Source organism: Azoarcus sp. DN11, from assembly GCF_003628555.1.
GTDB lineage: Bacteria > Pseudomonadota > Gammaproteobacteria > Burkholderiales > Rhodocyclaceae > Aromatoleum.
In genome coordinates, this window is the sequence record NZ_CP021731.1 from 678,580 (window position 1) to 791,054 (window position 112,475).

Genomic DNA, 112,475 nt, shown 5'->3' on the forward strand with positions numbered 1-112,475 from the left:
TTGCTGCCTCACCCATGCGGGCGAGCTGCGGCACGCGGGCGTCAAGCAGGTTCTGGGACTGTAAGGGGGACGCAAACGTGGAAGGCATTACCGCGCTGTACATATTCATGCTGGCCGCATTCACGGGATACGAGGTGATCTCGCGCGTGCCGGTGATCCTGCATACCCCGCTGATGTCGGGGTCGAACTTCGTGCATGGCGTCGTGCTCGTGGGCGCGATGGTCGTGCTGGGGCACGCCGATCCGGCCGAACCCGCGCAACTGGCCATCGGCTTCGTCGCGGTGTTCCTCGGCGCGGCCAACGCCGCCGGCGGTTACGTCGTCACCGAACGCATGCTCGCGATGTTCAAGTCGAAGTCGGGAGGTGCGCAATGGACGGCGTCATCCAGCTGGCGTATTTCGGCGTCGCCGTGGTGTTCATCCTCGGCCTGAAGGCGATGAGCTCGCCGGTCACCGCGCGCAAGGGCATCGTGTGGGCGGGTTACGCGATGATCGCGGCCACCCTGATCACCTTCTACACGCCGGAAATGCGGAACTACGGCCTGATGATCACCGCCATCGTGCTGGGCGGCGGGGTCGCATGGTGGAGCGGGCGCGTCGTCAAGATGACCGACATGCCGCAGATGGTCGCCATCTACAACGGCATGGGCGGCGGCGCGGCGGCGGCGATCGCGGCGCTCGAGTTCGCGCGCGGCGGTTCGCACGGCGTCACGGCGACGACCCTCGCGGTGCTCGGCGCGCTGATCGGCTCGGTGGCGTTCTCCGGCTCGTGCATCGCCTTCGCCAAGCTGCAGGGCATCATGACCAAGGCGTGGCGCCTGCCGCAGCAGAACATGGTGAACATCGTGCTCGCCGCGGTCGCGGTGCTGCTGGGTCTGGCGATCATCGTCACCGAGACGCCGCCGTCGGCCATCGTCATCGCGTTCTTCGCCGTCGCGCTCGCGCTCGGCGTGATCCTCACCAGCCCGATCGGCGGCGCCGACATGCCGGTGGTGATCTCGCTGCTGAACGCCTTCACGGGCCTTGCGGTCGGCTTCGAGGGCTACGTGCTCGGCAACCCCGCGCTGATCGTCGCCGGCATCGTCGTCGGCGCGTCCGGCACGCTGCTCACGCAGTTGATGGCCAAGGCGATGAACCGCCCGATCAGGAACGTCATCTTCACGCCGATCACCGGAGCGGCGGCGGGCGGCGGCGAGGCGATCGAAGGCACGATGAAGGAGCTCTCGGCGCTGGATGCGGCGTCCGTGATGCGCTACGCGTCCAAGGTCGTCATCGTGCCGGGCTACGGCATGGCGGTCGCCGGTGCGCAGCACAAGGTGTGGGAGATGGCGCAGCTCTTGGAAGAGGGCGGCGTCGAGGTGTTGTTCGCGATCCACCCGGTCGCGGGCCGCATGCCGGGCCACATGAACGTGCTGCTGGCGGAGGCGGGCGTGCCCTACGACAAGATCTTCGACATGGAAGAGATCAACTCCGACTTCCCGCAAGTGGACGTGGCTCTCGTGATCGGCGCGAACGACGTCGTGAACCCGGTCGCGCGCACCGACAAGTCGAGCCCGATCTACGGCATGCCGATCCTCAACGTCGACATGGCGCAGAACGTCATCGTCGTGAAGCGCGGCCAGGGCGCGGGCTACTCGGGCATCGAGAACGCGCTGTTCTTCAAGGACAACTGCCGCATGCTGTACGGCAGCGCGCAGCAGATCATCGGCGAAGTCATCACGCACGTGAAGGCGCTGGAGGTCTGAGCGTCGTCCGATGCGGCCCGCGGCTCCGGGAACCGGGGCGGCGGGCCGCTTCAGTTTGCGGCGGGACCTGCCGTAATATCGGGAGCCGGTGATCGAGGAGGACTGGCCGATGTTGCTGCGCACCCTGTTTGCGAGCCTTATCCTGCTGCTGCCCACGGTCCCGTTCGCGCAGTCGTTGCCGCGCAAGGCGGACGCGCCGCCGGCTGCCGCCGCGGATGCGAAAGCGGATCGCTCCTTCCGCGACACCACCGGCTATCGCCATCCGGCCCTGTCGCGCACGCAGCGCGATCTCCAGAACCTCGCCTACGCGCTGCAGTTGCGCGACTACTGCGCGGACGACCGCGTCTCCGACGCGTTCGTGAAGGAGCAGCTCGCGCGCTTCGGTCGCATTACCGGACGCAAGGAAACCTGCCGCACGCTGCTCGCGTACTGAGCGGACCGCGACGGATCGCTACGCGAGAAACGTGCGGAACGCGTCCGCGCCCATGGGCTGGCCGAAGAGCGGCCCTTGCTGCAGGTGGCAGTCGAGCGCCGACAGGAAGGCCTCCTGCGCCTCCGTTTCGACGCCACGTGCGACCACCTCCAGCCGCAGAATGCCCGCCATGCCGGCGATCGCTTCGACAATGGCCTCGCTGTCCTCGCGGATGCCGACTTCGCGGACGAGGAAGGGGTCGAGTTTCAGCGCGCTGAGCGGGTAGCGCTTGAGCCGTGGGATCGAGGAAAGGCCGCGGCCGTAGTCGTCGATCGCCAGCCGCACGCCCGTCCCGGCGATTGCCTGCAGCACGCCGCTGAGGCGGCTGTGCTCGTCGTTGAGCACGCGTTCGTCGAGATCCAGTTCCAGCTGCGCCGGCTCCAGCCCGGACGCGTTCAACGCGTGATGGACACGTTCGGCGAGGTTGCCGTGCAGCAACTGCTCCAGTGCCACATTCACGATGAGGCGCGGCGCTCGCCCCTCGCGCCGCGGCCACGTCGCCGCCGCCTTGCAGGCCGCGTGCAGCACCCAGTCGCCCATGCGCGCAAGCTGTCCCGAGTCGCGCGCGACGCCCGCGAAGCGCTGGAAGGGGATCAGCCCAAGTTCCGGGTGATGCCAGCGCAGCAGGGCCTCGCCGGCGTGTACGGTGCCGTCGCGCGCATCCACGAGCGGCTGGAAATGGACGTCGAGTTGGCCGAGATCGATCGCCTGGCGCAGGCGCGTCTCGAAAGTCAGCAGCGGTGCTTCGGGCAGGTCGTGCATGACGACGACCAGGCCGGGATGGGCGGTGGAGTCGAGCGCATACGTGACGATGTCGACGTCGAAGATGCTGCCGTCGCGGCGCCGATGCTGCCAGATTCCCGGCTCGGATGGCAGCCGGCCGTCGCCGGGTGCGGTGCGCAGTGCGGCAAGGTCCATCGTGCCCAGGGTCTCGCGCGAATAACCATACACCCGCGCCGCTGCCGTGTTCGCGGCGACGATGCGCATTTCGGGGCCCTCGCATAGCAGGGTCGGCAGCGGGCTGTCGGTGAAGATGCGCTCGAGGATGCTCTCGCCGAGTGGCGCCGCCGAGAGCGCCGCGCCGGTGGCCGGTGCCCGGCCGGGGGAGGCCGGCGGGAGAATGAGCAGGCGCCAGGCGGGCTTGGGCCCGGCGAGCACGCGCGCACCGAGCTCGCCGGCCTGTCCGGGCACGCGCAGCCTTGCGACCTGGGCGGCGTCGGGGGCCGGCCATTCGATTTCCAGGCAGTCGTGGACGGCCTGTCCGATCAGGCTGCCGCGCGCGAGGCCCAGCGCAGTGAGGGCGACGGCGTTCGCCGCTGCGATGCGGTCGCGCTCGTCGATGACGATGACGGGCTGCTCGATGGCCGCTGCCAGCCGCGGCCAGAGGGCGTCGACCGCGGGCGTCTCGTCGAAAGCGGTGACGTAGGCCTCGGCGATCACGTCGGGGCTCAGGATCAGGGCGTGGATGCCCGGCCGGATGCGCGCGGCCGCCACGAAGCGCAGGTCGCGGTGCCGGTCGCCGGGCAGCGACACCCGCAGGCTACCGCGCATCTCGCCCTGGATGAAGAGGCGCGCGCGCGCATCGAGGAAGTCGCGTTCCGAGGGGAAGAGGTCGGCAAGGGGCTTTCCGGCGATCTGCCGGTAATCCCGCTCGAGCAGGCGGCAGGCCGCGCTGTTGACCTCGAGGACGACCTCGTCGCCGGTGATGATCAGGCCTTCGTCGAGCAGTTCGAACAGCGCGAGGTAGAGGCCCGTTTCCGCCCCTTCGGAGAAGTCGGGGACGAAGGGCTCTTCGGGGTTTTCGTTGCCCTGCGGGCGGTGGGCTGCGTTCATGGGGGCGACCATTCCACGTATTCGGGCGATGTTTCGGCGTAGTTCAGAATACGCGAACGTGCCGTAACGATTGCGCCGAATAGGCGGGGAGGGCGGCCCCAATTCCGCCCGATTGCCGCGCGCCGGGCGCGGCAGCGGTTATTTGCGGCCCAGTCCGCCGAGCAGGACGGCGATGGGGCGTGCCGGGCGCCGCGGCGCGATGCTCCGCTTGTCGATCGCCGGTTCCGTCGCCTGCAGACTGGCGCCCGCCGCTGCTGCGATCGGCTGGGTCGGTTCGTAGGGTTTGCTGAAGTCGAATCCGTCCGGCGCGATCATCGACTTGCGGCGGCGCGCGTCGTTGTTGCGGGCCGGTGCGGCGGCACGGCTGCCGTTCGCCGGTTCGCGCGACGGTTCGGCGTCCTTGGCAGCCGGGGCACGCCGGCCCCTGCGGGCACCGGATTCATGGAAGTCGGGTTCGGGATCGAAGCCCGGCACGGCTTCCTGCGGAATCTGCAGCTTGATGAGCTTCTCGATCTCGACGAGGAGATGCTTCTCTTCAGCGCTCACCAGCGATACCGCGTGGCCATGGCGGCCCGCGCGACCGGTGCGGCCGATGCGGTGCACGTAGTCCTCGGCGGTATGCGGCAGTTCGAAATTGATGACCGAGGGCAGGTCGTCGATGTCCAGTCCGCGCGCGGCGACGTCGGTGGCGACGAGGACGCGCAGCTTGCCGGACTTGAACGCTTCCAGCGTCTCGGTGCGCTGTGCCTGGCCCTTGTCGCCGTGGATCGCGTCGGCGGCGATCTCGTGGCGTTCCAGGAAGTGGGCGAGACGGCCGCAGGCGAGCTTGGTCGCGACGAACACCAATGCCTGCGTGTCCGGTTCGTGCCGCAGCAGGTGCACGAGCAGGTTGCGCTTGAGGCCGGCGGAGACCGGATGCACGCGGTGCGTGATCGTCTCCGACACCGTGTTGCGGCGGGCGACTTCGATCAGCTGCGGTTCCTTGAGCATCTGGTCGGCGAGCTTCTTGATCTCGTCCGAGAAGGTCGCCGAGAACAGCAGGCTCTGGCGCGACGCCGGCAGCAGGTCGAGGATGCGGCGGATGTCGGGGATGAAGCCCATGTCCAGCATGCGGTCGGCTTCGTCCAGCACGAGCATCTCGACCTGGTTCAGCGCGATCGTCCGCTGCTGCACGTGGTCGAGCAGGCGCCCGGGCGTCGCGACGACGATCTCGATGCCGTTGCGCAGTTCCTGGATCTGCGGCTTCATGTCGACGCCGCCGTAGATGCAGGTGCTGCGCAGCGGGATGTGCTTGCTGTAGGTCTTCACCGACTCGAACACCTGCATCGCCAGCTCGCGCGTCGGCGCGAGGATCAGCGCGCGCACCGGATGGCGGGCGGGGCTGGTCGAAGTGCTCGCGTGGCGGGAAAGCCGCTGCAGCAGCGGCAGCGTGAAGCCGGCCGTCTTGCCGGTGCCGGTCTGCGCGCCGCCCATCACGTCGCGGCCGGCCAACACGACAGGAATGGCCTGCTGCTGGATCGGGGTGGGGGCGGTGTAACCGGTGTCGGCTACAGCGCGTAGCAGCTCGGGGATCAGCCCGAGGTCGGCGAAGCTCATAGGCGCCTATCTTCCATGGAGGCCTGTCGCGTCGGGCGCGACGCCAGGAAAGGCGACTGGGGGAACGGAAACCGGAACGTTCGGGTTCCGGCAGGGGCTCACGCCAACCGGCAGGCCGGGTGCTGTAAAAACATTATTATACATGCACGATCCGGCCGTTTTGTTGCATTGCAGTGGCAAAATCGATGGGCGCAGCCGCTTCGATCAGCTGGCACCCGGATTCTGCAGGGCGAGATAGCAGGTGATCTCCTCGCGGTCGTGGTACAGGTGCTTCATGCGCAGTTCGAACGGCCCCGAGTGGGCGAGCCGCTTGGTGATGATCGCGCGGCATTGCTCGACCGCGTCGAGGCGCTTCTTCATCGGCAGCTTGAGGTTGAAGATCGCCCGGCGGCAGCGGCCCATGGCGAGCCAGTCGGCGACGAGGGCCGAGACGCGCGTCGGTTGCTCCACCATGTCGCACACCAGCCATTCGACCGGGCGCGGCGGCCGCCACGTGAAGCCGTCCGCGCGCACGTGCTCGACCATTTCGGTCGCCATCACCGACGGCGCCATCGGGCCGTTGTCGACCGCGGTGACGCGCAGGCCCCGGTGGGCAAGCTGCCAGGTCCACCCGCCGGGCGCGGCGCCGAGATCGACCGCGCGCAGGCCCGCGCGCAGGCTCGCGTTGCGCTCGTCCTCGGTGAGCAGCGTGAAGAACGCCTCGGCGAGCTTCAGCGTCGAGCGGCTCCCGGCTTCGCGCAGCATGCGAAGCCGCGGAATGCCCATCGGCCACAGTGCCGCATGTCCCGGCAGGGCCGCGCACAGCCAGGCCGTGTTCGCATCGACGAACAGGACGTGCAGCGCGGGCAACCCCTTCGCGCGTTCGCGGAAGGTGTTCGCCTTGTCGAGCTCGCGCTGCAGCGGCGCGGTGAAGCGCTTGCAGAAACCGGACTGCTGCTTGGCTTCGTCGGTGTCGGGGGTTTCCAGCAGCAGGTCGGCGAAACGTTGGCCGCTCGCACGGACCGCCGCCACGATGGGTGTCGCGCGGTCGCGCTCGGGCAGATCGTCGACGCGCGCGAACCACGGCAGGAGTTGGCGCGCGAAGATCAGGCTGCGCCAGTCGCAGCGCTCCGCCAGCTCGGCGAAGGGGACCGGTTCGGGCGTCTCGAAGACGACGAAGGCCTTGCCCGGCTGGGCACGGACGAATCCCATCAGGCCGAGCCCGGCGGCGAATTCGTCGAGTTCGGCGGCGGTTTCCTTTTCGAAGCCGGCGCGGCAGAGGGCGAGCAGGCCATTCGCGGCAAAGCCGGGACGCTGCGGCGGAGGGAGGGACATGGGAAGGCTCGCTGCGGCGAAGGCCGCGCTGTGTGCAGTGACTGGAACGCCGCGGATGATAAGCCGCAGCACCGACGCCGCAAAGCGTCGGCGCGGATCATCGGGATGCGCGCTTCGCCGTGCGTTCGTCCTGCGGCGCGGCGGCCATGACGGGATCGGGCGTTTTCGGTGCGCTCGCGGCTGCCGGGAGCGGTGCCTGCGGATGGGCAAGCACCGAGGGCACGCTCTGCAGGTTGTTTTGCATCATGTAGTCGTTCATCTCGCGCCAGCCCGCGAATATCGCCGCTTTCTGTGCCTTCGCATTGAGCGCGTAGCAATCTTCGATCGACCGTCCGGCATGCCGGCAGGCGCCGCCGATCGCCTTTCCCTCGGCCTCGGCAAGCGCCGCCGTCTTCTGCGGGTTGGGCAGATCGAGCGCATTGCTCAGCGGTTCGCAGCCGTTCAGGCCGAGGAGCAGGAAGAGGGGAATCAGGCGTTGCGCGAACATGGCGAAAGCTACCTTTTACGGGGGCTGAAGGCTTTAACGTCAATATGGGAAAAATCTTGACGCAATGTCGGGGGCGCAGGCGACAGCGGCGTGCGGCGAAGCGCCTTATAATAAAAAATCTTGGCATTTTACGGTCGTGAAGGAAGCAGGAATGAAGCCTTTGGCTCGAATGTTGCGCAATGGTGTCGTGGCGGGGGTCGCTGCGGTGGTGTGTATTGGCGTGCCGGTCGCTGCGCATGCCGCGAAGCCGAAAGCGGCACCGAAGGTCGCAGCCGTGCCGGCGGGGCCGAGGGAAATCCGGCTCGTGCACCAGCTCAGTCCCGAGCGCGAGGAAGTGCTGCAAAAGCTCGTCGCCCGCTTCAACGAGGGCAACAAGGACTATCGCCTCGTCGTCCAGTCCGGCGCGTGGAGCGACACCGATGCGCCGCACATGGCGATCCTGCAGGGCAGTGCCGAGGACGATTTCCTCGCGGCGGGCAAACCGCGCTACAAGGCCCTGTCCAGTGTGATGCGCGAAGCCGGCGTGCCGCTGCAGGCGCTCAAGCCGCCCGCGATGATGGATCGTGCGCTGACGGACGCCAAGGGCCAGCTCCTGGCGCTCCCGATCGGGCTGTCGACCCCGGTCATGTACATCAACCGCAAGGAATTCCAGCGCGCCGGGCTCAATCCGGACGCGCCGCCCAAGACCTGGCTCGACCTGCAGCAGGCGCTGGGTCAGCTCTTCGACGCCGGCTCCAAGTGCCCGTACACGGTGTCCCAGCCGGGCCGCGTGATGATCGAGAACACCAGCGCCTGGCACAACGAGCCGGTCGCCGCACGGCAGGGCAAGGGTGAGCGTCCCGCCTTCAACGGCATGCTGCAGGTCAAGCACGTCGCGATGATGGCGAGCTGGTATCGTGCGCGCTACCTCCGCACCTTCGATGCCGAGTCCGAGGCCGAGCAGCATTTCGAGTCGGGCGAATGCGCGGTCATCGCGGCGCCCTCGTCGAGCTGGACCGAGTTCCGCCGCAAGGCCGGCTTCGACATCGGCGTCGCGCCGCTGCCGTACCACGACGACTTCCCCGGCGCGCCGCAGAACACGCTCGCCGACGGGGCAGCCATGTGGGTCGCCGCGGGCAAGAACGCGGCCGAGTACAAGGGGGTCGCGCGCTTCGTCGCCTTCTGGCTGCAGCCCGAGAATCAGGTTGCATGGCAGCGCGAGTCGGGCTACCTCCCGCTCAACCGTGCCGGTGTGTTTGCGGCGCAGAGCGACGTGCTCGGCGCCGATCTGGAGAACGTCAAGGTCGCCGTCGCGCAGCTCAGCCACAAGCCTGCGACCGCGGAGTCGAGCGCTTCGGGCTTCATCGCCCGGGCGCGCGTGCTCGGCATCCTCGACGAGGAGCTGAGCGCGGTGTGGGCCGATCGCAAGCCCGCCAAGGAAGCCCTGGACACGGCAGTGACCCGCGTCCAGGCGATGTTCCCGCTGCCTCGCTGAGCGCATGACGCACCGCCCGGAGTTCCCACTCCCCGCGGTGCTCGCACACCGCTGCGGCGGCAGGCTCGCGCCGGAGAACACCCTGGCCGGCCTTGCCGCGACCGCAGAAACCGGCTGCGGGGGCGTCGAGTTCGACGTGATGCTCAGCGGCAGCGGTTCCCCCGTACTGATCCACGACGAAACGCTGGAGCGCACGACCGACGGTCGCGGGCCCGTCGCCCACACGTCGGACGATGTCCTGTTCGCGCTCGATGCCGGCACCTGGTTCGATGCGCGCTTTGCCGGCGAACCCGTTCCGTGCCTCGATCTCGCAGCCGCGCGTTGCCAGGCGCTCGGGCTGGCGGTCAATCTGGAGATCAAGCCGTCGCACGGGACCGACACCGAGACGGCCGAGCGCGTCGTGCGGCGGGCGCGAACGCTGTGGGCGGCCGAACCCGGCGCCGTCCTCCTGTCCTCGTTCTCCGAGCGGGGGCTCGAAGTCGCCGCATCCGTGGCGCCCGCCTTGCGCCGGGGCCTGCTCGTCGGCGCCGTGCCGGCGGACTGGCTGGCGCGCTGCCGCAGGCTCCGCGCTGCGGCGCTGCATGTCGATCACCGCCACCTCGATGCGGACCGCATTGCCGCGGTGCGCGAAGCCGGCCTGTGGGTCGTCACCTACACGGTCAACGATCCCGAGCGGGCCGCACGGCTGTTCGAATGGGGCGTCGACTGCGTGATCACCGATCGACCGGACGTCGTCCGCCCGCCGGTTCCGTGAGCGGGCCATTCCGGTTCGCGTGCGTTTCTTGACGGCACGCCGCCGGCCCCCCTACCATCTTCCTTTTGTTCCAGCCAGGCGCTTCATCTTGTCAACCAAGCAGCTCTATGCGCCGATCGCCGCCGACATGCAGGCGGTCGATGCCGTCATCCGCCAGCGTCTGCATTCCGACGTCGTCCTCATCCGCCAGGTCGCGGAGTACATCATCCACAGCGGCGGCAAGCGCATCCGTCCGGCGCTGGTGCTGTTCGCTGCTGGTGCGATGGGGTACGAAGGGACGAACCACCATCAGCTCGCCGCGGTGGTCGAGTTCATCCACACGGCGACCCTGCTGCACGACGACGTCGTGGACGAGTCCGAGCTGCGCCGCGGCAACAAGACCGCGAACGAGATGTTCGGCAACGCCGCGTCGGTGCTGGTCGGCGACTTCCTGTACACGCGCGCCTTCCAGATGATGGTCGGCGTCGACAACATGCGCGTCATGCAGGTGCTGGCCGACGCGACCAACATCATCGCGGAAGGCGAGGTGCTGCAGCTTCTCAACTGCCACAACGCCGACGTCGAGATCGACGACTACCTGCGCGTGATCCGCTACAAGACGGCCAAGCTGTTCGAGGCCTCGACGCGCCTCGGCGCGATCCTGGGCGGCGCAGACGAACGGACCGAGCACAGCATCGCGGCCTTCGGCATGCACCTCGGTACCGCGTTCCAGCTGATCGACGACGTGCTCGACTATTCGTCGGACGAGGCGGCGACGGGCAAGCATCTCGGCGACGACCTCGCGGAAGGCAAGCCGACGCTTCCGCTCATCCACACGATGAAGCACGGCACGGCGGAGCAGGCCGACCTCGTGCGCCGCGCCATAGAGACGGGCGGGCGCGACGACTTCGCAGCGATCCTCGTGGCGATCCGCGAGTGCGGTGCGCTGGACGAGACCCGTCGCTACGCGCGCGCGGAGGCAAAGCTCGCGGCGGATGCGCTCGACGTATTGCCCCCTTCCATTTTCAAGGATGCTCTGCTACAATTATCGGACTTTGCAGTTGGTAGAGATCACTGACCTCTGCAAAGCGTCGGGGAATAGCTCAGCCTGGTAGAGCACTGCGTTCGGGACGCAGGGGCCGGAGGTTCGAATCCTCTTTCCCCGACCAAGAATTCGTTGGCAGATCAAGAAGTTAAGATCTGCGTTGCGGCCAAATGGAGCATAATCCGCGAGGGTTTGCTCCATTTTTGCGTCAAGATCCGGAGCGTCGGCCGATCCCGCGAAAATTTCTCGCGGCATATCCCTCGCGCGCCTATACCGTACTCCCTACCATCGGAGTACACAGCGTGCCGTCGCGCGATATCTCAAGCAGCATTCAGAATCGCTCTCCGTATGTCGTCACCGTTCGCAGTGACGCCAGTCTGAGTTCGCCATGTGCGAGCGCATGGGCATCGAGTCGCCAGCGAGTCCCCCTCAATACGTCCCGTCGCGCATGGCCGGGTTCGACTCTCGTGCTCAGGCATACTGGTCGAGAGACTTGATGGCGCCGTGGATGGCGCGTTCGAAGATCGGCCGATCCTGCTTGACGACGTGTGCCGTGCCGTTCCTCAGTCGCACGGCCAGCGCTTCCGGCGTGATCGAGATTGCGCAGGCTGAAGCGCTGTTGGTAAAGAGGAAGAGTGTGCGACTCCGGTTGATCCAGGTCAGGCGCTCGCGGCGGGTCTGTCCTGCCGTCATGAAATCCAGCCAGTCGCCCCGTACCAACTGACGTACCCGGCGGAGGTCTGCACGGTCCGGGGTGTCTCCCTCGCCGAGCCCTTCGCCGGACGGCAGCGAGATGTCCTGAACGCGAATTCCGCTGCTTGTGGCGTGACTGACCTGCAGGGTTGGCCCGGCGCTGCGCCCGCGCGGTCTCGCGGCTTGCATCGCCTTTGCGGCCGCGTTTTTTTTCGCGCGCAGGGCGGCAAGCTGAAGGTCGATGAGCTTGTCCATGAAGGCCTTGCGCTCGGTGGGTGCCGCACCGATCTCATCGAAACCGGCATTGATCCTGTTCAACAGCGCCGGCAGCGCGGCGGCCTGCAACTGCTGGTCCGATATTACGTGTTTCGGCGACACGGACCACTGCAAATCGGTCGCGACCTGCAGCGCTTGGGCGGTCGCAGCGCCTTCCTCGCCGGATTGCGAAATGCGGCTCTGCACGACGTCCCGCCAATAGCTGCGGAGGAAGTCCTCGATCTCGACGGGCGCCCCCGGTTCCAGCACCCGGACAATGCAGGCGTCCGCCATCTTCTGTGCGCGCACCTGTGCCTCGCGCTTCAGGCGCATATCCTCCTCACGTGCGCGCACCGCGTCGGCCAACGCGCGGTCATGCTGTTCCTCGAGTTCCTCGCGCTCCGAGAGGAAGGCGTCCAGTTCGGCATTCGCGGAATCGAACACTCCCAGGTCGGCGTCGTACGTGTTCTGCACCTTGTCGACCAGTTCGGAGAGCTTGAGGTAGAACGGATCGTCGACGTTCACCACCTTGCCCCAGCGCACGGTGACCACCGACATACTGTCGAGAAAGCGCCGTGCCGGGTGGCTTCGGTCGGCGAAGAAGCGCTGATTCAACATCGCGGCCCGCAGCACCGTGGTCTGCAGGCGGGCCACCAGCACCTTGATGTCATCTGCAACATTGGCGTCGCCGAAGATCAGGTCGAACAACTTGGCGACGATATCGAGCGTCAGCGCGTCGAGCGGCTTCATGTTGCGCGCCGCGTCACTGTCGCGTGCCATGCGGACCACGTTGGTGTGCTTGCCGGGGGTTACGGGCGGGGGCGCCGCTTGCAGCGTCGTCAGGGACTTGAACAGCTCCCCGTTGGCCGCCGCGGACCGGGCCCCCTCCGTGGCACCGGTGTCCGCCGTGCGCGCCTTCACCATGCGGTCGAGGGCGCTCGCCACTCTGGTGGTTTCCTCCGCCAGCTCCTGCGCGTCCACCGGAATCGTGTCCCGGTAGCTGCGCTTGAGTCGGGGCAGGATTTCGGCCTCGATCATTGCCTCATTGACCACCCGATAAAGTTGCGGCATCTCGGTGGACATCTGCTCACCGATGAGTTGCAGCAGCAGGATGAGCGCGTTCGTGTCGGTGACGGCCTCGGCGCAGGCCGCCTCGATGCAGGACCAGAGCGCCGAGACCCTGAAAGTGGAGTCGCCGGGCTGCATGGCGCGGCGCAAGACGAGGTAATTGATCCGCCTGTCCAGTGCCTTGGTTTCGTCGCGGCAGCCCAGGGCGACGCGCTCCAGCACCTCGCGCATGGCGAGATGGACGGACTCCTCGTCGTGGCTCAGAAGTCGCACGTCTGACTGTTCGGTCGCGCCGTAGCCCGACCTCGCGGCATCCACTTCGCGCGTACTGAGCTTTGCCCGGAGAGAAGGGGGCACCTTTTTCCAGACCGAAGGCAGCGCCAGCTGGAGCGAGACGGCGGCAATCCTCTCGCTGCGGTCGCGGCCGGAATCGTCGCGCGCGATCGCCATCCGGGTCAGCACGGGGCCCAGTTCTTCGAACAACTCGCACAAGTCGCTTTCCATCTGCGCGCGACAGCTCGGCACGAGCTTGCCGAGCGTTGAGACGTCCTGTTCTGTCATTCAGGCCTGACTCAAGGGGGAATCGATAACTGAATTATCACATGCCACAAGGGGCATATCGCAGACGTGGCGAACGCCGACTGTTACCCGAACTGCCGGCATGGAAGCGCCGACGCCGCATGGGGAAAATCTCCGGCAATCGTAACCGATCCGACTGGGGCGTGACGGGCCGCTCGCGTCCCGGCAACGAACGATAGGGCTGTCCTGCCGGTCATCTATTGTTCTTCATATGGCACCAATAAATTCAATATTGTTGTCTATTTCATTTTACCCGGCGGCTCTAAAGTTCGCCCATCACAGTTTTTTTGCCAACCTCAGCCTCACCCCATCAGGAGTCTTCCGATGCACAAGTTCGCCAAACTCTTCGCCGCCATCGCCATCTCGACCGCCGCTGCCGCGCCCGCGCTGGCGGCACCGGAAACCTACACGGTCGACGGCACGCACACCTTCCCGCGCTTCTCGTACAGCCACTTCGGCATGTCGACGCAGCTGTCGCGCTTCGACAAGACCACCGGCTCCGTGGTGCTGGACAAGGCGGCCAAGACTGGCTCGGTCGATATCGTCATCGACATGACCTCGGTCGACACCGGCTTCTCGGACTTCAATGGCCACATCCAGGGCGAGGACTTCCTCGACACCGCGAAGTATCCGACCGCGACCTTCAAGTCGACGAAGGTGAATTTCAAGGGTGACAAGCCGGAGAGCATCGAAGGCAACCTGACGATCAAGGGCGTGACCAAGCCGGTGACGCTGAAGGTCACCAACTACGTCAACATGCCGCACCCGATGCTGAAGAAGGACGCGATCGGTGCGGACGCCACGGTCGTGATCAAGCGCACCGAGTTCAACGCCGGCAAGTTCGCCCCGCACGTGGGCGACGACGTGACGATCACCGTCTCGCTCGAAGCCATCAAGAGCTGATCCTGCCTTTGACCGGGCGGCGGGCGTGCGTTGCGGCGCCCGCCGTCCGGGTGCGAGCGACCTGCGGAAAACGCAGTCCCCCCGGCTCGGCGATCCGTCGGGCGGGCGCCTTTCCGCGAGGGGGAAAACCCATGCACGACGACGCATTCCGCCACGTCCCCGAACTGCGCGACAGCATCATCCGCGCGGAGGATTCCGGATTGCGCGTCACCGGCGCGATGCTCGCGGCGTGGGATGCGCAGGCGCGCACCCGTGGCCTCGGCGCCGACTGGCGCCGATCGGATGAAGCGCTCGAAGCGTCGCGGCGCGCCACGCTCGCCGGCGTCGCGGATTCACAGGACCTGTGGATCTTTGCCTACGGATCGCTGATGTGGGATCCGGGCGTCCATTTCGTCGAGGTGCGTCGCGCCTCGCTGGCGGGCTACCAGCGCCGCTTCACCCACAAGACAACGATCGGGCGCGGATCTCCCGAACACCCCGGTCTGGTCCTGTCGCTCGAACCGCAGGCGGGGCAGTGCGACGGCGTCGCCTTCAGGATCGAACGCCCGCTTGTCGAGCGGGAATCGCTCTTCTTCTGGCGCCGGGAAATGATCCTGTACGGGTATCAGCCGAGGATCCTGTCGGTTGCGACGCCGCAAGGCCCCGTCGACGCCCTGACGCTGGTTTCGGACCCGGCCGATGATCCGGCGTCGAACCTGCCGCTGCAGCAAGTGGCGGCCGTGATCGCGCATGCCTGCGGCAATCGCGGCAGCAATCTCGATTACCTCCGGCAGGTCGTGGCCCAGCTCGAGCGCCTGCGCGTGACGGACGACTATGTGACGAACCTCGCCTGCCTCGTCGGCGCATGCAGGTCGCCGCAGCCGGCCCCGGAGGCCGGACACCCGGAAAGTGTGTAACGCGCCCCGGTGCGGGCGGCGATTCGATCAAAACGAAAAAACCGTGGAAGCCCTGCCGGACCTCCACGGAAAACCACCACCTGGGTTCGATTCCATTGCCGCGGCAACCCGCTACCGTTCGGGCTGAGCCTGTCGAAGCCCGACTGAATCCGGACCTTCGACAAGCCTGCCCTGAGCCTGGTGAAGGGCTCAGGGCGAACGGGGGTGACCCATTCAGGTACCGCGTCAATGGCCGGCGGCGGCGAACAGCGGCCGACGCCTGGCTGTCGCCGTCAGATCCACTTGAAGTAGGCGGACAGGCCGATGAAGTTGATGTTCTGATTCGCGTTGCTGTTCGCGGTGGTGCCATCGACGAAGATGTGCTCACCCGTCCAGGTCGAATCGCTCACGTGCCAGCGGTCGTGCACCAGCTGCAGCTTCAGGCCGTGGTCGCGGGCGAGCGCGTAATCGGCCGTCAGGCTGAGCGTGGTCTGCCGGAAAGAGATGTCCGGCACCGAGGCTGCGCCCACATTGTGCATCCTGAATTCGCTGCGGTTGTCGGCCCAGCGCAGTTCGGCGTCGAGCGAAAGCTTGGCCGTCGCGCGCACCTGCGCGCGCAGGCCGGCGTTGCTTCCCGCGCTGCGCAGGTCCGCGCGCCACAGGAACAAGGGAACGCTGTTTTTCCAGCCCATGACCGTGCGCTGGCGCATGCGCGAGTCGTCCTGCGAGACCCACGCGCTGAGCTTGCTGTCGTCGGACAACGAGTAAGTCGCGTCGACCGAGTACGTCATGGCACTGCCCTTGTCGTTGCCTGCGGGCGAGCCCTTGATCGCGCCGTAGTCGTCGTTCGAGTACTGCGCAGTGGCTTGCACCGCCAGGTTCTCGCGCGGCGACCAGTCGAGGCTCAGCTTCGCCTTGTCGCGGTTGCGATCCGCCCAGTGGAAGGGGTTGATGAGGTGCGGGCTCTGGTTGGGCCCGTTGCCGGAGAAGAAATCGTTGAAGCGGTAGCTGCTGGTGGTGTGGAACGAGCCACCGGAGCGGTCGCTGTGGATGTAGCTCAGGCTGCCGTTGAGTGTGTCGGAGAGCGAGCGGCGCAGGCCGATACGCGCCGACCATTCGGTCGTCTCCCGGCGCCAGTCGAGCGAGCGGCTGAGCGGGATCGCACGCGTACGCTCCTCCCATTCCACGCCGCCGAACAGGCTCAGCGATGCGGGCAGGCGGTAGATGCCGTCGAGTTTCGCCGACACCGTCTTGCGCGAGGTGTCGTTGTTGAAGCCGCTGCCCGTGTAGTTGCGGAACCTGGGGTCGAAGAACAGCCGCAGCGGAGTCTTGTCGTCGCGGTCTTCGTAGCGCAGGTTTGCGTTCAGGCTCAGCGCCGAGGTCGGGCGCGATGTCAGCCCCATGGTGACGAGCGTGGTGTCGACCTGGCCATCGAGCGAGCTGTGGCCGAAGGCGCTCGGCAGCGCGAAGCTGTCGTTCTGCGTGCCCCGCGTATAGGAGACCTTGAACATGCCGCGCGTGGTGGGCGAAAAGCGGTACGCGCCCGACAGGTTGAGGTTGTGGGCCTCGTTGTCCGGTGGCAGCGAAATGCTGTGCGAATTGAACGCCGCTTCCGCACCGAGCGCCCCGTTCAGGTGGAGCAGGCTGTCCTGGTTGCGGAAGAAGGATCCCAGGTATCCGCCGGACAGTTGCAGGCGGTCGCCGACATAACCGAGGGTCGCCTCGAATTCCTGCGTAGTCTGGTCGATCGGTTCTGCGGCGAATTTCGGTCCGATGCCGACATCGTAGAAACCGAACTGGCGGTCGCCGTTCTTCCTTTCGTTGCGGAACCGGACCTGGGCGCTCAAGCCGCCGCCGAGCTGTTTTCCGAGGCCGAGGGAGGTGGTCTCGCGCTTGACTTCCGGGTTGAATGAGTGCGTCGGCCCGCCGATGACGATCGTCTGCTCGGTGGTGCCCAGCCCGAGAACGGGCGTGGTGAAGGTCAGCGGATCGTGTCGCTGGATCTCGCCGTATTCGAGGAAATACGACCAGTTGCCCTGTTGCTCGTGCTCGAAGCGCAGGTCGCGATTGTCCAGGCCCAGGTTGCGCCCCTTCAGGCGCAGCCACGTTCCGGTCGCATCGTCGCGGCGGTTGATGTCGACGTTGCCGAGGAAGTCCGTGTCGCCGGCCTTCTGTCCGGTGAACAGGCCGAAACGGCTTCCGTTCCCGCCGACGTAGCCGGCGCCGACACTCACCGAGCTCTCCGGCCGCGTCAGCTGCGCGAGCTCTTCGGCGGACATTTCCTGCGCCGACGCCGGACCGAAGGCGAGCAGCATCCCCGCCGCGACGGCGCTCAGGCGGAGGCTGTGCATGTGTTGCGTTGTCATGATGTTTCCCCCTTAGCGAACCAGCGAACGATTGACCGAGCTATTCAGCGGGCTGTTGCCACCATGCAGGTTGGTGTGGCAATTGACACACTGGCGGGCAGCGCCGATATCCGGCTGGGGCAGGAAGGAGGCGTTCGTGCGCAACGACGGCGCGATCCCCTGGTGCGAACCCGGCTCGTGGCACTCCTGGCACAGGAAGGGCATCTGCTGCTTGAGCAGGCGGGGATTGGTGCTGCCGTGCGGGTTATGGCAGATCGCGCAATCCTCGGTGACCGGCTGATGGCTCCACAGGAACGGTCCGCGTTTTTCCGCGTGGCACGAGAAGCAGGTGTCGATCACGGTGTCGCGCGCCATCAGCTTCGGCCCGGCAGAACCGTGGGGGTTGTGGCAGTCCGAGCAGGCCACCTTGCCTTCCTTGATCGGATGACGCGACGCCTTGTTGATCTCGTTGCGCTTGTCCTTGTGGCAGGTGAAGCACTTCTCCGGCTGCGTCAGCTTGTCACGCACCTTGTCGTGCTGGGCATGCACCTGGTGGCAGGACGTACAGGCGACGTCTTCCTGTTCGTGCGTGCTGCCTTGCCAGAGCATGCGCTTCCCGCCGGAGTGGCAGTTCAGGCACTGCGCGTTGCGTTCGGCCACCGGCGTCTTCGACTTCGCGCCGAAGGTCACGGTCGGCTGCGGGCGCTCGTCGGCCCCGTCGGGAATCCGGATGTGCGTCTCGCTCGCGCCGTGGCACGCGATACAGCTTCCGGTGCGGCCGTCCGCGACGGTGCCGTGTTTCGTCTTGCCGATATCGTAGACCGGATACGCTTCCGTGCCGTCGTGACAGCGGGTGCACACCTTGTCGTCCTTGAGCACCTTGTCCTTGGCGGCGCCCTCCGGTGCGGCATGCACATTCGCGACGAAGCCGAGCACCGCGAAGAGCCCGGCAATCACCCATCTCTTTGTTTTAGACATATTGACTCCCTGAAATGAAAAGACGCCCTGCCCGCGATCGGGTAGAGCGTCCCCGCTGCTACAAACTCTGCTTCACGACGATGTCGGACGGCTTGATGCCCTTGGGCTCCTGATGGGCAATTCCGAAGTGGCAGTCGATGCAGGTAAGGCCTTCCTCGCGGCCCTTTGCATGCCGCGCCTGCGCCGTTTCGGTCTGCAGGTCGGAACTCATCTTGTCCGCGGTGTGGCAGTGACGGCACTCGCGGGAGTCGGTCGACTTCATGCGCGTCCACACATTCTTCGCAAGCTCGGCCCGATGCTCCCGGAATTTCTCCTTGGTATCGATCTTGCCCACGATGAAATGCTGGTATAGCTCCCCGGCTGCCTGGATCTTGCGAATCCATTTGTCCACCGGTTCGCGGGGAACGTGGCAATCCGGGCAGATCGCCCGCACGCCGGTGCGGTTGGTGTCATGGATGGAACCGCCGTATTCCGCGTACACGTTGTTGCGCATTTCGTGACAGGACGTGCAGAACGCCTCCGTCATCGTGTACTCCATCGCCGCCGAGCCGCCGGCAACCACCGCAAAGGTCGCGATCACGGCAACACCGATCAGCACGAATGGATTGCGCCGGGCTAGCCACGCGCCAATCCGGGTCAATGTCTTTTTCATCGCACGCCTTCCGTTTTGAATCGTGCTCAGAGGGAAAGAATCCAGCTGACGAGATTCTTGATCTCATCGGGATCCTTGCTCTTGACCATCTGGTGCGGTTCTTCGCGCCCGTCGATCTTCACCTTGTTCGGAACGGTGATGTGCTTGATGAGCTTGTCTTCGGCCTCCGCCTTGCCGCGGTACTTGGTCGCGACCTCGCGATAGGCGGGGCCGTCCTTCTTGGTCTCCACCGCATGACAGTTGAGGCATTTGCTCTTGCGCAGCAATCCCATTGCGGCGCCCTCGTCGGCGGCGAAGCCAGTCGTGGACGTCAAGGCAATCACCGATCCGAGTGCAATCACGAGCTTGCGCATTTCATGTTCTCCAGAATGTTGAGGAAACCAATTGCCGGTAAAGAAGCGCCGCCTCGATATGGGTGGGTATTCGCCGAAGTGCGCCGGCAGCCAGGCCGGAGATGAAGTTCCCAATTGCCGGGAAAATTGGATGCCGACCGGAGAAAGCGGCTCGTAACGCACTGTCCGAGAACGTGCCAGAGCTTGCTCATGTATTGGGACGATATGTCGGCGAATTGCACGCACAATGACGCCATGGCAATTGTTATCAAAGCCCTATTAGAGGCGTGGGCATTCTAGATCCATGAAAATCGACTGATAAGTGCCTCGAAACGAGACACATTGTTTCCCTGGGGAGACGCTTGAGGGGTTCCATAAGGCATATAATCGTTCGCGAGGCAGACCTCTCTGGCAGCCATGCAAGATCTGAACGATTTCTATTACTTCCACGCGGTAGTGACCTACCACGGATTTTCGGCGGCGGCCCGGCAGACCGGGGTACCGAAATCGACGTTGAGCAAACGCGTCGCCAAACTGGAAGAACGGTTGCAGATTCGCTTGCTTGATCGCTCGACGCGCCAGTCGCGGATGACCGATGTGGGGCGCGCGTTTTACGAGCACTGCCAGACCGTCCTGGCGGGCGTGGAGGCGGCCGAAGCGGCCGCCGCGCAGTCTCAGGCCGAGCCGCAGGGAATCGTCCGGATGAGTTGTCCTGATGGACTCATCAAGAATTTGATCGAGGATTTATTGCCGGCCTTCATGAAGCTTTATCCGAAGGTGCGCGTGCAATTGAAATCCATCAATCGTCGCGCCGATCTCATCGAGGATGGGCTCGATATCGCGATCCGTGCGAGATCGAGCATGGACAGCGACCAAAACCTGATCGTGCGACCGCTGGGAAGCAGCCGGCTCGTCCTCGTGATGAGCCGGCTCCTGCTGGCCACGCTCATGCAGAAGCCGACGGTCGAATGCCTTGGGAGCCTCCCCACCTTGTCGATGATGGAGGCGGCCGACGACGATGTATGGGAACTGGTCGGTCCGGAAGGCCAGACGCGCAGCTTCCGGCTGAAGCCGCGGCTGTTCTGCAGTGATCTGGATCTGCTCCGCAAGGCCACCATCGAGGGGCTCGGCGTTTCCCTCCTGCCCGAACACATCTGCATGCCCTGGTTGCAGACCGGGGAACTCGTGAATGTGCTGCCCGGCTGGCACACGCAGCCGACGATTGTCTATGCGGTATTCATGAGCCGGAAGGGGTTGCAGCCCTCGGTGAGGACGCTGATCGACTATCTGGTGCAGGAAGTCCCGGAACGGCTCAGCCAGGGCTCGGCAAGCGTCTGAGCATCCCCGGTCCGCGCCGCCCCGCTGGCATCCGTGAGCCGGGGCCTGGCTAACCGCTGAATCGGGCGGCTGCGCGTTTCCGGGCGGGTGGCCGCCCGCCCGGAAACGCGGGCATTCAGCGATCGTCGAATCGCGCCATCTCGATGACGATGAAGTGCGCGTGCTCACCGGCCAGCGAGAATTCGAGCTCTGCCGGGCCGACGACTTCCAGCGCATCGCGCTCCGCGAGCTCGGTCACGCCCTTGACCGCGACGCGCCCCTCGATATTGTTCACATACGCCTGGCGTCCGGCCTGCACGGTGAAGGTCACGCGCGCCTCGGGGTCCTGCAGTTCGCTCACGTAGAGATTCACGTCCTGGTTGAGGTACAGCGGGACTTCGTTCCGGTTTTCCGTGTTGCCGACGATGTGCAGCAGGCGGTTCAGGCGGTCCTGCGGCTCGAACCGGCGCTGGGCATAACGCACCGGCAGATTCGCCGCCGGCGGCAGGATCCAGATCTGCAGGAAGCGGCACCATTCGTCGTGGCGATTGAGTTCCGAGTGCCAGACGCCGGTGCCGGCGGTGACGATCTGCACGTCGCCGCGACCGATCGTCGCCTCGACGTTGGTCGCGTTGTCCCAGTGGGTCAGCTTGCCGCCGACGACGTAGCTGACGATCTCCATATCGCGGTGCGGATGGCGGTCGAAGCCGCCGTGCGGCTTGACGTCGTCATCATTGATGACCCGCAGCACCCCGAACTGGATGTTGTCGGGGTTGTAATAATTGGCAAACGAAAAGTGGAAGTAGGTGTCGGCCGGGTGCCGGTCGCTGGCCGGCAGGTAATGCAGGGAAGCGGCGTCGATCTTGCGGAATTGCTGGGGCATCGTGTGGACTCCGGGACGTGTTCGGTGGAGTCACTTTAATCATGTCGGGATGCACGATAAATCGACGCAAGCGCAAATGATCTTTGGGCGTATTGCAACAATATGGCCGCCGCGGCTGCAATCCCGTTTCGATTTGCGGCCGCGGCATATGCGCCGGGGCGGATGTGGCGTGCGCCGTGTTCAGGTGTGCGTGGCGGCGGTGCGCGGGAGGATGGCGGCTTTCTCGACGCGCTGCCCGGCCGTCGGCGCGGGGACTTCCGCGTCGACCGCGGCGAGGTGGGCGACCCGGGTGCGGTCGGTGAGGAACAGCGCGGAGACGAAGCCGAGTGCAGCCGCGAACATCACGTAGAACACCGGTGCGATCACGATGCCCGTGCTCTGGATCAGCCAGGTGACGATGAACTGCGCGAACCCGCCGAACACCATCACCGCGACGTTGTAGGCCAGCGCAAGGCCGGTGGAGCGCACGCCGGCGGGGAACTGCTCCGCCATCACCGCCGAGATCGGCCCGAAGAAGGTCGCGAGCAGGATGCACAGCAGGATCTGCATCGTGACGAGGCGTTCGAACGAGGGCGCGGCATGCACCCACGCGAGCAGGGGATAGGCGGCGACGAGCAGGCCGGCCGACGCGGCGATCACCAGGACCTTGCGGCCGATGCGGTCGGACAGGGCGCCGAACACCGGCATCAGGATGGTCATCAGCGCGACCGCGATGACCTGGGCGGTGAAGGCGTCGGACAGGGCCATGCCGAGCTGCTTGCTCGCGAAGGTCGGCATGTAGACCAGGATCACGTAGAAGCCGACCGTGCCGCAGACGGTGACGCCCATCACGGCGAAGACTTCGCGCAGGTGGTTCTTCAGCATGCGGGCGAGCGACTGCTTTTCCGCGGGCGCATCGTGCGCTTCGAGGAAGGCTTCGGTCTCCTCGAGGTGGCGGCGGATCCACAGGCCGACCGGGCCGATCAGCAGGCCGATCATGAACGGGACGCGCCAGCCCCAGGCATCGAGCGCTTCGGGCGAGACGTTGCGCGTGATCAGCGCCGTGACGCCGGCACCGGCGAACACCGCGAGGCCCTGGCCGAACATCTGCCACGAGCCGTACAGGCCCCGCTTGTTGGGCGGGGCGCTCTCGATCAGGAAGGCGGTCGCGCTGGCGAATTCACCGCCGGTGGCGAAGCCCTGCAGCAGGCGCGCGAGCACGATCAGCAGCGGCGCGGCGACGCCGATCGCAGCGTAGGGCGGCGCGAAGGCGATCAGCGCGATCGACACCGTCATCATCGCGATGATGAGCTGCAACGCGGCCTTGCGTCCCTTGCGGTCGGCGTAGATGCCGAGCAGGATGCCGCCGACCGGGCGCATGAAGAAGCCCACGCCGAAGGTCGCCGTGGCCATCAGCAGCGAGCTGTATTCGCTGTCGGCGGGGAAGAAGAGGCGCGAGATCACCACGGCGAGGAAGCCGAAGACGATGAAGTCGTACCATTCGAGCGCGTTGCCGATGACGGCCGCGATGATCTGCTTCGCGCGCGGGGCGGCCCGCGTGGCGGTGTCGTGAGTGCTCATTCCGTGTATCTCCTCTCGTCCATATGTATGAGCTGTTGTTTTGTGTGCGGCGGCCTTGCGCTCAGCCGCCGAAGAAGCGCCGCGCCAGTGCCACCCAGAAGGCGGCGCCGGGCGCGAGGCAGGCGTCGTTGAAGTCGTAGTGCGGGTTGTGCACGCTGCACGGGCCGAGGTGCTCGCCGCCGCCGAAGCCGTTGTCGCCGTTGCCGATCAGCAGGTAGCAGCCGGGCACCTGCTGCAGCATGAAGGCGAAGTCCTCGCTGCCGGAGAGCGGTGCAGCGTCGTCTTTCACCTTGTCTTCCCCGATCAGCGCGCGGGCGACTTCCGCGCCGAGGCGCACGTGCTCGGCGCTGTTGATCAGCACCGGATAGCCGCGCTCGTAGCGGATGTCGCAATCGACGCCCCAGGCTGCCGCCTGTCCGCGCACGAGTTCGCAGATGCGCGTTTCGAGCCGGTCGCGCACGGCCGGGTCGAGCGCGCGCACGCTCAGTTCCAGTTCCGCGCTGCCCGGGATCACGTTGTAGGCCTTGCCGGCCGTCATGCGGCCGACGCTGATCACTGCCATGTCCACCGGATCGACGTTGCGCCCGACGATGGACTGCAGCGCGAGGATCGTCGCGGCGGCGGGAAGCGTGGGGTCGACCGCCATGTGGGGCAGGGCGCCGTGTCCGCCCTTGCCGTCGAAACGCACCAGCACCTTGTCCGACGAGGCCATGAAGGGGCCGGGGCGGAAGCGGAAGTGGCCGGTCGGCACGCCGGGATAATTGTGCAGCCCGAAGATCGCATCGCAGGGAAAGCGCTCGAACAGGCCTTCGTCGATCATGCGCTTCGCGCCGCCGCCGCCACCGAGTTCTTCGGCGGGCTGGAAGATCAGGTTCAGCGTGCCGCTGCCGGGCAACTGCCCTTCGCGGTGCAGGCGGCCGAAGACTTCCGCCGCGCCGAGCAGGATCGCGGTATGGCCGTCGTGGCCGCAGGCGTGCATCCTGCCCGTGTTGCGGCTCGCCCAGGGCAGGCCGGTCTCTTCCTGGATCGGCAGTGCGTCCATGTCGGCGCGCAGGCCCAGGCGCGGCCCGCTCTTGTCCCCACCTTTGCCCCAGCGCAGCACGCCGACGACGCCGGTCGCGGCGATGCCGGTATGGACCTCGAAGCCCCAGGCCGCGAGCGAGTCGGCCACGAGCTTGCTCGTCGCGACCTCGTCGAAGCCGAGTTCGGGATTCTGGTGGATGGCGCGCCGCCAGGTCTTCATGGCGGCTTCGTCGGGGAGGGGGCGATCAACGGTATTCATGGATGGATAATAGAATTTGCCAACGATCGCGGAAGACGGTACTTTTTCCTGGGTGACAACCAGTAGAGATCACTTGCCGCGATGAAGGACCATCAACTCAAGGCGCTCGTGCAGGTCGCCGACGCCGGCTCGATCCGGGCGGCGGCGCGGGCGATGCATCTCAGCCAGAGCGCGCTGACGAAGGCGCTGCGCGAACTCGAGGAGGACGTGGGGGCGGAGCTGCTGACGCGCAGCTACAAGGGCGTGGTGTTCACGCCCGCCGGCCAGGCGCTGCTGGTGCGTGCGCGGCTCGCGCTGGCGACGCTGGAGAAGGCGCGCGAGGAGGTGCGGCTGCTGCGCGGCGGGGCGGGCGCGTGCATTGCCGTCGCGCTGACGCCGCTCGTCGCGGCGACGGTGCTGGCGCGCGTGCTGGCCGAATTCCGCCGCATCCAGCCGCATGCGGCGCTGAGCCTGGAAGAGGGGCTGCTGACCAACGTGGTGCCGGGCATCCTCGAAGGGCGCCTCGATTTCGCGGTGGCGCTCGCCAATGCGCAGGACCTTCCGTATGAAGTGGATTTCGAGCGGCTGGCGGACATCCCGGCCGTCCCTGCGGGGCGTATCGGCCATCCGCTCGCCGGGGCGCGGACCTGGGCGGAGCTGCGCGGCGCGAGCTGGGTGCTCAACCTGACCGGGGCGAGCCAGGGCAGCCACCTGGTGAACTGGCTGGAGGCCAACGGCATCGACGTGCCGGCGAGCACCGTGCGCTGCGCGTCGCCGACGCTGATGCTGGAGCTGATGCGGCGAACCGACCACATCGGCTTCGGCCCGACCGTGCTGGTGCGCGATCCGGTCTTCGGTGCCGGGTTGCAGGAGTTTGCCGTCGAGCCGCTGCCGCCGCCGATGTCGCTGGGCATCCTGACGCTGCGCGGCATGCCGCTGAGCGTCGCGGCCCGGCCGCTGGCGGCCTTGTTCGCACGTCAATTGCGCGACGCCTGACACACCGCCGGCGGGCAGCCCGCGCCGGCGGCGCGCGCGCTTACTTCGCGCTGGTGAGCGTGTAGCCCTTGCCCTCCTTGACGAATTCGAACTCGATCTTCTTGCCCACGGCCAGTTTGTCGAGGAGCGCCTTGTCCTTGACGGCGAAGCCCATCACCATCGCCGGCCATTCGAGGCTCTTCACCGGCTCGTGGGCGACGCTCACCGTGCCGGCCGCGGCGTCGATCGCCTTCACGATCCCGACGGCCTTGTGCACGGCGCCGGGCGCGGCCTTCATGTCCATGCCCTTCATGTCGCCCATCTTCTTGCCCATGTCCATCCCTTTCATGTCCATCTCGCCCATCTTGTCGGCGGCGAGCGCTGTGCCGGCGCCGAGGGTCAGGGCCGCCACGAGGGCCAGGGTTGCGGTCTGCTTCATGATGTTTCCTTTCGCTGCGGGTTGAAAAAAACTTGTCGTGGGCGGAGGGGGACCCGCGCTGCCGGTCCGCCGCTGCCCCGGAACTTCGGATACAGGTGGCGTGCGGCGCTCACCGGGGTGCCTCCGCATCGTCGGGGGCGCGGGCGCGCCGCTCTCCGCCGGTGGCGTTCGGGGGGAGCCGCCGCCCGCGCATCAGGCGGTAAACGGCGGGGATCACGAACATCGAGAGGAGGGGCGCCGTGACCATCCCGCCCACCATGGGGGCGGCGATGCGCTGCATGATCTCCGAGCCGGTGCCGCCGCCCAGCATGATGGGGACGAGGCCGGCGAGGATGACCGCCACCGTCATCGCCTTGGGCCGCACGCGCAGCACCGCCCCTTCGCGGATGGCGTCGTCCAGCAGCGCCGTCGTCTGCGGCCGGGGCAGGTTCTCGCGTTCCTCCCAGGCGTTCTTGAGGTAGATCAGCATCACCACCCCGAATTCGGCGGCGACGCCGGCGAGCGCGATGAAGCCCACCGCCGAGGCGATCGACAGGTTGTAGCCGAGGGCGTACATCAGCCAGAAACCGCCCACCAGCGCGAACGGCAGCGTGACCATGATCAGCAGGGCCTCGTCGAAGCGGGCGAAGATGAGGTACAGGAGGATGAAGATGATGAGCAGGGTGAAGGGCACCACCACGCGCATCCTGGCCTGGGCGCGCTCGAGGTACTCGAACTGGCCCGACCACGACAGCGAGTAGCCGGGCGGCAGCTTCACCTCCCGTGCGACGGCGCGCTGCATGTCCTGCACCGCCGACTCGAGGTCGCGGCCGCGGATGTCCACATACACCCAGCCCGAGAGGCGGGCGTTCTCGCTCTTCAGCATCGGCGGGCCGTCGTCGATGCGGACCGCGGCCACGGTGCCGAGCGTGATCCGGGCGCCGCGCTCGGTGAGCACCGGCAGGTTCCGCAGCCTTTCCAGGGAATCGCGCACTTCCCGCGGGTAGCGCACGTTGATGGGAAAGCGCTGCAGGCCCTCGATGGTCTCGCCGATGTTGTCCCCGCCCACCGCCGAGGCGACGATGCTCTGCACGTCGGCGATGTTGAGGCCGTAGCGGGCGGCGGCGTCGCGGTCGATCTTCACGTCGATGTAGCGCCCGCCGGTAAGCCGCTCGGCCAGCGCCGAACTCACGCCGGGCGCCGTCTTCGCCACGCGCTCGACGTCGCCGGCGATGCGGTCGATTTCGCGCAGGTCGGTGCCCGCCACCTTGATTCCCACCGGACTCTTGATGCCGGTCGCGAGCATGTCGATGCGGTTGCGGATGGGGGGAACCCAGATGTTGGCGAGCCCCGGGAGCTTCACCGTGCGGTCCAGCTCCTCCACCAGCTTTTCGGGCGTCATGCCGGGGCGCCACTCGCTGCGGGGCTTGAACTGGATCGTGGTTTCGACCATCTCCAGCGGCGCCGGGTCGGTGGCGGTGTCGGCCCGGCCGATCTTGCCGAAGACCTGCTTGACCTCGGGCACGGTCATGATCAGCTTGTCGGTCTGCTGCAGGATTTCCTGCGCCTTGCCGGCGGACAACCCGGGGAGCGCCGAAGGCATGTAGAGCAGATCGCCCTCGTCCATCGGCGGCATGAACTCGCCGCCGATGCGGCTCGCCGGCCACACCGTCGCCAGGGCCGCCACGGCCGCCACGGCGAGTGTCGCCCTGGGGTGGCGCAGCACGGCGTCGAGCAGTGGCCGGTAGGCGGCGATCAGCCAGCGGTTGATGGGATTGGCCTGCTCGTCCGGGATGCGGCCGCGGATCAGGTAGCCCATCAGCACCGGCACCAGGGTCACGGAGAGGCCGGCGGCGGCGGCCATCGCGTAGGTCTTGGTGAAGGCGAGCGGCGAAAAGAGACGCCCCTCCTGGGCTTCCAGCGTGAACACGGGGATGAAGGACAGGGTGATGATGAGGAGCGAGAAGAAGAGCGCCGGCCCGACCTCGGCCGCGCTTTCAGCGATCACGTCCCAGTGCAGGACCGGCGACAGATGCTCGCCGGGGTGCTCGTGACGCCACGCCTCGAGGTGCTTGTGCGCGTTCTCGATCATCACCACCGCCGCGTCCACCATCGCGCCGATGGCGATCGCGATGCCGCCCAGCGACATGATGTTGGCGTTCACCCCCTGGTGCTGCATGACGATGAAGGCGATCAGCACCCCCAGCGGCAGGCATACGATGGCGACGAAGGCCGAACGCAGGTGGAACAGGAAGATGCCGCAGACCAGCGCGACGACGATGAATTCCTCGACGAGCTTGTGCGAGAGGTTGTCCACCGCCCGCTCGATGAGGCCCGAGCGGTCGTAGACGGGCACGATCTCGACGCCCGGCGGCAGCGACGACTTGAGGCTGGCGAGCTTCGCCTTGACCGCGGCGATGGTCTCCAGGGCGTTCTTGCCCGAGCGCATGATGATCACGCCGCCCGCCACTTCGCCCTCGCCGTCGAGCTCGGCGATGCCGCGGCGCATCTCCGGCCCCACCTGGATGCGGGCCACGTCGCCCAGGCGCACCGGCACCCCGGCCCCGGACGTGCCCAGGGGAATCTTGCGGAAGTCGTCGAGACCCTGCAGGTAGCCGCCGGCCCGCACCATGTACTCGGCCTCGCCCAGTTCCAGCACCGAGCCGCCGGTCTCCTGGTTGGCGCGCGCCACCGCCTCGATCACCTTGCCGTGGGGGATGTTGTAGGCCTGCAGCCGGTCGGGGTCCAGCACGATCTGGTACTGCCTGACCATGCCGCCGATGCTCGCCACCTCGGCGACGTTGGGCACCGACTTCAGTTCGTACTTGAGGAACCAGTCCTGCAGCGCGCGCAGTTGCGACAGGTCGTGCTTGCCGCTCCGGTCGGCCAGCGCGTATTCATAGACCCAGCCTACGCCGGTGGCGTCCGGCCCCAGCGAAGGCTTGGCCCCGCCCGGCAGGCGGGACTGCACCTGGTTCAGGTATTCGAGCACGCGCGAGCGCGCCCAGTAGAGGTCGGTGCCGTCTTCGAACAGCACATACACGAAGGAGTCGCCGAAGAAGGAATAGCCCCGCACCGTCTTCGCCCCCGGCACCGACAGCATGGTGGTGGTGAGGGGGTAAGTGACCTGGTTCTCGACGATCTGCGGCGCCTGGCCCGGCCAGGTGGTGCGGATGATCACCTGCACGTCGGAGAGGTCCGGCAGGGCGTCGAGGGGCGTGCGCGCGGCCGACCACACCCCCCACGCGCTTACCATCAGGCTGGCGAGCAGCACCAGGAAGCGGTTCGCGATGGACCAGCGGATGAGCCGGGCGATCATCGTCCGGCCTCCGGACGGGGTTTCGCGGGCGTGATCGACCGGATCTCGAATTCGCCCTTGGGCGTGGCGACGAAGTCGAAGTCCACCCGGCTGCCGACCTCGACCTGCGGCGGCGCGCCGGCCGGCAGCTTGAAGCTCATCGTCATGGCCGGCCAGTTCATGCTCGGGATGGGGCCGTGGGAGAGCGTCACCTGCTCCTTGTCGATGGCTTCGACGACGCCTTCGCCGTGGTGCTGCGCGGGTCCCGGCGCGGCGGCGGGCGGAGCGTCCATGCGCTCGACCGTGGCCTTGAGGCTCGCCTCGGAGTCGATCAGGAACTGCGCCGAAGCGACGACCTTCTGCCCCGCCTGCAGGCCCTTGCGGATTTCGGTCAGGCCGTCGGTCTCGATGCCCGGCTCCACCTCCAGCGGCTGGAATTTCCCGCCATCGAGCGCGAGGATCAAGAGGTTGCGCGTGCCGGTGCGGATCAGCGCCTCGCTCGGCACCACGAGCACCTCCTGGTGCGGCGCGGCGGGCGAGAAATCGACGGTCGCGAACATGCCCGGCTTCAGGATGCCCTTGGGATTGGCGAGCTCGATGCGCACCTTCAGGGTGCGGGTGGCCGGGTCCACTTCCGGCAGCAGGGCGGCCACCTTGCCGGTGAAGCGCTCGGCCGGGTAGGCCGCCAGGCGTGCCGCGACGGGACTGCCCGGCTGGACGAGGGCGGCCTGGGCTTCCGGCAGTTCGGCATTCACCCACACGGTGGCGAGGCCGTTGATGCGGAACAGGGGACTCCCCAGCGTGGCGGTCATGCCTTCCCGCGCGGACAGTTCGCCGATCACGCCGTCGATCGGCGCGGCGAGGACGACCCGCGTCCGGGGCCGGCCTTCGCGTTCGACGGCGCGGATGACGCTCTCCGGCATGCCCAGCACCATGAGGCGCCGGCGGGCCGCCTCGCGCAGGCTCGCGGCATCGGGTGCCGCGCTGCGCGACAGGGCCAGGTATTCCTCCTGCGCCGCCACCCAGTCGGGTGCCAGCAGTTCGGCCAGCGGCTGGCCGGCGCGCACCGGGTCGAGCGGCGCCCGGACGTAGAGCTTGTCGATGAAGCCGGTGGCGCGCGCGGTCACCACTTCGACCGCGCGCTCGTTGAAGGCGACCGAGCCCACGGCCTCCACCTTGGGCGCGAGGGACCGCCGTGCCACGTCGACGACGCGCACTCCCAGGTTCTGCTGCAGGCGGGGATCGATGGTGACGGTGCCCGAATCGCCGCCTTCGTCGGCATAGACCGGCACCAGGTCCATGTTCATGAAAGGTGACTTGCCGGGTTTGTCGAACTTCTGCCCCGGCACCATGGGATCGTGCCAGTAGAGCACCCTGCGCCCGGTCCGGGGGTCGATCTTGTCGCTCGCGGCCGCGGCGTCGCTGCCGTTCGCAAAGGTGCCGGGCGTCGCGGCGGGCGCCTGGCGGCCGATCCAGTAACCGCCGCCCGCGCCAAGGGCGAAAAGGGTGCTGCCGATGAGGAATGCCGTGGTCTTGTTCATCGCGATTCCGCCGTGTGGGCTTCGAGGAGGAAGTTGAGCCGGGCCCAGGCCTGCCCGAGTTCGGCCTGCTGCCGGATGGTCATGAGGCGGGTTTCGACTTCGTTGCTGCGGGCGGCGAGCACCGCATTCAGGTCGCCGCGTCCGCCCCGGTAGGCAGCGAGCGCCACCGCCGTCCGCTCGCGGGCGAGCGGCACGAGTTCGTTGGCGAGGCGCGCGGCACGCTCCTTCGCGCTCTCCCAGGTGGCGATGTCGGCGCGGATTTCCGCCGCGTGCATGCGCCGCGCGTCCTCGCGCTCGGCCTCGACCTGCTCGAGCTGCTTCTCCCGCGCACGGATCAGCGGGTCCTGGCGCTTCTCCCCCCACAAGGGCAGATCGATGTGCACCGCCACCGAGACCATGTCGGAGAACGCGGGACCGCGCTGCTGGTAGGCGAGCTCCAGGCTCCAGTCGGGCTGCTTGGCCGCCCGGGCGAGACCGACCTCGGCGCGGGCCACGGCGGCCATCGGGCCGTAGGCGGAAAGTGCGGGGTGGTGTTCGATGTTGGCGAGCAGGCGCTCGGGCGGGGCGGACAGGGCCGTGAGGTCGGGCGGCGCGGCCAAGGAGCGGGTCGCCGCGGCACCGACCCAGCGGACAAGCGCCGAGCGGGTGCGCAGGAGGTCGCGCCGGACCTCGGCGAGGCGGTCCTGGAGGGTGACGGCCGCGCCACGGGCGGCGAGCGCGTCGGCGGCGCTGCCCTTGCCGCCGGCAAGCTGGGCGCGGGCGATGTCCACCAACAGGGCGGCTTCCGGCTCCAGTTCCTCCAGCGCGCCGACCTGGGCCTGGGCGAACCACTGGTCCAGCCAGGCGGCCGCGATCTCCCGCCGGACCGCCGCCGACTGCGCGGCGAGCGTGGCGCCTTCCTTGTCGGCTTCGGCACGGGCGCGCTCCTCCCGCAGGCGGCGCTTTTCTTCGCGGGGAAAGTCCTGCACCACGCCGACCCGGCGCGCCGTCATGAAATCCCGCGTGAGGCTCCAGCGGTCGGCGCCATTCACGGGCAGGTTGTCCACCGCCAGGGTCAGCTTGGGGTCCGGCAGCTGGCCGGCCGGCGTGATCGCGGCCGTGGCCGCCTCCGCCGCGCGCGCCTGGGCGGTGAGCCGCGGCGAGTCTGCGACGGCGAGCTGCAGCGCGTCGTCAAAGGTCAGCGGGGAGGCCGGCTGGGCCGGCGCGGCGGGAGAGACGATCAGCGCCAGGGCGGCCGCCAGCCACCCCGCGCGTGCGCTGCGATGCTTCTGCGTCTTGGTCGACGTCGACATGAAAACCTCCGGAGCAAGTCAGGACACCGCCCGCAGCAGCGCTACGGACGGAATGAGACGGCTCGGGAGGCTAGGATCGGAAAACGCCGAAGGAGATGGCGGGTGGTGGTGCCGTGGTGCGCGCGAGGAATTCGGGCAGGACGTCCGGCAGCGCCGGGACCAGGACAAGCTCGATGGGGAGCGCGACCGCCAGCAACGGCAGCGCGGCCCCGAGCGGTTCGGGCAGCTGTGTCAGCGCCGTGGCCTTGCTGTCCTGCTGCCCGTGCTCCAGGCAGCGGTTCGGGTCGGCGGGATCGAGGGTCGGGCAACAATCCCCACCCATCTCCATCCCCGCGCTTTCCATGGCCCGGGACGGTTCAACGGCCTTCGCCACGCCCGGACACGCGTACGCCGCCACCGCCAGCTGCATGAAGAGCAGCAGGGCGACGGCCAGGCGGGCAATCCAGTGGCGGTGGGTTCGTATCATGAATCTTGTTCTTGCCGGTGCAGCCGCATCCTATAAGACTTTCGCCCGCGCTGCCACGGGAACGCATTGCAGGAGCGGATCCGGCGTGCCGGCGGTGACGCGCTCCGGCCCGTCACGGGCTACTCGCTGGTCATCTGCGCGCCCGATGCCGCCGTGGCCAGCGCCGTGTCGGAGTTGGCAAAGCTGCTCGTGATGTAGTCCGCGAGGCAGCGTACCGCCTCGGTCGTCGCCTCCGGGCGTTCGTACAGGCGCACGTCGAGCTGCCCCATCGCGGGAAAGCCGTCGCGCTCGCCCAGCACCCGCACGCCTTCGGGCACGGTGCTGCCGGCGAGCAAGGTCACGCCCAGGCCGGCGCGCACCGCGGCGACGATGCCGCTGTAGCTGGAGCTCATGTAGGCGATGCGCCAGGCCCGCTGCTGGCGGCCGAGTGTCTGCAGCACGCGGTTTCGGTAGATGCACGGCGGCGGCGCGACGACCAGCGACAGCGGCCGCTGCATGTGGCGCTCGTGGTCCATGCTGGTGATCCATACCAGCGGTTCGGTGAGCACCTTGTCGCCGCCGCGTTCTTCGGGGTCGTCGTGCAGCGCGATGACGAGGTCGAACTCGCCTTTCTCCTGGCGCGCGAGCAGGTTCTTGCTCAGGTCGCAGGTGACCTCGAGCATCACCCCCGGATGCGACTGCGCAAACTTGCCGAGGATCACCGGCAGCAGCGATGCGGTGTATTCGTGCGGCGCCCCCAGGCGCACGCTGCCCGCGACCTTGGGCCGGCGCAGGCTGCTCACCGCCTCGTCGTTCAGCGCGAGCATCCGCCGCGCGTAGCCGGCGAGCGTGGCGCCTTCCTCGGTGAGCTTCACGCGGTGCGTGCCGCGCACGAACAGCGGCGCGTCGAGCATTTCCTCCAGGCGCCTGATCTGCAGGCTCACGGCGGACTGGGTACGGCCGACGATTTCGCCCGCGCGGGTGAAGCTGCCCGTATCCACGGCTTTCAGGAAGGTGCGCAGCAACTCGGTGGGGATGTTTTGCATGGCATGCCGGTCATTTGAGAAATTAATGATTTCATTTCAACTATCAAAATCGTTCATGTCAACGTGTTGATACCATCCTTTTCGTTATTGAAGCAGACCGTTGCATCAATCGATACGAAACGAGGAGATCTCATGAGCACGATCAAATTCACCGAAGACCACGAGTGGCTGCGCGTCGAGGGCGACGTCGCCACGGTCGGCATCACCGACTACGCGCAGAACGCGCTGGGCGACATCGTCTTCGTGCAGCTGCCGGACGTCGATGCGCACTTCGGCGCCGGTGACGAAGCCGCCGTGATCGAGTCGGTGAAGGCCGCCGGCGAACTGAAGATGCCGCTGGCCGGCACCGTCGTCGAAGTCAACGCCGCGCTGGCCGATGCGCCCGCCACGGTCAATGAGGATCCGCTGGGCGCGGGCTGGTTCATCCGCGTCCGCCTCGACGATCCGTCCGCGCTCGACGGACTGCTCGATCAGGCTGCCTACGACAAGCTGACCGCCTGATCGACTTTCCACCGGACATAGCCCAAGCCATGAACATGAACGATACCCGCTTCCCCGCGACGCTCGCCCAGCTCGAGCAGCGCGACGATTTCGTCGGCCGCCACGTCGGCCCGGACGCGACCGAGACGCAGGCGATGCTTGCCGCGCTCGGCCTCGATTCGCTCGGCCAGCTCATCGACAAGGTGATCCCGGCCTCGATCCTGTCGCCTTCGCCCCTCTCCCTCCCCGAAGGCCAGACCGAGGCCGACGCGCTCGCGAAGCTGCGCGAGATCGCGGGGAAGAACCGGGTGTTCCGTTCCTTCATCGGTGCGGGCTACTACGACACCTACACGCCCGGTGTCGTGCTGCGCAACGTCCTCGAGAACCCGGCCTGGTACACGGCCTACACGCCGTACCAGCCGGAGATTTCGCAGGGCCGCCTGGAAGCGCTGCTCAACTTCCAGACCATGATCACCGACCTGACGGGCATGGAGATCGCCAACGCGTCCCTGCTCGACGAGGCGACGGCCGCCGCCGAAGCCATGGCCTTCTGCCAGCGCCTGTCGAAGAACCCGTCCAAGGTCTTTTTCGTCTCGCAGGACTGCCACCCGCAGACCATCGAGGTCGTGCGCACCCGTGCCAAACCGCAGGGCTTCGAGGTGGTCGTCGGCAACCCCGCGACCGACCTCGACGCGCACGAATTCTTCGGCGTCCTCCTGCAGTACCCGGCCAGCACCGGCGAAGTGATCGACTACGCCGGCATCGTCGCCGCCGCCCACGCCAAGAAGGCGCTGGTGGTCGTCGCCGCCGACCTGCTCGCGTTGACGCTGCTCAAGCCGCCCGCCGAATTCGGCGCCGACGTCGCCATCGGCACGACGCAGCGCTTCGGCGTGCCGATGGGGTATGGCGGCCCGCACGCCGCCTACTTCGCCACGCTCGACGCGCACAAGCGCGTGATGCCGGGCCGCGTCGTCGGCGTGTCGATCGACAGCCACGGCAAGAAGGCCTACCGCCTCGCGATGCAGACGCGCGAACAGCACATCCGCCGCGAGAAGGCCACGTCCAACATCTGCACCGCGCAGGTGCTGCTGGCCGTGATGGCGAGCCTCTACGCCTGCTACCACGGTCCGAAGGGGCTGACGACGATCGCCCGCCGCATCCATCGCCTGACCGCGACGCTCGCCGCCGGCCTGCGCCGCGCCGGGGCCGAAGTCGTCACGAAGACCTTCTTCGACACCATCGCCGTGCGCGTCGCCGACGCCGCGGCCGTGCATGCCGCTGCCCGCGCCAAGCAGATGAACCTGCGCGAGATCGACGCCACGACCGTCGGCATCTCGCTCGACGAAACCACCACCTGCGCCGACGTCGAGGCGCTGTGGGCGGTGTTCGCCAACGGCGCGGCACTGCCTTCCTTTGCCGACGCCGAGCACCTCGCGCCGGAAGCCCTGCCGGCCGGCCAGCTGCGCAGCTCCGCCTTCCTGACGCACCCGGTGTTCAGCGCCTACCAGTCCGAGACCAAGATGTTGCGCTACCTGCGCGCGATGGCGGACAAGGACCTGGCGCTCGACCGCACGATGATCCCGCTGGGTTCGTGCACGATGAAGCTGAACGCGACCACCGAGATGATCCCCATCACCTGGCGCGAGTTCGGCGGCCTGCATCCCTTCGCGCCCGCCGACCAGGCCCGGGGCTACGCCCAGCTCACCGCGGAGCTGGAGCAGATGCTGTGCGCCTGCACCGGCTACGACGCCGTGTCGCTGCAGCCCAACGCCGGCTCGCAGGGCGAATACGCCGGTCTGCTGGCGATCCGCGCCTACCACGCGAGCCGCGGTGAAGCGCAGCGCGACGTGTGCCTGATCCCGAGCTCCGCGCACGGCACCAACCCCGCCACCGCCAACATGGCCGGCATGCGCGTGGTTGTCGTCGCCTGCGACGACAAGGGCAACGTCGATGTTGCCGATCTGAAGGCGAAGGCCGAGCAGCACGCCGACAAGCTCGCCGCGCTCATGATCACCTACCCCTCGACGCACGGCGTGTTCGAGACCGCGATCCGCGAGATCGCCGAGATCGTGCACGCCAACGGCGGCCAGGTGTATATCGACGGCGCCAACATGAACGCGATGGTCGGCCTGTGCGGCCCGGGCAAGTTCGGCGGCGACGTGTCGCACCTCAACCTGCACAAGACCTTCTGCATCCCGCACGGCGGCGGCGGACCGGGTGTCGGCCCGATCGGCGTGAAATCGCACCTCGCGCCTTTCCTGCCGGGACACGCGAGCACCGGCCTCAAGGGCATCGGCGCCGTTGCGGCGGCACCGTGGGGCAGCGCCAGCATCCTGCCGATCACCTGGACCTACATCGCGCTGATGGGCCGCGACGGGCTGCGCCACGCGACGACGATGGCGATCCTCAACGCCAACTACATCGCCCAGCGCCTCGACGCGCACTACCCGGTGCTGTACCGCGGCGAGAACGGCATGGTCGCGCACGAGTGCATCATCGACCTGCGCCCGCTGAAGGACGCGACCGGTGTCACCGTCGATGACGTCGCCAAGCGCCTGATTGACTTCGGCTTCCACGCGCCGACGATGTCCTTCCCGGTGCCCGGCACGCTGATGATCGAACCGACCGAGAGCGAATCGAAGGAAGAACTCGACCGCTTCTGCGACGCGATGATCGCGATCCGCGCGGAAATCGCCAAGGTCGGCAGCGGCGAGTACGACGCCAAGGACAACCCCCTGGTCAACGCCCCGCATACCGCGGAAGCGATCGCCGGCGAATGGACGCACCCGTACAGCCGCGAAGAGGCCGTGTATCCGCTCGCCAGCCTGCGCGCGAACAAGTACTGGTCGCCGGTGGGCCGTGTCGACAACGTGTATGGCGACCGCCACCTGGTGTGCTCCTGCCCGCCGATGTCGGCCTACGAAGACGCCTGAGGCGCGCGCCCAGCGCAGCCCTCGTCCTCACCCCGAGGGTCGATGTCCGGCGCGTGCCGGCGTCGCCCCTCTGATCCCCAGTTTCGGAGAAATCCCAATGTTCGACAAAAGCATGCAGATCGCCGGCTTCGACCCCGATCTGTGGGGCGCGATCGAGTCCGAGCGCCACCGCCAGGAAGACCACATCGAGCTCATCGCGTCCGAGAACTACGCCAGCCCGCGCGTGATGCAGGCGCAGGGCACGGTGCTCACCAACAAGTACGCCGAAGGCTACCCCGGCAAGCGCTACTACGGCGGCTGCGAGCACGTCGACGTCGTCGAGCAGCTCGCGATCGACCGCGCCAAGCAGCTCTTCGGCGCCGACTGGGCCAACGTGCAGCCGCATTCGGGTTCGCAAGCCAACGCCGCGGTGTATTTCGCGCTGCTGCAGCCTGGTGACACGATCCTCGGCATGAGCCTCGCGCACGGCGGGCACCTCACGCACGGCGCGAAGGTGAACTTCTCCGGCAAGATCTTCAACGCGGTGCAGTACGGCGTCACCGACGACGGCGTGCTCGACTACGACGCGCTCGAGGCGCTCGCCGTCGAGTGCAAGCCGAAGATGATCGTCGCCGGCTTCTCGGCCTACGCCCGTCACCTCGACTTCCCGCGCTTCCGCGCGATCGCGGACAAGGTCGGCGCGCTGCTGTTCGTCGACATGGCCCACGTCGCCGGCCTCGTCGCCGCGGGCCTGTACCCGAGCCCGGTGCCTTTCGCCGACATCGTCACCAGCACCACGCACAAGACGCTGCGCGGCCCGCGCGGCGGCATCATCCTCGGCCGTGCCAACGCAGACATCGAGAAGAAGATCGCCTCGATGGTCTTCCCCGGCACCCAGGGCGGCCCGCTGATGCACGTCATCGCGGCGAAGGCCGTGGCGTTCAAGGAAGCGCTCGATCCCTCGTTCAAGGCCTACCAGCAGCAGGTGATCGCCAACGCGCAAGCGATGGCGGGCGTGTTCGTCGAGCGCGGCTACAAGATCGTCTCCGGCGGCACCGACGACCACCTCTTCCTGGTCGACCTGATCGCCAAGGGCATCACCGGCAAGGCCGCCGATGCGGCGCTGGGCGCGGCCCACATCACCGTGAACAAGAACACCGTGCCGAACGATCCGCAGTCGCCTTTCGTCACCAGCGGCATCCGCATCGGCACGCCGGCGGCGACCACCCGCGGCTTCGGCATCAGCGAAGTCAAGGAGCTCGCCGGCTGGATCTGCGACGTGCTCGACGCCATCGACAACCCCGCGGTGATCGACGCCGTGCGGGCGAAAGTCGCCGCGCTGTGCGCGCGCTTCCCGGTGTACGGCCGGTAAAACAATAAAGACAGGCAGCAGGGGGGGCGCGAGGGGCGCTCCCTTTTTCCGCACCAGAGAGAGACCCAGGCGTTTTTTTCAAACTACAGAGGAAGGGACTGAAGGATGACACGCATCAGTGACATGCTCGACGAAGAGCAGCGGCACGAAGGCAAGGACCTCGAACGAGGCCTCAAGGATCGGCACATCCAGCTCATCGCCATCGGCGGTGCGATCGGGGTGGGCCTCTTTCTCGGCTCGGCCAAGGCCATCAGCAAGGCCGGCCCCGCGCTGCTCCTGACCTACGCGTTCGCGGGTCTGGCAGTGTTCTTCATCATGCGCGCGCTCGGCGAGCTGCTGATCCACCGCCCGGTGGCCGGTTCGTTCGCGATCTACGCCGAGGAGTACGTCAGCCCGTGGGCCGGGTATGTCACCGGCTGGACCTACTGGTTCACCTGGATCGTCACCGGCATGGCGGAACTCACCGCCGTCGGCGTGTATGTGCACTACTGGTTCCCGGACGTGCCGCAGTGGATCCCGGCGCTCGTGACGCTGGTCGTGCTCTACGGTGCCAACCTGATCGCGGTGAAGGTGTTCGGCGAGATGGAGTTCTGGTTCGCGATCATCAAGGTGGTCACGATCGTTGCGATGCTCCTGATCGGCCTTGCGATCATCTTCTTCGGCGTGACCGACCTGGGCAAGACCGCGAGCTTCTCCAACCTGTGGTCGCACGGCGGCTTCGCGCCGATGGGCATGGTGGGCGTGGTGCTGACCTTGCAGATCGCGTGCTTCGCCTACACCGGCGTGGAACTCATCGGTGTCACCGCCGGTGAGGCGCAGAACCCCGAGAAGGTGCTGCCGCACGCGACCAACAGCGTCACGTGGCGGATCCTGATCTTCTACATCGGCGCGCTGATCGTGCTGATGTCGCTCGTGCCGTGGAACGAACTCAACCCAAACATGAGCCCGTTCGTCACCGTGTTCGAGAAGATCGGCATTCCCGCCGCGGCCGGCATCATCAACTTCGTCGTCATCACCGCGGCCGCCTCGTCGTGCAACAGCGGCATCTTCAGCACCGGGCGCATGCTCTACACCCTCGCGCAGTTCGGCCAGGCGCCGGCCGCGCTGGGCAAGATCAGCAAGACCCACGTACCGGCCAACGCGATCACGCTGTCGGCCGCCGTGATGCTGGTCGGCGTCGCGCTCAACTACATCGTGCCCGAGGAAGCCTTCGTGTATGTGACGAGCGTCGCGACCGTGGGCGCGGTGTGGACCTGGGGCATCATCGTCTGGGCGCACCTCAAGTATCGCCAGGCGGTCGCACGCGGTGAGGCCAAGGCGGTGTTCTTCCGCATGCCGGGCGCCCCGTACGCGAACTGGTTCGTGCTGGCCTTCCTGCTGCTCGTGACCGGCTTCCTCGCGTTCGACGCCGGCACCCGCGTCGCGCTCTACGTTGCGCCGGCGTGGTTCGCGCTGCTCACGGTGGGCTACCAGATGTCCAAATCGCGTTCCGGCAACGGCGCGCTTGCATCCGAAACTTCGAGGTAATCGAGCATGGCCATCAGCGTTTTCGACTTGTTCAAGATCGGCATCGGGCCGTCGTCCTCACATACCGTGGGGCCGATGCGTGCGGCGCAGGTCTTTGCGAACGGCCTCAAGGAGTCCGGCCTGCTCGCGCGGGTCGCAAGCGTGAAGGCCGAACTCTATGGCTCGCTCGGCGCGACCGGCAAGGGGCACGGCAGCGACAAGGCCGTGCTCCTGGGCCTCGAGGGCGAGGCGCCGGATCTCGTCGACACCGAACAGGTGGACAGCAAGCTCGCCCGCATCCGCGGCGAGCAGCGGCTGCAGCTCGCCGGCGAACATCCGGTGGCGTTCGTCGAGCGCGAGCACCTCGTGATGCATCGCCGCCAGTCGCTCCCCTACCACCCGAACGGGATGCGCATCACCGCCTTCGACGCGGGCGGCGAGACGCTCATGAGCAAAGTGTATTACTCGGTCGGCGGCGGCTTCGTCGTCGATGAGAGCGCCGCCGGTGCCGACCGCATCGTCGAGGACGCCACACCGCTCGCGTATCCGTTCAAGAGCGGCGCGGAACTCCTCGCGCAGTGCCGCGAGAAGGGGCTCTCGATCAGCCAGCTGATGCTGGAGAACGAGCGCGCGTGGCGCACGGACGCGGAGACGCGTTCGGGCCTCCTCAGGATCTGGGACGTGATGCAGCTGTGCGTGCGGCGCGGCTGCGAGAAGGAAGGCATCATGCCCGGCGGCCTGCACGTGAAGCGCCGCGCCGCCGAGATGTACCGCAAGCTCTCCAGCGCCCCCGAGGCGAGCATCCGCGACCCGCTGACAACGATGGACTGGGTGAATCTCTATGCCCTCGCCGTCAATGAGGAGAACGCCACCGGCGGGCGCGTCGTCACCGCCCCGACCAACGGCGCCGCGGGCATCGTGCCGGCGGTGCTGCACTACTACAGCCGCTTCATCCCCGGCGCGAGCGAGGAGGGCGTGATCCGCTTCCTCCTCACCGCGGCCGCGATCGGCATCCTCTATAAAGAGAACGCGTCGATCTCCGGTGCCGAAGTCGGCTGCCAGGGCGAAGTCGGCGTCGCCTGCTCGATGGCCGCCGGCGCCTTGGCCGAGGTGCTGGGCGGCACGCCCGAGCAGGTCGAGAACGCCGCCGAGATCGGCATGGAACACAACCTCGGGCTCACCTGCGACCCGGTCGGCGGGCTCGTGCAGGTGCCCTGCATCGAGCGCAACGCGATGGGCTCGATCAAGGCGATCAACGCCGCACGCATGGCGCTGCGCGGCGACGGCAAGCACTTCGTGTCGCTCGACAAGGTCATCAAGACCATGCGCGACACCGGTGCCGACATGAAGCTGAAATACAAGGAAACCGCGCGCGGCGGCCTCGCCGTGAACGTCATCGAATGCTGATGATCCGCTGACCCCCGTCATATCGATTAACCCCGAACCGTTCGGGCCGAGCCTGCCCATGCCTTGCGACCGGCTCGTGGCGAACGGACGTATTTGATAAAGGAAATCACATGAGCGACAACCACTCCGACGCACCGCTGCTGCGCACCCCGCTGTACGACCTGCACGTTTCCCTCGGCGCCAAGATGGTGCCCTTCGCCGGCTACGAGATGCCCGTGCAGTACCCCGCGGGCATCATCAAGGAGCACACCCACACCCGCACCCAGGCGGGCCTGTTCGACGTCTCGCACATGGGCCAGGTCTTTCTCGTCGGCCCCGAGGCCGCCGCGGCGCTGGAAACCCTGGTGCCGGTCGACATCATCGACCTGCCGCAAGGCATGCAGCGCTACGCGCTGTTCACCAACGAGACCGGCGGCGTGATGGACGACCTGATGGTCGCGAACTTCGGCGACCGCCTGTTCGTGGTCGTGAACGCCGCGTGCAAGACGCAGGACATCGCGCACATGCAGAAGCACCTGTCGGGCCGCTGCCAGGTCGAGGTGCTCGCGGACCGCGCGCTGCTTGCGCTGCAGGGCCCGGCCGCTGCCACCGTGCTGGCCCGCCTTGCGCCGGAAGTCGCGAAGATGGTGTTCATGAACAGCATCACCGTGAACCTCGTCGGCGTGCCGTGCTACGTCAGCCGTTCCGGCTACACCGGCGAGGACGGCTACGAGATCTCGGTGCCCGCGGACAAGGCCGAAGCCCTGGCGCGCGAGCTGCTGAGCCAGCCCGAAGTCGCCCCGATCGGCCTCGGCGCGCGCGATTCGCTGCGCCTCGAAGCCGGCCTGTGCCTGTACGGCCACGACCTCGACGTGAACACCTCGCCGGTCGAAAGCAGCCTGCTGTGGGCGCTGTCCAAGCCCCGCCGTGCCGACGGCGCGCGCGCGGGTGGCTACCCCGGTGCCGACGTGGTCCTCGGCCACATCGCCAACGGCGTGTCGCGCAAGCGCGTCGGCCTGCGTCCGAACGCCCGCGTGCCGGTGCGTGACGGCGCCGAGATCGTCGACGCCAGCGGCCGCAAGGTCGGCGTCGTCACCAGCGGCGGCTTCGGCCCGACGCTGGGCGCGCCGATCGCGATGGGCTACGTCGAGACCGCGCTCGCCAAGGTCGGCACCCAGCTCTCCGCGATCGTCCGCGGCAAGCCGGTCCCGCTGGAAGTCGCCAGCACCCCCTTCGTGCCGCAGCGTTACTACCGCGGCTGATGCAAGGGGCGATCCGGCTCTCCATCGCACCCCGCCACAGAGATTGAACTGCGACCCGAGAGCCGGTCGCCCGCCGGAGTCACTCCCATGCAGAACGCAAGCACCCCCTCCCCACAGACCGGAATCAAGCAGCGCGGCGCCGACAAGACCGCGCGCATCCCGGTGAAGATCGTCCCGATCACACCCGCCGAGCAGCTGCGCAAGCCGGAATGGATCCGCGCGGCCTTCCGCGGTACGAAGAGCGTGCGCAGGCTCACCGGCACGCTGCGCGAGAACCGCCTGCACACCGTGTGCGAGGAAGCCAACTGCCCGAACCTGGGCGAATGCTTCAACCACGGCACGGCGACTTTCATGATCATGGGGGCGATCTGCACGCGGCGCTGCCCGTTCTGCGACGTCGGCCACGGCCGCCCGTTGCCGCTGGACCCGGAGGAGCCGAAGAACCTCGCGCAGACCGTCACGGGGATGCGCCTGAAGTACGTCGTGATCACTTCGGTCGACCGCGACGACCTGCGCGACGGCGGCGCACAGCATTTCGCCGACTGCATCCGCGAGACGCGTGCCGCCAACCCCGGCATCACCGTCGAAGTGCTGACGCCGGACTTCCGTGGCCGCGTCGACCTCGCGCTCGACCTCCTTGCGGCCGAGCCGCCCGATGTCTTCAATCACAATATCGAGACCGTGCCGCGCCTGTACCGCGAAGTGCGCCCCGGTGCCGACTACGAACATTCGCTCGACCTGCTCGCGGCCTTCAAGGCCCGTCACCCCGAGGTCGCGACCAAGTCCGGCCTGATGCTGGGCGTTGGCGAGACGCGCGAGGAGATCGAGGCGACGCTCGCCGACCTGCGTGCCCACAACGTCGACATGGTGACGATCGGCCAGTACCTGCAGCCCAGCCTGCACCACCTGCCGGTGCGCCGCTACGTGACCCCGGCCGAATTCGACGAGCTGCGCGTGGCCGGCGAGAAGATGGGCTTCCGCCACGTCGCCGCCGGCCCGATGGTGCGCTCGTCCTACCACGCCGACCTGCAGGCGCGCGGCGTGATCGGAGGCTGACGGCGATGAACGGAATCTGGAGCGTGAAGATCGAACGGCTCGAGACCCGTCTCGCGGTGGGTATCTACGAGGATGAGCAGGATCCGCAACCGGTGTGGGTTTCCGTGACGCTCACCGGTCTGGCACCGGCAGTTCCGGGCGATCTCGGCGACTGCCTCGACTACGAGCCGCTGTGCCGCTGGCTCGCGACCGAATGGCCGCGTTCCCCGCACACCCCGCTGCTGGAGACGCGCATCAACGAGGTCTTCACCGTCGCCTTCGGCCTCGACCCGCGCGTGCAGGAGGTGTCGGTCGGCCTCTACAAGCAGCGCGTGAGCCGCTACGCGACGGCGGTCGGCATCGAACGCACCACGAGCCGCGGCGAACACGCCCGCATCACGCAGAACGCAGACGCACCCACCCGGAAGAGAGCCGAACATGTCGCAAGCATCGAATGACCCGGCGCGCTTCGCGCTGACCTTCGCCGCCGCGGGAGAGCGCGGCCAGACCGCCGCCGTGACCGCGCTGCTGGAAGCGCACGGTGCCTACATCGAGGAATTCACGGTCTTTGACGACGTCCTCAGCGGGCGTTTCTACCTGCGCACGACATTCCGCGTCATCGACGCGACGGATGCCGGGATCGCGGCGCTGCGCGGCGAATACGCCGCCTTGCGCGGCCGCTTCCAGGCGTCCGAAGGCGAGATCCACGACCTGCGGCGCCCGATGCGCGTGCTGCTGATGGTGTCGAAGGCCGACCACTGCCTGCGCGACCTGCTCGACCAGTGGCGCCGCGGCGAACTGCCGATGGACATCGTCGGCGTGGCGTCGAACCACACCACGCTCGAACCGATCGTCACCGCCGAAGGGCTGCCTTTCCACCACCTGCCGATCACGGCGGACACCAAGCCGCAGCAGGAGGCGGCGCTGCGCGCGCTGATCGAATCGAGCGGCGCGGAACTGGTGGTGCTCGCGCGCTACATGCAGGTGCTGTCGGAAGAGATGTGCGAGCGCCTCGCCGGCCGCGTCATCAACATTCACCATTCCTTCCTGCCCGGCTTCAAGGGCGCGCGCCCCTACGAGCAGGCGCACGCCCGCGGCGTCAAGGTGATCGGCGCGACCGCGCATTTCGCCACCACCGACCTCGACGAAGGCCCGATCATCGAGCAGGCGGTCGAGCGCGTGGACCACGCCTTCACGCCCGACCAGCTCCTGAGCACCGGCCGCCACGTCGAATGCCTCGCGCTCGGCCGCGCGTTGCACTACGTGCTGCAGCATCGCGTGTTCATCAACGGCCTGCGCACCGTGGTGCTGCGCTAGTCGTCATGGCCAACCTGCGCTTCGACTTCCCCGCCAATGCCACGGGCGCCGCGCCGCTGCATTTCAGCCGCCCGCGCCTGCGGCTGGTGGCCCACCGGCCGGAGGCCGTGCCCGCCGTGCTCGCGCGCGCCGACACGCTCGCGCGGGCGGGGGAGTGGGTCGCGGGCTTCGTGACCTATGAAGCGGGCGCGGCCTTCGATCCCGCGTTCCGCTTCCGTCCGCGCTCGTCGCTGCCGCTCGCGTGGTTCGGCGTGTTCGACGCGCCGGTCGCCGTGGACGAAGAAACGCGGCGCGGCGCAGTGGGTTGCGACGACTGGCAGCCGGGTGTCGAGCGCGGGCGCTACGACGCCGATATCGGCCGCATCCTGGATCACATCCGCGCCGGCGACGTGTATCAGATCAACCACACGATCCGTCTGCACGGCCGCTTCGACGGAGATCCCCGCGACCTTTACGCGCAACTGCGCGCCGGGCAACCGGACGGCTACTGCGCGCTGTTCGACCTCGGACGCCACCGCATCCTGTCGCTGTCGCCCGAACTCTTCTTCCGCCGCGACGGCGACCGCCTGACCTCCAAGCCGATGAAGGGCACGCTCGCGCGCGGGAGCACCCCCGAGCAGGACGCGCAGCAGGCCGAGGCGCTGGCCGCTTCCGAGAAGAACCGCGCCGAAAACCTCATGATCGTGGATCTCATCCGCAACGATATGTCCCGGGTCGCGCGCCCGCACAGCGTCGCCGTGCCCGAGCTCTTCTCCGTCGAAACCTATCCGACCGTGCATCAGATGACCTCGACGGTGTCGGCCGAACTGCGGCCCGACGCGGATCTCGCGGACATCTTCGCCGCGCTCTTCCCCTGTGGCTCGATCACCGGCGCGCCGAAGATCAAGGCGATGGAGATCATCGCCGGCCTCGAAGCCGAGCCGCGCGGCATCTACTGCGGGGCCATCGGCCTGCTGAAACCGGGCGGCGACGCGATCTTCAACGTCGCGATCCGTACGCTGGCGCTGGACGGCATGACCGGTCGCGCCGAATACGGCGTCGGCGGCGGCATCACGGCCGATTCGGTCGCGCACGACGAATACGAGGAAATGCGCGCGAAGGCCCGCATCCTGCGGTGCGCGGCATGAAGTGGGAGCGGGGGCGGCGGGTTGGGCGGGGCGACATGCCGCTGCCGGCTCAAATCTGCAAAAACCTGTCGCTTACCGAACATCGTTCAGCCGCGTACAACCGTAAATTCGAGAACGGCGATTGATTGATGGTCGGACTGCGCACCCCCGAAGTATCAATTCATAACGACAACCAGCCACGCGCACAAAAGGGCAGGGCAGCTACATGAAACCGATCAAGAGCATCCTCGTCGCCAACCGTGGCGAGATCGCGATCCGCGTGTTCCGCGCCGCGAGCGAGCTGGGTATCCGCACGGTGGCGATCTACGCGAATGAAGACCGCTTCGCGCTGCACCGCTTCAAGGCCGACGAATCCTACCTCGTGGGCAACGGCCAGAAGCCGATCGCCGCCTACCTCGACATCGCCGACATCATCCGCGTCGCGAAGGACGCGCAGGTCGACGCGATCCACCCCGGCTACGGTTTCCTCTCCGAGAACCCCGAGTTCGCCGAAGCCTGCGCCGCGGCCGGCATCGCCTTCATCGGCCCGCAGCCGCAGGTGATGCGCGACCTGGGCAACAAGGTCGCCGCGCGCAACCTCGCCGTTGCCGCGGGCGTGCCCGTCGTGCCCGCCACCGGGGCGCTACCGCGCGATCTCGACGAGATCAAACGCCTCGCGCGCGAAGTCGGCTACCCGCTGATGCTCAAGGCGAGCTGGGGCGGGGGCGGCCGAGGCATGCGCGCGATCGAGACCGAGGATGAACTGCCGGGTCTGTTGGACGTTGCCCGCCGTGAAGCGCTCGCCGCCTTCGGCAACGACGAGGTCTACCTGGAAAAACTGGTCCGCCGCGCGCGCCACGTCGAAGTGCAGGTGCTGGGCGACACGCACGGCAAGCTCGTGCACCTCTTCGAACGCGACTGCTCCGTGCAGCGGCGCAACCAGAAGGTGGTCGAACGCGCCCCCGCGCCGTACCTCGACGAAGCGCGCCGCACGGAGTTGTGCGATGCCGCGCTGAAGCTGTGCCGCGCCGCGCAGTACACCCACGCCGGCACCGTCGAATTCCTGATGGACGCCGACACGGGCGCCTTCTATTTCATCGAAGTGAATCCGCGCATTCAGGTCGAACACACCGTCACCGAGCAGGTCACCGGCGTCGACATCGTCAAGGCGCAGATCCGCATCACCGAAGGGGCAAAGATCGGCGAGGGCGAATCCTACGTGCCCGCGCAGGCAGACATCCGCCTCAACGGCCACGCGCTGCAATGCCGCGTCACCACCGAAGATCCCGAGAACAGCTTCACCCCCGACTACGGCCGCATCACCGCCTACCGCAGCGCCGCCGGCTTCGGCCTGCGCCTCGACGGCGGCACCGCGTATACGGGCGCGGTCATCACCCCTTTCTACGATTCGCTGCTCGTGAAGGTCACCGCCTGGGGCCACAGCCCGGACGAAGCCATCTCCCGCATGGACCGTGGCCTGCGCGAATTCCGCATCCGCGGCGTCTCGTCGAACCTGCAGTTCCTCGGAAACGTCATCGCGCATCCGCTCTTCAAGTCGGGCGAATGCACGACGCGCTTCATCGACACCACGCCCGAGCTCTTCCGTTTCGAGAAGCGCCAGGACCGCGCAACGAAGCTCCTGAAGTTCCTCGGCGAAGTCAGCGTCAACGGCAACCCCGAAATGGCCGGCCGCCAGGCGCCCAGGCTCCCGCTCGCCAAACCGATCAAGCCGTCGGTCGATCTCGCCGCGGCGGCGCCCGCGGGCACGCGCGACCGCCTGAAGGAGCTCGGCCCGCAGCGCTTTGCCGAGTGGATGAAGAACGAACAGCGCGTGCTGCTCACCGACACCACGATGCGCGACGCGCACCAGTCGCTCTTCGCCACCCGCATGCGCACGCGCGACATGCTCGAGATCGCGCCGCACTACGCGCGCCTCGTGCCCGAACTCTTCTCGCTCGAATGCTGGGGCGGCGCGACCTTCGACGTCGCGTTGCGCTTTCTCAAGGAAGACCCGTGGGAGCGCCTCCGCCGCCTGCGCACGGCGGTCCCCAACGTGCTGTTCCAGATGCTGCTGCGCGCCTCCAACGCGGTCGGCTACACCAACTATTCCGACAACGTCGTGCGCTATTTCGTGCAGCAGGCCGCGAAGGAGGGCATCGACGTGTTCCGCGTGTTCGATTCGCTCAACTGGATCGACAACATGCGCGTCGCGATGGACGCCGTGAATGAAGCGGGCGCGCTGTGTGAAGGCACGATCTGCTACACCGGCGACCTCTTCGACACGAGCCGCCCGAAGTACAACCTGAAGTACTACGTGGACCTTGCCAAGCAGCTCGAAAAGGCCGGCGCGCACATCCTCGGCATCAAGGACATGGCCGGCGTGTGCAAGCCGCGCGCGGCACGGGCGTTGGTGAAGGCGCTGAAGGAAGAAGTCGGCCTCCCCATCCACTTCCACACCCACGACACCTCCGGCATTGCCGCCGCGAGCGTGCTCGCCGCGATCGAAGCGGGCGTGGACGCAGTCGACGGCGCGATGGACGCGATGAGCGGCCTCACCTCGCAGCCCAACCTCAGCTCGATCGCCGCCGCGCTTGCCGGATCCGAGCGCGACAGCGGGCTCGATCTGGACGCGATGCAGTCGCTGTCGCACTACTGGGAAGGCGTGCGCCGCGCCTACGCGCCCTTCGAAGCCGACATCCGCTGCGGCACCTCCGACGTGTACAAGCACGAGATGCCCGGCGGGCAATACACGAATCTCCGCGAGCAGGCCCGCGCGATGGGCCTCGAACACCGCTGGCCGGAAGTGTCACAGGCCTACGCGGACGTGAACCAGCTCTTCGGCGACATCGTGAAAGTCACCCCCACGTCGAAGGTCGTCGGCGACATGGCGCTCTTCATGGTCGCCAACGACCTCACGCCCGCCGAAGTGCGCGATCCGGCGAAGGAAATCGCCTTCCCCGAATCGGTGATCTCGCTCTTCAAGGGCGAACTGGGCTTCCCGCCCGACGGTTTCCCGAAGGATCTCGAACGCAAGGTGCTGAAAGGCGCCGCGCCGCTGCCGGGCCGCGCTGGCGACTTCCTGCCCGAAGTCGACCTCGACGCCGCGCGCGCCGAAGCCCAAACCGCCGCCGGACGGCAGATCTCCGACACCGACCTCGCGTCCTGGCTGATGTACCCCAAGGTCTTCAAGGACTACGCCGCGCACCACGCGCGCTTCGGCGACGTGTCGCTGCTACCGACGCCGGTGTTCTTCTACGGCCTCAAGGACCGCGAGGAGATCAGCGTCGACATCGAGCGCGGCAAGAGCCTCGTCGTGCGCCAGACCGGCAGCAGCGACACGCCGGACGAGGAGGGCCGCGTGAAGGTCTTCTTCGAACTCAACGGCCAGCCGCGCCTGCAGCGCATCCCCAAGGCCGGCGCCGCGCCCACCGGCCGCCGCCATCCGAAGATCGACGAGGCCAACCCGAACCACATCGGCGCGCCAATGCCCGGTGCGGTCGTGACGGTCGCCGTGCATGCCGGCCAGAAGATCGCCAAGGGCACGCCGCTGGTGTCCATCGAGGCGATGAAGATGGAAACCGCGCTCACCGCCGAGCGCGACGCGGTCGTGAAGGCGGTGTTCGTGAAACCCGGCGACAAGGTCGCGGCGAAGGATCTGCTGGTCGAGCTGCAATAAGCACGACCCGCGCACAGCGTTCTCCCCTCCTCTCCAGAGGGCCTGCCGGCCCGGGGCTTCGTGTCCCGGGCCGTTTTTTTCAGCGATCCGATTCGGGCGCCCGAAGACTCATTGGCAGACTGCGTTGCGCAGACGGATCGTGCCTGCGCTGCGGTAGGTCCGTGCGACGGTGCCGCCGACCTTGACGCGCTGGCCCTTCTTCATCTGCAGCAGGTCGCCGCAGCCGTGCGAGCCCGCGAGCAGCACGGTGACGCCGAGGCCGTCCTCGGCGATGAGCTCGAATTCGTCCTTGCCGTAGACCTGCTTGACGCTGCCCGATGCGACGAAGGGCTTGTCGAGACAGGCCTTCTCGGCGGCATCGTCGAGGAAGTAGGCGGTGTTCGTGCGGTCGCGGTTCAGTTCGTCGAATCCCGCCTTGGAGCAGGTGATCGCGGCGCTGGCCGCGCCGGACAGCAGCAGGCCGGCGACGGCGGCGGCGAGTTGGCGGAATGCGATGTGCAGCATGACTTCATCCTTCACGGGAAAATCCGGGCGTCGATAACCCCGCCGTTCAATACGTCTCGGGGTTGTGATTGTCATTGTGGCAGCTCATGTAGCAGCGGCCGTGGCCGGCCGAGGTGCGCTCCCATTTCAGCAGGCCCGACGAATTGGGTTTCACGATCGAGATGTCCCAGTTGATCAGGCGGCTGTTGTTCGTCACGTTGCCCTGGGTCGAGGAAATGCCGTGCGGGTCGTGGCAGGCGCTGCAGGGCGTGCGGATGCTCACGACGTGCTTGCGGTGCACGGTGCTCGACACGCTGGTGCTCGAGTTGAGCAGGGTGTTGCGGTCGTGGCACTTGTAGCACAGCGCGTAGGCGCTGGCGCTTTCGGTCGTGAAGTCGGCGGTCAGGTACTGGCGTTCGAGCAGCGGAGCGAACTTCGAGCCGTGCGGGCCGTTCGGGCCGACGCCGCCCGCGCCGGGGCCGGCGTCGTTGTTGTGGCAATCGCTGCACTTGATGATGCTGGCCGTGGTCCACGGCGCCATCAGGTCGGGGACGCTGGTGCCCTTGCCCGCGCCGGCGACCGGGTGATACGACGGGTTCGACGTGCTGAATTCGAGCCGTGTGTTGGTCTGGACGATCTGGCGGGCGATACGCGCCGCAGGCTTGCCGGGGCTGTCGGCATGGCAGCGGAAGCATAGCTGGTATTCCGCGGTGGCGGGTTCGACCGCGGTGCCGCCGCTCGTGACCCCGCGCACGGCGGTGAGGGAGCCGGGCAGGGCGCCGGCCGAGCCCGATTTCGCCGCGTGGGGGTTGTGGCAGTCGGCGCATTCGACGTGGCGGGTCTGCGACACCGTCGGTTCGGCGGCGTCGTGGACGCCGGTGGTCGTTGCGACCGGGTGGATCGAGGTCTTGGTGAACTCCGACTTGATGTTTTTCGCCGCGACGTTGCCGTTATGGCAATTGGTGCAGTTGTCCTCCTCCTTCGCGTAATTGAGCAGCCACTTGCGGCCGCCGGCCGAGTGCGGGCGGTGGCAGTTCTCGCAGCCGTTGGCGGCGACGGTGGTGCCGCTGGTGTGCGGCCACGGGCTGGCGCCGACGCCGTTCCAGGTCGCCGTCGACAGCTTGTGGCTGCTGGCGCTCCACTGCGCCGGCTGGTGGCAGGTCTGGCACAGCGCGGAGGCCGCGTTCGGCATCACGAGGAACTTGCCGTTGCTGTCGTCGTGGGCGTCGTGGCAGGACGTGCATTGCAGCTTGCCGCTCGCGTCGAGGCGCACCTTGCCGGTCAGCGTCGCCGGGTCGGCGAGTTCGCCGCGGGTGGTGGCCAGCGCCGCGTTGTACAGGATCGACACCGGGTGGTCGTCGGACAGGTCGGTGCCGAGGTTGCTGCGCCCGGCGGGCATCGTCGTCACGCCGCCCGCCATCGCCGTGACCTGGCTGAGGCTGAGGAGGTCGCCGAGGGCGATGGTGCCGTCGTGACAGGAGAGGCAGTCGAGCGAGGCGCCGTCCGGCTGGCCCGGGGCGGCCTTGGCGGTGGAGCTCGTGTAGGGGGTGTAGCCGCCGGTGCGCGCACGGCGGTTCCACAGCGGTTCGCTCGGCGAGGCGTTGTGGGAGATGTGGCAGAAGACGCACACCTGTGTCTCGCTCGCCGCCTTGACCGTTCCTGGCCCGCTCACCGACAGGTTGTGCCGGCTCGAGACGATGCCGGCGCCGGCGGGGAGGGCGGCGAGGAGCAGCGTCGCGGCGAGCGCGATCGCCACCGGCAATCCGGCGAGGGAGCGGGTCACGGCGATCATGCAGCCCCGCCCAGATAGCGCAGCACCTGAACGCGCCGGTTGTACGAGTCGGCGACATAGATGTAGCCGTCGGGGGCGACGAAGATGCCGGCCGGCAGCCAGAAATCGCCGCGCTCGCGCCCCTGCTGGCCGACCGGCAGCAGGAAGCGCCCGGAGCCGTCGAAGATCTGCATGCTGTGGAGCAGGGCGTCGACGACGTAGATGTGACCGTCGCGGTCGGTCGCGACGCCCTTCGGTCGCGGCGTGTCGCCGGGAACGTCGCCGGAACGGCCGAAGACGCCGGCGACGCGGCCGTCTGCGTCGAGGATCTGGATGCGGAAGTTGAGCGAATCGGTCACGTACAGGCGGCCGTCGCCCCCGCGCGACAGCGCCGTCGGGAAATTGAACTCGCCCGGGCCTTCGCCGCGCCGGCCGATGCTCGTCCGTAGGCGCAGCTCGCGGTCGAACACCCGGATGCAGTGGGCGCCGGTATCGACAACGAGGAGGTGCCCCGCCGCGGGGTCGAAGGCGATGCCGGTCGGCTGGACCGGCGCGGTGTCGAGCGCGAGCGGTGCGGCGGTCCGCTCACCGGGCTTGATCACCAGGACGCGCGCGAGCCGGGAGTCGGTGACGTACACCTCACCCGCGGGGCCTTCGGCAAGCCCCACGGGCGAGGGCAGCGGCGCGCCGCCCGGTCCGCGCACGAGGGCGTAGCCGCTGCCGAGCGGGTCGAAGCGGTGCACGCCCTGCACGCCCGGGTCCGCGACGTAGAGCACGCCCTTGACCGCGACGACGGCCATCGGGCGCACCATGCGGGACTCGTCGGCGCCGAACAGGAGATCCTGCATGCGTTCGAGAAGGCTCCGGGTGATATCCAGATCGGCAGGCCCGGCGATGCTGCGGACGTAGGCGATGCGCGCGGTTTCCGGCGCGGGCGGCCAGACGAGCGGCGGGCCTTCGGGAGCTTCGGGCCGGCTGCCGGTGCAGCCCGCGAGGGCGGTGACGAGTGCGAGGAGGAAAGCCCTCGCGACGATGGCAAGACGGTCGTGTGCCATCGTCAGAGATCCCGTCGCAGGCTGACCTGGAACAGCGTATGGCTGCGCTCGAACCCGCCCTGCGTCTCGCGTCCGTGCGCGAGACGTGCATTCATCGCCAGCTTGCGCTCGCGCCACTGTGCGTTGATCGCGTTGTCCACGCGGCAGCGCACCGTGGGGCCGCCACGGTCGCATTCGAAATTGCGCACCGCCGACACGTCGACACCCATCCAGCGCGTCGAAAAGCGCAGGCCGTAGCCGCGCAGGTCCATGTCCTGTGCCGAGCTGGCGTAGTCCATCGTCATTCGGTGCAGCGTCACGCCGACGTTGCCGAGATCGAACAGCGGTTCCTCGGTCTGCAGGTACAGGTCGGCGGCGTTGCGTACGAGCGGGCTGATCGGATCGACGATGCGTTCGCGCTCGACCGTCGCGCCGGCCGAAAGCGGGACGCCGGCCGCGCTGAACGGCAGGTCCGTGCGCAGGCCGTAAAGCCGGCTGCGCGAGTCGCCGAGCGCAAAGGTGGGCGTTCCGGACAGGACTTCCACCGTCGAGCGCGATTCGCGCAGGTAGAGGCTCAGGCGCGGGGACAGGTTCCAGCCGAGGTTGAAGGTCTGGTCGGTTTCCGCGCTGGCGAAGGTGCCGCCGAGGTCGTACGCGTAGTCGACCAGCACGTCCTCGCCGTCGAGGATGCTGCCGCCGATGAGGCGCTGCAGGCGCGTGGTCTGTCCGACCGTGGTGAGCGTGTAGTCGATGTTTTCGACATAGACCTGCGAGCGCGTCAGGTTGCTGACGACGACGCTGCCGGCGACGATGCGCGGCTGCGACAGTGCGCTCGGCGAGGTTCCGCCGAGGATCGTGCGCTCGCCGATCGCGCGCGCGTCGGACGCCTGTGCCCGCTGGCTGCGCTGGTCGTGGCGCACCCGGTAGCTCGCCGTCAGGGTGCCGAGCGGCAAGGCCTGCTTGTGCCGCACCATCGCGTCGACGCCGCGGTCGCTCACCGAGAAGGGGCCGGCCTGCTGCGTCTCGATGCGTCCGCCGGCCGACAGCTCCAGCTCCTTGTCCGGCGACCAGGCGACGCCCGTGGAGGCGCTTTGCGTCACCGCCGCACGGTCCCCGTTGTCGTTGTTGCTGTAGTGCGCGGTGCCGAAGCTGGTGAGTGCGTCGGAATGCTTCATGCGCAAGTCGAGGAGCAAGTTCAGGTCGGACTGCTGCGGCATCGCCCGCCCATCGACCACGAAGTCGTGCCGGTTGAGCGACACGAGATTGAGCAGCTCATGCTCGCCGTCGGACCCGAAGGGCAGGCGCGTGTCGATGTCGAGGCTCCGGCTGTCCGACGTCGACGACTGGATCGGCAGACTGGTGCTGCCGCTCAGCGATTCCTGGCGGACGGCCTGGAACTGGATCTGCGTCGCCCCCTGCTTGCCGATGTCGCGCGAAAGGCGCAGGTTCAGCTGGTCGGTGCGGTCGTGCATCACGCGTTCGTCGCTGCGGCCATTCGATTCCGAGCGCGTCAGTTCGAAGCGCAGCGGCGTCGGCAGCGCGCCCGCGGTCGCCGCGACTTCCATGCCGTAGCGCGAGGTCTCCTGCTGCAGGGTCTGTCCGGGGGCGATCGACAGCACCGGATTCAGGTGCTCGTAGAACAGCGCGCCGCTCACCGGCTTGCCGCGGAGGAAGTTCGCGCGCCCGACGAGGTTGTACAGCACGCCGCGCGACTGCGTCGTGCTGCCGTCCGTCTCGAGCGAGCCGGCCTGCAGGATCGGCCCGCCGCCGATGTCCAGCGTCAGGAAGTTCGGATGATAGACGTAACTGTGCGTCATCAGGAAGACTTCGTTCCGCCAGTCCGAGTCGCCCTGCGTCGAGCGCGTCACGCCCGCGGGGCCGGCCTGGCGCGTCGCGTCGCGGTTGCCGAGATAGTTCGTCGACACGTGACCTTCAACATCCGTCAGGTTGAACAACGCGACCTCCTGCGCCGCGGCGCCCGCGCCGAAGCCGGCGAGCAGCGACACCAGCGCGCGCCGGGCCTGTGTTCGCGCCGGCCGGAACTTCGCCGCGTCGGCGCATCGTCGCATCCCTCAATCCCCTTCGCCCCCTCAGCGGGCGGCGAGGGCCGGCCCGGCCGCGGCGGCAGCCGGATAATCCATGCCGTTCATGCTGCCGAAGGCGAACACGTCGACCTTGTTGGGCCCGAACTGGCTCGCCACGAGCACCAGATACTCCACCTTGAAGCCCGGCGCGACGAACTGGCGGAAGGCCTCGATGCCCTCGTAGCTCACCGTGACGCCCGCGGGCAGGCTCAGTCCTTCCGCTCCTTCGCCGGCCTGGCCGAAATCCATCAGGATGCGGCCGGTGGCGTCGAAGATCTGGACGTTCTCGAACGCGGCGTCGCCGACGTACATGCGACCCTCGCGGTCGATCGCGATGCCCTTGGGGCGGGCGAAGCTGCCCGGCACCGAGCCGACCGCGCCGTAGGTGCGCACGGGTTTGCCTTCCTGGGTGAAGCGCTGCACGCGGTAGTTGCCGGTCTCGACGACGTAGAGGTCGCCGTCCGTGCCGAGTGCGACGTTGGTCGGGTGGAACAGCTCGCCGATCTCCGAGCCCGCCTGCCCGAAGGTGAACAGGCTGCGGCCGGAGCGCTTGTCGAGCACATGCACCTGATGATGCGTGATGTCGGTGACGTACAGCCGCTCGCCGACGATGGCCAGGTCGATCGGCTTGAACTGGCCCTGGCGGCCGTAGGCGGCGACGAAGCGGTCGTCGCGGTCATAGACGAGGACCTGCTCGCGCCCGCCGTCGGTGACGTACTTCATACCGTCGCTGTCGATGCGCACGTTGAGCGGCTGCTTCATGCGTCCGCCGCCGACTCCCGCGACGAGCGAGAAGCGCCGCTGCGCCATGTCGAACACGGCCAGCCCGGGGGCGCGGCTGTCGGCGACGTAGACCTTGCTGCCGGTCACCGCCACGCCATAGGGCTGGACCAGCTGATGTCGTTCGCCTTCGTTACCGAGGATGAATTCGGCGAACTTGCCTTTCTGCGCGGCAAGGTCGCGCTCGCCGGCAAGCGTCGTCAGGTACTGGATACGCGGCGGGTTCGGCAGGGACGGATAGAACACCGCCGCGGCAGCGTCCGCGGCCTGTGCCGCGGCGGGTTTGCTCGGCGTGGAGACGCAGCCGGCGAGCGACAGCGCGAGCAGGGTCGCGGTTGCAGCGGGCAGGAGGCGGCGGAAGAAGGGAAGGGCGTGGTTCATGATCGGCTCGTGACGATGGCGGGGGCGTGCGCCGCCGCCCCGCCGAAGCGCCGGGGGCGGCAGCCGTATGCGCAGGGTTACTTGTTGTGGCAGTCGAGGCAGATCTTGCTGCCGGCTTGCGTCACCTTGACCAGGCCGCTGCCTTTGCCGCCGACGGTGAAGGTGTTATGCACGTCGTGGCAGGAGCCGCATTCCATCTTGCCGCCGAAGAGGAGCACGGCGCTGATCGTGCCGGTCTTGGTCTGCGGTGCGGTGCCGATCGTCACGGACTTCGTGAGCGGATCGTGCAGCGATCCGTTCGACGTCGCCAGCGCGCTGTCGTAGGTGAAGCCGATCGGGTGGGACTTCTTCAGGTCGGTGCCGATGTTGCTGCCGGCCGCAATCATCGTCGTGCCGGTCGTGCCGCCGAAGCTGTCGACCGCGATGGTGCCGTCGTGGCAGGAGAGGCACAGTTTCGACGTCCCGCCGGGCTGGGACACGGTCGCCTGCAGCGTGGCACTGCTGTAGAGGCGGTAGGCGGCCGTCGACAGCGTGTGATTCCACAGCGGCGCATCGGCGACGCTCGTGTCGGACTTGTGCGGCGCGTGGCAGGCGACGCAGATGCGCCCGCCGGACCAGTTCAGCGCGGAGAAATCGTGCGCCGACCCGGTGATCGTGCCTGCCCAGCCGACCTGCGCCGCCAGCATTGCAACGCCGCCCACCAGCCATCCCGCGGCTTGCCCGCGAAGCTTCAAATACCCCATCCCCTTTCCCCCTGAATTGCGTTGAATGGCGCCGTTTGCGCCCGGTTGTTATTACAAATGAAATTGCGAATGATTCGTATTTGTGATTGAATATCGCAAAACCTGAATGCGATGTCAAGCGGCATTCTTGATGCCATAAGCATGATGTCGGCGATGGATCATCGCGCAAAGCCGCACCGGAACGGGGATCCGTGTGGATGAGAAATCGATGGGTGCAGATCTTTTCAATGACAAAGGATTGATATGGAGTTGTCCGCGGTCGGTCCCGCAACGCCTTCGACGGCTTCCGCCGGCTTGACGATGCCTTTCGGAGCTCTGCGCACCGCCGCGCTGCGGCTCTCCGCCGCGGCCGTGATCGCGGCGCTGATCGGGGCGGGCATCTGGGTCGCTTTCCACGAGCCGTACACCGCCGGATCGCCGCTCGGCTACAACCTGGGGCTAGTGGGCGCGGTGCTGATGCTCACGCTGCTGCCTTACGCGCTGCGCAAGCGCCTGCGTTGCCTGCGAAGCCTCGGCACGATGCGCGGCTGGTTCCTGTTCCACATCGCGGCGGGGCTGTTCGGGCCCTTGCTGGTGCTGTTCCATTCGACCTTCCGCATCGGCTCGTTCAACGGCGGAGTTGCGCTCGCGAGCACGCTGCTGGTGACTTTCAGCGGCATCGTCGGGCGCTTCCTGTATCGCAAGGTGCACCGCGGCCTGTCCGGCGCCCGCGCGACGCTGAAAGAACTGGAAGGCACGCTGCAACAGCATCTGGACGCGCTGCAGCCGCACCTGCAGGCGCTGCCGGCAATCGGTGACGACGCCCGGCGCTATATCGATCACGCGACCGCGCAGCCCGGCAGGCGTTGGCAGCGCGCCATGCACTTCGTGTCGCTCGGCGGGCGCCGCCACCTCGTCCGTCGACGCATCCGCCGCGTCGTCCGCGCGAGCAGCGTGCGCGCGAACCCGGCAGGGCGTCACCAAATCACCCAGCTCCTGCACACGATCGACGCCGCCACTGCGATTGCGCAGCGCACCGCACAGTTCACGACCTATGAGCGGCTGTTCGCACTGTGGCATGCGATCCACATCCCCTTCCTGTTCCTGCTGGTGCTTTCCGCCGTCGTACATGTGATCGCGGTACATGCGTATTGAGGGCATGCTCGGCCGCGTCGCGGCCCTGGTGGTGCTGTGCTTGGTGCTCGGTGCAGCGTCGGCATGGGGGCAGTCGCTGGAGTCGGTGGTCATGCCGGGCGCCGTGATCAAGGGGCACGCGGACGTCGAGCACGAATGCGGCGAATGCCACGTGCGCTTCAGCCCGAGCTCCCAGCCGCAGCGCTGTCTCGCGTGCCATCGCGACGTGCGCGCCGACGTGCGCGACGGTGCGGGCTACCACGGGCGCATCAAGGAAGAGCAGTGCCGCCGCTGCCATACGGACCACAAGGGGCGCGACGCGAAGGTGGTCGTCCTCGACGAGAAGAAGTTCGACCATCGCCAGACCGATTTCCAGCTGCGCGGTGCCCACCGGCGCGAGGCGTGTTCGGGCTGCCACCGCACGGGCCGGAAATACCGCGACGCGCCGCAGAACTGCTACAGCTGCCACCGCGGCAACGACAAGCATCGCGAAGGCCTCGGCCAGCGCTGCGAAAACTGTCACGTCGAGGACAACTGGAAGGTCGCGCGCTTCGACCACGGGCGCACGCGTTTCCCGCTGCTGAGCCGTCATGCCCGCGCGCGCTGCGCCGATTGCCACGTCGACGAGCATTACGTCGGCACGGCGCGCGACTGCGTGTCCTGCCACCGCAAGGACGATACGCACAAGGGACACAACGGCCCGCGCTGCGAGAGCTGCCACACCGAGCAGGACTGGAAGGCGACGATCTTCCGTCACGATCGCGACGCCAACTATGCGCTCCTCGGCCGCCACCGCACGATCGAATGCACGGCCTGCCACCGCGCGCCGCTGTATGCCGAGAAGCTGCCGACGCAATGCTTCTCGTGCCACCGCCAGGACGATTCCCACAAGGGCGTGCTGGGCGCGATGTGCGCGACCTGCCATAACCCGGAAGGCTGGAAGAGCGGGCGCTTCGACCACGACCTCAACACGCGCTTCGCACTCAAGGACAAGCACCGCAGCGTCAAGTGCGAGAGCTGCCACAAGGACCCCGGCATGCGCGAGAAGCCCGCGCTCGAATGCGTCGGTTGCCACTTGCGCGACGACCGCGAACGCGGCCACCAGGGGCGCTACGGCGGGCGCTGCGCGGCGTGCCACGTGGAGCAGGGCTGGCGGACGATCGTCTTCGATCACGAGCGCGACACCAAATTCCAGCGCACCGGTCGCCATCGTGCCGTGAAGTGCGACGCCTGCCACCGCGACGGCCCGTTCCGCGCCAAGACCGACGACCGCTGCCACGCCTGCCACAAGGGGGACGACATCCACTTCGGCAGCTTCGAGCAGAAATGCGACACCTGCCACCTGCCCGACGACTGGCGCAAGATCCTGCGCGCGGCGACGGACAGGTTCTGCCGCGGCGGCGCCGAACCGGGTGCGCATCGGCGCGACGACGACCCACCGAAGGCGGCGTTCTGGATTCCCGCCTGCGCCCCGGTGAACGACCTGCCCGCGCGCCCCGGCCGCCGCGACGACGGGCGCACCTCCGATGCCGGACGCCGACCATGAAAGACAGCCTGATCTGGACGCTGTACGCGTCGCCCCTCATCATCGCCCTGGCCTACCATTTCGCACAGCGTACCGGCCGCGAGGCACGCTCGAAGGCGGCGCTGGAGGAAGCGCTGCAGGCCGGCATGGCCGAGCCGTCGAGCCGCTACCCGGTGGTCGATCCGGCGGTGTGCATGGGCGGCGGCGCCTGCGCGCGTGCCTGTCCGGAAGAGGCGATCGGCTTCGTCGGCGGCAAGGCGCATCTCGTCGACCCGGCGGCCTGCATCGGCCACGGCGTCTGTGCGCCGGCCTGCCCGGTGGAGGCGATCACGCTCGTGTATGGCACTGCCAAGCGCGGCATGGACATCCCGCAGGTCGCGCCGAGTTTCGAGACCAACGTGCCGGGCATCTTCATCGCCGGTGAGCTGGGCGGCCTCGGGCTGATCCACAACGCCATCGACCAGGGCCGTCTCGCGATGGAATCGGTCGCGAAGAGGCGGGCCGAGGGCGAGCTGCTCGACGTCGTGATCGTCGGCGCCGGCCCGGCCGGGCTTGCGGCAACACTGGGCGCGATGGAGAAGAAGCTGCGCTTCGTCACGCTGGAGCAGGAAAACGCGCTCGGCGGCACCCCCAATCATCGCTTCCCGCGCAACAAGCTCGTGATGACCTACCCGGTGACGCTGCCGCTCGTGGGCAAGCTGAAAGTGCGCGAGATCCTCAAGGAAACCTTGCTCGGCCTGTGGCAGTCCGCGGCCGACCGCGTGAAGATGCCCATGAACTACAACGAACGCGTCGAGCAGGTGACGCCGCTCGACAAGGGCTTCGTCGTGCGCACCAACCGTGCCGAATACCGCACCGCCAACGTGCTCCTGGCGCTGGGCCGCGGCGGCACGCCGCGCAAGCTGGGCGTGCCGGGGGAAGATCTGCCCAAGGTCGTGTACCGCCTGACCGATGCCGAGCAATACCGCGGCCAGGCCGTGCTGGTCGTGGGCGGCGGCGACAGCGCGATCGAAGCGGCCGTGTCGCTCGCGGCCGAGCCCGATACGCGGGTCACGCTGTCGTACCGCGGCGACGCGTTCGGCCGCGTCAAGCCGAAGAACCGTGACCGCCTCGCCGAGGCCGAGGGCGCCGGGCGGCTGACCGTCGTGCTGAACTCGACCGTCACGCTCGTCGAAGCGGATCATGTCGTGCTCGACCACAAGGGCGAGAGGCTCGCGCTCGACAACGACATGGTCATCGTCTGCGCGGGCGGCATCCTGCCCACGGCGATGCTCAAGGCGATGGGAGTCGAAGTCGAGACCAAGTACGGCAGCGCGTGACGCACCTGCCGACCGGCGCCGATGCGTAGGCGCTCGCCACCACGGCGTCTTACAATGCGGGTTACGCGAGCGACTTGCGCCCGGAGCGCGAGCGATCGGTCGAACCGTCACCGGCAGCCGCGATGAAACTCGATGAACTTTCCCTGTTGCGCTACTGCAGCCTCGCGATGACCGCCGCCGAGGAGGGGCGCCCGTATGTCGTCGAATCCGACGGCCTGCGCTCGCTGCACTTCGACGCCCTCACGGTGCAGAGCCAGATGCGCCTGGACGATCCCGGCGCGCTCGCGATCGACTACACGCGCACGATGATGGGGTTTCTGCTCTTCAACCCCGAACCGTGCGACATCGTGATGATCGGACTCGGGGGCGGCTCGCTGGCGAAATACTGCCTGCGCACCTTGCCACGCGCCCGCTTCACCGCCGTCGAGATCGATCCCGACGTGATCGCGCTGCGCGACGCCTTCGGCATCCCGCCCGACAGCGAGCGCTTTCGCGTGGTGTGCGCGGATGGCGCGACCTACGTGCGCACACGCGCACGCGCGCCGGATGTGCTCCTGATCGACGGCTTCGACCGCGGCGGCCAGCCGGAGCGCCTGTGCTCGGCGGGATTTTATGACGACTGCCACTCGCTGCTCGCCGACGGCGGCGTACTGGCGGTCAACCTCTGGTCCGGCGACCGCCGCTACGGGCTGTACGCGTCGCGCATCCGCGACAGCTTCGAGGATCGCTTCGTCGCGATCGGCGCCGAGGAGGACAGCAACCGCATCGCATTCGCCTGCAAGGGGCGCGGATTCCCGCCCCGGCGTTCGCAGCTCCTGGAGCGGGCGCGAAAGCTCACCGCCCATCACCCGATTGGGATAATGTCGACGGCGCAGCGCATCCAGAGCCGTCTCGAGCGGCGCGAGCGCTACCGGCCCGACCTGTGGGACGAGGACGGACGAAGAACGCGGGGGGCGTGAGCGCACATCACGGCAGCGCGGGCGCCGGCAATCGCAGCGCACGGGCGTCACAGGACGGAGGTCGAGAGCCATGAGCCACAAGCATATTGCGCTGATGCGCGCCATCTTCCAGGATCCGATCAGCGCCAACATCCACTGGCGCGAGGTCGAGTCGCTGCTCGGTCACCTCGGTGCCACGATCGAACCCGCGCACGGTGCCCGGTTTCGCATCGTACTCAACAAGATGGAAGGCTTCCTGCATTACCCGCACCACGGCAGCGCGTGCACGAAGCAGGACATCAAGCAGTTGCGCGAATACCTTGCGCATGCCGGCGTGAGCCTGTCGGCATACGAGCAGGAGCACGGCGGGCACGCCTAGGAAAGCGCTCAAGGCGGGGAGAGCGCCGTCCTTCTGTCACATGCATGTCCAGTCATTTGAGTTATGCTGAACGGGTCGATCGCCGGAGAGGCCGGCGCGACTCGTCCCCAACATGGATTGCCTCGCCCCTGGCGCGCGACGGTCGTGCGCCAGGGGCTGGGGCTCAGCGGAACCTGAATGATATGACTGAACAAACGCGCGACTTTTCGGAGAACCTCGGCTACCGGTTCGAGGACCTGAAGGTGGGTATGACGGCTGCAAGCGGGCGCACGGTCACCGATGCGGACATCCTGATGTTCGCAGGCGTATCGGGCGACACGAACCCGGCCCACCTCGATGAGGAGTTTGCCGGGGCCTCGATGTTCGGCGGCCGCATCGCCCACGGCATGCTGTCGGCGAGCTACATCTCCGCCCTGTTCGCGAACAGGCTGCCCGGACCGGGCTGCATCTACCTGTCGCAGACGCTGAAGTTCAAGGCGCCGGTGAAGCCGGGCGATACGGTGATCGCGCGCGTGACACTGAAGGAACTCAACACCCCCAAGCGCCGGGCCATTTTCGATACCGTCTGTAGCGTCGGGGGCAAGGTGGTGCTGGAGGGGGAGGCGGAGATGCTGGTGCCGGCGCGCGGCTGAGGCAGCGCGGCCCGAGCACGGGCTGCCACGCCAGAAAAAAAACGGGAGGCACGCGCTGCGCGGCCTCCCGTTTTGTTTGCTGCCGGTCGAACGAAACCCGGTTCAGACCTCGACGCGCTTGTCGCGCTCGATCAGTGCGTAGGCCGAGTGGTTGTGAATGGATTCGAAGTTCTCCGATTCCACCACGTAGCGGTCGATGCGCTGTTCGGCGTTGAGCAGCCCGGCGACGTCGCGCACCATGTCTTCGACGAACTTCGGGTTCTCATAGGCGCGCTCGGTCACGAATTTCTCGTCGGTGCGCTTCAGCAGGCCGTAAAGCTCGCACGAGGCCTGGCTCTCGACGAGATGGACCAGCTCCTCGATCCACAGGAAATCGTTGGTCTGTGCCGTCACCGTGACGTGCGAGCGCTGGTTGTGCGCGCCGTACTCGGAAATCTTCTTGGAGCACGGACACAGGCTCGTCACCGGCACCACGACCTTCATCTCGAACACGTATTCGCCGCCATCGCGCAGTTCCGCGACGAAGGTCACTTCGTAGTCCATCAGGCTCTGCACGCCGGAAACCGGGGCTGTCTTGTTGATGAAGTACGGGAAGGACATCTCGATGACGCCGGTTTCGGCTTCGAGGCGCTTGACCATGTTGCGCAGCATCGGCTCGATCGACTCGACCGAGATTTCCCGCTCGTTGCCGTTCAGCAGCTCGATGAAGCGCGACATGTGGGTGCCCTTGAAGTTGTGGGGCAGCCCGACATACATGCTGAAAGTCGCGATCGTGTGCTGCACGCCGCCGCTCTTGTCGCTGACGCGGATCGGGTGGCGGATCGACTTGATGCCAACCTTGTTGATGGCCAGCTGACGATTGTCCTTGGAGTTCTGGACGTCAGGGATGGCTTGGCTCTCTTGGGGTTTCATGTGGCGTTCTCTGTTTGGTTGCAGCCGTGTAATGCTACCATTTCCCGACCAATTCGCTCAGCTATTGCGCGCATTGAGGCGCTCAATCGCGCTCAGGATTCCGGCCGGGTGCAGCCCGACCTGCTCGAAGAGCTGGCTCTGGTCGCCATGATCGACGAAATGATCGGGCAAGCCGAGGCGCAGCAGGCGCGGGCGCCGCGGCAGGCTTTCGAGCACGCGCGCGACCTCGGAGCCGGCGCCGCCGATCACCGCGTTTTCCTCGAGCGTCACGATCAGTTCGTGACTGCCGGCCAGTTCTTCGATCAGCGCCGCGTCGATCGGTTTCACGAAGCGCATGTTGGCGACCGTCGCGTCGATCTGCTCGCCGGCGAGCAGCGCGTTGGTGAGCAGGCTGCCGAAGGCGAGGAGGGCGACCTTCGTGCCCTGGCGGCGGATTTCACCCTTGCCCACGGGCAGCTCGGCCATCGCCGGGGCCGGGCTGACGTTCATGCCGCTGCCGCGCGGGTAGCGGACCGCGGCGGGGCCGTTGTGGCGGTAGGCGGTGTACAGCATCTGCCGGCATTCGTTCTCGTCCGCGGGCGTCATCACGACCATGTTCGGGATGCACGCGAGGTAGGACAGGTCGAATGCGCCGTGGTGCGTGGCGCCGTCGGCACCGACGAGGCCGGCACGGTCGATCGCGAAGACGACCGGCAGGTTCTGCAGCGCGACGTCGTGGATGAGCTGGTCGTAGGCGCGCTGCAGGAAGGTCGAATAGATCGCCACCACCGGCTTGAAGCCGTCGCAGGCGAGGCCGGCGGCGAAGGTCACGGCATGCTGCTCGGCGATGCCGACGTCGTGGTAGCGCTCCGGGAACTCCTTCGCGAAGCGCACCATGCCGGAGCCTTCGCGCATTGCCGGGGTGATGCCGACGACCTTGTCGTCGCGCGTGGCGATGTCGCACAGCCAGTCGCCGAACACCTGGGTGTAGGTGAGCTTGCCGCTGCCCTTGCCGCTCTGGATCCCCGCGCGGTGGTCGAAGCTCGACACGCCGTGGTAGAGGATGGGATCGACTTCTGCGAGCTTGTAGCCCTGGCCCTTGCGCGTGATCACGTGCAGGAACTGCGGGCCCGTGAGGCGCTTGAGGTTCTGCAGCGTGGGGATCAGCGCGTCGATGTCGTGGCCGTCGATCGGGCCGTAGTAATGGAAGCCGAATTCCTCGAACAGCGTGCCCGGCGTGATCAGTCCCTTCACGTGCTCCTCGACCTTGCGCGCGAAGTCGAGCATCGGCGGCGCCACGCCGAGGACCTTCTCGCCGGCGCGGCGCGCTGCGTTGTAGGTGCTGCCCGAGAGCATGCGTGCGAGGATCTTGGTCAGCGCCCCGACCGGGGGCGAGATCGACATCTCGTTGTCGTTGAGGATCACCAGCAGGTTGATGTCGCTGGTGTCGCCGGCGTTGTTGAGCGCCTCGAAAGCCATGCCGGCGGACATCGCGCCGTCGCCGATGATGGCGATCGAGCGCTGTTCGGTGTCGCCGCGGTCGCGCGCGGCGACGGCCATGCCGAGCGCGGCGGAGATCGACGTCGAGGAGTGCGCGGTGCCGAAGGTGTCGTATGCGCTTTCGCAGCGCCGCGGGAAGCCCGAGATGCCGCCGAAGCGGCGCAGGCCGCTCATCGCGTCGCGGCGTCCGGTGAGGATCTTGTGTGCGTAGGTCTGGTGGCCGACGTCCCAGACGATGCGGTCGTCGGGGGTGTTGAAGATGTAGTGCAGGGCGATCGTGAGCTCGACGGTGCCCAGGTTCGACGACAGGTGCCCGCCCGTCTTCGAGACGGACTCGATCAGGAAGGCGCGCAGTTCGGTGGCAAGGGCGTGCAGTTCGCGCCGGTCGAAGCGGCGCAGGTCGGACGGGGAATCGATGCGGTGCAGCAGGGGGTACTGGGGCATGTTGTTGTCCGGCACGGCGGAATTCAGAATCGGCGGTGGACGATGAAGTTCGCCAGCTCGTCCAGTCTGGCGGCCGCGGCGCCGAAGGATGCGATGGCGGCGCGGGCGTCGGCGAGCAGTACATCGGCCAGCGCGCGCGCTTCGGACAGGCCGAGCAGCGTGACGTAGGTCGGCTTGTTGTGGTCGGCGTCCTTGCCCGCGGTCTTGCCGAGGGTGGCGGTGTCGGCCTGGGCGTCGAGGATGTCGTCGACGACCTGGAACAGCAGCCCGACGAGCTTGCCGTAGCGGTCGAGCTGCGCGAGTGCTTCCGGCGCGAGCGGCGCGCCGCACTGCGCGCCGAGCAGCACCGACGCCCGGATCAGCGCCCCGGTCTTGTGGATGTGCATGAACTCGAGCTCTTCGCGCGTGAGCTGCTTGCCCACGGCGTCGAGATCGATGGCCTGCCCGCCGGCCATGCCGCGCGAACCGGAGGCGCGTCCGAGGAGGACCACCATTTCCAGCTGCACGGCGGGGTCGTCATTCACCGTCCCTTCGGCCATCGCCTGGAAGGCGAGCGCCTGCAGCGCATCGCCGACGAGCAGCGCGGTCGCTTCGTCGTATTCGACGTGCACCGTCGGCTTGCCGCGGCGCAGGACGTCGTCGTCCATGCAGGGCAGGTCGTCATGGACGAGGGAATAGGCGTGGATCAGCTCCACCGCACAGGCGGCGCGGTCGAGGCGTTCGGGCGCGGCGCCAGCGAGTTCCCCGGCGGCATGGACGAGCAGCGGCCGGACGCGCTTGCCGCCGCCCAGGACGGCGTAGCGCATGGCCTCGTGGAGGCGCTGCGGCGCGATGGAGGCGTCGGGAAGGATCGCGGCGAGGGCGGCTTCGCTGCGGCTCTGGATGTCTTCCATCCAGGCTGCGAAATGATTCTGGCTCACTCCGGGCTCCTCATGTCTTCGCCCGTGCCGAGCGGCGCGAGCCCCCCGTCTTCGAGCTGCAGTACCCGCTGTTCGGCCGCCTGCAGGGTTTCCTGGCAGAACTTCAGCAGGCCGGCACCGCGCTGGTAATGTTCCAGCGCCTGTTCGAGCGTGATGCTGCCGGTTTCCATTTCCTGCACGATCGATTCGAGTTCGGCGATGGCCGATTCGAAGGATTTCGGCGAGTTTGCCGTCTTTGCCATGACTCGAGGGCGGGCCGATAAAAGGGAGAAAAGTAACCGATCGCGCTACTGGCGGTCAAATTACTTCTCGCATAGAATGCCCTGCTGATTTTTCCGAATTTCTTGACTTTACATGGGAGGTTCGGGGGTGTCCGACCTTGCATCCAAGGCCAAATTGTCCCCGGCGGCGCCTCAGTTGCCGGTGTCGGCGTATTTCGACGAGCAACTCTTCGAGCTCGAGAAACGCCTCCTGTTCCAGGCCGGACCGGGTTATGTCGGGCATGAGCTGATGGTGCCGGAAGCCGGCAGCTATCGCTCGCTCGAATGGCTCGATCATTCCAAGCTTCTGTTTCGCAGTGGTGACGGCGTGCATCGGTTGTCGAACATCTGCCGCCATCGCCAGGCGATCATGCTCGAAGGCTCGGGCAAGACCGAGCGCATCGTGTGCCCGATCCACCGCTGGACGTACGACCAGAAGGGCGAGCTGCTCGGGGCGCCGCATTTCCCCGAGAACCCCTGCCTCAACCTGAAGCGCGACGCGCTGGAGAACTGGAACGGCCTGCTGTTTGCCGGTCCGCGCTCGGCGGCGGCCGACCTGGCCGGCATGGACGTGGCAGGGCAGTTCGACTTCTCCGGCTACAAGCTCGATCGCGTCGAGATCCACGAGTGCAAGTACAACTGGAAGACCTTCATCGAGGTCTATCTCGAGGATTACCACGTCGTGCCCTTCCACCCGGGACTCGGCAGCTTCGTGACCTGCGACGACCTCACCTGGCAGTTCGGCGACTGGTACTCGGTGCAGCGCGTGGGCATCACCTCGCTGGCCAAGCCGGGTTCGCCGACCTACCAGAAGTGGCACCAGGCGGTGCTCGACTACTATGGCGACAAGCGGCCGGCGCAGGGGGCGATCTGGCTCACTTACTATCCCAACGTGATGGTGGAGTGGTATCCGCACGTGCTGGTCGTCAGCACGCTGATTCCGCAGGACGTGAACCGCACGACCAACGTGGTCGAGTTCTACTACCCGGAGGACATCGTCGAGTTCGAGCGTGAGTTCGTCGAGGCCGAGCAGGCCGCCTACATGGAAACGGCGGTCGAGGACGACGTGATCGGCGAGCGCATGGATCGCGGCCGCTGGGCGCTGCTGCAGGAAGGGCGCCACGAGGTCGGTCCCTACCAGTCGCCCTACGAGGACGGGATGCAGCACTTCCACGAGTTCTATCGCCGTGTCATGCGGGAGCATCTGCGCGGTTGAACCGCGGATGAACCCGCCGGCATGCATGGTCAGGCGTCGGCCTGCAGTTCCCTGGGCAGCGGGAAGGTGACGCGTTCGGGAACGCCGTCGAGGGTGCGCACCGAGCCGCCGCCGAGCGATTTGAGGCGCGCGATCACGGCGTCGACCAGGACTTCGGGCGCCGAGGCTCCCGCGGTCACGCCGATGCGCTTCCTGCCCTCGAGCCAGGTCGGGTCGATCCCCTCGGCGTTGTCGATGAGGTGGGCCGGCACGCCCAGCAGTTCGGCCACTTCCCGCAGGCGGTTGGAGTTGGAGCTGTTGCGCGAGCCGACGACGAAGACGATGTCGACGCGCGGCGCCATGAACTTCACGGCGTCCTGGCGGTTCTGCGTCGCGTAGCAGATGTCGTCCTTCTTCGGGCCGACGATGGCCGGGAAGCGCGCGCGCAGGGCGGCGACGAGCGCCGCAGCGTCGTCGACCGAGAGGGTGGTCTGCGTGACGTAGGCGAGCTTGTCCGGGTCGGCGACCCGCAGCGTCGCGACATCCTCGACCTTCTCGACGAGATGGATGCCGTCCTTGACCTGGCCCATCGTGCCTTCGACTTCGGGGTGGCCCTTGTGCCCGATCATGACGATCTCGCGGCCCTGGTCGCGCATGCGGGCGACCTCGATGTGCACCTTGGTCACGAGCGGGCAGGTGGCGTCGAACACGCGCAGGCCGCGCTTCTCGGCCTCCGCGCGCACCGTCTGCGGTACGCCGTGGGCGCTGAAGATCACGGTGTTGCCGGGCGGGACTTCGTCGAGCTCCTCGACGAACACCGCGCCCTTGGCGCGCAGGCCGTCGACGACGAACTTGTTGTGCACGACTTCGTGGCGCACGTAGATCGGCGCGCCGAAGCGTTCGAGCGCGCGCTCGACGATCTCGATCGCCCGTTCCACGCCGGCGCAGAAGCCGCGCGGGTTGGCGAGCAGGATTTCAGGGTCGTTCATGGTGGTCTCTGTATCGGGATCGGGGCGCGGCGTCGTGGCTCAGAGGACGCCGATGATGTCCACCTCGAAGCGGATGGTCTTGCCGGCGAGCGGATGGTTGAAGTCGACGATCGCGCGGACGTCGTCGATCTCGCGCACGAGGCCCGAGTAGCGGTTGCCGTCGGGAGCGCCGAACTCCATGATCGTCATCGGCTCGATCTCCTGATCAGGCATGTGCTCGCGCTTCACGTGCTCGACGAGCTCCGGATTGTAGGGGCCGAACGCCTGTTCCGGCGCGAGCGTGAAGAGCTGGCGGGTGCCGACTTCGAGGCCTTCGAGCACGCGCTCGAGACTCGGCAGGAGGTCGCCGCAGCCCAGTTGCAGCGTTGCCGGCGTGCCCTCGAAGGTGCTGATGAGCGGCTGGCCGTTTTCCAGTGCGATACGGTAGTGCAGCGTTACGAGGCTGTTCGGTTGGACGGTCTGCGTCACGAGGGGTTCTCCGGAGTGGTGTTGCGGGCGTTGCGCGGGGCGCGGAACTGCGCCCACAGCATCAGGGCGACGCCGACGGTGATCGCCGAGTCTGCAAGGTTGAAGGCCGGCCAGCCGTAGCGGCCGGCGTGGAAGTAGAGGAAGTCGACGACGGCGCCATGCACGACGCGGTCGATCACGTTGCCCAGCGCGCCGCCGATGAGCAGGCTGAACGCGAGTGGCAGCAGGGTTTCCCGCTGGTGCTGGCGCAGCAGCGCCAGCAGCCAGCCGCTGACGCCGAGCGCGAGGACGACGAAGAACCAGCGCTGCCAGCCCGAGTGTTCGGCAAGGAAGCTGAACGCGGCGCCCGGATTGTAGACCAGCACGAGCTGGAAGAAGCCCGTGACCGGAATGTCTTCGCCGAAGTCGAGGTTAGCCAGCACGAGCCATTTCGTCAGCTGATCGAGGCCGATCACCAGCGCCGCGAGTTCGAGCCAGCCGAAGAAGCGGCGCGTCAGCGGGACGCTGGCGCGCGCCGCGGGCGAGGCTGCGGTCGAATCACGCATGGGCGCGCGTTTCCCCCGGGCCGGTCAGGTTGTCGTGGCAGCGCCCGCACAGTTCCGGGTGGTCGGCGTGGCTGCCGACGTCCTCGCGGAAGTGCCAGCAGCGCCCGCACTTCGCGTGCGACGACGGCGCGGCGGCGATGCCTTCGGCCGTCTCGTCGGCAACGCGGACGAGTTCGGCGCGCGAGGTGATCAGCACGAAGCGCAGGTCCTCGCCGAGGCTCGCGAGCGCATCGTAACGCGCACCGCTCGCGCGGACCGTCACTTCGGCTTGCAGCGAGGCGCCGATCTTCCCTTCGGTGCGCAGGCCTTCGAGCACCTTCTGCACCTGGGCGCGCGACTCGCGGATCAGCTCCCAGCGCGCGGTGTTCTCGGCCCCGCTGGCGGCTTCCGGCAAGGTGTGCCAAGTGTGCAGCATCACGCTGTCTTCGGCGTCTCCGCCGACGATCTGCCAGATTTCCTCGGCGGTGAAGCTCAGGATCGGCGCCATCATGCGCGTGATCGCCTGCGTGATGTGCCACAGCGCGGTCTGCGCGGCGCGGCGGGCGGGCGAGTCGACCTGCGTCGTGTACAGGCGGTCCTTGAGGATGTCGAGGTAGAAGGCGCCGAGGTCCTCGGCGGCGAAGTTCTGCAGCGCCTGCACGATCTTGTGGAACTCGTAGCGCGCGTAGTCGCCCGTGACCTGCTCCTGCAGGCGGCGCGTGAGTTCCAGCGCGTAGCGGTCGATGTCGAGCCACTCGCCGACCGGCACGCCGTGCTTCTCGATGTTGAAGTCGGCGGTGTTGGCGAGCAGGAAGCGCAGCGTGTTGCGGAGGCGCCGGTAGACTTCGACGACGCGGTCGAGGATCTCCTTGGAGATCGTCAGCTCGCCCGAGTAGTCGGTCGCGGCCACCCACAGGCGCAGGATCTCGGCACCGAGCTTGTCGGAGACTTCCTGCGGGGCGACGACGTTGCCCTTGGACTTCGACATCTTCTTGCCCTGGCCGTCGACGACGAAGCCGTGGGTCAGCAGGCCGTCGTAGGGGGCGCGGCCGTCGAGCGCGCAGCCGGTGAGCAGCGAGGAATGGAACCAGCCGCGGTGCTGGTCCGAGCCTTCGAGGTAGAGGTCGGCCGGCCAACGGCCGTCGGCGGCGTGCGAGCCGCGCAGCACGGTCCAGTGCGTGGTGCCGGAGTCGAACCACACGTCGAGGGTGTCGCGCATCTTGTCGTATTGCGCGGCGTCGGCGCCGAGGAGTTCGGCCGCGTCGAGCTTGAACCAGGCGTCGATGCCTTCCTGTTCGACGCGCTTGGCGACTTCCTCGATGAGTTCGAGGCTCTTCGGATGCGGTTCGCCGCTTTCCTTGTCGAGGAAGAGCGGGAGCGGCACGCCCCAGTTGCGCTGGCGCGACACGCACCAGTCGGGACGGTTGGCGATCATCGAGTGCAGGCGCGCTTTGCCCCAGGAGGGGAAGAACTGAGTCTCGTCGACGGCTTTGAGCGCGAGCTCGCGCAGCGTCGGTGCGCCGGCCTCGATGGCTTCGCGGCCGGGCAGGCGGTCCATGCCGACGAACCATTGCGTCGTCGCGCGGTAGATCACCGGCGTCTTGTGGCGCCAGCAGTGCATGTAGCTGTGGGTGATGTTGCCGGAGGCGAACAGGCTGCCCACTTCGGCGAGCTTCTCGACGATCTTCGGGTTGGCGTCCCACACCGACAGGCCGCCGAAGAAGGGCAGGCTTTCGTGGAACACGCCGTCGCCCTGCACCGGGTTCAGGATCTCCTCGTTGCGCATGCCGTAGCGGATGCACGACTGGAAGTCGTCCAGGCCATAGGCGGGCGCGCTATGGACGATGCCGGTACCGGCGTCGGCAGCGACGTAGTCGCCGAGAAAAACCGGCGAGACGCGGTCGTAGAAGGGGTGACGGAACTGGATGCGGTCGAGCGCGACGCCACGCGCGGCGGCGAGCACGCGGCCTTCGAGCTGGTAGCGTTCGAGGGCGGAGGCGCGCAGTTCGGCGGCGAGGATCACGAGGCCCCTGGGGGTCTCGACCAGTTCGTACATCAGCTCGGGATGGACGTTGAGCGCCTGGTTGGACGGGATCGTCCACGGGGTCGTGGTCCAGATCACGATGTAGACGGGCTGCTGCGGCAGCGCGTCGAGGCCGAAGGCGTGCGCGAGCTTCGACCGGTCGGCGTCGGCGAGCAGGAAGCCGACGTCGATCGCGGGCGACTTCTTGTCCTGGTACTCGACTTCCGCTTCGGCAAGCGCCGAGCCGCAGTCGAAGCACCAGTTCACCGGCTTGAGGCCCTTGAAGAGGAAGCCCTTGCGGTACATCTCGCCGAGCGCGCGGATCTCGTCGGCCTCGTTCGAGAACTGCATCGTGCGGTAGGGGTGGTCCCAGTCGCCGAGCACGCCGAGGCGGATGAAGTCCTTCTTCTGGCGCTCGATCTGCTCGCCGGCGTATTCGCGGCACAGTTCGCGCGCGCGGTCGGCGGGCAGGTGCTTGCCGTGCTGCTTCTCGATCTGGTGCTCGATCGGCAGGCCGTGGCAGTCCCAGCCCGGCACGTAGGGTGCATCGAACCCCGCCATGGTCTTCGAGCGGACGATGATGTCCTTGAGGATCTTGTTGACCGCGTGACCGATGTGGATGTCGCCGTTGGCGTACGGGGGGCCGTCGTGCAGGATGAACTTGGGGCGCCCCGCTGCGGCCTTGCGGATCTTCTGGTAGAGCTTCTTCTGCTGCCAGGCGGCGATCCAGCCCGGCTCCCGCTTGGCGAGGTCGCCGCGCATCGGGAAAGGGGTGTCGGGCAGGTTCAGGGTCTTGCGGTAGTCAGCCATGTTGGGTTCCGGCGTCAGGGCGATCAGGAACGATCGGGGACAATGGGATTGGCGGCGAACCAGGCGCGGGCGTCGGCCGCGTCCCGGGCGATCCGGGCCTTGAGGGCGTCGAGCGAGGGAAACTTCATCTCGTCGCGCAGCTTCCTGAGGAAATGCACGCGCAGGTGGATGTCGTAGCAGTCGCGGTTCCAGTCGAAGAGATTCACCTCGAGCGTGGGACGCCCGGCGCTGGTGACGGAGGGGCGCACGCCGATGTTGGCGACGCCAGCGACGGGGGTGTCGCCGAGGCCTTCGACGCTCACCGCAAACACCCCGGACAGTGCGGGGCGGCGGTGCTTCATCTGGATGTTGGCGGTCGGAAAACCGAGCTTGCGGCCGATCTGGTTGCCGCGGACCACGCGCCCGGCGATGCTGTAGGGACGGCCGAGCAGGCGCGCGGCGTGGTCGAGGTCGCCGTCGGCGAGGGCTTCGCGCACGGCCGAGCTCGAGGCGCGTTCGCCGGCGACGTCGAGCGTGCGCATCGACTCGACGGCGAAGCCCTGGCGGGCGCCGCGCGCCTGAAGCAGCGCGAAATCGCCCAGGCGGCGGGCGCCGAAGCGGAAATCGTCACCGATGATCAGGTGGCGCACACCAAGGCCGCGCACGAGGATGTCGTCGATGAACTGGTCGGCCGTCAGGGCCGCGAAGCGGGCGTCGAAACGACACACGTGGATGCGGTCGACGCCGGCCGCGGCGAGCAGCAGCAGCTTTTCGCGCAGCGAGGCGAGGCGGGCCGGGGCGTCGGCAGGAGCGAAGTATTCGCGCGGATGAGGCTCGAACGTCATCACCACCGCGGGCAGCGACTTTGCGCGCGCAGTGTCGATGAGCATCTGGAGCAGCGCCTGGTGGCCGCGATGCACACCGTCGAAGTTGCCGATGGTGAGCACCGAAGGTTGTGCGGCGTGCTCGGGAATCCCGCGAAAAACCTGCATAACCGCCTGAAAAAGCCGTAATTATAACGACAACGCGCCCGCTCTGGCGATGCAGGCACGCCGCTCCGATCGGAGCTGTCGCAGGAACGACCGGGCGGACCTGCGTGCAGGAAGGTCGGGGGACGACGGATCCGGGAATCAGTCCAGCTTCGCGACCTTGGTGCGGCCGAGTGGTGGGTTGTCGCGGAAATAGCGCCGCAGGCCCTTCAGGATCGCGTTGGCCATCTTGTCCTGGTAGGCGTCGTCGTTGAGGCGCTGCTCTTCCTCGGGGTTGCTGATGAAGGCCGTCTCGACGAGGATGGACGGGATATCCGGGGCCTTCAACACCGCGAAGCCGGCCTGTTCGACCTGGCCCTTGTGCAGGGTATTGATGTCGCCCAGTTCGGTGAGCACGGCCTTGCCGAGCTTGACGCTGTCGTTGATGGTCGCGGTCTGCGACAGGTCGAGCAGCGTGCGGGCGAGGTGTCCGTCCTGCTTGGCGAGATTCACGCCGCCGATGAGGTCGGCGTCGTTCTCCTTCTGCGCGAGCCAGCGTGCGGCCGAGCTCGACGCGCCACTTTCGGATAGCACGAACACCGAGCTGCCGCGCGCGTCGGGGCGCACGAAGGCGTCCGCGTGGATCGACACGAAGAGGTCCGACTGCACGCGCCGCGCGCGCGTCACGCGCTGTCCCAGCGGCACGAAGTAGTCGCCGTCGCGCGTGAGTACCGCACGCATGTTCGGCTCGGCGTCGATCTTCTGTTTCAGGCGGTGCGCGATCGACAACGTGACGTGTTTTTCGAAGCTGCCGCGCGACCCCACCGCGCCCGGGTCTTCGCCACCGTGGCCGGGGTCGAGCACGATGGTGACGAGGCGGTTCGCCGCCGGCTGCGTGGAGCGCCGGCTGTTCGGCGGTGTCCGGTCGACGGTTTCGGGGCGCGCGATCTGCGCGGGGACATCGCCGGAAGTCCGCGCATCGGTCGTCTGCCCCACCGCGGCGTCCATCGGCGTGGATTTCTCGATCAGGGCGAGGAGCGGATCGACAGGGGTCGTGGGGTACAGGTCGAGCACGAGGCGGTGGCCGTAGTTGCCGACCGGTGCCAGTGCGAACACCTGCGGGTTGATCTCGCTCTTCAGTTCGATGACGAGGCGCACGACGCCGGGGCGGTTGCGGCCTGCGCGGATGAGCTTGATGTAGGGGTCCGAGTCGAGCACCTTGGACGGCAGCGACTGCAGCACGCTGTCGAATTCGACGCCTTCGAGGTCCACGACCAGACGGTGCGGATCGCCGACGAGGAGATACTTGTACTTGAGCTGCGAGTTGCCTTCGATCGTGAGGCGCGTGTATTCGGCTGCGGGCCACACGCGCACGGCGAGCAGGCTGGTCGCGGCCATGCCGACGGGGCTGACGAGCAGCGCGAGCGTCGCGCCGGCGAGCTTCAGCAGGTCGCGCCGGGTCACGCCGGGAGCAGCGTTCATGAGGGGTTCCGGTTCAGCTCCGAATCCAGTTTGCTTGTGCATGTCCGTCCTGCCTCCGTCAGTGCCAGCGCTTCCAGGCGCCGGCCCGATCCGGATACGGTGAGGCGAATTTCGACGTCCGGGGCGGCAATGTAAGGCGCTGCCTTGTCCGGCCATTCGACCAGGCATGCCCCTTTTCCGTCGAAATATTCGTCCAGCCCTGCTTCCAGATATTCTTCTGGAACTGCGAAACGATAAAAATCAAAGTGATATAAGTGTAATCTAGAAACAAGATAAGGTTCAATCAAGGTGTACGTCGGACTTTTCACTTTTCCCGCGTGACCAAGTGCCCGCAGGGCGCCGCGCACGAGGGTGGTCTTGCCCGCGCCGAGGTCGCCGCGCAGGTAGATGACGAGGCCGGCGCGAAGGGCGGCTGCGAGCGCCGCGCCGGCCAGTTCGGTGTCGCGCTCGTCGTCGAGGTGCGCCGCAAGGGGGCTGCTATCATCTGCCCGGTGAAGAACGTGAATCATGCTGAAGTCTCTGCGGATGCCGCATCCGACGCGCCGCTGAGCGCACTCGTCGGGCGGATGAAAGTGTGGGCCGGGGAGCTCGGGTTCGCCGATCTGGCCGTGTCCGGCGTCGATCTGTCGTCTGCCGAAGCGGGACTGGAAGCCTGGCTGGCGAGCGGATTTCACGGCGAGATGGATTATATGGCGCGTCACGGCATGATGCGGGCGCGCCCTGCGGAACTGGTGCCCGGCACGCTGCGCGTCGTCAGCGTGCGCATGAACTACTGGCCGCAGGCGGCAGATGCGCAGGCCGCGCTCGCGGATGGCGCGCGGGCCTACGTTTCGCGCTACGCGCTGGGGCGCGACTACCACAGGCTGGTGCGCAACCGTCTGCAGAAGCTGGCGGAGCGGATTGCGGCCGAAGTGCCGCACGGCTATCGCGTGTTCACCGATTCGGCGCCGGTGCTCGAAGTCGAACTGGCGAGCCGGTCGGGGCTGGGCTGGCGCGGCAAGCACACCTTGCTGCTCAATCGCCGCGCCGGGTCGTACTACTTCCTCGGCGAGATCTTCACCGACCTGCCCCTGCCGGTGGACGCGCCCGAGGCGCCGCACTGCGGCAGCTGCCGCGCCTGTCTCGACGCGTGTCCGACGGGCGCGATCGTTGCGCCCTACCAGGTCGATGCGCGGCGCTGCATCTCCTACCTGACGATCGAGCTCAAGGGCGCGATCCCCGAGGAGCTGCGCCCGCTGATCGGCAATCGCATCTACGGCTGCGACGACTGCCAGCTCGCGTGTCCGTGGAACCGCTTCGCGCAGCTCGGCGCGGAGCCGGATTTCGCGCCGCGCCATCGGCTGGATGAGGCGAGCCTGGTCGAACTCTTCGCATGGAGCGAAAGCGAGTTCCAGGCGCGCATGGCGGGCAGTGCGATCTACCGCATCGGTTACGAGCGATGGCTGCGCAACCTCGCCGTCGCGCTGGGCAACGCGCCGGGCACGGCCGAGGTGATCGCGGCGCTGCAGGCGCGTGCCGGCGACCCGTCCGACCTGGTGCGCGAGCATGTCGGCTGGGCTCTGGCCCGGCACGGTCTACGGGGCGCGTGAGCTTGCGCTAGAATTCGTTTTTGTCCTGATCTGGTTGCTGCGTTGGACTATTCCCGACCCATAGGCGTCTTCGATTCGGGCATCGGCGGGCTCACCGTCGTGCGTGCCCTGATGGAGCGGTTGCCGCTCGAGCGCATCGTGTATTTCGGCGACACGGCGCGCGTGCCCTACGGGGTGAAGTCGGTCGCGACGATCGAGCACTTCACCGCACAGATCACCGAGTTCCTGCTGCAGCAGGACGTCAAGATGCTGATTGTCGCGTGCAACACGATCGCGGCGGTGGCGGCCGACGTGGTGCGGCGCCTGGCGCGGGACATCCCGGTGCTCGATGTGATCGAGGCGGGCGCGCATGCGGCGGTCGCCGAGTCGAAGGGGCACGGCATCGGCGTGATCGGCACGCCGACGACGGTCAACAGCAATGCCTACGCACGGCGCATCCACGCGCTGGATCCCGGCGTGCGCGTGTATTCGCAGGCCTGCCCGCTGTTCGTCCCCCTGGTTGAGGAGGGCTGGCTGGACCACCCGGTGACGCGGCTGACGGCGCAGGAGTACCTGAAGCCGGTGCTCGCCGAGGAGGTCGGCAGCCTCGTCCTCGGGTGCACGCATTACCCGCTGCTGAAGCCGCTGCTGCGCGATGTCGTCGGGCCGGGCGTGCGCCTGGTCGACTCTGCGCTCACGACCGCGGAGCGGGCGGCCGCGACGCTGCAGGAACTCGGCATCGCCAGCATGCATGCGGGGCCGGCGGCCTATCGCTTCGTCGTCACCGACGTGCCGCTGCGTTTCCAGACGATAGGCGAGCGCTTCCTCGGGCGTTCGCTCGGCGTGGTCGAAAAGGTCGAGTGGTAAGACGGCGGCGCCGTCAGCGCTCGGGACCGGTTGCGACCGGGCGTGCGGGGTCGGCGCACCATTCGCTCCACGAACCGGCATAGAGCCGCGAACCGGTGAGGCCGGCCGCCTCCATCGCGAGCAGGTTGTGGCAGGCGGTGACGCCCGAGCCGCACTGGTGGACGACGCGCCGCGCATCGCTGCCCTTCAGCAGCGCCCCGAACTCCTCGCGCAGCACCGAGGCCTGCTTGAAGTGCCCGCGCTTGTCGAGGTTGTCGCGGAAGAAGCGGTTGAGCGCGCCGGGAATGTGGCCGCCGACCGGGTCGAGCGTCTCGTTTTCGCCGCGGTAGCGATCCGGGCTGCGGGCGTCGATCAGGAGCATTTCGGGGTGGCGGAGGTGGTCGAGGACGTAGCCGGCGTCCACCACTTCCGGGCGGACCGTTATCCGGAAGTCGGCGGGGGTCGGCTTCGGCGACTCGGTGGTGAGCGCCTGTCCCGCTTCCAGCCAGGCGACCAGGCCGCCATCGAGGACCGCCACGCAGTGGTGCCCGAGCCAGCGCATCATCCACCACAGGCGCGCCGCGAACATGCCGCCTGCGTCGTCGTAGGCGACGACCTGGGTTTCATTGCCGACTCCGGCCGCAGCCAGGCGCCGGGCGAATCCTTCTGCATCGGGCAGCGGATGCCGGCCGTTCGTGCCGGTCAGGGCGCTCGAAAGATCTTCATCGAGGTGCAGGAAACGCGCGCCGGGAATGTGCGCGCGGGCGTAGGCCGCGCGCCCGAAATCGGGGTTCGCGAGGTCGTGGCGGCAGTCGAACACGACCCAGCCCGGATCGTGCAGGTGCTGGGCCAGCTCATGGGCGCCGATCAGCGTGCTGTAGGCAGCCGAACAGCTGGTCGCGGCACTGCTCACTGTGCGGGCTCCTCGGCTGCTTCGAGCCAGGTGCGCGCCTCGGCTTCGTCATCGAAGACGAGCACTTCCGCATCGACGAAGATCTGCGAGAGCCACGCGCTCCACGTCAGCCATTGGTCCTTCGTCAGGACGGCGATGCGGCGGAAGTCGTGCGAATGCTGGCGCGAGAAGCGGATCTCTTCCCACGCCACGTCGAGCGTGAAGCCGGCCATTTCGCGCAGGTCGAAAAGGAGACTCACCGGCCCCTCGAACTTGATCTTGTAATTGACCAGCTCCTCGAACTCCTTGTAGTCCGGGAGGGTGAATTCGCCGAAGACGGCAACCGCTACCAGATTGGGGCGATGGTCCGTGGTGATCATGACTGCCTCCGCATGGCGACTGGATGATGCGAACTACTATAGCCCCGGGCGGAAGCCGCTTCAATCATGGCTGCGGCCGCTCGCGGCGCCGGCCGGGAGCGGTTCGGCGGACGGCCGCGATGCGAGCGACACGGCCGCGCCGCTCGCGACGATCAGGACGACCGCGATCCACGCATCGAGCGGCAGGATCTCGTCCCACAGCAGTACGCCGAACAGGCTGGAAAAGATCACGGTGGTGTAGGCGAGGTTGGCGGCGACGATGGTCTTGCCGAAGCGGTAGGCGCGGGTCATCGCGAGCTGCGCCAGGGTGGCGAAGAGGCCCACGCCGAGCAGGATCGCGCCGCCGGAAAGGTCAATCGCCCGGATGTCGCCGGAGAGGGCCCAGGGGAGGCCCAGCAGCGCCGTGATCGCCGAAAACCACAGCACCGTGCGTGCCTCGGGCTCGCCGGCGCGGCCGAGCTCGCGCACGTTGATGTAGGCGAGGCTCGCGACGAGGCCGGAGCCGAGGCCGGCGCAAGCGCCGAGCCATTGCTCGGCCTGCAGCGTGGGCTTGAGCAGCAGGACGACGCCGAGGAAGCCGAGAGCGACCGACGCGATCGCGGCGCCGCGCAGGCGCTCGCGGAACCAGAACGCGAGGAGCAGCGCGACGAAGATCGGCGACGTGTAGTTGAGCGTGACCGCGGTGGCCAGCGGCAGGGCGCTGATCGCGTAGAAATAGCAGACGAGCGAGGCACAGCCCGCCAGGGCGCGCGTGACCTGCAGGCGCCAGCGGGGCGTGCCGAGCGCTACGCCTTGCAGGCGCGCGATGACGGCGACGACGAGCACGCCGACGAAGCCGCGGTAGAAGACGAGTTCCCCGGTGGAGAAGGTGCCGGCGCCGAGCTTGACGCATACGCCCATGCAGGCGAAGAGGAGGCTGGCGACGATCATCCACAGGGATTGCATGGCGATTTGCTGCGGTGCAACGAAAGGCGCCATTGAACCACATGCCGGCCGGTCGCGCGAGGGCCGGGAGGATGGTCATGCGCCGGGCGTCGCGGTAGGCTTGCGTCATCGCGAGCCTTTTGCGGGGGTGGCATGAGCTGGCTGCTGGCGCTGGATCAGGGGACGACGAGTTCGCGGGCGATGGTGTTCGACGCGGGCGGGCGCGTGTGCGGAACGGCGCAGAAGGCCTTCGCGCAGCATTTTCCGCAGCCGGGCTGGGTCGAGCACGATCCCGACGAGATCCTCGCGACACAGCTGGATTGTGCGCGGGCCGCCCTGGGCGATGCGGGGATCGATGCAGAGGCGCTGGCCGGTATCGGCATCACGAACCAGCGCGAAACGACGATCCTGTGGGAACGGGCGAGCGGCCGGGCGCTCGCGCCGGCGATCGTGTGGCAGGACCGCCGCACCGCCGCCAACTGCGACCGCCTGCGCGCGGCCGGCCATGCCGAGCTGATCCGCGCGCGAACGGGGCTGGAACTGGATGCCTACTTTTCCGCGACCAAGCTCGCGTGGCTGCTGGACCAGGTGCCCGGGGCGCGAGCGCGGGCCCGGGCGGGGGAGCTGGCGTTCGGCACGGTGGATAGCTGGCTCGTCTGGCACCTCAGCGGTGGCGCATTGCACGTCACCGATCCGGGCAACGCCGCCCGCACGATGCTGTTCAACATCCACGCCTGCGACTGGGACGACGAGCTGCTCGCGCTGTTCGACATCCCGCGCGCGCTGCTGCCGCACATCGTCGACAGCAGCGGTGTATGCGGCAAGACGTGTGTCGACATCCTCGGCGCCGCGGTGCCGATCGCCGGCATCGCGGGTGACCAGCAGGCGGCGACCTTCGGCCAGGCCTGCTTCACCCCCGGAATGGCGAAGAACACCTACGGGACCGGCTGCTTCCTGCTGATGAACACGGGCGACGAGGCCGTCGTTTCGGCGAATCGCCTGCTCACGACGGTCGGGTGGCGGGCCGCGGGGCGGACGCGCTACGCGCTCGAAGGCAGCATCTTCATGGGCGGGGCGATCGTGCAGTGGCTGCGCGACGGCCTGGGGCTGATCCGGCGCTCGCCGGACATCGAGCCGCTCGCCGCGAGCGTGCCGGACAGCGGCGGCGTCGTGCTGGTGCCGGCGTTCACGGGCCTGGGCGCACCGTACTGGGACGCCTACGCGCGCGGCGCCCTGTTCGGGCTGACGCGCGGCACCGCGGCCGGGCACATCGCGCGCGCGGCGCTGGAAGCGATCGCGTTGCAGACGGTGGACCTCGTCGCGGCGATGGATCGCGACGGCGCCGGACCGCTGACCGAGTTGCGCGTCGATGGCGGCGCGGCGGCGAACGACCTCCTGATGCAGTTGCAGGCAGACCTGCTCGGCGTGCCGGTCGTGCGCCCGCAGATGCTGGAGACGACGGCGCTCGGCGCGGCGTATCTGGCCGGACTGGGCGTCGGTGTGTGGTCGGGGCAGGACGAGCTTGCCGCGCTCTGGCGTGCCGAGCGACGTTTCGAACCGACGATGGACGCCGACCGGCGCGAAGCCCTGGTCGCGCGCTGGCACCGGGGCGTCGAACGCTCCCGCGCCTGGGCCGACGCATGAGCGTGGCTGGCGGTCGGGGTCCTGAGGTCGTGCTGGACCGGGCGGCGCTGCTCGCGCGCCTGAGGGAGACCGAATCCTGGGACATGTTGGTGATCGGCGGTGGGGCGACGGGACTGGGCTGTGCCGTCGATGCGAGCGCGCGCGGGCACCGCACGCTGCTGCTCGAAGCGCATGATTTCGCGAAAGGCACCAGCTCGCGCGCGACCAAGCTGATCCACGGCGGCGTGCGCTACCTGGCGCAGGGCAAGCTGCCGCTGGTGCATGAGGCGCTCGCCGAGCGGTCGCGCCTGCTAGCGAATGCGCCGCATCTCGTGCACAGGCTGCGTTTCGTCGTGCCCGCCTATCGCTGGCTGGACATCCCCAAGTTCGGCGCCGGGCTTGCCGTCTATGACCTGCTGTCGGGCGTGCAAGGCATCGGTCGCAGCCGCGTCCTCGACCCGGCGAACACGCTCGTCGCCTTGCCGACGCTCAATCCCGCCGGCCTGCGCGGCGGCATCGCGTACTGGGACGCGCAGTTCGACGACGCCCGGCTCGCCGTCGCCCTGATGCGCACGCATTTCGACCACGGCGGACTGGCGCTGAACTACCTGCCGGTCGATGGACTGATCGTGGAGGACGGGCACGTGCGCGGTGTGCTCGCCCATGATGTGGAAACCGGGGAGTCCTTCCGTCTTCGCGCGCGCGTCGTCATCAATGCGACCGGCGTGTGGGCGGATGCGATCCGCCGCGCGGAGCTGCCGGACGCTCGCCCCCTGCTCAAGCCCAGCCAGGGCGTGCACATCGTCGTGGATGCGGGCTTCCTGCCCGGGCGCGACGCCCTGCTGGTGCCCGAAACCGCCGACGGCCGCGTGCTGTTCGTGATTCCCTGGCAGGGCCGCGTGCTGATCGGCACCACCGATTCGCCACGGCAGGATCTCCCGCTCGAACCGGCGCCGCTCGCCGGGGAGATCGACTTCATTCTGGCCGCGGTCGCACCGTATCTCGTGCGCCCGCCCGCGCGCGCGGACATCCGCAGCGTCTTCGTCGGTCTGCGTCCGTTGATCGGCGCGGGCGACAGTGCCGCTACGCGCAGCCTGTCGCGCGAGCACTGCATCGAGGTGTCGCCGGGCGGCCTCGTCACGATCACGGGCGGAAAATGGACCACCTACCGGCGCATGGCCGAGGAGACCCTCGATACGGCGCAATCGGTGGCGGGACTGCCGCGGCACGCCTGCGTCACGGCAGGGCTGCGCCTGCACGGCGGGGAGGCGGGGGTGTCGTCCGATCCCTACGGCGCCGCACGCGCTGCCGTGGAGGCGTTGCCGGGGGCCGGACGCGCGGTGCACGCCGGCCTCGACCTGACCGAGGCCGAAGTCCGTTACGCCGCACGCTGCGAGCTCGCGCGCGGCGTCGAAGACGTGCTGGCGCGGCGCCACCGTGCGCTCTTCCTCGACGCGGCGGCTGCCGAAGCGGCGGCGCCGCGGGTGGCCGCGGTGCTGGCCGAGGAGTTGGGGCGGGACGCGGCCTGGTGCGATGCCGAGGTGGAGCGCTTCCGCACGCTCGCCCGACACTATGCGCGGCCCCGCGAACAATGACGGCGGGGGCGCGCCTCTCGCGCGCCCCGATGTGCTTGCCGGCCTCGCGCGGTTCAGTGCTCCGGTCCGGCGCTGATGCGCTCGGCCGAATAGACCGTCGCGTTGGCCACGGTCCGGGCGAATCGCCGCGTGCTGCTCTCGACCTGCGTGAGGAGGTGCTGCAGCGCGCTGGCTGGCGGAGGTTCGAGGCGGATGCGGGAATCTCGGTCGGCCTCGATGACCATCTGGCCGTCGCCCGGAACCCTGAAGTGTTCGCCCACGGCGAGCCATTTGTCTTGTGAGTAACCCTCAAGTGTCAGCCAGACGTCACCACTCTCCAGGGTGACTGCCCAGCCACATGCGTTACTGATCGACAGGATTCCACCGGCTTGCAGACTCCAGTCAGAGCGCGCATATTTCGCTTCCATGATGCCTCCATGCGATCCATTGGCGGACGATGTCCGTGGGTCGCATTGTCCCGATATCCGGCATTCGTGAAAATCGATCTTTTCTGGCATACATGTGAGCAGACTTAACATATGGAACGCCCCGGCAAACTTCCTCCGCTGCCCGCGCTGCGCGTCTTCGAGGCGGCAGCACGACTGTCCAGCGTCTCACGCGCGGCCGACGAACTGTTCGTTACGCATGGGGCGGTCAGCCATCAGATCCGCGCGCTCGAAGAGCATCTGGGCTTTCCGCTCTTCCACCGAAAGGGCCGGGCGGTGGTGCTGACGGCTGCGGGCGAGGAACTGCTGCAAGCCGCCAACGGCGCGCTGCGCCAGATCGCGGACACCGTGACGAGCCTCAAGCGGCGGGCGAACCCCAACCGGCTGTCAGTCAGCGTGATGCCGTCCTTCGCCAGCCGCTGGCTGACGCCGCGCATCGGCGCCTTCATCGATGCGCACCCCACCGCGGAGGTCATCATCACGGCGACGGGAGCGCGCGCCGATTTCAGCCGCGACGGGATGGATGTGAGCATCCGCTGGGGGCCGGGCGGCTATCCAGGCGTGCGCAGCGAACTGCTGATGGACGACGTGCTGTTCCCGGTCGTGAGCCCGAGCCTGTGTGCCGGGCATCCGTTGCGTACGCCGGCGGATCTCGCTGGCGTACCGCTGCTGCGGTCCGAAGGGGAGGACTGGGCGCCGTGGTTCCGCGCCGCCGGGCTCGACTGGCCGGAGCCGAGCAGCGGCCTGATGCTGTCGGATTCGGCGCTGGTGCTGCAGGCCGCGCTGGAAGGCCGGGGTGTCGCGCTCGCGCGGCGAAGTCTCGCGGCGTCGGCGCTGCGAGCAGGCAAGCTGGTGCGTCCGTTCGATATCCCGATCGAGACGCGCCATGCCCCCGAGGGGCTTGCGAACGACTTGCCGCCGGATCTGCCGTTTGCGCAGCGCCCGCTGTGGCGCTACTGGATCGTGCAACCGGAGCGGGGCGACACTCCGCTGCTCGCCGCTTTTCTCGACTGGCTGCGTGCCGAGGCGGCCGCCGACCTCGCGACGCCGCTCGACCCCGTGCCGATCGGGCGAGGCAGTTTCGCCACCCTGCGCTGATCCGGACGCTCAGTCCGTCGTCTGCCCGCCGGCAGCCATCGCGCGTGGCAGCGTGACGACCGCCTCCAGTCCGCCTTCCGGCCGGTTCGCGAGCCGCACCTCCCCGCCCTGTGCGCGCAACAGGTTGCGCGCGATGGCAAGGCCGAGGCCGGTGCCGCCGGTGTCGCGGCTGCGCGAGGACTCCACGCGGTAGAAGGGCTCGAAGACTTTCTCCAGTTCTTCCTGCGGCAATCCCGGGCCGTCGTCGGCGATGGCGATCTCGCAGGCGTCCGGCCGCGGCTGGAGCACGATGCGCACGCGCCGGCCGAACTTGTGCCCGTTCTCGATCAGGTTCCACAGCGCACGCCGCAGTCCGCCGAGCTGCCCGAGGCAGGGCGGGGCGCCATCGCCCGCGATGTCGACGTCCCAGCCCATGTCCTGGGCGTCGTCGCGTAAGGCCGCGACCAGGGCGTTGAGGTCTATCGTCTGCTTCGGCGCCGCGCCGTCCAGGCTGCGCGCGTAATCCAGCCCTTCCTTCGCGAGCGCCTGCATCGCATCGAGGTCGCTCTGGAACTTCGCGCGCAAGGCCTCGTCGTCGATGAGTTCCGCACGCAGGCGCAGGCGGGTGATCGGTGTCTGCAGGTCGTGCGAGATCGCCGCCAGGATGCGCGTGCGCTCGCTCACATGTTGCAGGATGCGCTCCTGCATGCGGTTGAAGGCGTGTGCCGCCTGCGCAGCTTCGGCGGGGCCGTTGATCTCCAGCGGCGCCCGGTTCGGGTCTTCGCCCAGCGCGTCGGCGGCCGCGGCGAGTCGCGTGATGGGGCGCGTCGCGATGCGCACGGCGAACCAGGTCAGCAGCGTCACGCCGACGAGCAGCGCCAGCAGCGAAGTCAGGAAGCTGCCGGGCGGGAACGGCGGCCGCATGCCGAACATCGGGCCGGGCATGCGGATGAGGAGCGGCGTCCCGTCGTCCAGGCTCAGGCTGACGAAGGCGTGCATGCGATGAGGATGCTCGTCGTCCTGCGTGTTGCGCGCGAGCACTTCGACACGATGCCCCGGGAGCGCGTCCCGCAATGCCGCCGCGAGCGGCGCCGAGGCCGTCGCCGCGGTCGCGTCGGGCGGTGGCGGTGCAAGGGCATAGCGCATGCGACGACGCCCGGCCGCATTGATCCAGTTCTCGCGCTCGTCGGCCGGCATGTGGTCCAGCACGTCGACGGCAGTCGCCACCTCGCGCACGACCCCCTCGAGCAGGACCTCGCGTGCGTAGCGGTCGCGCTCGCTGACGAACAGCGCGAAACTTACCGCGAGCACGACCACCATGCCGCCGAGCCAGATCAGCATCAGCCGTGCGAACAGCGTGCGGGCCCAGCCGAGCCTCATGGCTGCTCCGCGTCCGGCGTCACCGCGGATACGGCGCATGCAAGGACGTAGCCCTCGTTGCGCACGGTCTTGATGATTTCCGGCTCGCGCGCGTTGTCGCCCAGGCGCTGCCGCAACCGGCTCACCAGCAGGTCGATCGAACGGTCGAAGACATCCGCCTCGCGCCCCTGCGTCAGCTCCATCAACTGGTCGCGGTTGAGCACCCGCTGGGGATGCGCGAGGAAGACCGACAGCAGCCGGTACTCCGCGCCGGACAGCGGGACGACCGTGTCGTCGGTGCCGACGAGATGGCGTCCGACGGTATTCAGGCGCCAGTGCGCGAAACGCAGTTCGCTCGCGTGCTGCGCGGGGGCGGCCTCGAGGTTCGGCGGCAGGGCCCGCGCGCGGCGCAGGATCGCGCGGATGCGCGCAAGCAGCTCGCGCGGGACGAAAGGCTTCGGGAGATAGTCGTCCGCGCCCATCTCGAGCCCCAGGATGCGGTCCATGTCCTCGCCGCGCGCGGTCAGCATCAGCACCGGCGTATTCGCGTGCGGGCCGGCCGCGCGCAGGTTGCGGCACAGCGTCAGGCCATCCTCACCGGGCAGCATCAGGTCCAGCACGATCAGGTCGACCCGATGGCGATCGAGGGCCGCCTTCATCTCGCGCCCGTCGGCGGCTGTCGTGCAGCGCAGCCCCTGCTTCTCCAGGTAGTCGGCCAGCAGCGTGCGGATCTCGCGGTCGTCGTCGACGATGAGGATGTGGTCTGAGGCGTTCGTCATGATCTCGGCGTCGGTGCGACGGATTTGTGCGCGTGATCGAATCATACTGTCCGGCGGTGTGTGCTTTGTATCCCCGAGTATCGCCCGCACGCCGCGAAACACCACCATTCAAACCGGGCACGACCGGACAAACGGCGCATACATGGCGGTGCTCAAATGACTACGTCGCCCGGGCAGGGCGAATCCGACCATCACGTGGAGAACTGTCATGAAAATCTGGATCAGGAACTCGCTTGCCGCCGCGTTTGCGGCGACCCTTGGACTCGGTGCGTCCGTGGCGACTGCGGCACCGTGGGGCGACTGCGGCGGTGCGGGAGGCGGCATGCAGCGCATGCACCGGATGGACCCCGCCGCGATGTCCGAGCACATGAACCAGCGCCTCGCCGCGCTGCAGACCGCGCTCGCGCTCAAGCCCGATCAGGCGTTGGCGTGGGAGCAGTTCAAGGGGGTGATGCAGGAGAAAGGGCGCGCGATGTCCGAGCGCATGCAGGCGATGCGCACGCAGGAGCGTCCGAAAACTGCACTCGAACGCATGGAGCGCATGGAATCCTTCGCCAAGGAACGCCTGGCGTCGATGCAGGACGTGCACAAGGCTACCGAAGCCCTCTATGGCGGGCTCGATGCCACCCAGAAGAAGACTTTCGACGACCAATTCCCGATGTTCGGCCCGCGCGGCATGGCGCGCGGTGGAAAAGCGGGCGGCCGGATGGGGTCGGGACGGATGGGGCCCGGACCGGGAATGGCACCGGGCGGAGCGGGTACGAACTGAGCCAGTGCGAGCCCAATGAAAAAAGCCGCGCCTTGTGGGCGCGGCTTCCCGCTGCGGCGGGTCAGATGTCGACCCGCTTAGCCCCTTTTATCAGTGGAACTGCTCTTCTTCGGTCGAGCCGGTCAGCGCCTTGACCGAGGACGAACCGCCCTGGATCACGGTGGTCACGTCGTCGAAGTAGCCGGCGCCGACTTCCTGCTGGTGCGACACGAAGGTGTAGCCCTGCTCGCGAGCGGCGAATTCCGGTTGCTGGACCATCTCGACATAGTGCTTCATGCCTTCGCCGCGGGCATAGGCGTGCGCGAAGCGGAAGGTGTTGAACCAGTTGACGTGGATGCCAGCCAGCGTGATGAACTGGTACTTGTAGCCCAGTGCCGACAGTTCGTCCTGGAACTTGGCGATGGTCTTGTCGTCGAGGTTCTTCTTCCAGTTGAACGACGGCGAGCAGTTGTACGACAGCAGCTTGCCCGGGCAGGCTGCGAGCACGGCCTGCGCGAATTCGCGGGCGAAGCCGAGGTCCGGCGTGCCCGTTTCGCACCACACCAGGTCGGCGTACGGGGCGTAGGCGACGCCGCGGCTGATCGCCTGCTCGAGGCCGTTGCGGACGCGGTAGAAGCCTTCCTGCGTGCGCTCGCCGGTCAGGAAGGGCTTGTCGTTGGCGTCGTGGTCGGAGGTGATCAGGTTCGCGGCTTCCGCGTCGGTACGGGCCAGGATCAGCGTCGACACGCCCATCACGTCGGAGGCGAAGCGGGCCGAGATCAGCTTCTCGATCGCTTCCTGCGTCGGCACGAGCACTTTGCCGCCCATGTGGCCGCACTTCTTCACGGCCGCCAGCTGGTCTTCGAAGTGCACCCCGGCGGCGCCGGCGGTGATCATGTTCTTCATCAGTTCGAAGGCGTTCAGCACGCCGCCGAAACCGGCTTCCGCGTCAGCGACGATCGGCAGGAAGTAGTCGATGAATTCCTTGTCGCCCGGATTGACGCCGCGCGACCACTGGATCTCGTCGGCGCGCTTGAAGGTGTTGTTGATGCGGCGAACCATCGTCGGCACCGAGTCGTAGGCGTACAGCGACTGGTCCGGGTACATGGTCTCGGAGGTGTTGCCGTCGGCGGCGACCTGCCAGCCCGACAGATACACGGCCTCGAGGCCGGCCTTGGCCTGTTGCATCGCCTGACCGGCGGTGATCGCGCCGAAGGCGTTCACATAGCCCTTCTTTGCGCCGCCATTGACCTTTTCCCACAGCTTCTCGGCGCCGCGCTTGGCCAGGGTGTGCTCGATCGGCAGGGAGCCGCGCAGGCGGACGACATCGGCAGCGGCGTAGCCGCGCTTGATGCCTTTCCAACGGGGATTTTCGGCCCAGTCTTTTTCGAGGGCGGCGATTTGCTGTTCGCGGGTCAGGGTCATGACGATTCCTTCTCGACTGATGGTTTACGTTCAGGTTTCAACTCGGCGGCTTGCCCGGTCCTTGTTCCGGCCGGATGGGCTCGTCGGTACGAGGTCCGCCGGAGCGTCCTCGTGTGGGAAAAAGTATAGGGATGATCTCGCTCTGCAGCAATAAGTCTTATATAAGATATAAGAAATTATTTGGTGCAAACAAATCAGCTACTTGCGCGCCGATTTTCGTATGGTGAGATCGTGATTGGCGTTGTGAAATGAAATGCTGCTGCGGCGCGGAAAAAACGCTCGCGGACAGAAGCACGAACCCGGCGTGTTCGGTGAGAACGGGGGCCGCCGCAAGGGGGCATCGGGGCGGGACGACAGGGGCTGGCAGACCCTGAACAGGAGATCGGCGAGCTGCCGGCGCGTAAAGGGGCCGCGGGCTGCGCCGCGACCCCGTGACGGGTCAGAGCAGGGCCGACTCCGAAACGACAACGCCATCCTCGTCCGCGTAAGCGAACTGTCCCGGCACAAAGGTGACGCCGCCGAAGGTTACCGGCAGGTCCTTGTCGCCGGCGCCCTTCTTGATGCTTTTTTGCGGATGCGTGCCGAGCGCGAACATGCCGAGGTCCATGCCGCCGATCGCCTTCGAGTCGCGGATGCAGCCATAGACGATCACGCCCGCCCAGCCGTTCTTCACGCCGAGCAGCGCGAGCTGATCACCCACCAGCGCGCAGCGCATCGAGGCGCCGCCGTCGATCACCAGCACGCGCCCCTTGCCGGGGCCTTCGAGCACCGTGCGCACCAGCGAGTTGTCCTCGAACACCTTCAGCGTCGCGATCTCGCCGCCGAAGGACGGGCGGCCGCCGTAGCTGCGGAACATCGGGCTGACGACGCGGAGTTTGCCCTCGTGGGCGTCGCAAAGGTCGGCGGTCTGGATTTCCATGTTTGTGATTCCTTGTGTGAGTGGATTGTCCGAGCGGGCAGGGCGATGACACGCGCCATTACGCGTTGCGGGATGGACGATAAACCACGGCAGCACACAAAAAAAGGGCGACCTCCAGGCCGCCCTTTCCGATCGCGTTGCGGTGTTTCACACCGTGGCCGGTTCCGTCTGGTCGAACACCAGCTTGACCTTGCCTTCGGCATCGAGATCGATCGTCACCTTGCCGCCATGTACCAGGCGCCCGAACAGGAGTTCGTCGGCGAGCGCGGCGCGGATCGTGTCCTGGATCAGGCGTGCCATCGGGCGGGCCCCCATGACCGGGTCGAAACCCTCGGAGGCCAGCCAGCCCTTGAGCTCGTCGGTGAAGTGCGCTTCGACCTTCTTCTCGTGCAGCTGCGCTTCGAGCTGCATCAGGAACTTGTCGACGACGCGCAGGATGATCTCGTTGTCGAGCGGCTTGAACGATATCGTCGCATCGAGCCGGTTGCGGAACTCGGGCGAGAACATGCGCTTGATCTCGGCCATCTCGTCGCCGACCTCGCGCTTGGCCGAAAAACCGATCACCGATTTCTGCATCATCTCGGCGCCCGCGTTGGTCGTCATGATGATGATCACGTTGCGGAAGTCCGCCTGCCGGCCGTTATTGTCCGTCAGCGTGCCGTGGTCCATCACCTGCAGCAGGATGTTGAAGATGTCCGGGTGCGCCTTCTCGATCTCGTCGAGCAGCAGCACGCAGTGCGGCTTCTTCGTGATCGCCTCGGTCAGCAGGCCGCCCTGGTCGAAACCGACGTATCCCGGCGGTGCGCCGATAAGGCGGCTCACCGCGTGGCGCTCCATGTACTCGGACATGTCGAAGCGCACCAGTTCGATGCCCATCGTGAAGGCGAGCTGTCGCGCGACCTCGGTCTTGCCGACGCCGGTAGGGCCGGAGAACAGGAAGCTGCCGATCGGCTTGGCCGGATTGCCCAGGCCGGAGCGCGACATCTTGATCGCCTTCGCAAGCGCCCCGATTGCCGCCTCCTGGCCGAACACGACGTTATTGAGGTCGCGGTCGAGGTTCTTCAGCGCGGCCTTGTCGTCGCTCGACACGGAGCGCGGCGGGATGCGCGCCATCTTTGCGACGATGTCCTCGATCTCGCTCTTGCCGATCGTCTTGCGCTGCTTCGACTTCGGCAGGATGCGCTGCGCGGCGCCCGCCTCGTCGATCACGTCGATGGCCTTGTCGGGAAGCTGGCGGTCGTTGATGTAGCGCGCCGACAGTTCGGCGGCCGAACTCAACGCAGCCGTCGAATACTTGACGCCGTGGTGCTCTTCGAAGCGGCTCTTCAGCCCCTTCAGGATTTCCACCGTTTCGGCGACCGATGGTTCGGTCACGTCGACCTTCTGGAAGCGCCGCGACAGCGCGTGATCCTTCTCGAAGATCTGGCGGAACTCGGAATAGGTCGTCGCGCCGATGCACTTCAGCTGCCCGGACGACAGGGCCGGCTTGAGCAGGTTCGAGGCATCCAGCGTGCCGCCCGATGCCGCGCCCGCGCCGATCAGCGTATGGATCTCGTCGATGAACAGGATCGCATTGCGCGTTTCGCGCAGCTGCTTCAGCACCGCTTTCAGGCGCTGTTCGAAATCGCCCCGGTACTTGGTCCCGGCGAGCAGCGCACCCATGTCGAGCGCATAGACCTGCGCGCCTTCCAGGATCTCCGGAATCCGCCCGTCGACGATGTAGCGCGCCAGGCCCTCCGCGATCGCCGTCTTGCCGACGCCGGCCTCGCCGACCAGCAGCGGGTTGTTCTTGCGCCGGCGGCACAGGGTCTGGATCACGCGTTCGAGTTCGCGCTCGCGCCCGATCAGCGGGTCGATCTTGCCGATGAGCGCCTGCTGGTTGAGGTTCTGGGTGTAGTTCTCCAGCGCACTGTTGCCCTGGGCATTCTCGACTTCCTGCTCGCCCGGTTCCGGCGATTCGCTCTTGCCTTGCGGCGCTTGCCCGTGTTGCGGCGTCTTCGATATGCCGTGGGAAATGAAATTCACGACATCGAGGCGCGAGATGTTCTGGCGTTGCAGGAAATAGACCGCGTGCGAATCCTTTTCTCCGAAGATCGCGACGAGCACGTTCGCGCCGGTCACTTCCTTCTTGCCGGACGATTGCACGTGCAGGATTGCTCGCTGGATCACGCGCTGGAAACCGAGTGTCGGCTGCGTGTCGATCTCGTCGGTGCCTTCGACCTTGGGTGTGTGCTCGTTGATGAAATTCGTCAGTTCCCGCCGCAGTTCATCGACGTTGGCTGCGCAGGCGCGCAGGACCTCGGCTGCAGACGGATTGTCGAGCAGTGCCAGCAGCAGGTGTTCAACGGTGATGAACTCGTGCCGCTTCTGTCGGGCTTCGACAAAGGCCATGTGCAGACTGACTTCAAGCTCTTGCGCGATCATTCTCAGTTTTCCTCCATCACGCATGCCAGCGGATGCTGGTGCTGACGGGCGAAGGATACGACCTGTTCCACCTTGGTCGCTGCGACGTCCTTCGCGAAGACCCCGCAGACCCCCATGCCCTCTCTGTGGACTTGGAGCATGACCCGTGTAGCCCGTTCGCGGTCCATGCCAAAAAATTTCTGCAAAACGACGACGACGAAATCCATGGGCGTGAAGTCGTCATTAAGCAATAGCACCTTGTAAAGTGGCGGGGGCTTGGTGCGAGAGCGCTCCGCCTCGAGTGTAAACTCGCCCTGCTTTTGAGTGGCCATAACCCATTCTAATCAAGTGCAAGCAGAGTGCAACAGACCCCCGGTTGCGAGGACTGGGCGCCTTTCGGGACGGGCGTGCGCAAATGCAACGCGTGCTATGTTGCGCTGCAACCGAAAAACGATCGGCTGGCTGTATGCCGGATTGGTTGCCGGGGACGGCAAGCAGCTGTTTTCAACGGCCTTGTGCTTGCCGCGATGCAGCAATCATGCGGGCAATAAAATGTTGACGCTGTGCTGACAAATGCGTAAAAGCAGACGGGTGCGGCATGCGAAGTTCAATGCACTGGTTCTGTAATCCTGGCTCTTGTGGGCACTGGCTTGGCAGTACTGGTAACACCTCACTGAGCATTGGTGCACTGAGGGGGGAGACCCCGCATCGTTCTAAGCAATCTTGAAGGATTAAGGCAACATGGCAACTGGTACCGTTAAGTGGTTCAACGACTCCAAGGGCTTCGGCTTCATTACTCCGGACGACGGTAGCGAAGATCTGTTCGCTCACTTCTCCGCGATCAACATGGCCGGGTTCAAAACCCTGAAGGAGGGCGAAAAGGTCTCCTTCGAAGTCACGCAGGGTCCGAAGGGTAAGCAGGCCTCTAACATCCAGAAGGCCTGATGTCCCTTTAATCCGGAAGGCCGTACGCTAACGCGGAGGCCTTCCGGAAAAACAAGAGGCCGCCGGAGTGATCCGGCGGCCTCTTGTTTTGTGCGCTGCGTCCCTGGAGCAGGCCGCAGCCTGCAGGGGGCTTACTTGAGCTTCACTTCCTTGTACAGGACGTGCTTGCGTGCGACGGGATCGTACTTGTTGAACTCAAGCTTGTTCGGGGTGGTGCGCTTGTTCTTCGAGGTCGTGTAGAAGTGACCGGTACCTGCGGTCGACTCCAGTTTGATTTTTTCGCGGCCGCCTTTAGCCATTTGAATCTCCGTTCAGTTGCTTGCGCGTGTGTGGCGCAGTGCTTGGATCAGCCGTCTCAGATCTTCTCGCCGCGGGCACGCAGCTCGGAAACGACGACGTCGATGCCCTTCTTGTCGATGGTGCGCAGGGCAGCATTGGACACGCGCAGGCGGATCCAGCGGTTTTCGGATTCGCTCCAGAACCGGCGATTCTGCAGGTTCGGGAGGAAACGACGCTTGGTCTTGTTGTTGGCGTGGGAAACGTTGTTCCCCACCATCGGTGCTTTACCGGTCACTTGGCAGACGCGAGCCATATGTTGCTCCAGGGAATTCGGATTGCGGAAAACCTCGGATGTTATCCGATAACGTTCGTCGAGAGCAAGTGCGGATTGCGATGCGCCTGCCGGGATGCGCGTACGGTGCCGCCATCAGAGCAGGCCGCGCTCGGCGAAGGACAGCGGGCGCGCATGGGCGGTGACGACGAAGTGATCGAGGACGCGGACATCGACCAGGTCGAGGGCCTGCTTGAGGCTGCGCGTGAGCAGTTCGTCCGCGTTGCTCGGTTCGCTCGCGCCGGAGGGGTGATTGTGCGCGAGGATGACGGCCGCGGCATTGTGCGTCAATGCGAGCTTGACGACCTCGCGCGGATAGACGCTGGTCGCGGTGAGCGTGCCGCGGAAGAGTTCGACGGCCTCGATAAGGCGGTTGCGCGCGTCGAGCAGCAGCACGCAGAAGACCTCGTGCGGCAGGCTGCCGATGCGTAGCCGCAGCCAGTCGCGCACGGCAGTGGGGGAGTCGAACACGTCGCGCGCGGCCATCTCTTCGCTCAGTGCGCGCCTTGCCAGTTCCATGACCGCCTGCAGTTGGGCATACTTCGCGAGCCCCATTCCCGGTATCGCGGCGAATTCGTCTGCGGGGGCGGCACACAGGCGGGTGAGGGATCCGAAGCGGCCGATGAGGTCGCGCGCGAGGTCGACGGCGCTTTTGCCGCGGATGCCGACACGCAGGAACAATGCGAGGAGTTCGGCGTCGGAGAGGGCGTTGGCGCCTCGTCCGAGGAGCTTCTCGCGCGGCCGTTCGTCCGCAGGCCAGTCGGTGATTGCCATGTCGGGTGTGTGTTGTGGATGATTCAATAATTGTAAGGCATATGTCATGTGCGAATTGAAGGGCCGCAAGCTGGTGCTCGGCGTGACGGGGGGCGTTGCTGCATACAAGGCCGCGGAGTTGGTGCGGCTGCTCGGCAAGGTGGGCGCGGATGTGCACGTCGTGCTGACCGAGGGGGGCGCGCGTTTCGTCACGCCGGTCACGTATCAGGCGCTGTCGGGCAATCCGGTGTGGTCGGACCTGTGGGACGCGCGCATGGACAACAATATGGCACACATTGACCTCACGCGTGGCGCCGATGCGGTGCTGATCGCGCCGGCGACCGCCGACGTGGTCGCGAAGCTGGCACAGGGGCGGGCGGACGATCTGCTGACGACGCTGTGCCTGGCGCGCGAGTGCCCGCTGCTCGTCGCTCCGGCGATGAACCGCCAGATGTGGGAGCATCCGGCGACGCAGCGCAACATGGCGCAGTTGGCCGCCGACGGTGCCACCGTGCTCGGCCCGGCCGCGGGTGACCAGGCCTGCGGCGAGGTCGGCATGGGACGCATGCTGGAGCCGGAGGAGCTGCTGGAGCACGTGATCGCGTTCTTCCGGCCGAAGTTGCTGGCGGGGCGCAAGGTCGTGCTCACGGCCGGTCCGACCTTCGAGGCGATCGATCCGGTGCGCGGGATCACGAACACCAGTTCGGGCAAGATGGGTTACGCACTGGCGCAGGCCTGCGTGCGGGCCGGCGCGGAAGTCGTGCTCGTGAGCGGGCCGACGGGGCTGCCGGTGCCCGTGGGGACGCAGCGGGTGGACGTGCGCAGCGCGTTGCAGATGCGCGACGCGGTGATGGCTGCGCTGCCCGGTGCGGATGTGTTCATCGGCGTGGCGGCCGTCGCCGACTATCGGCCGGTCGAGGCCGCCGAGCACAAGGTCAAGAAATCATCGGCGGAGATGAGCCTGCGGCTCACGCCGAACCCCGACATCCTGGCCGAGGTCGCGGCGCGCGAGGATGCGCCGTTCTGCGTCGGCTTCGCGGCGGAAAGCCGCGACCTGGACGCCTATGCGGAGGGCAAGCGGCGCGCGAAACGCCTGCCCATGCTGGTCGGCAACCTGGTGCAGGACGGGCTCGGGAGCGATGACAACCAGGTGATCCTGTATGACGACGCGGGGCGGCACCCGCTGGAACATGCGCCCAAGACCGAGGTGGCGCGGAAGATTGTCGAACATCTGGCCGGTTTGCTGAAAACGGCTGCCAACTGAGGGCGAACATGCACCGAATTGACGTCAAGATCCTCGACGAGCGACTGCGCGAGCACAAGCCGTCCTATGCGACGCCGGGCGCAGCCGGACTCGACCTGCGTGCTTGCGTGAACACGTCGATCAGCCTGCATCCGGGCGACACGACGCTGGTTCCGACCGGATTGGCGATCCATCTCGCCGATCCCGGTCTGGCGGCGATGGTGCTGCCCCGTTCGGGTCTGGGGCACAAGCACGGCATCGTATTGGGCAATCTGGTCGGCCTGATCGATTCCGATTACCAGGGGCAGATCTTCGTGTCGGTGTGGAACCGCGGGCGCGCGACCTTCACGGTGCAGCCGATGGAGCGCATCGCGCAGCTGGTGGTCGTGCCCGTGCTGCAGGTCGGCTTCAACATCGTCGAGGAATTCCCCGAGAGCGATCGCGGCGAAGGTGGTTTCGGCAGCACCGGCAAGCACTGATGCACGCGGGCATCCCCGTCGGCGTGCATGTGCTGATGGAGCGCGAGGGGCGCATCCTGTTGATGCGCCGGGCCGGGACGGGTTTCTTCGACGGCCTCTACAGCCTGCCCGGCGGCCACGTCGAGCCGGGCGAGTCGCTGGGCCGGACCGCGGTGCGCGAGATGCGCGAGGAGGTCGGGGTGGATATCGACCCCGCCGGGCTCGTGCACCTGGGCGTCGTGCATCGCCGCTCCGACACGAACCGGGTCGATTTCTTCCTGCGCGCGAAGGCGTGGGCGGGCGAGCCCCGCATCTGCGAGCCGGACAAGTGCGACGCCTTGGACTGGTTCGCGCGCGACGATTTGCCCGCCAATACGGTGGCCTATGTGCGCGAGGCGCTCGCGGCGGGCGAGGGGCCGTGGATACGCGAACTCGGCTGGTGAAGGGCCGGCGAAGGGGGCGATCGGTGATGTGTCGTGTCAGGCCAGCATGTCGGCGCGAATGTTCTGCGCCCAGGCATCGGCGTAGCGCCCTTCCGCTTCGCTGGCGGACGGCGACAGGCCCCCTGCGCCGGCTAACGGCAGGAAGGTTCGTTCCGCCTCGTCGTAGCGGTGCACCGACGCGACGTGCATGGCGTTGCGGTCATCGACGAAGCTGTAGCAGGTGTTCAGCAGCATCGGCGCGGCGTCGGGCGCGCGCCCGTGCAGCAGTTCGATGATCGCGGCGGCGGCGAGCTTGGCCTGCTTGTTGGTGATGTGGCCGGACTTCGGCATGCCCGGTGCGGCGAGGACGGCGTCGCCGAGGACATGGACGTTCGGCAGGCCGCGGACTTCCATCGTTTGCCAATCGACATCGACCCAGCGGCCGTTGACCAGCGGGACGCCCAGCGCGTCGACGAGCCGCCCCGCGCGCATCGGCGGGATGACGTTGAGGACGTCGGCGCGCACGCGATCGAACTCGAGCTCGGCGCCCAGGTTGCGGGCATCGACGGACAGCAGGGTGCTGTCGGGGCGGTATTCGATGATGTCCTTGTACGGTCCGGCAAACGCCGCGGCGAAGAGTGCCTTCTTCGACTGGATCTCGCTGTTGGCGTCGAGCAGCAGCAGCTTGGCGCGCGGCTTGTGGGTGCGCAGGTAGTGCGCGACGAGGCAGGCGCGTTCGTAGGGGCCGGGCGGGCAGCGATAGGGCGACTTCGGCACATGCAGCGCGAACACGCCGCCCTCGGGCATCGCCGCGATCTGGCGGTGCAGGAGTTCGGTCTGCGGGCCGGCTTTCCAGGCGTGCGGGATGCGGTCGAAGTGGCCGGCGAGGCCGGGGATGTCGTCGGGGAGAAAATCCACGCCGGGCGACAGGACGACGCGATCGAAGCCGATCTCGCCGTTTTTCGCTAGGCGGACCTGGCGTTTCGCGGCATCGACGGACGTGACCGCGTCGGTGACGACGCGCACGCCCCAGCGCGAGCGCAGGTGATCGTAGCTTGCGGTGAGGTCGTCCATGCTGCGCAGGCCGGCGAGGACGAGGTTGGACATCGGGCAGGACACGAAGCGGGGCTCGCGTTCGACGAGCGTGACCGCGACGCGGCCGGTGCTCCACATGCGCAGGTACTTCGCGGCCGTCGCGCCGCCGTAGCCGCCGCCGACCACGACGACGTGCGCGGCGCCGCGCGGCGGGGCGCCGGAACAGGCGGCGAGCGCACCGAGCGCGGGGGCAGCCGCGGCGAGGCTGAGGCTGTGGAGGAATCGGCGTCTATCCATATCGTCGGGCGCGCAGGCGTCAGTCCGCGGCGGCGGATCGGGGGGTAGGGTGGGAGGCAAAGTGGGCGGCGATCAGCGCGAGCTGCTCGTCGCTGTAGCCGCGCACGATCTGCTGCATCACCGTGGCGGGCGCCGTGCCGGCGCGGAATTCCTGCAGCTTCTGCAGGATTGTGGCGGCGGGCAGGCCGGTGATGCGCGGGATGGCGTTCGGTGTGGGGGCGTCCGGCGCGTGGCAGGACGTGCAGTTGGCGGCGAGGTTGCGTGCGTGGTCCGCTGCAGGGGCGACAGCGTGGGCCAATCCGGTGAGCAGGCATAGGGTGGCGAGGGTAGACTTGCCCGTCACGGACGTACTCCAAGGATGGTGTGCGCGTAACGGCGCAGTATAGCGCGAGTGGCTGCACGCTCCGACGCAACGGGCATGGCGGGCGGATACGCAGACGTGAAAGTGGGGAGCGAGGATGGACAGGCAGCGCAGGAAGGTGCTGAAGGCAGGCGGCGGAATGGGGATCTGGGCGGCGCTCGCGGCGACGGGGATCGTCGCGCCGGCAATGGCCGAGGGGGGCCGCAACGTGGCCGCATTCGAGGCCAGGACGCTGGACGAGGCATTGCAGGCGCTGGGCGCCGCGGCGGCGCAGGACAGCGGCGCGATCCGCATCGTCGCGCCGGATGTGGCGGAAGATGGCCGCGCGGTGGCGCTCACGGTGTCGAGCGACATTCCGCGGACCGAGCAGATCGCGATCCTCATCGAGGAAAACCCGTTCAAGGTTGCCGCGAATTTCCGGCTGTCGGGGGCGATGACGCCGACGATCCACACGCGCGTGAAGATGGCGCGCACGACGCGCGTGCATGCGCTGGTGAAGGCGGATGGGCGGATCTACGCGGCGCGGCGCGAGGTTACGGTGACCGTGGGAGGCTGCGGCGCATGACGGCACCGACGCGCATCCGCGCGACGCTGAAGGAGGGGGCCACCGAGCTGCGGATGCTGCTGGCGCATCCGATGGAGAACGGCCTGCGCAAGGACGCCGAGGGCAAGCTCATCCCGGCGCATTTCATCACCGAGTTGAGCGTGCGCCGCAATGGCGAACTCGTGCTGGCGGCCGATTTCGGGCCGTCGATCTCGACCAATCCGTACCTCGCGTTCAGCCTCGCGGGCGGCGCCGTCGGCGACGAGATCGCGGTGAGCTGGCGCGACAACCGCGGCGAGACGCGCAGCGACGCGATCCGTATCGCCTAGGCGCCTTCGGTCGGGCGCCGCAGGTGCCCGAGGCGTGCGCGCGTGTGGCAAAAGCGCAGCTCTTCCGGGTAGGGGAAGAAATCCTCCAGGTAGCCGCTGCGGATCGACGCCTGCGTGCGCTGCCAAAAGCCGGGGCTCAGCAGGTCGCGGTGGTGCTTCAGGAAGGCCTGGCGCACGCGCGGCGCGCCGAGCAGGAAGGTCGCGAATTCCTCCGGGAACACGTCCATCGGGCCGGCGGAGTACCACGGCTCGCTGGACATCTCCATCTCCGGATAGGGTGCCTCCGGGATGTGGCGGAAGTTCATGTCCGTCATGTACTCGATCTCGTCGTAGTCGTAGAACACGACGCGGCCGTAACGCGTGACGCCGAAGTTCTTCCACAGCATGTCGCCGGGAAAGATGTTGGCCGTCGCCATTTCGCGGATCGCGTTGCCGTATTCGCGCACCGCGTGCTCGACCTGCTCGTCGCTCGCCCGCTCGAGGTGGATGTTGAGCGGCGTCATGCGGCGCTCGATGTACAGGTGCTTGATGACGACCGAATCGCCATCGATCTCGAAAGCGGACGGTGCCAGCGCGCGCAACTCGTCGAGCAGTTCGGGATTGAAGCGTGACCGCGGCAGTGCGGCGTAGGAGAACTCCAGCGTGTCGGCCATGCGGCCGACGCGGTCGACGCGCTTGACCATCAGGTACTTGCGCTTCACCGTCGCGCGGTCCGTGTTCTTCGAGGAACCGAAGACGTCCTTGATCACCTTGAACACGTAGGGGTAGGACGGCAGCGTGAACACCAGCATCACCATGCCGCGGATGCCGGGGGCGATCACGAACGGGTCGTTCGAGTGGCGCAGGTGGGCGATGAGGTCGCGGAAGAACATCGTCTTGCCCTGCTTGCCCAGGCCCAGCATCGTGTAGAGCTCCGAGCGGTGCTTGTTGGGCATGATGGAGCGCAGGAACTGCACGTAGCCGGACGGCACTTCCATGTCGACGAGAAAGTACGCGCGCGACAGCGAGAACAGCACCGAGATGCGCCACGCGTCGAGCAGGATGGTGTCGAGTTCGAGCCGTCCCGCGGCGTTGTGGCGCACGGCGATCGCGAAGGGGTATTCCTGGTAGCCGTTGATCGCCTTGCCGATGATGTAAGCCGTCTTGTTGCGGTAGAACGCCGAATACAGCACCTGGATCTGGCAGTTCACCTCCATGTCCGGCCATTTGCCGAGGTGCCTGTGCACCGCGTGCAGCAGCAGGGTGACGTCGCGGTCGAGGTCCTCGAACGGGCGCTGCCAGTCGAAGTCCTCGATGACGCGGCGCACGGTCGCGCGCAGGCCTTCGTCGCGCGGGTAGTAGCTGCTGTACACGGGCGGGTAGGACTCCATGTACTCGGTGGAGATCGCCGGACGCGCGAACAGGTAGTCGTTGTTGAAATAGGTTCGGTGCAGGATCTTGCAGCACACCGAATTGAAGAAGGTCTCGGCGAGCTCCGGCTGTTTGTGGCGGATGAGGATGCCGATGTAGTACAGCTTGGCCTGCTGCCAGGTGTCGTCATCGACCGAATCGGCGTCGAACTCGGCGTGCAGGCGGCGCACCGTCTCTTCCACGCGGTCGTCGTAGAACTGCACGCGGTCGCGCACCGCGTCGAGCAGCGCATGCCAGTCGGCCGCCTCGAAGCTCTCCTTGGCGCGGCGGGAGGTCTCGCGGAAGATGCGGTAGTGCTTGTTGAAGCCTTCGATCAGCGCCTGGGCGATGGACCGGGCGACGACATTCTCTCCCGTCGGTGCTTCCATACGTTCCTCGTCTCGGTGAAGTCGGGCGTAGCGGGCGGTCCGTGCAATCTTTTGTCTTATATAAGATTGGTTTCAGGGCGATTGCGACAACCCGCCACACAGGAGGTCTATAATAGCGCCCCGTCAGTAGGTGTCCGGGTGCGATCCAGGTTTTTCGGGCGTATTCCGGCCGGTTCAAGCGTTCGTCTGGCTTCGCGCCACAAAGATAATCCGGGAGAAATGCATGACAAAGAAGAGTTCGACGATCATTTACACGCTTACCGATGAGGCGCCGCTGCTGGCGACCTACTCGCTGCTGCCGATCATCGAGACGTTCACGGTGCCGGCCGGCGTCCATGTCGAGAAGAGCGACATCTCGGTGGCAGCCCGCGTGCTGGCCGAGTTCTCCGACTATCTGACGGACGCGCAGAAGGTTCCGGACAACCTCGCCGAGCTCGGGCGCCTGACCCAGGATCCGGACACCAACATCATCAAGCTGCCGAACATCAGCGCCTCCGTGGCGCAGTTGATGGCCTGCATCAAGGAACTGCAGGGCAAGGGCTACGCGATCCCCGACTACCCGGAGAACCCGGCGACCGAGGAAGAGAAGGCGCTCAAGACCCGCTACGGCAAGTGCCTCGGGTCGGCGGTGAATCCGGTGCTGCGCGAGGGCAACTCCGACCGGCGCGCCCCGGCCGCGGTCAAGAACTACGCGAAGAAGCACCCGCACTCGATGGGCGAGTGGAAGCAGTGGTCGCAGACCCATTGCTCGCACATGGAGCACGGCGATTTCTACCACGGCGAGAAGTCGATGACGCTCGACCGCGCCCGCAACGTGAAGATGGAACTCCTCACCAAGAGCGGCAAGGCCGTCGTGTTCAAGCCGAAGACCGCGCTGCAGGACGGCGAGATCATCGACTCGATGTTCATGAGCAAGAAGGCGCTGTGCGAGTTCTACGAGCAGCAGCTCGACGATTGCCGTGAAGCGGGCATCCTGTTCTCGCTGCACGTGAAGGCGACGATGATGAAGGTCTCGCACCCCATCGTGTTCGGCCACTGCGTGAAGATCTACTACAAGGAAGCCTTCGAGAAGCACGGCAAGCTGTTCGACGAGTTGGGCATCAACGTCAACAACGGCATGGCGACGCTGTACGAGAAGATCGCGACGCTGCCGGAATCGAAGCGCGACGAGATCATCCGCGACCTGCACGCCTGCCAGGAGCACCGTCCGCGCCTGGCGATGGTCGACTCCGCCAAGGGCATCACGAACTTCCACTCGCCCAACGACATCATCGTCGACGCCTCGATGCCTGCGATGATCCGCGGCGGCGGCAAGATGTGGGGTGCCGACGGCAAGCAGTACGACAGCAAGTGCGTCATGCCGGAATCGACCTTCGCCCGCATCTACCAGGAGATGATCAACTTCTGCAAGTGGCACGGCAACTTCGATCCGGCCACGATGGGTACGGTGCCGAACGTCGGCCTGATGGCGCAGCAGGCCGAGGAATACGGCTCGCACGACAAGACCTTCGAGATCCCGGAAGACGGCGTCGCCAACATCACCGACCTCGACACCGGCGAAGTCCTGATGTCGCAGAACGTCGAAGCAGGCGACATCTGGCGCATGTGCCAGGTCAAGGACGCGCCGATCCGCGACTGGGTCAAGCTCGCCGTGACCCGCGCGCGCAACTCCGGCATGCCGGCGGTGTTCTGGCTGGATCCGTACCGTCCGCACGAGGCCGAGCTGATCAAGAAGGTGCAGAAGTATCTTAAGGATCACGACACGAGCGGACTCGACATCCACATCATGTCGCAGGTGCGCGCGATGCGTTTCACGCTCGAGCGCGTTGCCCGCGGCCTCGACACGATCTCGGTCACCGGCAACATCCTGCGCGACTACCTGACCGACCTGTTCCCGATCATGGAGTTGGGCACCAGCGCGAAGATGCTGTCGATCGTCCCGCTGATGGCCGGCGGCGGCATGTACGAGACGGGCGCGGGAGGTTCGGCGCCGAAGCATGTGCAGCAGCTCCTCGAGGAGAACCACCTGCGCTGGGATTCGCTGGGCGAGTTTCTCGCGCTGGCGGTGTCGCTCGAGGACATGGGCATCAAGACCGGCAACGCCAGGGCCAAGCTGCTCGCGAAGACGCTCGATGCGGCGACCGGCAAGCTGCTCGACAACGACAAGTCGCCGTCGCGCCGCACCGGCCAGCTCGACAACCGTGGCAGCCACTTCTACCTCGCGCGGTACTGGGCCGAGGCGCTGGCCGCGCAGGACGAGGATGCGGAGCTGAAGGCCCGCTTTGCTCCGCTTGCGAAGACGCTGGCGGACAACGAGCAGAAGATCCTCGCCGAACTCGGCGCGGTGCAGGGCAAGCCGGCCGACATCGGCGGCTACTACTACGCCGATCCGGTCAAGACCGGCGCGGTGATGCGTCCGAGCGCAACGCTCAACGCCGCGCTTGCGGCCGTGAATGCCTGACGGGTAGCTCCATCGACCGCCGTCCTGCCCGTGCAGGACGGCGGCGCTTCACCGAAAAGCCGGCGCAGGTTCGCCGGCTTTTTTTCGTCCCTGCGCCCTGACCGCGGCTGACTGCGGTCCGCCGCCGTAAGGCACTCGTCGGGATTCTTGGGCCATAATCACTGACTGGAAACGGGGAGACATCATCCGCAGTGCGTGCCCCGGGTCGCGTGCGAGATGAGCGCCCAAGCTGCAAGCCAAGGGTTTTCAGCGATGAGCTGAATCAATCGAGATGCATCCACACAAAGAGGGAGTAGGCATGAGCGCATCCAAGATCAAGGTTCCCGCCGGCGGCCAGAAAATCGTTCCGGGCCAGACGGTTCCCGATCGACCGATCATCCCCTTCATCGAGGGCGACGGCATCGGCGTCGATATCACGCCGGTGATGATCAAGGTCATCGACGCGGCGGTCGAGAAGGCCTACGGCGGCAAGAAGAAGATCCACTGGATGGAGGTCTATGCGGGCGAGAAGTCGACCCAGCTGTATGGCCCCGACGAATGGCTGCCGAAGGAGACCTTCGATGCGCTGAAGGCGTATTCGGTATCGATCAAGGGGCCGATGACGACCCCCGTCGGCGGCGGCATCCGTTCGCTGAACGTGGCGCTGCGCCAGGAGCTCGATCTGTACCAGTGCGTGCGTCCGGTGCGCTACTTCAAGGGCGTGCCCTCGCCGCTGAAGCAGCCGGAACTCACCGACATGGTGATCTACCGCGAGAACACCGAGGACATCTACGCCGGCATCGAGTGGGCGTCGGGCTCGGAGCAGGTGAAGAAGGTCATCGCCTTCCTGCAGAAGGAGATGGGCGTGACGAAGATCCGCTTCCCGGAGAGCTCGGGCATCGGCATCAAGCCGGTGTCGGTGGAAGGCACGACGCGGCTCGTGCGCGCGGCGATCCGGTACGCGATCGACAACGACCGCAAGTCGGTGACCTTGGTGCACAAGGGCAACATCATGAAGTTCACGGAAGGCCTGTTCCGTGACACCGGCTACCAGGTCGCGCAGCAGGAGTTCGGCGCACAGCCGATCGACGGCGGGCCGTGGTGCAAGTTCAAGAACCCGAAGACCGGCCGCGAGATCGTCGTCAAGGACGCGATCGCCGACGCCTTCCTGCAGCAGATCCTGCTGCGCCCGGCCGAATACGACGTCATCGCGACGACCAACCTCAACGGCGACTACATCTCCGACGCGCTCGCCGCGCAGGTCGGCGGCATCGGCATCGCGCCGGGGGCGAACATCTCCGACCAGTACGCGTGCTTCGAGGCGACCCACGGCACGGCGCCGAAGTATGCCGGGCAGGACAAGGTCAATCCGGGGTCGTTGATCCTGTCGGCCGAGATGATGCTGCGCCACCTCGGCTGGAAGGAAGCCGCCGACCTCGTCATCAAGGGCATGGAAGCGGCGATTGGCGACAAGGTCGTGACCTACGACTTCGCGCGCCTGATGGAAGGGGCGCAGGAAGTGTCGTGCTCGGCGTTCGGCGATGCGATGATCGCGCGCATGTAAGGAGGCTCGCCCAGGCGCGCCGGGGAAAAACCCGCCCTCTCGTCGAGAAGGCGGGTTTTTGGTTGCCGCTTGTGGGGATGTCAGCGCTTTTCGCCGATCTGGTACTTGCGGTCGAGGTGGTTCATCGCGAGCACGTAGATCCCGATCAGGATGACGAAGGTGATCTGCGAACCCTGGGCGAAGATGTAGAAGCCGAGCGGAAAGCTCATGAACGTGAAGCGGTTGAGCTCGTCGGCGTAGTAGCCGGCGACGAAGCTCACGACAAACCACACCGACAGCAGCGAGAAGGTCAGCAGCAGGTTGCTGCGCCAGTAGGCCCGATGCTGTTCGGTGAGTTTCATCGCGTGCGCCCGTCGGCTTACTGGCCGTTGCCGTTGCCGTGGCCGGTCCAGGCCTTGGCGAGGCGCTGCTGCACGTCCTGCGGCGCGGGCTCGTAGCCGGCGGCGGTCATCGAGAACTCGCTCTCGCCGGCGCAGATCGCCTTCAGGCGCGCCTCGAAGCCGTCCATTTCCGCCATTGGCAGCGTGGCGGTGAGCAGCGTGACGCCGCTCGCGGGGCTTTCGGTCGTCGTCAGGTGGCCGCGCCGGCCCGCGAACTCGGCGCTGACTTCGCCGAAGTTGCTGTCGGCGACCTTCACCGTGACGCTGACGAGCGGTTCCAGCACCACCGGCCGGGCGCCGAGCAGCGCCTCGAGCGTCGCATGGCGGCCCGCGGTGACGAAGGACACCTCGTTCGAGTCGACAGCGTGGGCCTTGCCGTCGGTCAGCACGACGCGCACGTCCTGCACCGGGAAGCCGGCGAGCGCCCCCTCGGCCAGCGCCTGGCGCACGCCCTTTTCGACGGCCGGCAGGAAGTTGGTCGGGATCGCGCCGCCCTTGACCTCGTTGCCGAGCTCGATGCCCGAGCCGCGCGGCAGCGATTCGACGCGCAGTGCGACTTCGCCGAACTGGCCGGCGCCGCCGCTCTGCTTCTTGTGCCGGTAGCGCGCTTCGGCTCCGCCGTTGATCGTCTCGCGGTAGGGGACCGAAGGCGTGGCGGTGTCGAACTGCAGGTTCCAGCGCGCGCGCAGTTGTTCGAGAATGATCTTCAGGTGCAGCTCGCCGAGGCCGCGCACGACGGTCTGGCGGGCCTGGTGATCGAAGCCGACTTCGAGGCAGGGATCCTCGTCGAGCAGGCGCGCGAGCGCTTCGGCGAGCTTTTGCTCGTCGCCGTGCTTCTGCGGGATCAGCGCAAGGCCGAACACCGGCTGCGGGTAGCTGGCGGGCGCGAGATGGAAGTTGTCCTCGTCGTGCGAGTCGTGCAGTACCGCGTTGGGGTGGATGTCGTCGACGCGGGCGACCGCGCAGATGTCGCCCGGCACGCCCAGCGGCGTCTCGACCTGGTTCTTGCCCTGCAGGCGCAGCAGGTGCGAGACCTTGAAGGGTTTGCGGCTGTCGCCGATGTAGAGCTGGGTGTTGGGGCTGATGCGTCCCTGGTGGATGCGAAAGAGGCCCAGCTTGCCGCGGTAGGGGTCGTTGGCGACCTGGAACACGTGTGCGATGACATGGCGGTCGGGATCGGTGGCGACCTCGACTGTCTGCGCGGCGGCCCCTTCGCCCTTGAGGAAGCGCGGCGGGTTGCCTTCGGTCGGATCGGGCATGAGGCGGCCGAGGATGTCGAGCAGTTCCTTCACCCCGGCGCCGGTGCGTGCGGAGACGAAGCACACCGGGATCAGGTGGCCTTCGCGCAGTGCCTGCTCGAAGGGGGCGTGGAGCTGCTCCGGGTCGAGCGATTCGCCCTGTTCGAGGTAGCTCGCCATCAGCGCTTCGTCGAGCTCGACCACCTGGTCGACGATGCTGTCGTGCGCGGCGGAGACCGACGAGAACGCCGGTTCGAGGTCCTTGCCGGGCGTGAAGAAGCAGTCGATGACCGAATCGCCGCTCGCGGACGGCAGGTTGATCGGCAGGCACTCGCGCCCGAAGGTGGCACACAGGTCGTCCAGCAGGGCCGCGAGCGAGGTTGGCGTGGCGGCGTCGATCTTCGACACGACGACGAGGCGGCACTTGTCGCGCGCGGCTTCCATCATGCGGCGCGTGACGCCCTCGATGCCGGCCGCGGCGCTCACCAGTACCGCGGCGGTCTCGACCGCAGGCAGCGCAGTCAGGGCGCGCCCGGCGAGGTCGGGGAGCCCCGGGGTGTCGAGGAGGTTGACCCAATGGCCGGCCCATTCGAGGTGCGCGAGCGACGTCGACAAGGAATGCCCCATCGCCTTTTCCTGGGGGTCGAAATCGCCGACGGTGTCGCCGCGCTCGATCGTGCCGGCGGCGCCGATGGTGCCCGAGGCGACGAGCAGGGCTTCGAGCAGGGTGGTCTTGCCACAGCCGGCGTGGCCCAGCAGGGCGAGGTTGCGGATGTCGTGAACCGAAGCGGGTGTCATGGACTGGTCCTCACGTGGCCTTTGACTCGCAGTTTCCCCCTGTCGCGACGGCTGTGCAACGGTTTCGCGCCTATGCTCATGCGCTGCGCAGGCCCAGCAGGCGCGTCGCCGCGATCGCCAGCAGCGGCAGTGCGAAGCCAAGCAGCAGGACCGCCATGAGGAGCTGGCCGAGCTCGGTGTAGTTCGCCGCCACCGTGACGGCGCCGCTCGTGGCGTCGCGCACTTCGCGGGTGATCGTGTAGATCTCGTTGAGGTACTGGGTGCCGAGTTGGGCGGCGGACAGGGCGAGGTTCGTGAACGAGGCCATCACCGCGAAGTAGGTTGCCTTGAGATGCGGGGGCGCGGAGTTCGCGATCCACGCGAGCATCGGCACCATCGACACCTGGCCGAGCGGCGATTCGAGCGCGGTGTTGGCGATGGCGATGAAGCGGGCGTCGACGAGTCCGCCCGTTGCCGCAGCGGTCCATTCGTGCAGGCCGTGGAACATGCCGAGGAGGGGCAGCGACAGCAGCGTGCCGGTGATGGTCAGGAAGGCCACGATCTGTGCGATCGACTTTTCCGCCATGAAGCGGCGGAAGATGAAGAGTCCGGCGAGCGTCAGCGCGCTGGTGATGAGGTCGAGCCGCGACAGGAAGCTCTGGTCGAAGCCGAGTTCGTCGATCATCCACCAGCTCGCGCCCGCGCCCGGTCCGGGCATGGCGCGAAAGACGAAGATCACGATGATGGTGCCGAGCAGCGTGCGGCGGGCGTCGTCCGCCAGTTCGCGCACCAGGCGGAAGATCATCACGCCGATGATCACGAAGGACGCGCCGAAGATCAGCTCCTGGCCGTAGCCGAGGCCGGACAGGCCGACCGCGAGCGTGAGCGCGACGAAGGCCGCGCTGCCGCCGAGGATCCACCAGTTGGGGGTGGTCGCCTGCTCGGGGGCGTGCACGAGGCGGTCGATCGCCGCCGCGTCGTGCCCGAGCCGCGCGAGGCGCCGGGCTTCGCGGCGCTTGAGGATGCCGGAAAGAAGCACGCCGCTCACCGACAGCAGCGGGATCACCAGCGCGTATTCGTAGATGCGCACGTAGATCGCGACCTTTTCCGCTTCCGGCAGGGCTTCGCTGCCGTCGAACATCGCGACGTTGGCGAGCGATACGAGCACGGTGCCGCCAATGATCGCGACGCGGCCGAGCATCTGCATCGTCGTGTGCATCAGGCGCACGGTCTCCTCGGGGAACGGGGCGCCGTCGGCGTCGACGCGCGGCACGGCCTCGACGGTCATCGCGTCGGCGACGGCGTCCTGCATCACGTAGCCGACCGGCGCGAGCAGCGTGGACAGCACAAACCAGGACTCGGCCGACATCACCCGACGCATCGCGGCCGGGTCGCCGATCAGGCCGATCATGATCGCGAGGCTCGCGGCGATGAGGGCGGCGCCGAGATAGACGAGGCCGGCCTTGTGGCGCCACAGGAGATCCACGAGATGGCCGATGGGCATCTTGAGCGCCCACGGGATGCCGGCCCAGAAGCCCAGCGCGGCGAGGAAGGACGCCGACAGGCCGAGGTAGTCCTTGACGAAGAAGGTGCCGACGATGCCGGTGAGGCCGGAGACGCCCGCTGCGACATAGACCATCAGCGGCGGCAGGTACGAGAGGCGCATCTCGCGGCCGAGTTCGAGGATGGTGCGGTCGAACCAGCGAAGCAGGGCGGTCATCGGGGGCGGATTCCGTCGGGCTCGGTCAGGGGAAGGGAATGCAAAGGGGCAGGGCGATCAGTGCAGGAGCGATTCCAGCCAGGGCAGGAGCCACGGCAGCATCAGCGCGGTCAGCAGACCGTTGAGGCCCATCGCCAGCGCGGCGAACGCGCCGGCCTGCTCGTTCACCTGGAAGGCGCGCGCCGTGCCGATGCCGTGCGACGCGAGGCCGACCGCGAAGCCGCGCACGGCGTAGTCGTCGATGCGCAGGATGCCGTAGATGTAGCGGGCGCAGACGGCGCCGAGGATGCCGGTGCTCATCACCAGCACCGCGGTCAGCGAGGGCAGGCCGCCGAGGCGCTCGGCGACGCCCATCGCGATCGGCATCGTGACGCTCTTGGGCGCCAGGGACATCACCGATTCGCGGCTCGCGCCGAGCAGCGCCGCGATGCCGACGGCCGACAGGGCAGCGGTGAGCGAACCCGCGGCCAGGCTCACGAGCAGCGGCAGCAGCATGCCCTTGAGGCGCTCCCATTGCGCGTAGAGCGGGATGGCCAGTGCGACGGTCGCCGGGCCGAGGAGGAAGTGCACGAACTGCGCGCCGTCGAAGTAGGTCTGGTAGGGCGTGCCGGTGAGCGTCAGCACGAGCACGAGGACGGTCACGGCGATCATCACCGGGTTGAGCAGCGGGTGGTGGTTCGCGCGCCGGTACACCCAGAAGGCACCCTGGTAGGCGAGCAGCGTGAGGGTCAGGCCGAGCAGCGGGGTCGTCGACAGGTAGACCCAGATTTCGCCGAGCGCGGGTCTCATGGCCGGTCGTCGCGGCGTCTGGCGCGGCGGGACAGCGCCTGGAGGAGAAGGGCGGACACGGCGATCGACAGCAGCGTGCTCGCGACCAGCGCGACCGTGAGCGGCAGCCATTCGTCAGCGAGGCGGTGGAAGTGGAGCATCACGCCGGTGCCGGCCGGGACGAACAGCAGCGAGAAGTGCTGCAGGATGCCGGTCGCGGTGCCGCGCAACTCCTCGTTCGGGCCGCCGCGCAGCACCAGGGCGATGAACAGGAGGCCCATGCCGATGACCGGGCCGGGAATCGGGAGCCCCAGCCCGCGGACGAGCGCTTCGCCGACGAGTTGGAACACGAGAAGGAGGGTGAGTCCGCCGATCATCGGATTGCAGGGCGTCTGTCGAGCGAAGTCGTGGTTGTCATTCTAGTGTCTGATCCCGGCATGAGGGGGCATTCGGTGCGTCCGGGCGTGGGTATGCCGTGTCCGAATGATGATGGGTGATTTGGCCCCATTTTGGGCAGGCGTGGCACCTGTCATGCGAAATATTGCATCGTGATGTGAAAGAATTCTGTTTCAATGATGAACAAGGTGCCCAACGTGGCGCCACGAATGGAAATGCGCCGTGTAGAGGGAATTGCTGGACGGTTCCCCCACGTGGGTGCCGTCGATTCGCACTGCACAAACAATGGCGATGCAATATTGCAGTCCGGAGATCGAACGGGGTGGCGATGGGGGTAAGAAACGCTTCGGTGGCCTTGATGGCCGTGCTCGCGGGCCCGGTCCTGGCAGCGGATGAAATCGGCCCGCTTGCGCGGGTGACCGAAGACCCTTTCTTCAACGAGTTGCCCGTCGTGCTTTCGGTGTCGCGCCTCGCGCAGCCCTTGCGCGACGCGCCGGGCTCGGTCACCGTCATCGATGCCGACACGATACGCACCTCGGGTGCGCGGGACCTCGCGGATCTGCTGCGTCTGGTGCCCGGCTTTCTCGTGGCGCACTCCGAGATGGGCGCTCCCAGCGCGGTCTACCACGGCATGACCGACAGGAACACGCGCGGCCTGCAGGTCCTGATCGACGGGCGCTCGCAGTACAGCCCGCTGTTCTTCGGCGGCATCGCGTGGAACCTGATCGACGTCTCCCTGGACGAGATCGAGCGCATCGAGGTGATCCGGGGGTCCAATTCCGCCGCCTACGGGTCGAACGCCTTTCTCGGCGTCGTGAACGTCGTGACGCGGGCTGCGGCGGACACCCGGGGAGTCCGCGTGCGCGTCGGGCAAGGCAACGACGGTATCGCGGACCGGCACGCGCGTGCCGGCATGCGTATCGGCGACGCGGCGGTGCGTGTGAGCGCCGAGAGTACCCGCGACGACGGCGTGAAGGATTTCGACGACCGTCGCGAGAACCGGCGGGTGAATCTGCGCGCGGACGTTCCCCTGGGGGGCGCCGACGATTTGCAGGTGCAGGCCGGCAACGTGGAGATGACGTTGCGCACGGGTGTCGTCGGTGCCCTCACGAATCCGCCCCGCGAGCAGAGGGCGGTGAAGGAATTCCTCTCCTTCGGCTGGACGCGCAACCTGTCCGACGGCGGCTCCCTGTCCGCGCGCTACACGCGTTCGAACGAGGTGTTCGACGACGCCTTCCTGGCGCGCGAGAAACGCTTGAGCCTGTTTATCGATTACCACACGAGCACGACGCGCGACGAACTGGAACTCCAGCACACGATGGTGCCCACACCCGAGACCCGGCTCGTGTGGGGCGTGGGCGCGCGCCATGACGCCGTCCGCGGCCAGCAATTCTACGGGCGCGGCGGCGACGCCGTGCGGCAGCGCGTGAATCGCCTGTTCGGCAATTTCGAGTGGCGGCCGTCGGAAGCGTGGACGACCAACCTGGGTCTGACCTGGGAGGACGATTCGCTCTCGGATACCTCGCTCGCCCCACGCCTGGCGGTGAATTATCACCTGTCGCCGCGCCAGACGCTGCGTACCGGTCTTTCGCGCGCGCATCGCATTCCCTCGCTCACCGAGGCGAGGTCGCGCGAGATCTACGGTGCGCTGAACGTCGGGCGGCCGTTCGGTGTGATACCGCTGGAGATCGAGCGCATGGCGAGCGGCGACGTCAAACAGGAACGCATCGACGTCGCCGAGATCGGCTATCTCGGGGATTTCCGCGAGCAGGGGCTGTTCGTGGATGTCCGCGGGTTCCTGGAGAAGGTGGATGATCGCATCGTGTCGGTGCCCCGGCCCCTGGTGCCGCCGCGGTGCGAAGTGTTGAGTCTTCGCAAGAAGCGGCCCGAATGCGGGACTTATACCGATTTCATCAACGGCCAGGATCTCGACATCCGTGGCGTCGAATACGTGCTGCGCTGGCGTCCGCGGCAGGGCAGCGAGATCACGCTCAACCAGACCTTCACCCACATCGATTCGCATGCGAGCGCGCAGCTGTTCGCGTTGAATGCACAGACTGCGCGCAACGACGAGCGTCACATGGACCACTCGGCGCCGACCAGGGCGACGGTGCTGCGCTGGACGCAGGACTTGCCCGGTGGGGCGGAGATGTCGATCGCGCACTTCCGCTACGGGCGGTTCCAGTGGACGGCGGGCACCTCGGTCGACCCCTTCGATCGGACGGACGTCCGCCTCGCCTACCCGTTCCGGGTCGGCCCGACGCGTGGCGAGGTGGCCCTGACCGGGCAGGGCATCGAGGGCAAGCGCGCGGAGTTCAGACGGCGCGGCGCGGATCGCCGCGACACGGATTTC

The 112,475-nt window shown here is 67.3% G+C and carries 100 protein-coding genes and 1 tRNA gene (2 of these 101 only partly in view); 45 read left to right on the plus strand and 56 right to left on the minus strand.

The window, feature by feature from the left end; all coding sequences use genetic code 11:
* The 4 genes from CDA09_RS03025 to CDA09_RS03040 form a co-directional block, all read left to right on the plus strand.
* Positions 1-64: the end of an NAD(P) transhydrogenase subunit alpha gene (locus CDA09_RS03025; RefSeq protein WP_121427269.1), read on the plus strand. It extends 1,061 nt beyond the left edge of the window; 64 of the gene's 1,125 nt are visible here — the last part of the coding sequence; its start codon lies beyond the left edge, outside the window; its stop codon occupies positions 62-64.
* A gap of 13 nt (positions 65-77) precedes the next feature.
* Entirely contained in the window at positions 78-431 is a 354-nt protein-coding gene (locus CDA09_RS03030) for an NAD(P) transhydrogenase subunit alpha part 2 (protein ID WP_121427270.1), read from the plus strand.
* The gene (locus CDA09_RS03035) at positions 371-1,744 is read left to right on the plus strand and encodes an NAD(P)(+) transhydrogenase (Re/Si-specific) subunit beta (RefSeq protein ID WP_121427271.1); all 1,374 of its coding nucleotides are present in this window, start codon (positions 371-373) and stop codon (positions 1,742-1,744) included. The genes CDA09_RS03030 and CDA09_RS03035 overlap by 61 nt, the downstream gene beginning before the upstream one ends.
* A gap of 109 nt (positions 1,745-1,853) precedes the next feature.
* Positions 1,854-2,177, plus strand: a complete 324-nt coding sequence (locus CDA09_RS03040) for a hypothetical protein (RefSeq protein ID WP_121430709.1) — start codon at positions 1,854-1,856, stop codon at positions 2,175-2,177.
* An 18-nt stretch (positions 2,178-2,195) separates the two neighbouring features.
* Here the strand turns inward: CDA09_RS03040 and CDA09_RS03045 are convergent, their stop codons facing one another.
* The 4 genes from CDA09_RS03045 to CDA09_RS03060 all read right to left on the minus strand — a co-directional run bounded on the left by CDA09_RS03045 (position 2,196) and on the right by CDA09_RS03060 (position 7,446).
* Positions 2,196-4,049 carry an EAL domain-containing protein gene (locus tag CDA09_RS03045; protein ID WP_286164365.1) on the minus strand — a complete coding sequence of 618 codons (1,854 nt, stop codon included), beginning with the start codon at positions 4,047-4,049 and terminating at the stop codon, positions 2,196-2,198.
* A 138-nt stretch (positions 4,050-4,187) separates the two neighbouring features.
* Positions 4,188-5,645, minus strand: coding sequence for a DEAD/DEAH box helicase (locus CDA09_RS03050; RefSeq protein WP_121427273.1), 1,458 nt, complete (start codon positions 5,643-5,645; stop codon positions 4,188-4,190).
* 204 nt (positions 5,646-5,849) lie between these two features.
* Entirely contained in the window at positions 5,850-6,959 is a 1,110-nt protein-coding gene (gene rlmM / locus CDA09_RS03055; protein ID WP_121427274.1) for a 23S rRNA (cytidine(2498)-2'-O)-methyltransferase RlmM, read from the minus strand.
* 97 nt (positions 6,960-7,056) lie between these two features.
* Positions 7,057-7,446, minus strand: coding sequence for a hypothetical protein (locus CDA09_RS03060; protein WP_286164366.1), 390 nt, complete (start codon positions 7,444-7,446; stop codon positions 7,057-7,059).
* Between the two features lie 151 nt (positions 7,447-7,597).
* Between CDA09_RS03060 and CDA09_RS03065 the strand changes: the two genes are divergently transcribed.
* The 4 genes from CDA09_RS03065 to CDA09_RS03080 all read left to right on the plus strand — a co-directional run bounded on the left by CDA09_RS03065 (position 7,598) and on the right by CDA09_RS03080 (position 10,822).
* Positions 7,598-8,920: an extracellular solute-binding protein gene (locus CDA09_RS03065; protein ID WP_121427275.1), complete on the plus strand. Its 1,323-nt coding sequence runs from the start codon at positions 7,598-7,600 to the stop codon at positions 8,918-8,920.
* A gap of 4 nt (positions 8,921-8,924) precedes the next feature.
* Positions 8,925-9,674: a glycerophosphodiester phosphodiesterase gene (gene ugpQ / locus CDA09_RS03070; RefSeq protein WP_121427276.1), complete on the plus strand. Its 750-nt coding sequence runs from the start codon at positions 8,925-8,927 to the stop codon at positions 9,672-9,674.
* An 88-nt stretch (positions 9,675-9,762) separates the two neighbouring features.
* Entirely contained in the window at positions 9,763-10,731 is a 969-nt protein-coding gene (gene ispB, locus CDA09_RS03075) for an octaprenyl diphosphate synthase (RefSeq protein ID WP_121427277.1), read from the plus strand.
* 14 nt (positions 10,732-10,745) lie between these two features.
* A tRNA-Pro gene (locus CDA09_RS03080) sits at positions 10,746-10,822 on the plus strand.
* A 347-nt stretch (positions 10,823-11,169) separates the two neighbouring features.
* Here CDA09_RS03080 and CDA09_RS03085 read toward each other — a convergent pair.
* Complete coding sequence (locus tag CDA09_RS03085; RefSeq protein ID WP_121427278.1) at positions 11,170-13,275, minus strand: DUF1631 family protein; 2,106 nt, start codon at positions 13,273-13,275, stop codon at positions 11,170-11,172.
* A 342-nt stretch (positions 13,276-13,617) separates the two neighbouring features.
* On the opposite strand from CDA09_RS03085, the gene CDA09_RS03090 reads away from it, so the two are divergent.
* Both CDA09_RS03090 and CDA09_RS03095 read left to right on the plus strand, forming a co-directional pair.
* Entirely contained in the window at positions 13,618-14,196 is a 579-nt protein-coding gene (locus CDA09_RS03090) for a YceI family protein (RefSeq protein WP_121427279.1), read from the plus strand.
* Between the two features lie 131 nt (positions 14,197-14,327).
* Positions 14,328-15,092, plus strand: coding sequence for a gamma-glutamylcyclotransferase (locus tag CDA09_RS03095; RefSeq protein WP_121427280.1), 765 nt, complete (start codon positions 14,328-14,330; stop codon positions 15,090-15,092).
* Positions 15,093-15,364: 272 nt separating this feature from the next.
* Here CDA09_RS03095 and CDA09_RS03100 read toward each other — a convergent pair whose 3' ends face one another.
* The 4 genes from CDA09_RS03100 to CDA09_RS03115 are packed head-to-tail and all read right to left on the minus strand — an operon-like array spanning position 15,365 to position 19,399.
* A complete protein-coding gene (locus tag CDA09_RS03100; protein ID WP_121427281.1) occupies positions 15,365-17,437 on the minus strand; it encodes an MtrB/PioB family decaheme-associated outer membrane protein in 2,073 nt (690 codons plus the stop codon).
* Positions 17,438-17,449: 12 nt separating this feature from the next.
* Positions 17,450-18,394, minus strand: a complete 945-nt coding sequence (locus CDA09_RS03105) for a DmsE family decaheme c-type cytochrome (RefSeq protein WP_121427282.1) — start codon at positions 18,392-18,394, stop codon at positions 17,450-17,452.
* Between the two features lie 58 nt (positions 18,395-18,452).
* Positions 18,453-19,046, minus strand: coding sequence for a NapC/NirT family cytochrome c (locus CDA09_RS03110; protein ID WP_121427283.1), 594 nt, complete (start codon positions 19,044-19,046; stop codon positions 18,453-18,455).
* A 26-nt stretch (positions 19,047-19,072) separates the two neighbouring features.
* A complete protein-coding gene (locus tag CDA09_RS03115; RefSeq protein WP_121427284.1) occupies positions 19,073-19,399 on the minus strand; it encodes a c-type cytochrome in 327 nt (108 codons plus the stop codon).
* Between the two features lie 396 nt (positions 19,400-19,795).
* Between CDA09_RS03115 and CDA09_RS03120 the strand changes: the two genes are divergently transcribed.
* The gene (locus CDA09_RS03120) at positions 19,796-20,716 is read left to right on the plus strand and encodes a LysR family transcriptional regulator (RefSeq protein WP_121427285.1); all 921 of its coding nucleotides are present in this window, start codon (positions 19,796-19,798) and stop codon (positions 20,714-20,716) included.
* A gap of 115 nt (positions 20,717-20,831) precedes the next feature.
* On the opposite strand, the gene CDA09_RS03125 is transcribed toward CDA09_RS03120, so the two are convergent.
* The 3 genes from CDA09_RS03125 to CDA09_RS03135 all read right to left on the minus strand — a co-directional run bounded on the left by CDA09_RS03125 (position 20,832) and on the right by CDA09_RS03135 (position 24,381).
* Positions 20,832-21,578, minus strand: a complete 747-nt coding sequence (locus CDA09_RS03125) for a pirin family protein (RefSeq protein ID WP_121427286.1) — start codon at positions 21,576-21,578, stop codon at positions 20,832-20,834.
* Positions 21,579-21,758: 180 nt separating this feature from the next.
* Positions 21,759-23,138, minus strand: a complete 1,380-nt coding sequence (locus CDA09_RS03130; RefSeq protein ID WP_121427287.1) for an MFS transporter — start codon at positions 23,136-23,138, stop codon at positions 21,759-21,761.
* 61 nt (positions 23,139-23,199) lie between these two features.
* On the minus strand, positions 23,200-24,381 hold the full coding sequence (locus CDA09_RS03135) for a M20 aminoacylase family protein (protein WP_121427288.1): 1,182 nt from the start codon (positions 24,379-24,381) through the stop codon (positions 23,200-23,202).
* A 120-nt stretch (positions 24,382-24,501) separates the two neighbouring features.
* On the opposite strand from CDA09_RS03135, the gene CDA09_RS03140 reads away from it, so the two are divergent.
* Positions 24,502-25,395: a LysR substrate-binding domain-containing protein gene (locus CDA09_RS03140; protein ID WP_121427289.1), complete on the plus strand. Its 894-nt coding sequence runs from the start codon at positions 24,502-24,504 to the stop codon at positions 25,393-25,395.
* A 40-nt stretch (positions 25,396-25,435) separates the two neighbouring features.
* Here the strand turns inward: CDA09_RS03140 and CDA09_RS03145 are convergent, their stop codons facing one another.
* The 6 genes from CDA09_RS03145 to CDA09_RS03170 all read right to left on the minus strand — a co-directional run bounded on the left by CDA09_RS03145 (position 25,436) and on the right by CDA09_RS03170 (position 33,414).
* Positions 25,436-25,813 (minus strand): copper-binding protein, encoded by a 378-nt coding sequence (locus CDA09_RS03145; protein WP_121427290.1) that lies wholly within the window; start codon positions 25,811-25,813, stop codon positions 25,436-25,438.
* A gap of 109 nt (positions 25,814-25,922) precedes the next feature.
* Entirely contained in the window at positions 25,923-29,111 is a 3,189-nt protein-coding gene (locus CDA09_RS03150) for an efflux RND transporter permease subunit (RefSeq protein WP_121427291.1), read from the minus strand.
* Positions 29,108-30,631, minus strand: coding sequence for an efflux RND transporter periplasmic adaptor subunit (locus tag CDA09_RS03155; RefSeq protein ID WP_121427292.1), 1,524 nt, complete (start codon positions 30,629-30,631; stop codon positions 29,108-29,110). The genes CDA09_RS03150 and CDA09_RS03155 overlap by 4 nt, the downstream gene beginning before the upstream one ends.
* Positions 30,628-31,923 (minus strand): TolC family protein, encoded by a 1,296-nt coding sequence (locus tag CDA09_RS03160; protein ID WP_121427293.1) that lies wholly within the window; start codon positions 31,921-31,923, stop codon positions 30,628-30,630. The genes CDA09_RS03155 and CDA09_RS03160 overlap by 4 nt, the downstream gene beginning before the upstream one ends.
* 70 nt (positions 31,924-31,993) lie before the next feature.
* A complete protein-coding gene (locus tag CDA09_RS03165) occupies positions 31,994-32,389 on the minus strand; it encodes a hypothetical protein (RefSeq protein WP_121427294.1) in 396 nt (131 codons plus the stop codon).
* A 119-nt stretch (positions 32,390-32,508) separates the two neighbouring features.
* The gene (locus CDA09_RS03170) at positions 32,509-33,414 is read right to left on the minus strand and encodes a LysR substrate-binding domain-containing protein (protein WP_121427295.1); all 906 of its coding nucleotides are present in this window, start codon (positions 33,412-33,414) and stop codon (positions 32,509-32,511) included.
* A 132-nt stretch (positions 33,415-33,546) separates the two neighbouring features.
* Here CDA09_RS03170 and gcvH point away from each other — a divergent pair, with 132 nt between their 5' ends.
* From gcvH to CDA09_RS03225, 11 genes are all read left to right on the plus strand, one after another.
* Positions 33,547-33,915, plus strand: coding sequence for a glycine cleavage system protein GcvH (gene gcvH / locus CDA09_RS03175; protein WP_121427296.1), 369 nt, complete (start codon positions 33,547-33,549; stop codon positions 33,913-33,915).
* A gap of 29 nt (positions 33,916-33,944) precedes the next feature.
* Positions 33,945-36,827: an aminomethyl-transferring glycine dehydrogenase gene (gcvP, locus tag CDA09_RS03180; RefSeq protein WP_121427297.1), complete on the plus strand. Its 2,883-nt coding sequence runs from the start codon at positions 33,945-33,947 to the stop codon at positions 36,825-36,827.
* A gap of 97 nt (positions 36,828-36,924) precedes the next feature.
* Entirely contained in the window at positions 36,925-38,178 is a 1,254-nt protein-coding gene (glyA, locus tag CDA09_RS03185) for a serine hydroxymethyltransferase (RefSeq protein WP_121427298.1), read from the plus strand.
* Positions 38,179-38,283: 105 nt separating this feature from the next.
* Complete coding sequence (locus tag CDA09_RS03190; protein WP_121427299.1) at positions 38,284-39,705, plus strand: amino acid permease; 1,422 nt, start codon at positions 38,284-38,286, stop codon at positions 39,703-39,705.
* 6 nt (positions 39,706-39,711) lie between these two features.
* The gene (locus CDA09_RS03195; RefSeq protein WP_121427300.1) at positions 39,712-41,091 is read left to right on the plus strand and encodes an L-serine ammonia-lyase; all 1,380 of its coding nucleotides are present in this window, start codon (positions 39,712-39,714) and stop codon (positions 41,089-41,091) included.
* Between the two features lie 110 nt (positions 41,092-41,201).
* Positions 41,202-42,332 carry a glycine cleavage system aminomethyltransferase GcvT gene (gcvT, locus tag CDA09_RS03200; RefSeq protein ID WP_121427301.1) on the plus strand — a complete coding sequence of 377 codons (1,131 nt, stop codon included), beginning with the start codon at positions 41,202-41,204 and terminating at the stop codon, positions 42,330-42,332.
* A gap of 87 nt (positions 42,333-42,419) precedes the next feature.
* On the plus strand, positions 42,420-43,388 hold the full coding sequence (lipA, locus tag CDA09_RS03205) for a lipoyl synthase (RefSeq protein WP_121427302.1): 969 nt from the start codon (positions 42,420-42,422) through the stop codon (positions 43,386-43,388).
* A gap of 5 nt (positions 43,389-43,393) precedes the next feature.
* Complete coding sequence (locus CDA09_RS03210; protein ID WP_121427303.1) at positions 43,394-43,825, plus strand: dihydroneopterin aldolase; 432 nt, start codon at positions 43,394-43,396, stop codon at positions 43,823-43,825.
* Entirely contained in the window at positions 43,806-44,684 is an 879-nt protein-coding gene (locus CDA09_RS03215) for a formyltetrahydrofolate deformylase (RefSeq protein ID WP_121427304.1), read from the plus strand. Before CDA09_RS03210 ends, CDA09_RS03215 begins: the two co-directional genes overlap by 20 nt.
* A 5-nt stretch (positions 44,685-44,689) precedes the next feature.
* Complete coding sequence (gene pabB, locus CDA09_RS03220; protein WP_121427305.1) at positions 44,690-45,811, plus strand: aminodeoxychorismate synthase component I; 1,122 nt, start codon at positions 44,690-44,692, stop codon at positions 45,809-45,811.
* 205 nt (positions 45,812-46,016) lie between these two features.
* Complete coding sequence (locus CDA09_RS03225) at positions 46,017-49,466, plus strand: pyruvate carboxylase (protein WP_121427306.1); 3,450 nt, start codon at positions 46,017-46,019, stop codon at positions 49,464-49,466.
* Between the two features lie 108 nt (positions 49,467-49,574).
* Here CDA09_RS03225 and CDA09_RS03230 read toward each other — a convergent pair whose 3' ends face one another.
* From CDA09_RS03230 to CDA09_RS03255, 6 genes are all read right to left on the minus strand, one after another.
* Positions 49,575-49,970, minus strand: coding sequence for a hypothetical protein (locus tag CDA09_RS03230; protein WP_128106528.1), 396 nt, complete (start codon positions 49,968-49,970; stop codon positions 49,575-49,577).
* A 46-nt stretch (positions 49,971-50,016) separates the two neighbouring features.
* Complete coding sequence (locus tag CDA09_RS03235; RefSeq protein ID WP_121427308.1) at positions 50,017-51,741, minus strand: cytochrome c3 family protein; 1,725 nt, start codon at positions 51,739-51,741, stop codon at positions 50,017-50,019.
* Positions 51,738-52,775: an NHL repeat-containing protein gene (locus CDA09_RS03240; RefSeq protein WP_121427309.1), complete on the minus strand. Its 1,038-nt coding sequence runs from the start codon at positions 52,773-52,775 to the stop codon at positions 51,738-51,740. The genes CDA09_RS03235 and CDA09_RS03240 overlap by 4 nt, the downstream gene beginning before the upstream one ends.
* 2 nt (positions 52,776-52,777) lie before the next feature.
* Complete coding sequence (locus tag CDA09_RS03245) at positions 52,778-54,823, minus strand: hypothetical protein (RefSeq protein WP_121427310.1); 2,046 nt, start codon at positions 54,821-54,823, stop codon at positions 52,778-52,780.
* A gap of 21 nt (positions 54,824-54,844) precedes the next feature.
* Complete coding sequence (locus tag CDA09_RS03250) at positions 54,845-55,999, minus strand: NHL repeat-containing protein (RefSeq protein ID WP_121427311.1); 1,155 nt, start codon at positions 55,997-55,999, stop codon at positions 54,845-54,847.
* A 77-nt stretch (positions 56,000-56,076) separates the two neighbouring features.
* Positions 56,077-56,742 (minus strand): cytochrome c3 family protein, encoded by a 666-nt coding sequence (locus CDA09_RS03255; protein WP_121427312.1) that lies wholly within the window; start codon positions 56,740-56,742, stop codon positions 56,077-56,079.
* Between the two features lie 300 nt (positions 56,743-57,042).
* On the opposite strand from CDA09_RS03255, the gene CDA09_RS03260 reads away from it, so the two are divergent.
* The 6 genes from CDA09_RS03260 to CDA09_RS03285 all read left to right on the plus strand — a co-directional run bounded on the left by CDA09_RS03260 (position 57,043) and on the right by CDA09_RS03285 (position 62,648).
* Entirely contained in the window at positions 57,043-57,876 is an 834-nt protein-coding gene (locus tag CDA09_RS03260) for a hypothetical protein (RefSeq protein WP_128106529.1), read from the plus strand.
* Positions 57,866-59,401 carry a cytochrome C gene (locus tag CDA09_RS03265; protein WP_121427314.1) on the plus strand — a complete coding sequence of 512 codons (1,536 nt, stop codon included), beginning with the start codon at positions 57,866-57,868 and terminating at the stop codon, positions 59,399-59,401. Before CDA09_RS03260 ends, CDA09_RS03265 begins: the two co-directional genes overlap by 11 nt.
* The gene (locus CDA09_RS03270; RefSeq protein WP_121427315.1) at positions 59,398-60,699 is read left to right on the plus strand and encodes an NAD(P)-binding domain-containing protein; all 1,302 of its coding nucleotides are present in this window, start codon (positions 59,398-59,400) and stop codon (positions 60,697-60,699) included. Before CDA09_RS03265 ends, CDA09_RS03270 begins: the two co-directional genes overlap by 4 nt.
* Before the next feature lie 122 nt (positions 60,700-60,821).
* On the plus strand, positions 60,822-61,658 hold the full coding sequence (locus tag CDA09_RS03275) for a spermine/spermidine synthase domain-containing protein (RefSeq protein ID WP_121427316.1): 837 nt from the start codon (positions 60,822-60,824) through the stop codon (positions 61,656-61,658).
* 70 nt (positions 61,659-61,728) lie between these two features.
* Complete coding sequence (locus tag CDA09_RS03280; RefSeq protein WP_121427317.1) at positions 61,729-62,016, plus strand: type II toxin-antitoxin system HicA family toxin; 288 nt, start codon at positions 61,729-61,731, stop codon at positions 62,014-62,016.
* Positions 62,017-62,198: 182 nt separating this feature from the next.
* A complete protein-coding gene (locus CDA09_RS03285) occupies positions 62,199-62,648 on the plus strand; it encodes a MaoC family dehydratase (RefSeq protein ID WP_121427318.1) in 450 nt (149 codons plus the stop codon).
* Positions 62,649-62,750: 102 nt separating this feature from the next.
* Here the strand turns inward: CDA09_RS03285 and folE2 are convergent, their stop codons facing one another.
* From folE2 to xseB, 4 genes are read right to left on the minus strand one after another with little or no spacing between them, the layout of a single operon-like run.
* Positions 62,751-63,560, minus strand: coding sequence for a GTP cyclohydrolase FolE2 (gene folE2, locus CDA09_RS03290; RefSeq protein WP_121427319.1), 810 nt, complete (start codon positions 63,558-63,560; stop codon positions 62,751-62,753).
* Between the two features lie 57 nt (positions 63,561-63,617).
* Complete coding sequence (dxs, locus tag CDA09_RS03295) at positions 63,618-65,483, minus strand: 1-deoxy-D-xylulose-5-phosphate synthase (RefSeq protein WP_121430710.1); 1,866 nt, start codon at positions 65,481-65,483, stop codon at positions 63,618-63,620.
* Positions 65,484-65,506: 23 nt separating this feature from the next.
* Positions 65,507-66,376 carry a polyprenyl synthetase family protein gene (locus CDA09_RS03300; protein ID WP_121430711.1) on the minus strand — a complete coding sequence of 290 codons (870 nt, stop codon included), beginning with the start codon at positions 66,374-66,376 and terminating at the stop codon, positions 65,507-65,509.
* 23 nt (positions 66,377-66,399) lie between these two features.
* Positions 66,400-66,645 (minus strand): exodeoxyribonuclease VII small subunit, encoded by a 246-nt coding sequence (gene xseB / locus CDA09_RS03305; RefSeq protein WP_121427320.1) that lies wholly within the window; start codon positions 66,643-66,645, stop codon positions 66,400-66,402.
* A 127-nt stretch (positions 66,646-66,772) separates the two neighbouring features.
* Here xseB and CDA09_RS03310 point away from each other — a divergent pair, with 127 nt between their 5' ends.
* Positions 66,773-67,879, plus strand: a complete 1,107-nt coding sequence (locus CDA09_RS03310) for an aromatic ring-hydroxylating oxygenase subunit alpha (protein ID WP_121427321.1) — start codon at positions 66,773-66,775, stop codon at positions 67,877-67,879.
* Between the two features lie 29 nt (positions 67,880-67,908).
* Here the strand turns inward: CDA09_RS03310 and ispH are convergent, their stop codons facing one another.
* From ispH to tsaE, 7 genes are all read right to left on the minus strand, one after another.
* Positions 67,909-68,847, minus strand: a complete 939-nt coding sequence (gene ispH / locus CDA09_RS03315) for a 4-hydroxy-3-methylbut-2-enyl diphosphate reductase (RefSeq protein WP_121427322.1) — start codon at positions 68,845-68,847, stop codon at positions 67,909-67,911.
* Positions 68,848-68,886: 39 nt separating this feature from the next.
* The gene (locus tag CDA09_RS03320; RefSeq protein WP_121427323.1) at positions 68,887-69,315 is read right to left on the minus strand and encodes an FKBP-type peptidyl-prolyl cis-trans isomerase; all 429 of its coding nucleotides are present in this window, start codon (positions 69,313-69,315) and stop codon (positions 68,887-68,889) included.
* A complete protein-coding gene (gene lspA, locus CDA09_RS03325; protein ID WP_121427324.1) occupies positions 69,312-69,860 on the minus strand; it encodes a signal peptidase II in 549 nt (182 codons plus the stop codon). The genes CDA09_RS03320 and lspA overlap by 4 nt, the downstream gene beginning before the upstream one ends.
* Positions 69,853-72,672 (minus strand): isoleucine--tRNA ligase, encoded by a 2,820-nt coding sequence (ileS, locus tag CDA09_RS03330; protein WP_121427325.1) that lies wholly within the window; start codon positions 72,670-72,672, stop codon positions 69,853-69,855. Before ileS ends, lspA begins: the two co-directional genes overlap by 8 nt.
* Before the next feature lie 23 nt (positions 72,673-72,695).
* Entirely contained in the window at positions 72,696-73,643 is a 948-nt protein-coding gene (locus CDA09_RS03335) for a bifunctional riboflavin kinase/FAD synthetase (protein ID WP_121427326.1), read from the minus strand.
* Positions 73,644-73,781: 138 nt separating this feature from the next.
* Positions 73,782-75,143, minus strand: a complete 1,362-nt coding sequence (locus CDA09_RS03340; protein WP_121427327.1) for an N-acetylmuramoyl-L-alanine amidase — start codon at positions 75,141-75,143, stop codon at positions 73,782-73,784.
* Positions 75,098-75,610, minus strand: coding sequence for a tRNA (adenosine(37)-N6)-threonylcarbamoyltransferase complex ATPase subunit type 1 TsaE (gene tsaE / locus CDA09_RS03345; RefSeq protein WP_121427328.1), 513 nt, complete (start codon positions 75,608-75,610; stop codon positions 75,098-75,100). Before tsaE ends, CDA09_RS03340 begins: the two co-directional genes overlap by 46 nt.
* A gap of 57 nt (positions 75,611-75,667) precedes the next feature.
* On the opposite strand from tsaE, the gene queG reads away from it, so the two are divergent.
* Both queG and murI read left to right on the plus strand, forming a co-directional pair.
* Positions 75,668-76,690: a tRNA epoxyqueuosine(34) reductase QueG gene (gene queG, locus CDA09_RS03350; RefSeq protein WP_121430712.1), complete on the plus strand. Its 1,023-nt coding sequence runs from the start codon at positions 75,668-75,670 to the stop codon at positions 76,688-76,690.
* A gap of 111 nt (positions 76,691-76,801) precedes the next feature.
* The gene (murI, locus tag CDA09_RS03355) at positions 76,802-77,536 is read left to right on the plus strand and encodes a glutamate racemase (RefSeq protein ID WP_286164479.1); all 735 of its coding nucleotides are present in this window, start codon (positions 76,802-76,804) and stop codon (positions 77,534-77,536) included.
* A 13-nt stretch (positions 77,537-77,549) separates the two neighbouring features.
* Here murI and CDA09_RS03360 read toward each other — a convergent pair whose 3' ends face one another.
* From CDA09_RS03360 to CDA09_RS03370, 3 genes are read right to left on the minus strand one after another with little or no spacing between them, the layout of a single operon-like run.
* Positions 77,550-78,428, minus strand: a complete 879-nt coding sequence (locus CDA09_RS03360) for a sulfurtransferase (RefSeq protein ID WP_121427330.1) — start codon at positions 78,426-78,428, stop codon at positions 77,550-77,552.
* Complete coding sequence (locus tag CDA09_RS03365; protein ID WP_121427331.1) at positions 78,425-78,787, minus strand: SpoIIAA family protein; 363 nt, start codon at positions 78,785-78,787, stop codon at positions 78,425-78,427. The genes CDA09_RS03360 and CDA09_RS03365 overlap by 4 nt, the downstream gene beginning before the upstream one ends.
* 60 nt (positions 78,788-78,847) lie before the next feature.
* Positions 78,848-79,732 carry a DMT family transporter gene (locus CDA09_RS03370; protein WP_121430713.1) on the minus strand — a complete coding sequence of 295 codons (885 nt, stop codon included), beginning with the start codon at positions 79,730-79,732 and terminating at the stop codon, positions 78,848-78,850.
* Positions 79,733-79,864: 132 nt separating this feature from the next.
* On the opposite strand from CDA09_RS03370, the gene glpK reads away from it, so the two are divergent.
* Both glpK and CDA09_RS03380 read left to right on the plus strand, forming a co-directional pair.
* Positions 79,865-81,355: a glycerol kinase GlpK gene (gene glpK, locus CDA09_RS03375; RefSeq protein WP_121427332.1), complete on the plus strand. Its 1,491-nt coding sequence runs from the start codon at positions 79,865-79,867 to the stop codon at positions 81,353-81,355.
* The gene (locus CDA09_RS03380; protein WP_121427333.1) at positions 81,352-82,929 is read left to right on the plus strand and encodes a glycerol-3-phosphate dehydrogenase/oxidase; all 1,578 of its coding nucleotides are present in this window, start codon (positions 81,352-81,354) and stop codon (positions 82,927-82,929) included. The genes glpK and CDA09_RS03380 overlap by 4 nt, the downstream gene beginning before the upstream one ends.
* Before the next feature lie 53 nt (positions 82,930-82,982).
* On the opposite strand, the gene CDA09_RS03385 is transcribed toward CDA09_RS03380, so the two are convergent.
* Positions 82,983-83,336, minus strand: a complete 354-nt coding sequence (locus CDA09_RS03385) for a DUF2917 domain-containing protein (protein ID WP_121427334.1) — start codon at positions 83,334-83,336, stop codon at positions 82,983-82,985.
* A 111-nt stretch (positions 83,337-83,447) separates the two neighbouring features.
* Between CDA09_RS03385 and gcvA the strand changes: the two genes are divergently transcribed.
* Positions 83,448-84,452 (plus strand): transcriptional regulator GcvA, encoded by a 1,005-nt coding sequence (gcvA, locus tag CDA09_RS03390; RefSeq protein ID WP_121427335.1) that lies wholly within the window; start codon positions 83,448-83,450, stop codon positions 84,450-84,452.
* A 9-nt stretch (positions 84,453-84,461) separates the two neighbouring features.
* On the opposite strand, the gene CDA09_RS03395 is transcribed toward gcvA, so the two are convergent.
* Positions 84,462-85,811 carry a sensor histidine kinase gene (locus tag CDA09_RS03395; RefSeq protein WP_121427336.1) on the minus strand — a complete coding sequence of 450 codons (1,350 nt, stop codon included), beginning with the start codon at positions 85,809-85,811 and terminating at the stop codon, positions 84,462-84,464.
* Positions 85,808-86,569, minus strand: coding sequence for a response regulator (locus tag CDA09_RS03400; protein WP_121430714.1), 762 nt, complete (start codon positions 86,567-86,569; stop codon positions 85,808-85,810). The genes CDA09_RS03395 and CDA09_RS03400 overlap by 4 nt, the downstream gene beginning before the upstream one ends.
* A gap of 208 nt (positions 86,570-86,777) precedes the next feature.
* Between CDA09_RS03400 and CDA09_RS03405 the strand changes: the two genes are divergently transcribed.
* Entirely contained in the window at positions 86,778-87,338 is a 561-nt protein-coding gene (locus CDA09_RS03405; protein ID WP_121427337.1) for a Spy/CpxP family protein refolding chaperone, read from the plus strand.
* Positions 87,339-87,428: 90 nt separating this feature from the next.
* Here the strand turns inward: CDA09_RS03405 and aceA are convergent, their stop codons facing one another.
* The 4 genes from aceA to clpS all read right to left on the minus strand — a co-directional run bounded on the left by aceA (position 87,429) and on the right by clpS (position 92,396).
* Positions 87,429-88,742 carry an isocitrate lyase gene (gene aceA, locus CDA09_RS03410; RefSeq protein WP_121427338.1) on the minus strand — a complete coding sequence of 438 codons (1,314 nt, stop codon included), beginning with the start codon at positions 88,740-88,742 and terminating at the stop codon, positions 87,429-87,431.
* Between the two features lie 439 nt (positions 88,743-89,181).
* Positions 89,182-89,661, minus strand: a complete 480-nt coding sequence (gene rraA, locus CDA09_RS03415; RefSeq protein ID WP_121427339.1) for a ribonuclease E activity regulator RraA — start codon at positions 89,659-89,661, stop codon at positions 89,182-89,184.
* 147 nt (positions 89,662-89,808) lie between these two features.
* On the minus strand, positions 89,809-92,085 hold the full coding sequence (gene clpA / locus CDA09_RS03420) for an ATP-dependent Clp protease ATP-binding subunit ClpA (RefSeq protein ID WP_121427340.1): 2,277 nt from the start codon (positions 92,083-92,085) through the stop codon (positions 89,809-89,811).
* A 2-nt stretch (positions 92,086-92,087) separates the two neighbouring features.
* A complete protein-coding gene (gene clpS / locus CDA09_RS03425; protein ID WP_121427341.1) occupies positions 92,088-92,396 on the minus strand; it encodes an ATP-dependent Clp protease adapter ClpS in 309 nt (102 codons plus the stop codon).
* Positions 92,397-92,805: 409 nt separating this feature from the next.
* On the opposite strand from clpS, the gene CDA09_RS03430 reads away from it, so the two are divergent.
* A complete protein-coding gene (locus tag CDA09_RS03430; protein ID WP_018990831.1) occupies positions 92,806-93,009 on the plus strand; it encodes a cold-shock protein in 204 nt (67 codons plus the stop codon).
* Positions 93,010-93,140: 131 nt separating this feature from the next.
* On the opposite strand, the gene rpmG is transcribed toward CDA09_RS03430, so the two are convergent.
* The 3 genes from rpmG to radC all read right to left on the minus strand — a co-directional run bounded on the left by rpmG (position 93,141) and on the right by radC (position 94,393).
* Positions 93,141-93,308, minus strand: coding sequence for a 50S ribosomal protein L33 (rpmG, locus tag CDA09_RS03435; RefSeq protein ID WP_018990830.1), 168 nt, complete (start codon positions 93,306-93,308; stop codon positions 93,141-93,143).
* A gap of 56 nt (positions 93,309-93,364) precedes the next feature.
* On the minus strand, positions 93,365-93,601 hold the full coding sequence (gene rpmB / locus CDA09_RS03440) for a 50S ribosomal protein L28 (protein WP_015434856.1): 237 nt from the start codon (positions 93,599-93,601) through the stop codon (positions 93,365-93,367).
* 114 nt (positions 93,602-93,715) lie between these two features.
* A complete protein-coding gene (radC, locus tag CDA09_RS03445) occupies positions 93,716-94,393 on the minus strand; it encodes a RadC family protein (protein ID WP_121427342.1) in 678 nt (225 codons plus the stop codon).
* A 46-nt stretch (positions 94,394-94,439) separates the two neighbouring features.
* On the opposite strand from radC, the gene coaBC reads away from it, so the two are divergent.
* From coaBC to CDA09_RS03460, 3 genes are read left to right on the plus strand one after another with little or no spacing between them, the layout of a single operon-like run.
* Complete coding sequence (gene coaBC, locus CDA09_RS03450; RefSeq protein WP_121427343.1) at positions 94,440-95,636, plus strand: bifunctional phosphopantothenoylcysteine decarboxylase/phosphopantothenate--cysteine ligase CoaBC; 1,197 nt, start codon at positions 94,440-94,442, stop codon at positions 95,634-95,636.
* A gap of 8 nt (positions 95,637-95,644) precedes the next feature.
* A complete protein-coding gene (gene dut, locus CDA09_RS03455) occupies positions 95,645-96,094 on the plus strand; it encodes a dUTP diphosphatase (protein ID WP_121427344.1) in 450 nt (149 codons plus the stop codon).
* Positions 96,094-96,516, plus strand: a complete 423-nt coding sequence (locus CDA09_RS03460; protein ID WP_174718407.1) for an NUDIX hydrolase — start codon at positions 96,094-96,096, stop codon at positions 96,514-96,516. The genes dut and CDA09_RS03460 overlap by 1 nt, the downstream gene beginning before the upstream one ends.
* Before the next feature lie 36 nt (positions 96,517-96,552).
* Here the strand turns inward: CDA09_RS03460 and CDA09_RS03465 are convergent, their stop codons facing one another.
* Together CDA09_RS03465 and CDA09_RS03470 are read right to left on the minus strand one after the other, a co-directional pair.
* Positions 96,553-97,827, minus strand: a complete 1,275-nt coding sequence (locus CDA09_RS03465) for an NAD(P)/FAD-dependent oxidoreductase (protein WP_121427345.1) — start codon at positions 97,825-97,827, stop codon at positions 96,553-96,555.
* 19 nt (positions 97,828-97,846) lie between these two features.
* A complete protein-coding gene (locus CDA09_RS03470) occupies positions 97,847-98,170 on the minus strand; it encodes a c-type cytochrome (protein WP_121427346.1) in 324 nt (107 codons plus the stop codon).
* A 115-nt stretch (positions 98,171-98,285) separates the two neighbouring features.
* On the opposite strand from CDA09_RS03470, the gene soxY reads away from it, so the two are divergent.
* Entirely contained in the window at positions 98,286-98,753 is a 468-nt protein-coding gene (gene soxY / locus CDA09_RS03475; protein WP_121427347.1) for a thiosulfate oxidation carrier protein SoxY, read from the plus strand.
* Positions 98,750-99,061 (plus strand): thiosulfate oxidation carrier complex protein SoxZ, encoded by a 312-nt coding sequence (gene soxZ, locus CDA09_RS03480; protein WP_121427348.1) that lies wholly within the window; start codon positions 98,750-98,752, stop codon positions 99,059-99,061. The genes soxY and soxZ overlap by 4 nt, the downstream gene beginning before the upstream one ends.
* Here soxZ and aceK read toward each other — a convergent pair.
* Positions 99,058-100,839, minus strand: a complete 1,782-nt coding sequence (gene aceK, locus CDA09_RS03485; protein ID WP_121427349.1) for a bifunctional isocitrate dehydrogenase kinase/phosphatase — start codon at positions 100,837-100,839, stop codon at positions 99,058-99,060. The two genes, soxZ and aceK, sit on opposite strands and share 4 nt — an antisense overlap.
* A gap of 223 nt (positions 100,840-101,062) precedes the next feature.
* Here aceK and CDA09_RS03490 point away from each other — a divergent pair, with 223 nt between their 5' ends.
* Entirely contained in the window at positions 101,063-103,300 is a 2,238-nt protein-coding gene (locus CDA09_RS03490; RefSeq protein WP_121427350.1) for an NADP-dependent isocitrate dehydrogenase, read from the plus strand.
* A 298-nt stretch (positions 103,301-103,598) separates the two neighbouring features.
* Complete coding sequence (gene icd / locus CDA09_RS03495) at positions 103,599-104,843, plus strand: NADP-dependent isocitrate dehydrogenase (protein WP_121427351.1); 1,245 nt, start codon at positions 103,599-103,601, stop codon at positions 104,841-104,843.
* 80 nt (positions 104,844-104,923) lie between these two features.
* Here the strand turns inward: icd and CDA09_RS03500 are convergent, their stop codons facing one another.
* From CDA09_RS03500 to CDA09_RS03520, 5 genes are all read right to left on the minus strand, one after another.
* Positions 104,924-105,184, minus strand: coding sequence for a DUF4212 domain-containing protein (locus tag CDA09_RS03500; protein WP_121427352.1), 261 nt, complete (start codon positions 105,182-105,184; stop codon positions 104,924-104,926).
* A 17-nt stretch (positions 105,185-105,201) separates the two neighbouring features.
* Positions 105,202-107,259 carry an elongation factor G gene (fusA, locus tag CDA09_RS03505; protein WP_121427353.1) on the minus strand — a complete coding sequence of 686 codons (2,058 nt, stop codon included), beginning with the start codon at positions 107,257-107,259 and terminating at the stop codon, positions 105,202-105,204.
* 76 nt (positions 107,260-107,335) lie between these two features.
* Entirely contained in the window at positions 107,336-108,958 is a 1,623-nt protein-coding gene (locus tag CDA09_RS03510; RefSeq protein ID WP_121427354.1) for an MFS transporter, read from the minus strand.
* A 57-nt stretch (positions 108,959-109,015) separates the two neighbouring features.
* Positions 109,016-109,747 (minus strand): LrgB family protein, encoded by a 732-nt coding sequence (locus tag CDA09_RS03515; protein WP_121427355.1) that lies wholly within the window; start codon positions 109,745-109,747, stop codon positions 109,016-109,018.
* Positions 109,744-110,103: a CidA/LrgA family protein gene (locus CDA09_RS03520; protein WP_121427356.1), complete on the minus strand. Its 360-nt coding sequence runs from the start codon at positions 110,101-110,103 to the stop codon at positions 109,744-109,746. Before CDA09_RS03520 ends, CDA09_RS03515 begins: the two co-directional genes overlap by 4 nt.
* 377 nt (positions 110,104-110,480) lie before the next feature.
* On the opposite strand from CDA09_RS03520, the gene CDA09_RS03525 reads away from it, so the two are divergent.
* Positions 110,481-112,475, plus strand: partial view of a TonB-dependent receptor plug domain-containing protein gene (locus CDA09_RS03525; protein WP_286164480.1) — the 5' portion only. It continues 57 nt past the right edge of the window; the window shows 1,995 of its 2,052 coding nt (coding positions 1-1,995); it begins with the start codon at positions 110,481-110,483; its stop codon lies off the right edge, out of view.

Excerpts from the sequence above, each read along its gene's own strand:
- CDA09_RS03035 (WP_121427271.1), top strand. The coding sequence starts at position 371 with ATGGACGGCGTCATCCAGCTGGCGTATTTCGGCGTCGCCGTGGTGTTC.
- CDA09_RS03040 (WP_121430709.1), top strand. The coding sequence starts at position 1,854 with ATGTTGCTGCGCACCCTGTTTGCGAGCCTTATCCTGCTGCTGCCCACG.
- CDA09_RS03045 (WP_286164365.1), bottom strand. The coding sequence starts at position 4,049 with ATGAACGCAGCCCACCGCCCGCAGGGCAACGAAAACCCCGAAGAGCCC.
- CDA09_RS03050 (WP_121427273.1), bottom strand. The coding sequence starts at position 5,645 with ATGAGCTTCGCCGACCTCGGGCTGATCCCCGAGCTGCTACGCGCTGTA.
- rlmM (WP_121427274.1), bottom strand. The coding sequence starts at position 6,959 with ATGTCCCTCCCTCCGCCGCAGCGTCCCGGCTTTGCCGCGAATGGCCTG.
- CDA09_RS03060 (WP_286164366.1), bottom strand. The coding sequence starts at position 7,446 with ATGTTCGCGCAACGCCTGATTCCCCTCTTCCTGCTCCTCGGCCTGAAC.
- CDA09_RS03065 (WP_121427275.1), top strand. The coding sequence starts at position 7,598 with ATGAAGCCTTTGGCTCGAATGTTGCGCAATGGTGTCGTGGCGGGGGTC.
- ugpQ (WP_121427276.1), top strand. The coding sequence starts at position 8,925 with ATGACGCACCGCCCGGAGTTCCCACTCCCCGCGGTGCTCGCACACCGC.
- CDA09_RS03085 (WP_121427278.1), bottom strand. The coding sequence starts at position 13,275 with ATGACAGAACAGGACGTCTCAACGCTCGGCAAGCTCGTGCCGAGCTGT.
- CDA09_RS03090 (WP_121427279.1), top strand. The coding sequence starts at position 13,618 with ATGCACAAGTTCGCCAAACTCTTCGCCGCCATCGCCATCTCGACCGCC.
- CDA09_RS03095 (WP_121427280.1), top strand. The coding sequence starts at position 14,328 with ATGCACGACGACGCATTCCGCCACGTCCCCGAACTGCGCGACAGCATC.
- CDA09_RS03100 (WP_121427281.1), bottom strand. The coding sequence starts at position 17,437 with ATGACAACGCAACACATGCACAGCCTCCGCCTGAGCGCCGTCGCGGCG.
- CDA09_RS03105 (WP_121427282.1), bottom strand. The coding sequence starts at position 18,394 with ATGTCTAAAACAAAGAGATGGGTGATTGCCGGGCTCTTCGCGGTGCTC.
- CDA09_RS03110 (WP_121427283.1), bottom strand. The coding sequence starts at position 19,046 with ATGAAAAAGACATTGACCCGGATTGGCGCGTGGCTAGCCCGGCGCAAT.
- CDA09_RS03115 (WP_121427284.1), bottom strand. The coding sequence starts at position 19,399 with ATGCGCAAGCTCGTGATTGCACTCGGATCGGTGATTGCCTTGACGTCC.
- CDA09_RS03120 (WP_121427285.1), top strand. The coding sequence starts at position 19,796 with ATGCAAGATCTGAACGATTTCTATTACTTCCACGCGGTAGTGACCTAC.
- CDA09_RS03125 (WP_121427286.1), bottom strand. The coding sequence starts at position 21,578 with ATGCCCCAGCAATTCCGCAAGATCGACGCCGCTTCCCTGCATTACCTG.
- CDA09_RS03130 (WP_121427287.1), bottom strand. The coding sequence starts at position 23,138 with ATGAGCACTCACGACACCGCCACGCGGGCCGCCCCGCGCGCGAAGCAG.
- CDA09_RS03135 (WP_121427288.1), bottom strand. The coding sequence starts at position 24,381 with ATGAAGACCTGGCGGCGCGCCATCCACCAGAATCCCGAACTCGGCTTC.
- CDA09_RS03140 (WP_121427289.1), top strand. The coding sequence starts at position 24,502 with ATGAAGGACCATCAACTCAAGGCGCTCGTGCAGGTCGCCGACGCCGGC.
- CDA09_RS03145 (WP_121427290.1), bottom strand. The coding sequence starts at position 25,813 with ATGAAGCAGACCGCAACCCTGGCCCTCGTGGCGGCCCTGACCCTCGGC.
- CDA09_RS03150 (WP_121427291.1), bottom strand. The coding sequence starts at position 29,111 with ATGATCGCCCGGCTCATCCGCTGGTCCATCGCGAACCGCTTCCTGGTG.
- CDA09_RS03155 (WP_121427292.1), bottom strand. The coding sequence starts at position 30,631 with ATGAACAAGACCACGGCATTCCTCATCGGCAGCACCCTTTTCGCCCTT.
- CDA09_RS03160 (WP_121427293.1), bottom strand. The coding sequence starts at position 31,923 with ATGTCGACGTCGACCAAGACGCAGAAGCATCGCAGCGCACGCGCGGGG.
- CDA09_RS03165 (WP_121427294.1), bottom strand. The coding sequence starts at position 32,389 with ATGATACGAACCCACCGCCACTGGATTGCCCGCCTGGCCGTCGCCCTG.
- CDA09_RS03170 (WP_121427295.1), bottom strand. The coding sequence starts at position 33,414 with ATGCAAAACATCCCCACCGAGTTGCTGCGCACCTTCCTGAAAGCCGTG.
- gcvH (WP_121427296.1), top strand. The coding sequence starts at position 33,547 with ATGAGCACGATCAAATTCACCGAAGACCACGAGTGGCTGCGCGTCGAG.
- gcvP (WP_121427297.1), top strand. The coding sequence starts at position 33,945 with ATGAACATGAACGATACCCGCTTCCCCGCGACGCTCGCCCAGCTCGAG.
- glyA (WP_121427298.1), top strand. The coding sequence starts at position 36,925 with ATGTTCGACAAAAGCATGCAGATCGCCGGCTTCGACCCCGATCTGTGG.
- CDA09_RS03190 (WP_121427299.1), top strand. The coding sequence starts at position 38,284 with ATGACACGCATCAGTGACATGCTCGACGAAGAGCAGCGGCACGAAGGC.
- CDA09_RS03195 (WP_121427300.1), top strand. The coding sequence starts at position 39,712 with ATGGCCATCAGCGTTTTCGACTTGTTCAAGATCGGCATCGGGCCGTCG.
- gcvT (WP_121427301.1), top strand. The coding sequence starts at position 41,202 with ATGAGCGACAACCACTCCGACGCACCGCTGCTGCGCACCCCGCTGTAC.
- lipA (WP_121427302.1), top strand. The coding sequence starts at position 42,420 with ATGCAGAACGCAAGCACCCCCTCCCCACAGACCGGAATCAAGCAGCGC.
- CDA09_RS03210 (WP_121427303.1), top strand. The coding sequence starts at position 43,394 with ATGAACGGAATCTGGAGCGTGAAGATCGAACGGCTCGAGACCCGTCTC.
- CDA09_RS03215 (WP_121427304.1), top strand. The coding sequence starts at position 43,806 with ATGTCGCAAGCATCGAATGACCCGGCGCGCTTCGCGCTGACCTTCGCC.
- pabB (WP_121427305.1), top strand. The coding sequence starts at position 44,690 with ATGGCCAACCTGCGCTTCGACTTCCCCGCCAATGCCACGGGCGCCGCG.
- CDA09_RS03225 (WP_121427306.1), top strand. The coding sequence starts at position 46,017 with ATGAAACCGATCAAGAGCATCCTCGTCGCCAACCGTGGCGAGATCGCG.
- CDA09_RS03230 (WP_128106528.1), bottom strand. The coding sequence starts at position 49,970 with ATGCTGCACATCGCATTCCGCCAACTCGCCGCCGCCGTCGCCGGCCTG.
- CDA09_RS03235 (WP_121427308.1), bottom strand. The coding sequence starts at position 51,741 with ATGATCGCCGTGACCCGCTCCCTCGCCGGATTGCCGGTGGCGATCGCG.
- CDA09_RS03240 (WP_121427309.1), bottom strand. The coding sequence starts at position 52,775 with ATGGCACACGACCGTCTTGCCATCGTCGCGAGGGCTTTCCTCCTCGCA.
- CDA09_RS03245 (WP_121427310.1), bottom strand. The coding sequence starts at position 54,823 with ATGCGACGATGCGCCGACGCGGCGAAGTTCCGGCCGGCGCGAACACAG.
- CDA09_RS03250 (WP_121427311.1), bottom strand. The coding sequence starts at position 55,999 with ATGAACCACGCCCTTCCCTTCTTCCGCCGCCTCCTGCCCGCTGCAACC.
- CDA09_RS03255 (WP_121427312.1), bottom strand. The coding sequence starts at position 56,742 with ATGGGGTATTTGAAGCTTCGCGGGCAAGCCGCGGGATGGCTGGTGGGC.
- CDA09_RS03260 (WP_128106529.1), top strand. The coding sequence starts at position 57,043 with ATGCCTTTCGGAGCTCTGCGCACCGCCGCGCTGCGGCTCTCCGCCGCG.
- CDA09_RS03265 (WP_121427314.1), top strand. The coding sequence starts at position 57,866 with ATGCGTATTGAGGGCATGCTCGGCCGCGTCGCGGCCCTGGTGGTGCTG.
- CDA09_RS03270 (WP_121427315.1), top strand. The coding sequence starts at position 59,398 with ATGAAAGACAGCCTGATCTGGACGCTGTACGCGTCGCCCCTCATCATC.
- CDA09_RS03275 (WP_121427316.1), top strand. The coding sequence starts at position 60,822 with ATGAAACTCGATGAACTTTCCCTGTTGCGCTACTGCAGCCTCGCGATG.
- CDA09_RS03280 (WP_121427317.1), top strand. The coding sequence starts at position 61,729 with ATGAGCCACAAGCATATTGCGCTGATGCGCGCCATCTTCCAGGATCCG.
- CDA09_RS03285 (WP_121427318.1), top strand. The coding sequence starts at position 62,199 with ATGACTGAACAAACGCGCGACTTTTCGGAGAACCTCGGCTACCGGTTC.
- folE2 (WP_121427319.1), bottom strand. The coding sequence starts at position 63,560 with ATGAAACCCCAAGAGAGCCAAGCCATCCCTGACGTCCAGAACTCCAAG.
- dxs (WP_121430710.1), bottom strand. The coding sequence starts at position 65,483 with ATGCCCCAGTACCCCCTGCTGCACCGCATCGATTCCCCGTCCGACCTG.
- CDA09_RS03300 (WP_121430711.1), bottom strand. The coding sequence starts at position 66,376 with ATGGAAGACATCCAGAGCCGCAGCGAAGCCGCCCTCGCCGCGATCCTT.
- xseB (WP_121427320.1), bottom strand. The coding sequence starts at position 66,645 with ATGGCAAAGACGGCAAACTCGCCGAAATCCTTCGAATCGGCCATCGCC.
- ispH (WP_121427322.1), bottom strand. The coding sequence starts at position 68,847 with ATGAACGACCCTGAAATCCTGCTCGCCAACCCGCGCGGCTTCTGCGCC.
- lspA (WP_121427324.1), bottom strand. The coding sequence starts at position 69,860 with ATGCGTGATTCGACCGCAGCCTCGCCCGCGGCGCGCGCCAGCGTCCCG.
- ileS (WP_121427325.1), bottom strand. The coding sequence starts at position 72,672 with ATGGCTGACTACCGCAAGACCCTGAACCTGCCCGACACCCCTTTCCCG.
- CDA09_RS03335 (WP_121427326.1), bottom strand. The coding sequence starts at position 73,643 with ATGCAGGTTTTTCGCGGGATTCCCGAGCACGCCGCACAACCTTCGGTG.
- CDA09_RS03340 (WP_121427327.1), bottom strand. The coding sequence starts at position 75,143 with ATGCACAAGCAAACTGGATTCGGAGCTGAACCGGAACCCCTCATGAAC.
- tsaE (WP_121427328.1), bottom strand. The coding sequence starts at position 75,610 with ATGATTCACGTTCTTCACCGGGCAGATGATAGCAGCCCCCTTGCGGCG.
- queG (WP_121430712.1), top strand. The coding sequence starts at position 75,668 with ATGAAAGTGTGGGCCGGGGAGCTCGGGTTCGCCGATCTGGCCGTGTCC.
- murI (WP_286164479.1), top strand. The coding sequence starts at position 76,802 with ATGGAGCGGTTGCCGCTCGAGCGCATCGTGTATTTCGGCGACACGGCG.
- CDA09_RS03365 (WP_121427331.1), bottom strand. The coding sequence starts at position 78,787 with ATGATCACCACGGACCATCGCCCCAATCTGGTAGCGGTTGCCGTCTTC.
- CDA09_RS03370 (WP_121430713.1), bottom strand. The coding sequence starts at position 79,732 with ATGCAATCCCTGTGGATGATCGTCGCCAGCCTCCTCTTCGCCTGCATG.
- glpK (WP_121427332.1), top strand. The coding sequence starts at position 79,865 with ATGAGCTGGCTGCTGGCGCTGGATCAGGGGACGACGAGTTCGCGGGCG.
- CDA09_RS03380 (WP_121427333.1), top strand. The coding sequence starts at position 81,352 with ATGAGCGTGGCTGGCGGTCGGGGTCCTGAGGTCGTGCTGGACCGGGCG.
- CDA09_RS03385 (WP_121427334.1), bottom strand. The coding sequence starts at position 83,336 with ATGGAAGCGAAATATGCGCGCTCTGACTGGAGTCTGCAAGCCGGTGGA.
- gcvA (WP_121427335.1), top strand. The coding sequence starts at position 83,448 with ATGGAACGCCCCGGCAAACTTCCTCCGCTGCCCGCGCTGCGCGTCTTC.
- CDA09_RS03395 (WP_121427336.1), bottom strand. The coding sequence starts at position 85,811 with ATGAGGCTCGGCTGGGCCCGCACGCTGTTCGCACGGCTGATGCTGATC.
- CDA09_RS03400 (WP_121430714.1), bottom strand. The coding sequence starts at position 86,569 with ATGACGAACGCCTCAGACCACATCCTCATCGTCGACGACGACCGCGAG.
- CDA09_RS03405 (WP_121427337.1), top strand. The coding sequence starts at position 86,778 with ATGAAAATCTGGATCAGGAACTCGCTTGCCGCCGCGTTTGCGGCGACC.
- aceA (WP_121427338.1), bottom strand. The coding sequence starts at position 88,742 with ATGACCCTGACCCGCGAACAGCAAATCGCCGCCCTCGAAAAAGACTGG.
- rraA (WP_121427339.1), bottom strand. The coding sequence starts at position 89,661 with ATGGAAATCCAGACCGCCGACCTTTGCGACGCCCACGAGGGCAAACTC.
- clpA (WP_121427340.1), bottom strand. The coding sequence starts at position 92,085 with ATGATCGCGCAAGAGCTTGAAGTCAGTCTGCACATGGCCTTTGTCGAA.
- clpS (WP_121427341.1), bottom strand. The coding sequence starts at position 92,396 with ATGGCCACTCAAAAGCAGGGCGAGTTTACACTCGAGGCGGAGCGCTCT.
- CDA09_RS03430 (WP_018990831.1), top strand. The coding sequence starts at position 92,806 with ATGGCAACTGGTACCGTTAAGTGGTTCAACGACTCCAAGGGCTTCGGC.
- rpmG (WP_018990830.1), bottom strand. The coding sequence starts at position 93,308 with ATGGCTAAAGGCGGCCGCGAAAAAATCAAACTGGAGTCGACCGCAGGT.
- rpmB (WP_015434856.1), bottom strand. The coding sequence starts at position 93,601 with ATGGCTCGCGTCTGCCAAGTGACCGGTAAAGCACCGATGGTGGGGAAC.
- radC (WP_121427342.1), bottom strand. The coding sequence starts at position 94,393 with ATGGCAATCACCGACTGGCCTGCGGACGAACGGCCGCGCGAGAAGCTC.
- coaBC (WP_121427343.1), top strand. The coding sequence starts at position 94,440 with ATGTGCGAATTGAAGGGCCGCAAGCTGGTGCTCGGCGTGACGGGGGGC.
- dut (WP_121427344.1), top strand. The coding sequence starts at position 95,645 with ATGCACCGAATTGACGTCAAGATCCTCGACGAGCGACTGCGCGAGCAC.
- CDA09_RS03460 (WP_174718407.1), top strand. The coding sequence starts at position 96,094 with ATGCACGCGGGCATCCCCGTCGGCGTGCATGTGCTGATGGAGCGCGAG.
- CDA09_RS03465 (WP_121427345.1), bottom strand. The coding sequence starts at position 97,827 with ATGGATAGACGCCGATTCCTCCACAGCCTCAGCCTCGCCGCGGCTGCC.
- soxY (WP_121427347.1), top strand. The coding sequence starts at position 98,286 with ATGGACAGGCAGCGCAGGAAGGTGCTGAAGGCAGGCGGCGGAATGGGG.
- soxZ (WP_121427348.1), top strand. The coding sequence starts at position 98,750 with ATGACGGCACCGACGCGCATCCGCGCGACGCTGAAGGAGGGGGCCACC.
- aceK (WP_121427349.1), bottom strand. The coding sequence starts at position 100,839 with ATGGAAGCACCGACGGGAGAGAATGTCGTCGCCCGGTCCATCGCCCAG.
- CDA09_RS03490 (WP_121427350.1), top strand. The coding sequence starts at position 101,063 with ATGACAAAGAAGAGTTCGACGATCATTTACACGCTTACCGATGAGGCG.
- icd (WP_121427351.1), top strand. The coding sequence starts at position 103,599 with ATGAGCGCATCCAAGATCAAGGTTCCCGCCGGCGGCCAGAAAATCGTT.
- CDA09_RS03500 (WP_121427352.1), bottom strand. The coding sequence starts at position 105,184 with ATGAAACTCACCGAACAGCATCGGGCCTACTGGCGCAGCAACCTGCTG.
- fusA (WP_121427353.1), bottom strand. The coding sequence starts at position 107,259 with ATGACACCCGCTTCGGTTCACGACATCCGCAACCTCGCCCTGCTGGGC.
- CDA09_RS03510 (WP_121427354.1), bottom strand. The coding sequence starts at position 108,958 with ATGACCGCCCTGCTTCGCTGGTTCGACCGCACCATCCTCGAACTCGGC.
- CDA09_RS03515 (WP_121427355.1), bottom strand. The coding sequence starts at position 109,747 with ATGAGACCCGCGCTCGGCGAAATCTGGGTCTACCTGTCGACGACCCCG.
- CDA09_RS03520 (WP_121427356.1), bottom strand. The coding sequence starts at position 110,103 with ATGATCGGCGGACTCACCCTCCTTCTCGTGTTCCAACTCGTCGGCGAA.